Origin of the sequence: Acerihabitans sp. TG2 (assembly GCF_035013185.1) — a bacterium.
Taxonomy (GTDB): domain Bacteria; phylum Pseudomonadota; class Gammaproteobacteria; order Enterobacterales; family Enterobacteriaceae; genus Acerihabitans.
The window spans coordinates 1-115343 of sequence record NZ_JAYGJO010000007.1; the positions used below are offsets into that span (position 1 = coordinate 1).

Sequence of the window (115343 nt, forward strand, 5' to 3'; positions counted from 1 at the left end):
CATATAATGCACCTGTCGTGCAGTATTTGAACCTGCACAGGTTCGAGCCGAGCGAAGCGAGACAACGTTGCCGTACGCATTCATTTTGCGACCCCGGTTGCGGCGTTGGTTGCTCTAACGCCATAGAATGATGTTCAGGAGGAGCCAATGAAGATATCAAACGCGTTTCAAATTTTTCTGTCTCAAGCGCCAGATCATGCCCATGCCTGGATGAAAATGATTCAGGAACTCGATGAAGAGAATAGTCTGGATAAAAAAACCCAGGAGCTGGCCTTTCTGGCGGTACTCGCGGCTACCCGGCTAACGTCCGGCATCCCCTTTCACGTCTTGTCTGCCAAAGACGCAGGCGCCCGACGCGAGGAGATTATCAGCGCGGTGCTAATTGGTTTGCCCGCGGTGGGAAATGGGGTTATCGAGTCGCTGGCGGTGGCGTTGGATGCCTATGACGGCAAAGAAGGTTAGTACCCGCCTTATGTAAATTCGAAATCTAGTGAGTAAAGCGCTTTTCGCACAGATCGCATTGTATCAGGGGCTAAAATCTATTATGGTTTTGCCCTTGCCCACGACATATCAGCCAAAGTCATCTTGGCTAAACAAAATATCGCTAAAATGCAAAATTCAGGCGACATTTGGTGATAAATTGATTATTTTGTTTAGTATATAAAACACATCGACGTTTAGACTACACCGAGACGCTCGGCACGTAGCCCAGGCGCGGGACCCAAGTGATGAGAGAAGCGATGAGCGAACTACTGGATGTCAATGCGGCAATGTACTCTTTCCCGCCCAAACCCCGTGCCCTCGACGCGGATGAAAAACAATTTTACCATGATGAAATCAGGCGCCTGCTTAAACAGCGAAACGCGGTGATGGTCGCCCATTATTATACCGATCCGGAAATCCAGGCTTTGGCTGAGGCAACCGGTGGTTGTGTGGCTGACTCTTTGGAGATGGCGCGTTTTGGCAGTACCCATCCCGCTACCACGCTATTGGTGGCCGGGGTCCGTTTTATGGGCGAAACCGCGAAAATCCTCAGCCCGGAAAAAACGGTGCTGATGCCGACGCTCAAAGCGGAGTGTTCCTTAGATCTGGGTTGTCCGGTAGACGAATTTAGCGCTTTTTGCGATGCCCACCCGGATCGTACGGTCGTGGTGTACGCCAACACCTCGGCGGCGGTCAAAGCGCGAGCTGATTGGGTCGTAACCTCAAGTATTGCGGTTGAGCTGATCGAACACCTTGATAGCCTGGGACAAAAAATCATCTGGGCGCCGGATCGTCATCTGGGGCGGTATGTTCAACAACAAACCGGTGCAGATATCCTTTGCTGGCAGAGCGCCTGCATTGTGCATGATGAATTCAAAACGCAGGCATTGGCTCGCATGAAACTGCTTTACCCCGACGCGGCAGTGTTGGTGCATCCAGAATCACCCCAGGCCATCGTCGAGATGGCGGATGCAGTAGGATCGACCAGCCAACTGATTCAGGCGGCTAAAAATTTGCCGCAGCAGCAAATGATTGTGGCTACCGACCGCGGTATCTTTTACAAAATGCAGCAGGCCTGTCCCGATAAAATGCTATTGGCCGCACCGACCGCCGGAGAAGGTGCGACCTGTCGCAGTTGTGCCCACTGCCCCTGGATGGCCATGAATGGACTGGAAACCGTGGCTAACGGTCTGGCACATGCTGGGCCATACCATGAAGTGCATGTCGCGGATGCGCTACGTCAGCAGGCGCTGGTGCCGCTAAACCGAATGCTGGAGTTTGCAACTGAACTCAAACTGAGGGTTACCGGCAACGCATGATGTCTCGCTGCCGGTATCTGGGGGTTAATGGTGGTGGTGAGCATGGACCGACTCCGTCCCCTGGCCGATACCACAATCATCATCAACACACTGCTGGTATTCCATTTGTACCGTAACGTGGCTGATGCGGTAATGATGCAAAAGAAAATGTTGGATTTGCCGCAGCAACGCATCATGATCGTAAGGCGGCACCACTTGCGCGTGCAGCGTCATCAGGGGTTTCTCACCGATCTGCCAAATATGCACATGGTGAATATTGCGCACCGCGGGCACATTAAGCGATAACTCGCGTTTAAGTTTCTCTATATCAATCTGGCTTGGTGTACCTTCCAGCAGCTCATGCAGGCTTTCACGCAGTAGCCGCCAGCCGCTGCGTAACACCAGGCCCGATACCAAGACAGATAAAATAGGGTCGATATACATCCAGCCGGTCAGCAAAATGATAACCGCTGCCACGATGGCGCCAACCGAGCCAAGTAAATCACCTAAAACATGTAGCGCCGCCGCACGTAAATTGATGTTTTTTTCGCCCTCACCCCCATGCAATAGCCAAAACGAAATCAGATTGGCCACCAGCCCGGCAACGGCAATCACCATCATTGTCCAGCCTTGAATCGCCTGCGGATGGTAAAATCGCTGAATCGCTTCCCAGACAATAAGCAAGGTAATGACCAGTAAAGCAATGGCATTGAGAAAAGCCGCCAAGGTGGTCAGGCGCAAATAACCGAAGGTGTGGCGGTTGTCAGGCTTGCGTTGAGCAAAACGCACGGCCAGGAATGCCATCAGCAAGGCCGCGGCATCAGTAAGCATGTGTCCAGCATCTGCCAGCAGTGCCAGTGAACCCGAGATTAACCCACCGGCCACTTCCACCAGCATAAAGACTGTGGTGACCACCAAGGCTGCCATTAACCGCGTGTTATTACTGTTTTCCGCCGAGCCATGGGCATGTGTTGATGCCATAGTGTGTCCTCCATACCCGTCATAATTCCAATGGCAGCTGCGTTGGCTTTCCTCGCTCACCCTAGTCACTTACGTGTGTAAGCTCCCAGGGATTCGCTGTGTTGCCGCCTTGCTGCCACCGGAATTATTTAGGGTATCCTGTCATAATTCCAATGGCAGCTGCGTTGGCTTTCCTCGCTCACCCTAGTCACTTACGTGTGTAAGCTCCCAGGGATTCGCTGTGTTGCCGCCTTGCTGCCACCGGAATTATTTAGGGTATCCTGTCATAATTCCAATGGCAGCTGCGTTGGTTTTCCCCAGTCAACATGAAAAAAATCAGGCCATGGCCTGATTATATGGGGTAATCTTAAGTGCCTAAGCGCACATCTTAATATGAATTAGGGGCGTTTGTACCCAATTTCATGTGGAACACAGGTTGATAATCATATTAAGATACCTGAATTACTATTGACTATTGAGTGGTGCCATCGGTCTTCTGGGCTTTGGTAGGCATACCTTTACCGGTTTGCACTTTAGCGTTGGTATTCGGGCAGCGGCCATCCTTACACATGGTGTTTTTGTGGATTTCAGCGGCGCTTAATTTGCTTTTACCGGTTTTACCGGTATTAATGTCTTTGTTGCTGACGCCGTCAGGGGCGGAATTGGCATTCGAACCAGGGTAGTTGGTTTGATTTTCCATACCGTCCCCCGTAGTGGAAGACGTAGTGGCGGCCAGCGCGGCACCGCTGCCCAAGGTCGTGATTGCAGTGAAAACCAGCATCGCCAATGTTTTGTTGGTATAGGTTTGCATGTTCTTTACCCTCTTTAGTACATAATTTGGCATCAAGCCAACATTTTTACATTTTTAGAGAAAGGAATATCCGTTCGAGACGCATTAAATCGCCTCATAGTGAGCTGTTATAACAACGAGCACAGAAACTTATCTACCCGTTATGTTTGCCTTAACATGCTTTAAGCATAGTCAATAATTGGCCACGATCAAATTTGGCGGTAATTTAGCTGTGAGAGGCTGGAAAAGTACATTTACAGTATGATTTTAGCCGGATGGATTTAACGACAAAACTCATAATGTTACAGAGCAGCGCAATAGCGCGGAGAGAAAACGTACCCACCATGAATTACCTCAATGATGATTTAAGAATTAAAGAGATTAAAGAACTGCTGCCGCCCGTTGCGCTGTTGGAAAAATTCCCAGCCACCGAACATGCTGCCCACACGGTTGCGGCCGCACGGTCGGCCATTCATAAGATCCTCAAAGGCAATGATGATCGGCTGCTGGTAGTGATAGGTCCGTGCTCAATTCACGACACGGTCGCCGCCAAAGAGTACGCTTCGCGTTTGATGGTGTTGCGCAGGCAGTTGCAGGGCGAGCTTGAAATCGTGATGCGGGTTTACTTTGAAAAACCACGAACGACCATAGGCTGGAAAGGGTTGATTAACGATCCGTTGATGGACAACAGTTTCCAAATCAACGAGGGTTTACGCATTGCTCGCAAGCTGTTGCTGGAAATTAACGACCTTGGTTTACCGGCGGCGGGTGAATTTCTTGATATGATCACCCCACAGTACGTGGCTGACCTCATGAGCTGGGGCGCTATTGGCGCGCGGACCACCGAATCACAGGTCCACCGTGAACTGGCATCGGGACTCTCCTGCCCAGTTGGATTCAAAAATGGCACTGACGGCACGATTAAAGTCGCCATTGATGCTATCAACGCCGCCGGTGCGGCCCATTGTTTTTTGTCGGTGACCAAATGGGGCCACTCAGCTATCGTTAATACCAGCGGTAATAGCGATTGTCACATTATTCTGCGTGGCGGTAGGGAACCTAATTATAGTGCGCATCACGTAACGGCGGTGAAAGAAGGGTTGGCTAAAGCCCATCTGCCGGCTCAGGTGATGATCGATTTCAGTCATGCCAACAGCAGCAAGCAGTTTAAACGGCAGATGGAGGTGGCTCAGGACGTGTGCGGGCAGTTGGCCAGCGGTGAAAACGGCATTATTGGTGTGATGGTGGAAAGTCATCTGGTGGAAGGCGGGCAAAGTTTAGAAAGCGGTGAACCCTTGGTATACGGTAAAAGTATCACTGATGCTTGCATCGGTTGGGAAGATACTGAAGTGATGCTCGAGCAATTGGCTCAGGCAGTGCGCACCAGACGGGAAAGTCACCGACAGGCGGCCAAAACGGTCTAAGACAAACGGATAAGATATGCCCCTTCACACGGCATTCTGGACACGCAGGAACATGGTGGCAAGCAGGGACGTTAGAGGGTTAAACGATTACCCCGCACGATCCGGTCATTGACCGGCGGCGGGGTGAAAACCGCGCAGTGAATAGAGCGGTTACTTGGCCTTGCCCTGGTTCGCTACGGCGGCGGCTTTAGCGGCCACCTCTGCAGCGTTACCCAAATAGTAATGCTTGATAGGCTTCATATTTTCATCGAACTCATATACCAAAGGTACACCGGTAGGGATGTTCAGTTCGAGAATTTCCTCTTCACTCATATTGTCGAGGAATTTTACCAGCGCGCGGATAGAGTTACCGTGAGCGGCAATAATCACACGCTCGCCTTTTTTCATCCGTGGCAGAATGGTGTCGTTCCAATAAGGCGTTACGCGCTCAATAGTCAGCGCCAGGCTTTCAGTGGTCGGCAGTTCTTCAGCGGTCAGTGTTGCATACCGAGGGTCATGGCCGGGAAAGCGCTCGTCTTCTCGGGTCAGTTCGGGTGGAGTAACGGCAAAACCGCGACGCCATTGTTTAACCTGTTCATCACCGTATTTTTCTGCGGTTTCAGATTTGTTCAGGCCTTGCAGCGCCCCGTAATGACGCTCATTCAGGCGCCAGGATTTTTCTACCGGCAGCCAAGCCTGATCTAATTCGTCCAGTACGTTCCATAAGGTATGAATCGCGCGTTTCAGTACGGAAGTGTAAGCGAAATCAAAGACAAACCCTTCTTCTTTCAGCTGCTTTCCCGCTTGTTTCGCTTCGGTACGGCCTTTGTCGGACAGATCAACGTCCGTCCAGCCGGTGAAACGATTTTCATTGTTCCACTGGCTTTCACCGTGTCGTACCAGAACCAGTTTCGTTACAGCCATTGATTGACTCCTTAAAGTCTAAGATTTTTATAAGAACTCTTATCATTATATTGCCTGCCCGGGCAGGGCAGCAACCGCTAAGGTCAAACAGAGTGAAATAAATGACCAGAGCCCACCAAACGGGGCAGACTTAAGGGGCAATACCCCGCATCGTGAACGATAACGGGGTTAACCGGAAGGTTAAAGTGCAATGAGCTGATAGCGGGTTACGGATTGATAAGCCGTCCCAGGCTTCAACCAACAATCTGGCTGCGGCCACTCCGGATGGTTCGGACTGTCCGGCAAAAACTCGCTTTCCAGCGCCACACCACTGTAGTTGAGATATTCTCCTCCCTGGCGTGCGGGCGTGCCGGCCAGAAAATTGCCGGTATAAAGCTGCAGTGCGGGGGCGGAGGTGAATACCTTAAGCAACACCTTACCGTCCGCCGACCAGAGCTGTGCTGCCGGGTTTTCGCCATCTCGACAGGTCGGGTAGAGCAGGAACCCATGATCATAACCTTTCATGCGCTGCTGATCGCGATCGCGCAGAAAATCCTGGGCAATGGTTTTAGGTTGACGGAAATCCATACCGGTATGTTCTACATCGGCTAGCGGCGCGCTGGGGATGCCTTCACTGTCCACGGGCAGATACTGTGCGGCATAAATTTGCAGCCGCTGCTGGCGCACATCGCTATTCGCGCCATCGAGATGAAAATACGCGTGGTTGGTTAGGCCAACCGGACAGGGTTTATCCACCGTTGCGTGGTATTCGATCACCACCTGGTTATCTTCGGTAAGCGTGTAACGGACCTCAGCCACAAGGTTGCCCGGGTATCCTTGATCGCCTTCGGATGAGCGCAAACGGAACAGCACTGACAGGGTGCTGTGTTCAACAAACTCCCAACGGCAGGTATTGAAACCGCCCGCCCCGCCATGGAGTTGGTGGGCACCTTGGTTAGCAGCAAGTTGCCAGGTCTGTCCATTGTGGGACAGGCTGGCGTTGGCAATGCGATTAGCGTAACGGCCGACAGTGGCGCCCAAATAGGCCACCTGGTTAATATATTCGGCCGGGGTAGGGCAACCTAGCAAGACTTCGCGTTTTTCGCCCGATGTCAGGGGAAGCTGGCAGGATAGCCAGGTGGCGCCCCAATCCATCAGCGTAACTTGCATACCCTCATTGGTGCCTAAGGTGACACAGTGAAAGGGGTTGCCGTCAGGAGCAATCCCGGACTCATACGTTTTTAGCATATCGCGGTTCCTTCAGATGCATGACAGACATAAAAGGTCTCTTTGATACCGGTTGCCTGTTGGTACTGGCTGTCTACCGCAGCACGAACCGTTTCCACCAGATTGGTTGGCATTAATGCCACTACGCAGCCACCAAAACCGCCACCGGTCATTCGCACGCCACCCTTATCGCCGATAACCCGTTTAACAATGTCCACCAGGGTATCAATGGGGGGAACGGTAATCTCGAAATCATCACGCATTGAGGCATGAGACTCGGCCATTAGCCTGCCCATCAGCGTTAAATCCCCAGCTGCAAGTGCATCTGCCGCCGCCAAGGTACGGGCATTTTCCGTCAGCACATGGCGCACCCGTTTGGCGACGGCCGGGTCAAGTTCGCCCTCTACGGCTTGGAACTGACCAAGCTCCACGTCTCGAAGTTTTTCGGCGGTAAAAAAACGTGCGCCGGTTTCGCACTGTTCGCGCCGTGAGTTGTACTCACTGTCCACGAGGCCGCGTTTCACATTGGAATTGATAATCACCACCGCCACGTTATCCGGCATGGGCACTGCGCGGGTGCCCAGCGTGCGACAATCGATTAATAAGGCATGATTATCCTTGCCCAGTGCTGAGATCAATTGATCCATAATTCCGCAATTACAGCCGACAAACTGGTTTTCGGCTTCCTGACCGTTCAGCGCCAGGGCAACATTGTCCAACGACAGGTGGTACAACGCCTGGATGGCTTTGCCTACCGCCACTTCCAACGAGGCGGAGGAGCTCAGACCCGCGCCCTGCGGCACGTTGCCGCTCAGCACCAAATCGACTCCGTTGAAATGCCTGTCACGTTGTTGCAGATGTTTGATCACACCTCGTACATAGTTTGACCACTGTTGGGTGGGATGGGATAAAATTGGCTCATCCAGCGAAAAAATATCTTGCTCACTGTCACAATCTACGGCAATAACCCGCACTTGGCGGTCGTCGCGTTTGGCGCAACTGACCACGGTTTCATAGTTGATGGCGCAGGGCAAAACAAAACCATCGTTATAGTCAGTGTGCTCGCCAATCAAATTGACCCGTCCAGGCGCTTTGACGGTCATGGCAGCCTCATAGCCAAAGGTGTCACGAAAGACAGACTGGGTGGTGTGCTTTAAATCAACAGGCTTAAGGGTCATAAAGACGCTCCGGATTCACGAAAATGAATATCGCTGACTGCACGTAGGCGATCGCTGGCTTGTTCCGCGGTCAGATCACGCTGGGTTTCTGCCAGCATTTCATAACCGACCATAAATTTCCGTACTGTTGCCGAACGTAGCAGTGGTGGGTAGAAATGGGCATGTAACTGCCAATGGCTATGGTCACGTTCAATAAATGGTGCGCCGTGCCAGCCCATGGAGTAAGGGAAAGAGCAGGTAAACAAGTTGTCATAGCGGCTGGTCAGTTTTTTGATAGCCAGGGCCAGATCGGCGCTTTGTGCAGCGCTCAGTTCGTCGAGCCGAAGCACATGAGCCTTAGGCATCAAGAGGGTCTCGAACGGCCAGGCGGCCCAGTAAGGCACCACCGCCAGCCAGTGTTCCGTTTCCACCACCGTGCGACTGCCGTCGTTCAGCTCCATGTGCAGATAATCCAGCAGGAGTGGGGATCCGTGTTGTTGCAGGTATTCACGCTGCAGGCGGTCTTCACGGTCAGCTTCATTGGGCAGGAAACTGTTGGCCCATATTTGGCCGTGGGGATGTGGATTGGAGCAGCCCATGGCCGCCCCTTTATTTTCAAATACCTGGACCCACGGATAGGTTTTACCCAGTTCGCTACTCTGCTCACGCCAGGTTTTGACGATAGCTTCCAACGCTGGCAATGATAACTCCGGCAGCGTTTTACTGTGATCCGGCGAAAAACAGATGACCCTGCTGGTGCCGCGCGCGCTTTCGCAGCGCATTAATGGATTGGCATTTTGTACCGCGTCTGGCGTATCCGTCATCAGGGCGGCAAAGTCATTGGTAAAAACGTAAGTCGTGGTGTAATCGGGATTTTTATCACCCGATACCCGGGTGTTGCCGGGGCATAAAAAACAGTCGGGATCGTGTTTGGGTAAGCTTAGGGCTGAGGGTGTTTCCTGCTGCCCCTGCCAGGGGCGCTTGGCCCGATGTGGCGATACCAGCACCCATTGTCCACTTAGCGGATTATAACGCCGATGGGGATGATCGACGGGATTGAACTGCTGCATGTTGTCTCCTTTATTGCGTATAACCGGTCGGGTGCCGGGACTGCCAGCGCCAAGTATCGTTGGCCATATCGTCCAAGGAACGACTGACCCGCCAGTGTAGCTCGCGTGTGGCTTTTTCAGGTGCAGCCCAATAAGCAGCCAAATCACCCTCGCGACGTGGGGCAAAATGGTAGGGGATCGGTGTTCCGCAGGCTTTGCCAAACGCGGCCACGACATCCAGTACACTATGTCCCACTCCGGCACCAAGATTGTAGATATGGGTGCCGGTTTTATCGCGCATCATCTTTAGCGCGGCCACGTGGCCATCGGCTAAATCCATCACATGAATATAGTCGCGAACACCCGTGCCGTCAGGGGTTGGAAAATCATTGCCAAATATGGTCAGCGACGGGCGACGGCCTACCGCAACCTGAGCGATAAAGGGCATCAGATTATTGGGGATACCTTGGGGGTCTTCGCCCATGTCCCCAGACGGATGAGCGCCGACCGGGTTAAAATAGCGTAATAGTGTGATGCTCCATTCCGGCTCGGCGCGCTGGAGATCTTGCAAAATTTGCTCAACCATCAGCTTGCTGCGGCCATAGGGACTGGACGGCTGTCCGGTAGGTGAACGTTCATCGTAGGGGATCACCGGCTGATCGCCATAGACGGTAGCAGATGAACTGAATATCAGGTTCTTGACGTTCGCCGCGCGCATGGTTTCGATCAGTGTCAGGGTGCCGCAAATGTTATTATCATAATAATCAATTGGTTGTTTTACGGATTCACCCACTGCCTTTAGGCCGGCGAAATGGATCACGGCGTCGATGCTATGTTCGGCAAACAGCCTGGTCAACAGTGCTTTATCGCGTATATCACCTTGATAAAAAACCGGTTTGTGGCCGCCGTTCAAGCGGGCGATGGCATCCACTACGCTGGCTTTACTATTGCAGAGGTTATCCAATATAACTGTTTGGTAACCGGCGGCGCAGAGTTGCAGGCAAGTATGGCTGCCAATGTAACCGCTACCACCCGTGATCAATATGGACATTTAGGTCTCCTGTATCATTATACGGTTCTAAGTTAGCATGCCGTTTGTCTAAAAAAGGTGATCATGTCGATAAAAATGAAATCGATTACACTTGATTTTAGCGCAATGTAATCATCCTGCACCAGGCTTAATCTGCAGGGAGTAGCCCTGGTGTAGTGGACCGGTTGAACCGGTGGGAAAGGGATAATATGGTAGCGTTCTCAACCGACCGAACCGCCAGGCCAGTTAAAGCAACACAATATGGTCTACCGGGCGAATGTAGTGACAGTCATCGGCCCGGTGGGAGTCGGGTTATAATCAATGGGACAGGGGCGACAACCGATCGGTTTGATAGCGATAAATATCGTCCTGCGGGATAAAGGTTAGCCGGTGGGTGATACATGCCGGTGCGTCCTCTGCATGGTGGGATACAAATAACAGTTGGGTATCTCCTTGCCCGATCAGTACATCAATCCAGCGGCGCACCAACTGTCGGTTCAGCGGGTCCAGCCCCTGCAAGGGTTCGTCTAGGATCAGTAGGGCCGGGTGTTTAACCAGCGCGCGGGCGATCAGCGTCAACCGCTGCTGACCCCACGACAGGCTATGAAACGGCGTGTCGGCCACGGTGAGTAATCCCAACAATTGCAACCATTGGCGGGTCAAAAACTGCTGGCGTTCCGAGACTGCTTGATATATGCCGATAGAGTCGAAAAAACCGGACAAAATGACGCTGCGCGGGCTGGCGCTGACCCGGTAATCCAGATGCAGGCTGCTGCTGACATAACCAATATGTCGCTTGATATCCCAAATGGTTTCACCGCTGCCACGGCGGCGGCCAAACAGCGTGAGATCATTGCTGTAGCCCTGAGGATGATCGCCGGTGACTAGATTAAGCAGTGTTGATTTCCCCGCGCCGTTAGGCCCGACGATCTGCCAGTGTTCTCCTGGTAGCACCTGCCAGTCCAGCCGGTGTAAAATGGGCCGGTCCTGATAGGAAACTTCCCCTTGGCGTAGGGTAATCAGCGGCGTATCGGCCGGCAGTCGGTCTTTTTGACCCGGTATCTCGGTGTCTGGTAGGCCTATGCCCTGGTCGAGGATTTCTGCCCGCGCCAGTTGAGCGACCAGGGCTTCCGCCAGCAGCGTGGTGCGATCGCCTGTGCGGGTCAGCATGCAGTCCACCAGGATGCCAACCTTGTCTATAAACGAGGGAATATCATCAAAGCGATTGAGCACTAACACCAAGGCCATGGTGTGGTTGGCCAACCCGTGCAACATGTCCGCCAACTGTGTGCGGGAGGCGACATCCAGCCCATCGAACGGCTCATCGAGAATCAGTAGATCCGGCTGACCCATCAGCGCCTGACACAGCAGGGTTTTACGGGTTTCGCCGGTGGACAGATATTTAAAGCGTCGTTCTAGGAGGTGTTGAATGCCGAACTGTTGCGCCAGTCGTAGGCATAACGCAGGGTCTTGCTGATCCTGTTGGATGATTTGTCCGGCAGTACGTCCGGTATCCGTTTCGCTTTCACTGAGCAAATCGGTATTGTTGTGTTGCCATTCGTCGGCTACCAATTTTTGCAGTTGTTCGAAGGAGAGCCGGGCTACCCGTTGGAAATCACTTTTCCGCTGACCGTCAAGCAGTACCAGATCATCAGTCAGTGCCCGCGCCAACGCCGATTTACCACTGCCGTTTGCACCAACGAATGCCCAGCTTTCGCCGGCGTGCAGTTCCAACTGATCAATGTTCAAACGGTGGCTATCGTTTAGCCGAAATGAACCTTGCGAAATATGCAATGACGACATCAATTATTCCTTTCTATGCAACTTATGACGTCAGCATCTTAATTTTATCGGTGCATGTCAATTAACTGCGTGGTTTTTAGCATAGCGTGGCGATGATCACCTGGTCGGCGTTAAAATATGCTGTTACCGGTAGGCCTTCCGACAAATGTTGGCTGGCAGCCGTGCTTTTGTCCAGGGTGGCGCATAATGTTTCTCCGCCGGAAAGCGCGATCAGCACTTCGACCGAATCGTCACCGGACTGCATGTGCGTCAAGGTCCCTGGCAGAATATTATCGGCCAGCGTGGGGGCTACCGGGCCGTTGCACACCGATACCCACGGTGCCTTGATGAGCGCCAGAACCTCTTTGCCCGGGACCAGCCCAAGTCGCTCGGCACTTTGCTGTGTCAATGCTACCGCGAGACGGGTCTGCCCATCGGCCAGCAGGATATCGACATGCTGCTGCACCTGTTGGTGGCTGCGGGTGAGTACGGTACCGAAAAATTGGTTACGGGCGCTGGTTTGCAAAGAAAAACGGGAGATGGCCGCCAGCAGGCTATCGAGAGGTAGGTTGTCCTCTTGCAGCACGTCAAATGCTTTTTGCTGGATTTGACAGAGCAAATCGTAAAGTTGCAGCAGCCGCTGCGCATACCGGGTCAGGGTTGCACCGCCGCCACCTTTGCCGCCGGTGGCTCTTTCAACCAGCGTCTGCTCCGCCAAATCGTTCATGCTGCTGATCGCATCCCAGGCGCTTTTATAGCTGATCCCTGCCAGTTTGGCTCCCTGGCTGATAGAGCCGGTATGGTGAATTTGTTTCAGCAAGGCAATGCGCCGGGGATCGGCAAACAGACGTTGCTGGAGTTTCATGGTTAAGAGTATTTCGGCCTGCATACAATCTGCCTTGTGATGAATGAGTTACGCTGCGGGGCATCGCCTGGGCTGGTTGCAGCAATTGTCGCCGATCTTGGCCTGGTGGGCAAACCAACCGCTACCGGAAGTGCGTTTTGTGCAAGCAATAACATAAAATGCTTAAATGGCGGTGCCAAAAACTGTTATAAAGAGGAATCAGTATAGCAAAATCCGTAGAGCAACCGCGTTTACGCGAGGTGATGATGATTGAATTATTGGAAAGTTTGATATTGGTCGTGCTGTTGGTGCCGGTGGTGATGGCCATCATTTTGGGTTCAATCTACGGCTTGGGCGAGCTGTTTAATCTGATTTCCACCCTTGGCAAGCCAAAAGGCCGACACGACGAGCAAGACGCTAAAAAAACGGGGCTTGACGTCCGTTAAACCGGCACTGAGGCGGGCGTGAGGGTTGCACATATCAGCACCTTCCTCCGCTTTTTTTTTGCAACGTAAATTATGCAGGGTGTAAATAATCATTTATTCACCTCCACAGTAGCAACCTCCCCATGCTCGCCCTTCACATACCAACAGCCCTTAATGCGCTGATGCCTTGACGCTAAGCGGTATATATTGAGTAAGTGTTTAGTCTTGTACTCTGGTTCGACGCTATAAAAAAATATAAAATTGACGGAAGGATTTCTTATTCGCATCACCAGATATCATCGGTTTGGTGGACGTCTTTTATAATAAAATAATAGTCTGGAGAAAAGACGCTATGAGCCATCAACCCTCATTTAATCAGATCAAAAAAACAATACTTACGCTGCTTGATCACCCTATAACCGCTGGTGATGTCTGTTTAAATACTGCGGATAACATCAATTATGATCTTATTTATAAAGAACGTATTGAAAAATTATTTACCGGTTTTAGGGATATCGCCAACGCCATTGATTTGAACGATCAGCAGGAAATTCATCGTGCGTTATTACAGGCCAAACTGCGTGCCATGTCACTGACCAGTTTTTTTACCGCCCTGGAAGATGATTGTATCAGCCTGCTGTTGCACTATCCGCCACCTTCATTGAGCTGCCATACTTCCGCTACCGATGAGGCCTCGGCGACGCATTCCCGGCTCCCTCCGCGTTAGCCACGCCCGCAGTAACCCGCCAACGCAATGTGCCCAACCACACGCCGGCATATTCCTTCGACGTTCTTAAGGTCATTCGCATAGGTCGGGGCGGTGTCGCGGTTAAACCAAAAAAATAGGTAACCGGCGTTAAACCAGGCTTTACTTGCTCTTCACCGGCTAATACTCTGTTGACATTAAAGTGACATTTTACCCTAGCGACCAAAGAGGATGTAATGGAACAACCGGTAAACGTTAAACAACGGCTGGCAGTATTGTTTGGCGGGCAATCAACCGAGCATGAGGTCTCGTTGAGGTCGTCGATTAACATTATCAATGCGGTGGATCGGCAAAAATTTGATCTGACGTTGATTGGCGTTGATAAACAGGGCCGCTGGACGCTTTGTAATGAGGCCGATTACCTGATTCATCCTGACGATCCGGCTCGAGTCAAACTTGCCCCCTCCACACGTTATTTGGCGGTGGTGCCGGGACATAATACTGCTCAGTTGATCGATATCACCAGTGGCCAGGCCTTGCCGGCTATTGACGTGGCTTTCTCCGTGCTGCACGGCGCGGCAGGAGAGGATGGTTCGATCCAGGGGCTACTAAGGGTGTTGGACATCCCTTTTGTCGGACCGGACGTGTTGGGTTCTGCGGTGTGCATGGATAAGGATATGACCAAGCGGATATTGCGCGACGCTGGACTGCCGGTGACACCGTCGGTTACGCTGCACCGGTCTGATTGTGCTTCGGTGGATTTTGACGCCATTGCGGGCGCGCTGGGCTTACCGCTGTTTATCAAGCCAGCCAGCCAAGGTTCCTCTGTCGGGGTTAGCAAAGTGCAGGATGCGGCCAGTTTCCAGCAGGCGCTGGCGATGGCGTTTACTTTTGATCATAAAGTCCTGGTGGAAACGGCGATCAGCGGTCGTGAAATCGAAACGGCGGTACTGGGCAATGACCAGCCAGGCGTTAGCGTCTGCGGTGAGATACTGGCGAATGACGATTTTTACGCGTACGACACCAAATATCTGAAAGACGGGCAGGCGGGTTTATTGATTCCGGCACCGTTGGACGGCGATATCAGCGAAGATATTCGCCGTATTGCCCTGGCGGCTTTTAAGGTGCTGGGTTGTGCGGTGATGGCCCGGGTAGATTTTTTCCTGACTCACCAGCAGGAAATTATCCTCAACGAAGTCAATACCATTCCGGGGTTCACCTCTATCAGCATGTACCCCAAACTGTGGGAAGCCAGCGGTCTGGATTACCCGCAGTTAGTGGATCGGCTTATTACGCTGGCCCTCGAACGCGCCCATTGTGCGGCGGATATCAAAACCGACCGTTAGCCCACCGGTGGTTCATTGAGCCGGTGGTACCGTCCACCGGCGGTTTATTGAGCTGAAGGTCCTGTCCATCGGCGACGGACGACAGCAGCAGCGGTTTTCCTCGGTTTTTCGGCAAGACGCGGTTACACCTTACAAAAAGTAATGACAAATAGGGTTATGCGTTATATTATTTTTTTTATAACGAATATCACAGGTGAACTATGAATACGCAAACTTTCAAATGGATAGCCGGAGCGGTTCTGACCGCTGGACTCAGTTTCCAAGCGTTTTCCGCGTCGGCGGCCGACAAGGTGACGGTGTTTGCCGCCGCCTCGTTGACCAACGCTATGCAGGACATAGCCAAAAATTACCAACATGACCACAAGGTCGAGATCGTCACCTCTTTTGCCTCATCCTCCACCTTGGCTCGGCAAATAGAACAGGGCGCGCCGGCCAATCTGTTTATCTCCGCCGATCAGCAGTGGATGAACTATGCGCAAAACAAGCAGCAGATTGTCACTGAAACCCGTTATACCCTGCTGGGCAATGAATTGGTGCTGATCGCCCCCAAGAACAGCACGCTGAAACCTTTCAAAATTGATAAGCAGACCGATTGGACTGCGTTGCTCGATGGCCATAAATTGGCGGTCGGCGACCCGGATCATGTTCCGGCGGGCATCTACGCTAAGGAAGCGCTGAAAAGTCTCGGTGCCTGGGAGCAACTGGCGCCGGTTATGGCCAGGGCCAATGATGTGCGTGCTGCGCTGGCGCTAGTCGTGCGCCAAGAAGTGCCGCTGGGCATCGTTTATGGATCAGACGCCATTGCCAGCCAGGGTGTCAAAGTGGTGGCGACGTTCCCGGAAGACAGCCACAAGCCGGTTGAATATCCCATGGCGTTAATCAAGGACAATAGCACTCCAGCGGCCAAAGCGTTTTATGACTATCTTAAAACGCCAGCAGCGGCGGCAGTGTTTAAACAGTACGGTTTTACCCCAAGATAATGCTGAGCGAGTATGAATGGCAGGCGGTGGCCCTGAGTCTGAAAGTCTCTTTATTGGCCGTCGCCTGCAGTTTGCCTTTTGGTATCTTGGTGGCCTGGGTCCTGGTCCGTCGCCGGTTTCCCGGCAAAGCGCTGTTGGATGGCATTATCCACCTACCGTTGGTATTGCCGCCGGTGGTGATTGGGTATCTGTTGCTTATTGCCATGGGTCGACGGGGCATTATTGGCTCATGGCTTTACTCGCTGACCGGTTTTAGCTTTAGTTTTAGCTGGCGCGGTGCAGCGCTGGCCTCAGCGGTGGTGGCCTTTCCCCTGATGGTGCGCGCTATCCGCATGTCGCTTGAGGCTGTTGATTTGCGTCTAGAGCAGGCTGCCCGTACCCTTGGCGCCGGACCGTGGCGGGTATTTTTCACTATTACCCTGCCGTTGTCTTTTCCCGGCATCGTGGTGGGTACGGTTCTGGCCTTTGCCCGGTCATTGGGTGAGTTTGGTGCGACCATCACCTTTGTTTCCAATATTCCCGGCGAAACCCGTACTATCCCTTTGGCTATGTATACGTTGATCGAAACTCCCGGCGCCGAGTCGGCGGCGGCACGTTTGTGCGTCTTGGCGATTATATTATCCCTGGCATCACTGTTGATTGCTGACGGGTTAGCAAACTGGGGACGCAAAAGGCTGGGTGGCTGATGCTACAAATCGATATTAGCCAACGGCTGGGGGACATGACCCTGGAGGTGGCGGCTGACGTACCTGCTCGCGGCATTACTGCTGTCTTTGGCGTGTCTGGTGCCGGAAAAACTTCGTTAATCAATGCGATAGTCGGCCTTACCCGCCCACAACGGGGCCATGTTATTCTCAACGGCCGTCCCTTGTTCTCCACTGAGCCGCGCATTTTCCTACCGCCAGAAAAACGACGGGTCGGCTATGTTTTTCAGGATGGCCGGTTGTTTCCGCATTATCGTGTGCGGGGTAATTTGTTCTACGGCATGGCAGCTTCGATGCGTCCGCAGTTTGATGCCATTGTTGATTTGCTGGGGATTGAGCATCTGCTGGGACGTTTCCCCATCACGCTTTCCGGTGGTGAAAAACAGCGAGTGGCTATTGGCCGTGCCCTGTTGAGCGCCCCGGAAATTTTGCTGATGGATGAGCCACTGGCCTCGCTGGATTTGCCGCGCAAACGCGAGCTGCTACCCTATTTGGAACGGCTGGCCAAAGAGGTGGAAATCCCCATTATATACGTAAGCCATAGCATGGAAGAGATCCTGCAACTGGCGGAGCGTGTGTTGATTTTGGATAACGGCAAGGTAAAAGCGTTCGGTAAACTCGAAGAAGTCTGGGCCAGTCGGGCGCTACGGCCCTGGCTGCCCCGCGAGGAACAAAGCAGTGTGGTGCGGGTTAGTGTGGGTGAACAGCATCCAGATTATGCCATGACCGCCCTGATGCTGGGTCAGCAACGGTTGTGGGTAAGCCGGGTGCCGTTGCCTGTCGGTACACCGCTGCGCATTCAGGTCGCTGCGGCGGATATTTCACTGGTTCCGGTGCCCCCTCCGCTCAGCAGCATCCGCAATATATTACCCGCCACGGTGTGCGAATGCCTGACGGTGGGTGACCAGGTTGAGGTACGTCTGGATATCGATGGTCATACGCTATGGGCGCGAGTAAGCCCCTGGGCGCGCGATGAGCTGGGGCTTAATGCGGGGTTGGCGCTGTATGCGCAAATCAAGAGCGTGTCGATTAACCCGTAAAATAGGTAATGCGTCGTAAAACGGGTAACGCGTAAAACCGGTAGCCTGTAAGCTCGGGTTATCCTAATATCCGCTGGTAGAGAAAATCAGCAATGGATGGCGTTTCGTTATCGCCGATGGTGACGTTGGCTCTAGCCTTAATCGCGTCATCGCTGTTGCCCATGGCAACGCCGAGGCCTGCGGCTTCGAGCATGCTCAAGTCGTTAAAGTTATCGCCAAACGCCACCACCTGCGCCATGGAAAGTCCCTCTGATTCGACCCAATGCTGTAGCAGTTTACCTTTGCTGTTGCCGGTCTGGGTGATATCGACCTGATCGTGCCAGGACCATTCGCATGACAACCCCATCTCTTGTTCTACTGTGCTGGCGAAGGTGCGCAGCGTAGGGATATCGGGATAGGACGTGGCAAATTTCCAGATGCACTGGCTTTGTTGTGCCGCGTCAAGCAGGCTTTCCACCTGAAGCAGATTAGGGCGTTGCGCCTCGGGCAGGGTTTGCGCCCAGGCCAGGGAACGGATCACGTGATCGCTAGGCTGTTCATAGATCATGGCGTCATCCACATAAATCAAACCGTGAATATCAAACTCTTTGAGCAGCTCAAGCACGCGCTTGGTCTGTTTTTTCTCCAAAGGATTCGCGGTGATTACTTTCTTATCCTGATAATTATATAAGTAAGTACCATTGCAGCAGATGGCGGGCGTATCAAGTTGCAGAGCCTGATAAAACGGATGGATTGCCACGTGATGACGGCCGGTGACTACCACCACTTTGATCCCGGCTGCCCGGGCATCGGCTAGGGCTTTAAGCGATTCGGGCAGGATACGTTTTTGCTGGTTCAGCAAGGTACCATCCAGATCCAGGGCGATTACGCGATAGGTCATAGTTATCTCATTTTGCGGAGTAAAAGTCATGCCAGATAGTACACTGTATGTTGAGCGGCGAAAACGGCGAAAAATATCATGGATAACACACAACAACAGTGAGATGCTTAATAAAGGCATCGTTTATTACTCGCCATTAACCTATATCCTGCATAATTTTCATAAGGAGAACCCATGAAGCAGATCGTCTATGTTGCCAGTCCCGAAAGTCAGCAACTGCATGTGTGGCAAATGGATAATGAGGGTCTGCTGACCCTGCTGCAGGTGGTGGAAACCCCAGGTCAGGGGCAGCCCATTGCTATTAGCCCGACCAAGAGCCATCTTTACCTGGGCGTGCGCCCCGCCTTTGGCGTGGTCAGCTATGAAATAGATGATCAGGGCCGGTTGACCGAAGCGGGCATGGCACCGCTACCGGGCAGCCCAACCCACTTATCGACCGATCTGCAAGGCCGTTTTCTGTTTTGCGCGTCCTATAGCAAAAGCTGCGTCAGTGTGAGTCCCATCGATGAACAAGGTCTCGCCGGCGCGCCGATTCAGGTGATCGAGGAATTGACCAATTGCCATTCCGCTAATATTGATCCCACGAATCAGATATTGTGGGTGCCTTGCCTGAAAGAAGATCGCATTCGTTTGTTTACGCTCGCCCGCGACGGCAATTTACAGCCTTGCCAGCCGGAAGCGGTAGATACGGTGACCGGGGCCGGTCCACGGCACATGGTGTTCCATCCACATCAGCCTTACGCTTATGGCGTCAATGAGCTTAACAGTACGGTGAACGTGTATGCCTTGGACCAAACGGGCGGCGCGCCACGTATTATCCAGACCCTGGATAGTATGCCGAAAGGCTTTACTGATACCCGCTGGGCGGCGGATATCCATATCACCCCGGACGGACGTTATCTTTTCAGTTGCGATCGTACGGCCAGTGTGATCACCCGGTATGCGGTATCGCAAGATGGTAGCACTCTCGAGGTACTTGGGCACCAGGACACCGAAACCCAGCCACGGGGTTTTAATATTGATTCCCAGGGTCATTATCTGGTGGCTGCCGGGCAAAAATCACAGCATGTGGCGGTCTATCGTATTGACGCGCAGACGGGAGAGCTTACTGCGCTGGAACGTTATCCGGTAGGGCAGGGGCCGATGTGGGTGGCGATGCTCGACCTGTAAGCGGCGGACTCTGACTTGGTGCTATTGCGCCCGACCACACGGTGCTATCAGCGTTGGCTGCGGCTAAGTCTGATAGCGCCGTGTGAATGTATCAGATCAGTTATAGGTCACAGTGAGCATGGCGTTGCCCAGTGAATGAAAATGGGTATTAAAACCCACCACCGCGCCGCTGGCATGTTCATCCACCTCGATAGACTCGACGTCCAGCGCATGGACGCTAAATTGATAACGATGGGTGTCACCCTGCGGTGGTGCAGCGCCGCCGTAACCCGCTTTACCGAAGTCGGTACGGGTTTGCACCGCAGCAGCAGGTAAACCACCCAGGCCAGAACCGGCGCCCTGAGGCAACGTGCGGGTATCGCCTGGTAAATTGGCCACCAGCCAGTGCCACCAGCCGGAACCGGTCGGGGCATCGGGATCATAAACGGTAATCACAAAACTTTTGGTGCCGGCGGGAACACCGTCCCAGGCCAGGTGAGGCGAGATATTATCCCCGTGATAACCCATGCCATTAAATACATGGCGTTCAGGCATTTTCTGACCCTCTTTCAGGTCATTGCTGGTTAAGGTAAAAGCCATTGCGGTCCTCTGTTAAAAATTAAGTAATTTTAGGATATTTTGTGCGGTGACCGCTGATGAGCCGGGGTTTTGACCAGTGACCAGGTGCCCATCAACAATAGAAAAAGCTTGCCAGTCGTCGACTTTCTCATAATGACCCCCGAGGCGTTTAAGCTCATCTTCCACCAAAAACGGCACGATATGGGTAAGCTGCACGGCGTCTTCTTCGCTATTGCTAAAACCGGTTACCCGCTTATCGGCCACCAGAGGCGTGCCGTCGGGTTTTTTCACATGGCGCAATACGCCGGGAGCGTGGCATACCGCACCTACCGGTTTACCGGCGGCAAAGCTGTGTTCTATCAATGCGATGGAGTGAGGATCTTCTGCCAGGTCCCACAACGGGCCATGTCCGCCAGCATAAAATAGGGCATCAAAAGCGTTGGCGTTCAACGTATCCAGCTTGACGGTATGCGCCAAGGCTTGTTGCCCAGCGCGGTCAGTCGCGAAACGTTCGGTATCCCGCGTTTGTGCACTCGCGTCGTTGCTTTTGGGATCTAACGGCGGTTGGCCGCCCTTTGGTGAAGCCAGCGTCAGTTCGATGCCGGCATCATGAAAAATATAGTAGGGTGCCACCAACTCTTCCAACCAGAAACCAGTGGGTTTACCGGTGTCGCCCAATTTATCGTGAGATGTTAATATTATGGCTACTTTCATGATTTCTCTCCACTATTCTGGCGTGTAAATCAGGTTCATAGACTGTCGTTGCCGACCCTAACATTCTGGCGTGTAAATCAGGTTCATAGGCTGTCGTTGCCGACGCGGACCACCAGCTTGCCAAAATTTTTGCCCTGTAACAGGCCGATAAATGCCTGCTGCGCGTTTTCCAGCCCATCGACGATGTCCTCACGCATCTGTATTTTTCCCTGTTTCACCCACGGCGCCATCACCTGGATAAACTCGTCGTAATGATGCGCGTAGTCTTGCGCGATAATAAAACCCTGGATACGAATGCGCTTACGCAGCAGCAGCCCCATCAGTAGTGACAGACGATCCGGGCCTTCGGGTAACGCCTGCATATTATACTGAGCGATCAGACCACACAGTGGAACGCGCGCAGAGGTATTGAGCAATGGCATTACCGCATCAAAAACCGCCCCACCGACGTTCTCATAATAAATGTCGATCCCGTCAGGGCAGGCCTTTGCCAGGCGTTGGGCAAAATCATCGGCACGGCGGTCGATACAGGTGTCGAAGCCTAAGACTTCTTCGGCATAGCGGCATTTATCCTGGCCGCCCGCGATGCCGACGGTATGGCAGCCTTTGAGTTTTGCTACCTGGCCTACCACCGAACCGACCGCGCCAGTGGCCGCAGCCACCACCAGGGTTTCACCGGTTTTTGGCTGGCCGATATCCATTAAACCCATATAGGCGGTAAATGCCGGCATACCCAATACGCCCAGTGCCCAGGACGGGTGCGCCAACAGGTCGTCATCGAGCTTTTTAAGCGCTTTGCCGTCGGCCAGCGAGTAGTCCTGCCAGCCGCCGTAATTAAGCACCCAATCCCCGGTTTTATAATCCGGGTGTTTGCTCTCGACAACGCGAGATACCGTGCCGGCGCCCATGACCTCGCCGATCGCCACTGGTGCTGAGTAGGACTCGGCGTCGCTCATTCTGCCACGCATGTAAGGATCGAGGGAGAGATACACGGTTCGCAATAACACCTGTCGATCGTCGGGATGCGGCAAATCGGCGGTTTCCAAACGGAGATTATCAGGTACTGGTGCGCCTTTCGGGCGAGAGGCCAGTACGATCCGACGGTTGCTATGGTTGTTCTGCTTCAACATGTTCCTTATGCTCCTATTTTGTTATCAAACTCAGCTTTCAGCATAGTTCATGGTCGATGACCCTGCCCATCGACCCGGCACCACATCATGATCATTTCACCGTTTTCAGGCAATAAAATGCGCGGGCCGATCCAGCGATGCCGTCAGTGTGGTTATCAGTAACGCTAACTGCTCTGGTTGAATACTGTAAGGCGGCATGAGATAAATTAAGCGGCCAAACGGGCGGATCCAGACGCCCTGCGTAACAAAAAAATGCTGTAGCGCCGCCAGATTCACCGCAGTATGGGTTTCCACCACGCCGATAGCGCCTAATACCCGTGCATCAGCCACCTGGTGATGCGCGCGCAGGGGCAAGAGGCCATCGCGCAACTGCTGCTCAATCGCTGCCACCTGCGCCGGCCAATGCCCTTGTTCGAGCAGCGCCAGACTGGCATTAGCCGCAGCGCAGGCCAGTGGATTGGCCATAAACGTGGGGCCATGCATAAAGCACCCTGCTTCGCCATTGCTGACGGTATCGGCCACGTCACGACTCGTCAGCGTCGCGGACAACGTAAGGTAACCACCGGTCAGCGCTTTACCCAAACACATAATATCCGGTGAAATACCCGCATGTTCACAAGCGAATAACCTGCCGGTGCGGCCGAAGCCAGTGGCGATTTCATCCGCGATCAGCAGCACCTGGTGACGATCGCATAATTCACGTACTCGCCGCAGGTAGGTGGGGTGATAAAAACGCATGCCGCCGGCGCCCTGTACAATGGGTTCGAGGATCACCGCCGCGGGTTGCGAGCCATCGGATGCCAACCGGTTGGCCAGTTCGGCGATATCCTCTTCGCGCCATTCGTCGTCAAAACGACAGCTGGGTGCGGCGACGAACTCATGTTGCGGCAAATACCCTTGAAATAATCGATGCATCGAGGTTTGGGGGTCGCATACCGACATCGCCCCGCAGGTATCACCATGATAACCCTGGCGTACCGTCAGCAGGCAACGGCGATCTTCTCCCCGTGCTTGCCAGTACTGCAAGGCCATTTTAATCGCCACCTCAACGGCGACCGAACCGGAATCTGCCAGGAATACACATTCCAGTGGCGCCGGGGTCATGGCGACCAGTCGGCGACATAACGCCACCGCCGCAGGGTGGGTGATGCCGCCGAACATCACGTGGGACATCGCCTGCAATTGTTCAGCGATCGCCTGGTTAATCGCCGGGTGGTTGTAGCCGTGGATCGCGGCCCACCACGAGGACATACCGTCCACCAGGCGTCGGCCATCGGCCAGTTGCAGTTCGTTACCCTCGGCGGCCACCACCGGGTAGCAGGGCAGGGGCGCGGTTATAGACGTATAAGGATGCCAAATATGGCGTCGATCGAAAGCCAAGTCATCAGCAGTCATCATATTACTTGTAAACCTTAATGATCAACATTTGGTTGACAGTATAGCCGCTTGAATTACACTAACGGAACTGTTTTATTCCCTCATATTGAGATGGTCATCCCATGCAAAATTATCCTCACTGGACGTTGCAACAGGCCCAGGCCCTGTTCGATAAACCTTTTATGGATTTGCTGTTTGAAGCCCAGACTGTGCATCGCACGTTTTTCGACCCTAATCAGATTCAGGTGAGCACCTTATTATCCATCAAAACCGGCGCTTGCCCGGAGGATTGTAAATACTGTCCGCAAAGCGCGCGTTATCACACCGGCCTGGACAGCGAGCAATTGATGCAGGTAGAGCAGGTGCTGGCCTCGGCACGCAAAGCCAAGGCGGCCGGTTCGACCCGGTTTTGCATGGGGGCTGCCTGGAAAAATCCGCGCGATCGCGATATGCCTTATTTGGAGCAAATGGTCCGGGGCGTCAAGGAGATGGGCATGGAGACCTGCATGACCCTCGGGATGCTCAGTGATTCCCAAGCGACGAGCTTAGCGTCGGCTGGATTGGATTTTTATAATCATAATCTGGACACGTCGCCGGAATTTTATGGCTCGATCATCACCACCCGCAGTTATCAGGATCGCCTGGATACGCTAGAGAAAGTACGCGGCGCTGGTATTAAAGTTTGCTCAGGTGGGATAGTCGGTCTGGGTGAAACGGTTGCTGATCGCGCCGGGTTGCTGGTGCAGTTGGCCAATTTACCGGTGCCACCGGAAAGTGTGCCCATTAATATGCTGGTTAAGGTCAAGGGCACGCCGCTGGCGGATAATGAGGATGTTGATGCTTTTGATTTTATCCGTACCATCGCGGTGGCACGCATTATGATGCCTCGTTCACACGTTCGTTTGTCGGCGGGGCGCGAGCAAATGAGCGAGCAAACCCAGGCGATGTGTTTCCTGGCGGGCGCCAATTCCCTCTTTTATGGCTGCAAATTGCTCACGACCCCTAATCCGGATGAAGATAAGGATCTCGCGCTGTTTGCCAAGCTCGGATTGAATACACAGCAACACCAAACCGATGCTGGCAACCAGCAGCAGCAACGGCAATGGGTTGAACACTGGCTGGACGCCGATACCGCGTTATATCATAACGCGGCACGCTAATGAACTGGGATGAAAAAATCGAGCGGGGGCTTCAGGATAGGCAACGGACCGATGCCTATCGTCGCCGTATGGCGATAGTCGACGGTAATCAGCGTTTTTTGGCCTATCAAGGGCGCCGTTATCTGAATTTTTCCAGTAACGACTATTTAGGGCTGGCTCGGGATCCCCGCGTGGTTGAGGCCTGGCGGCAGGGGGCGGTACGCCATGGTGTCGGTAGCGGCGGTTCAGGGCACGTTACCGGTTATAGTCTGGTGCACCAGGCGCTGGAACATCGGCTGGCCGATTGGCTGGGCTATGAGCGGGCACTGTTGTTTAGCTCGGGTTACGCCGCCAACCAGGGAATTATTGGCGCGCTGGCGGCCGAAGGGGATCGGATCCTGGCGGATAAACTCAGCCATGCGTCGTTATTGGAGGCGGCTATCCTGTCGCCGGCGCATTTGCGCCGTTTTGCCCATAACGATGCCGCTTCGCTGGCCCGACTGGCCCGGCGTGATGCATCAGGTCATCTGTTGGTGATCACCGAAGGTGTCTTTAGCATGGATGGCGACTGTGCGCCGCTACGTGCTTTAACCGACGTGGCCAGTGTGGCTGGCGGTTGGTTGCTGGTAGACGATGCCCATGGATTTGGCGTGGTGGGCGACCAAGGTAGAGGCAGTGCCTGGCAGCAAGGTTGTCACCCCGAGCTGTTGGTGGTCACTTTCGGCAAAGCCGCCGGGGTTGGCGGCGCGGCGGTGCTCTGCACTGCGCCGGTTGCTGAGTATCTGCTGCAGTATGCGCGCCATCTGATTTACAGCACTGCGCTGCCGCCGGCCCAGGTCTACGCCATCGACGCTGCGGTCAGTGCGATTATCCAGGGCGATGCGTTACGGGAGCAACTGCGGCGCAATATCGCGCGCTTTCGCGCGGGTGTCATCAGCCTGGGGTATACGCCTGGATCCCCCACCAGCGCCATCCAACCGTTGTTGATAGGCGATAATCTGCTGGCGCTGGCGGTGACCGAACGGCTACGCGAACGGGGGTGTTGGCTTACGGCTATCCGACCGCCAACGGTGCCGCCGGGCAGCGCCCGGCTGCGCATTACTCTGACTGCGGCACACCAGAGCGCGGACATCGATGTGTTGCTGGAGGCTCTGAATGCTGCCCGTCACCTCGCATAAACAGCGCATTGCCCGTACATTTGGTCGCGCCGCCGCGAACTATGACCAGCATGCCGGGTTACAGCGCGCCAGCGGCCAGCACCTGATGGCGTTGGTTGGCCCGCGCAGCGGCTGGACGGTATTGGATGCCGGCTGCGGAACGGGTTGGTTCAGCCGGTCATGGCGAGCGCAGGGTAATCAGGTCGTGGCGCTGGATTTGGCACCGGATATGCTGGCGCAGGCGCGCAGTAATGATTCCACGTGCGCCTATCTGGCGGGGGATATCGAACAATTACCGTTGGGAGAGGCTAGCGTGGACATGTGTTTCTCCAACCTTGCGGTGCAGTGGTGTGATGATCTTCCTCGCGCCCTGGCTGAATTTTACCGCGTCACCCGCCCGGGTGGGGTGATTGCCGTCTCGACCCTGGCCGACGGTTCGCTGATGGAACTCCGCCAAGCGTGGTCCAAGGTGGATCAAGGGGTTCATCTTAACCGTTTTTTGACTTCAATGGCCATTGCTCAGGCTTTTGTACCCTATCGCCATCATTTCAGCGCGGCGCGCCTCACGCTGGAATATCCGCAGTTGTCGGCCTTGCTCCATGAATTGAAAGGGGTGGGTGCAGGCCATCTGCGAGATGGGCGTGCTCCGGGGTTGACCAGCCGCTCATGCCTGCAGCGACTCGACGCGGCCTGGACCCGGCATCAGGGCAAGCTTCCACTGAGTTATCAACTTAACTATGGTGTTATTTATCGTGAATAAGCGTTTTTTTATCACCGGCACCGATACCGATATCGGCAAGACCGTGGCGGCCTGCGCCCTGTTGCAGGCCGTCAAGCGCGCAGGCGGCAAGGCTGTCGGTTACAAGCCGGTGGCTGCCGGCTGCCGGGAAACCACTGACGGGCCGCGCAATGACGATGCATTGGCCTTGCTCAGCAACGCCAGTGTGGTGCTGACGTATCGTCAGGTTAACCCGGTGGCGCTGCTGGCGCCGACGTCGCCGCATATCGCCAGCCGCGATGAAAGCCGCGTCATCGATCCGCTGCTGCTCTCGGAGGGTCTACGGGAACTTGAAGGACTGGCACCCTGGGTGATTGTTGAAGGTGCTGGTGGCTGGTTTACGCCGTTAAACGATGATGTTAGTTATGATCAATGGGTCGTGGCTGAACGACTGCCGGTGATCTTGGTGGTTGGGATCAAGCTTGGCTGCATTAACCATGCGTTATTAACGGCCTTGGCGATACGCCAGGCCGGGCTGCCGTTGGTCGGTTGGATAGCTAACGATCTCTCATGCGAGCCGCATCGGCGAACAGAGTACCTGGCGACGCTGCGCCAACAACTAAGGGCGCCGTTGTTGGGTGAAATTCCCTGGCTGACGGATCCGGCCTGCGCCGATCTGGCGGCGTATATCGATTTTCGGACATTATCAGATTGGTTGGTAAAGGAGCAGTAACGGAGTGGTGATGCTGTTTATGGAGCGCCATGGCAGTGAAAAATGGGGCGTGATAGGGAACTATACCCTAAATAGTCCGAGTTACAGGAAAGCCTACTCACCTGTAACGTGGAGAATGGGGATATTAACGCCCTGAATTGCGGCGATATAGGCGATAATGGGTGAATATGGCATAACGAGTCAGTTTTCCCCATCAATGATCTGTCGTTATACCGCCAGATAGGTTTGGATAAGGCTCTCATCCAATTGATCAAGCGGGCCCTGAGCGACATTGCGCCCTGCTTCGAGTAAACAAAACCTATCGCCTGCCTCGGGAGTAAACGGTAACTGCTGCTCCACGACCAACAACGTAAGGCCAAATTCACGCTGCAGACGGTGGATATTATGGCCGATCTCCTCTATTACGGTGGGCTGGGAACCCCCGGTAGGTTCATCGAGGATCAGTAGCTCCGGTTCGAGCACCAGCGCCCGGGCGATAGCTAACTGCTGTTGCCCGCTTTCGCTGAGATCCCCGGCTCGCTGATGACGCATGTTATGCAATACCGGAAATAACTCATACACCATGGCGGGTATCTGACGGGATTTATTCCGACCGGCCAGTAGCGCCACCCGCATATTTTCGTCAACGCTGAGTTGGGAAAACACCTGACGGCCCTGCGGCACATAACCAATTCCCAGTGCTGCGCGCTGCTCAACCGGATGCTGCAGTAAATTCAGCTCCGCTTCGCCGTGCAGATGCCAGGTTATCGATCCACTGGTGATAGGGATATGGCCCATGATGCAGTTGACGAGGGTGCTTTTACCTACCCCGTTACGGCCCAGAACATAGGTGCAATGGCCATGGGGCAACTCTAAGTCGACATCCCACAATATCTGCTTGGGACCATAAAACTGGTTCACCGCGTGCAAACGTAACATAGAATGTCTTCCTCCCTATTATTGATGTTTAATGTCGCATTCGCTACAAACACTTCCCTTCTGAGAACGACTTCTTTTCTAGCAACGACTTCTCTAGCTAGCAACTATCAGGCCAATAGTGTTGCCGGGTGGACCGGTTAATCTCCCCCGTTATCTTTCAGACTGCCGGTGCGTTGACCGTGTTCGTGCATCGCAATCACTTATCTTAGTATGCGCATAGGAATTCACTCAATTGTGCCGGCCTCAAATCAACATCTGATGAGTTTATGATGAACTGTCTTTACCGGGTTGTGGCAGCATAATGACATACCGTCAATGGCTATTTTCCAAACAAACTGCGGCTTATTGCACATTAACGGTGCTGTTGGGCGGTGCGGTGGTGCAATTGCGACTCTAGGCGTGAATAAGGCACTAAACCAGTGCGGCGGGTGGTGATTCAACGTGACGGTGTTTTGGTACAGGGGCAAAAGGGTTAGGTGATTTGGACATAAAAAAAAGCGGTTGAGCGATCAAAAATAGCTAAAAAGACGCAGGTTTGTCATTTAGGTGTCATCAATGTCAGCTTTGTGGAACCCAAGCAGCAAGCGGTGCGGTAAGACTTATCCACTATTCCTGTGGATAACCATGTGCATTAGGTTTAGAAAAGCCGGCGGAAACGAGAGTGGGCGCGGGTTCATAGAGCGTTGCCTGTATTCTCCACGTTTTTTTTAATTGGCAGAAATACAAACAGTTAATTAAAATCAAGCAAATTTGTAAAGTGATGATCGACTTGGTGTCGAATTGCAGCAGTCTTTTACCCTGTGTTAATTTTATAACGATTTATAATAAAATAAGAATGGTGAGGATCCAAAACGATCCCATTTCCTTGGCACTACCGCATCGGCACTTGCGAGTTTCGCCGGAAAGGGTATTATATTACTGGTTTTGTATCCAGTATTCTAAATCCAGACCACCATTCTGTTAACGATATTTTTCTTATGTTGCCCAGAGGTAGTCCAGTAAATGAGTAAAGCCTTTAACCTGCAATCGAGCTTTAAACCTTCCGGCGATCAGCCGGAGGCGATTCGCCATCTTGAAGAAGGGTTACAGGATGGGCTGGCCCATCAGACCTTACTGGGCGTGACGGGATCGGGTAAAACCTTTACCGTGGCGAATGTGATTGCCGATCTTAACCGACCCAGCATGATCCTGGCACCCAACAAGACACTCGCGGCGCAGCTTTATGGCGAAATGAAGGCTTTTTTTCCCGACAATGCGGTTGAGTATTTCGTCTCGTATTATGACTATTACCAGCCGGAAGCCTATGTTCCCAGTTCAGATACCTTTATTGAAAAAGACGCCTCGGTAAACGAGCATATCGAGCAAATGCGCTTATCCGCCACCAAGGCGCTGTTAGAACGCCGGGATGTGATCGTGGTGGCGTCGGTTTCAGCGATTTATGGTTTGGGTGATCCTGACGCCTACCTGAAAATGATGCTGCATCTGACCCGCGGCATGATTATCGATCAACGATCGATATTGCGGCGCCTGTCCGAACTGCAATACACCCGCAACGATCAAGCCTTCCAACGCGGGACCTTTAGGGTACGCGGTGAAGTTATTGATATTTTTCCTGCCGAATCCGATGACATTGCGCTGCGTGTTGAGTTATTTGACGAGGAGGTAGAGCGGCTGTCGTTGTTTGATCCACTTACCGGGCAAGTAGACCAGGTGGTGCCGCGTTATACCATCTATCCCAAGACGCATTATGTCACGCCGCGCGAGCGCCTGCTGCAAGCCATGGAAGATATCAAGGTCGAACTGGCGGATCGTCGTCAGAATTTACTGTCCAGCCATAAATTGGTGGAGGAGCAGCGCCTGTCTCAGCGCACCCAGTTTGATCTGGAAATGATGAATGAGCTGGGCTATTGCTCGGGCATTGAAAACTACTCGCGCTATCTGTCGGGACGTGGACCAGGCGAACCACCGCCAACGCTGTTTGATTACCTGCCCGCCGACGGTCTGCTGATTGTTGATGAATCCCATGTCACCATTCCGCAAATTGGTGGAATGTACCGTGGCGATCGTGCACGCAAAGAGACGCTGGTGGAATATGGTTTCCGTCTGCCTTCGGCGTTGGATAACCGGCCGATGCGGTTTGAAGAATTTGCCGCCCAGGCACCGCAAACGATCTACGTTTCGGCAACGCCGGGCAAATATGAGCTGGAGATGTGCGGTGGGGTGGTAGTCGATCAACTGGTGCGTCCTACTGGCCTGCTCGATCCGCAGATCGAAGTCCGCCCGGTGGGTACTCAGGTGGACGATCTGCTGTCTGAAATCCGCAAGCGGGTGCTGATTAATGAACGGGTGCTGGTGACCACGCTGACCAAACGGATGGCGGAAGATCTGACCGAATATCTGGTCGAGCATGGTGAGCGGGTACGTTATCTGCACTCCGACATTGAAACCGTGGAGCGGGTAGAAATTATCCGTGACCTGCGTCTCGGAGAATTTGATGTTTTGGTTGGCATCAATCTGCTGCGCGAAGGGCTGGATATGCCGGAAGTGTCGCTGGTGGCCATCCTGGATGCGGACAAAGAAGGGTTTTTACGCTCTGAACGTTCGTTAATCCAGACCATCGGCCGAGCTGCGCGCAATCTGAACGGCAAGGCGATTCTGTATGGTGACAAGATCACGCCGTCCATGGCGCGTGCCATTGATGAAACCGAACGACGACGCGTGAAGCAGCATGCCTATAATCAAGAACATGGCATTATTCCGCAGGCGCTGAATAAATCGGTGGCAGATATTATGGAATTGGGCCAATCGCCAGCACATGCTAAACAGAAAAAGCGCAAGGCGATGGAAGCTGCGGCGCATTATGGTGATATGACGCCTAAAGCGTTGGATAAAAAAATCAGCGAGCTGGAGGCTAAAATGCAGGCGCATGCGCAGAATCTCGAATTTGAACAGGCGGCCAGCGTACGCGACGAAATCCATGCCTTGCGTGAGCATTTTATCGCCCTATCCTGAGGTGAACGGCCGGCCTTATTTATCCGAGCGATTGTAGCGCGTCATCTAATGCAGTGCGCAACAACTGCCGATCATGGTGATGAGGCTCATCCATGGCGGCCAGCGGACGCTGGATGATCATCCGATCGGTGACACCGCTCGCGTCACGGGTGGGGCCGATCAGCAGCGCGTCGATCCTGTTGGCTCTGCCGATAGCCTGTTCCATTAGCGCCAGCTTTTGGATGAGACTAAGATTGGCCGCCGCCGGGCTGAGTTCACGGCCTAAGTTATCGATATAGATTAGCGGCACCTGGGTGCGACGCAGTGCTTGGGACAAATCACTCAGCAACAGCAGTGGCATTAGGCTGGTCAAAAAACTGCCGGGACCTATTAGGATAAGGTCTGCGGTGGCGATGGCGTGTAATGCTTCGCGGGTGGCGGGTACCTCAGGGGTTAATCGCAGGTGGGTCGGGAGCACAGTGAGCTGATCCACCGCCATTTCACCGTCGACGGTGGTGCCTGCGGCAGTCACGGCCTGCAGGTCGACTGCATGCTCGGACATGGGGATAAGCAGGGCATCCACCTTTAGTATATTGCGAATCAGGTTGATGGCGTCCAATGGCCGTACGCTGAGATTATCCAGCGCCTTAAGCATCAGGTTGCCCAGATTGTGGCCAGCCAGTTCACCCCGGCCGGTAAAACGGTATTCAAACATGGCCGCTGCGATACTGGGTTGTGCTATCAGCTGATTAAGACAGTTGCGGGTATCGCCCCAGGCGATGCCGCCTTCCGATTGCCGGATCCGTCCGGTTGATCCCCCATTGTCGGTGGTGGTGACAATCCCAGTAAGCCGTGAGCCCAGCGAGGATAACGCCGACATCACACGCCCCAAACCGTGCCCGCCGCCCAGCGTCACTACCCGATCGAGATCGGCCAAACTGCGGTTTCGCATAACGCTCCTCATTATCCTGTTGTCTCGCTTTCATGCTTTAGTGTGCCGGCATGTTGGTCTCGATGCCGATTAAAATAGCCGATCCGGCTATAAATGCAAAATATCAATACACATCCCAAATACCCCCCCGTGCAACAGCGGATAATAGGATGGATTAACCTCCGTCTGGTGATGAATATATTTCGATATATAATTGTTTATACAGCGTAATTTGTATTCACTAGCATGGCGCAGCCTGCTAATAAGGATTACACTATTAATCACTAAGGTTTATTCACGTCACAGTAATGTGGTCGTGCGGAATCGAACTCCTAGCCTCTGTGCCTACGTTGCGGTGTTATGCAATAAGGTATTTTGGCCGTGGCGCAAGCCACCAGGGTGCCAGATGGAAACGTCGGCATCTCCCGAATTTGGAAAGGTGTTAAACGGTGCCACAACTCATTGATGCGTTTGCGCGTAAATTTTATTATTTGCGCCTGTCTGTTACGGACGTTTGTAACTTCCGTTGTACCTATTGTTTGCCCAACGGCTACCGGCCGCACGGCAGTAACAATAATAGCTTCCTGTCGCTTGATGAGATCTGGCGCCTTACTCATGCGTTTGCCGATCTTGGCACGGAGAAGGTGCGCCTGACCGGCGGCGAACCTTCCTTGCGTCGTGATTTTTGCGATATTATTGCGGCAGTACGTTCCCATACGCAGATCAGCACGCTGGCGGTAACCACCAACGGTTATCGGCTGGAGCGCGATATCGCCAGCTGGCGCGAGGCGGGGTTGACTGCATTGAACGTCAGCGTCGACAGTCTTGATTCCCGGCAATTCAAGCTGATCACCGGCCAGGATAAGTTCCGGCAGGTGATGGCGGGTATCGACGCCGCTTTTGCGGCGGGGTTCAGTCAGGTCAAAGTTAACACCGTGCTGATGCGCAATATTAATGACATCCATCTTGATGGGTTCCTGGCCTGGATCAAAACCCGTCCTATCCAACTGCGTTTTATCGAACTGATGGAAACCGGCGACGGTGGTGAATTGTTCCGCTCCCGCCACGTCTCCGGTGAGGTTCTGCGCCGACAACTGATTCCCATGGGTTGGCAACTCCAGCCGCGCGGGCGCACTGACGGCCCGGCACAGGTATTCCGCCACCCCGATTATCAGGGGGAAATTGGGTTGATCATGCCTTACGCCAAGGATTTCTGCGCCGGTTGCAATCGCCTTAGAGTCTCTGCCATGGGTGATCTTCACCTCTGCCTGTTTGGCGAGGACGGTATCCCCCTGCGCGATTTGCTGGCCGATGATGACGGGCTGGAACAACTCAAGGCACGCATCTCCGGCGGTTTGCAGTTAAAAAAACAGACCCATTTTCTTCATCAGGGTAATACCGGCGCCACCCCTAATCTGTCGTTTATCGGCGGTTGACACTCCACAAGGAAACAAACATGCCAACCCTCACACATATTAACGCTAACGGCGAAGCCCATATGGTCGATGTTTCCGCGAAGCAGGAGACCCTGCGCGAAGCCCGTGCCGAAGCGTTCGTGACCATGGCGCCAGCGACGTTAGCCATGATTATTGACGGCCAGCATCACAAAGGGGATGTTTTCGCCACTGCGCGCATCGCCGGCATTCAGGCTGCTAAGCGCACCTGGGAGTTGATCCCGCTGTGCCATCCCCTGGCTCTGAGCAAGGTAGAAGTGCATCTTGACGCGCAGATCGGGTCGGGACGGGTGCGTATCGAAACCCTGTGTCGTCTGACCGGTAAAACCGGTGTAGAGATGGAAGCGCTCACTGCCGCCTCGGTGGCGGCGCTGACCATCTATGACATGTGCAAGGCGGTACAAAAAGATATGATTATCGGTCCGGTGCGACTGTTGGCTAAAAGCGGGGGTAAATCTGGCGACTTCATCGGTGCAGCGTTATGATCACTGTCCTGTTTTTTGCCCAAGTCCGCGAACAGGTTGGCTGCGAGCGAATGGCTTTGGCGTCGGAGTTTACCACCGTTGAGGCGCTACGCCAGTCGTTGGCCGCCCGCGGTGGGAACTGGGCATTGGCACTGGAGCAAGACCGGTTGTTATCGGCGGTAAATCAAGTGTTGGTGGAGGGTGGGCATCCGCTATCGGCTGGCGATGAAGTGGCCTTTTTCCCCCCGGTTACCGGGGGCTAGCATGAGTGACACCCGAATTTATGTCGGCAGCCGACCGTTTGATATGGCCGAAGAATATGCTTGGTTGTCCGCCTGCGATGATGATGGCGCGGTAGTGACGTTTACCGGCAAGGTGCGCAATTACAACCAAGGTGATGACGTCAGTGCCTTGGCGTTAGAACATTATCCAGGCATGACCGAAAGGGCGTTAGAGGAGATTGTTGACCTGGCGCGTCAACGCTGGCCGCTGCAGCGCGTGACGGTTAACCATCGGGTTGGCGAACTGCGGACCGGCGAGCAGATCGTGCTGGTCGGCGTCGCAGCCGGCCACCGCGATGCGGCATTTAATGCTGCCGAATTTATTATGGATTACCTGAAAACCCGCGCGCCGTTCTGGAAGCGCGAGGTGACTGCCCAAGGCAGCCGTTGGGTGGACGCGCGTGATAGCGATAACCAAGCCGCACAGCGCTGGCAAACTCGCTAAAGCCTGATCCTGAGGCGGTTTTTTTTGCTTTTGGCCCTTTATTGCCAACGCTATTTTTGTGGTATGCTATTTAATGGTGGGCCGCTTCCCTGGCCTTTGTTTTATGTTGATCATAAAGGTGACTGTCATGGATCGATTCCCCCGTCCCCAGGGTTCACGCCCCCAGGGGTTAATCGTTGAGCGTGCTGATGCCGGTATCCAGCCATTTATGGCTCAGGTATACGGATGGATGACGTGTGGATTGTTGTTGACTGCTTTTGTCTCCTGGTTTGCCGCACGTACGCCAGCGGTGATGAATCTGATATTCTCCAGCCAAATAACCTTCTTTGGCTTGATTATTGCCCAGTTGGCGTTGGTATTTGTCATTTCCGGTATGGTAAACCGACTCAGCGGCGCAATGGCCACCGGTTTGTTTATGCTCTACTCGGCTCTGACCGGGCTGACGCTGTCCAGTATATTCATCATCTATACCTCTTCGTCTATTGCCGGCACCTTTGTTGTGGCCGGTGGCATGTTCGGGGCGATGACGGTATATGGTTACACCACTAAACGCGATCTTAGCAGCTTTGGTAACCTGTTGTTTATGGCGCTGATCGGCATAGTGCTGGCATCAGTGGTGAACATCTGGTTGAAAAGTACCGCATTGATGTGGGCGGTGACGTATATCGGCGTAGTGGTGTTTGTCGGGTTAACGGCCTATGACACTCAGAAGTTGAAAAGCATGGGTTCGCAGCTTTCCATCGACGACAAGGATGGGTTCCGGAAATATTCCATCGTCGGCGCGCTGACGCTGTATCTGGATTTCATCAATCTGTTCTTGATGTTACTGCGCATCTTTGGCAACCGCCGCTAACCGCTGGCACTGCCCGCACCCCAACACCCCTGCAACCCGAAAGATGAAGTATACCCAATAGCTTTCGGGTTACAGGTAGGCGGCAAGTGAAGGCACTCCGATGAGCTTACTCAAAAAAGTGATTCGGGTGAATGAACGCAGTCAACACCCCTGTAACCCGAAAGATGAAGTATACCCAATAGCTTTCGGGTTACAGGTAGGCGGCAAGTGAAGGCACCCCGATGAGCTTACTCAAAAAAGTGATTCGGGTGAATGAACGCAGCCAACACCCCTGTAACCCGAAAGATGAAGGGTATTATGGATCTATCGCTCAAGCTTGCAGATTACCCCCGCCTCGATCTGATTGGCCCGCCCACCCCCCTGGAATTTCTTCCGCGACTCTCCGATCACCTGGGTCGTGAAATTTACTGTAAACGCGATGATGTGACGCCATTGGCCATGGGTGGCAATAAGCTGCGCAAATTAGAATTCCTGGCCGCCGACGCGCTGCGCCAAGGCGCTGACACGTTGGTCACTGCCGGTGCGATACAGTCTAATCATGTCAGGCAAACCGCTGCGGTGGCGGCGAAATTGGGTCTGCACTGCGTGGCGCTGTTGGAGAACCCATTCGGCAGCGAAGCGGAAAATTATTTAACCAATGGTAACCGCCTGCTACTCGACCTGTTCGGCGCCGAGGTGGTCATGTGCGAGGGCCTGGTTGATGCCGACCAGCAGTTGGCCGAGTTGGCGGAACGACTTGAGGCGCAGGGTTTTCGCCCTTATGTTGTGCCGGTGGGGGGATCCAATGCGTTGGGCGCGTTGGGGTATGTCGGATGTGCCCTGGAAATTGCCCACCAATGTGCGGATCAGCTAGCCTTGGGTAATGTGGTCACTGCGTCCGGCAGCGCTGGCACCCATGCTGGCCTGGCCGTGGGCTTACAACTGCTGATGCCGGCGACGCGGCTGATTGGCGTGACGGTTTCCCGCTCGGTGGCGATGCAACGGCCTAAAGTGGTTGACCTGCAGCAGCAATTGGCCGATACGTTGGGCATCAGGGCGCCGCTGGCGGACATCACTCTGTGGGACGATTATTTTGCCCCGGGTTATGGCATGCCTAATGAGGAAGGGCAGGCGGCGATTATGTTGCTGGCCAGGCTGGAAGGCATGCTGCTTGACCCGGTTTATACCGGTAAGGCCATGGCTGGCCTGATTGACGGTATTACACAACAGCGTTTTGATGATGGACCGATTTTGTTTGTGCATACCGGTGGGGCGCCGGCATTGTTTGCCTACCATCCCGCCGTGTAACGCGGCGATGTTAATTGTTAGTACCCTGCTGACAGACCCCCGTATGTCTAACTGACGGGTGGTTGCTGGGGGGCCACCCTCGCTGGCGGACCGGTCAGCGGTGACGCGAGGCGAGAACAACAGATCGGGAGTGATGATGAACAGTGCCACCAACAATAATCTCGACCACAACCCAGCCAGTACTATAGAAGTCAGGCAATTGGTCAAATCCTTTCATGGTCAGCCGGTGCTTCACGGTATCGATCTGTCGGTTAATCGCGGTGATGTGTTAGCGATTGTCGGGCCCAGTGGCTCGGGGAAAACCACGCTGTTGCGCAGCATTAACCTGCTTGAGGAGCCCGATAGCGGCACGATTCAGGTAGGTTCAATTATTATCGACGGTTCACGTGCGCTTAGTACCCAAAAAAGCCAAATCAGGGCATTGCGTCAGCAGGTGGGGTTTGTTTTTCAAAGTTTTAATTTATTTCCCCATCGCACGGTCTTGGAAAATATCATTGAGGGGCCGGTTATTGTCAAAGGCGAATCGCGCGCTGAGGCCATCGAACGCGCCAGGGAATTGCTGGCTAAGGTGGGCTTGAGCGGTAAAGAAGACGCCTATCCCAAACGGCTTTCAGGGGGGCAGCAACAGCGGGTGGCCATTGCCAGAGCGCTGGCGATGCGCCCTGAAGTGATCCTGTTTGACGAGCCGACCTCGGCGCTGGATCCGGAACTGGTCGGTGAAGTGCTCAGTACCATTCGCGACCTGGCGGAGGAAAAACGCACCATGGTCATCGTGACCCATGAGATGAGTTTTGCCCGTGATGTCGCCGATCGGGCCATTTTCATGGATCACGGTGTGATTACCGAGCAGGGAACGGCGCGTGAGGTATTTACCCACCCGCAGCAAACGCGCACCAAACAGTTCCTGGATAAATTTCTTAATCCACATTAACTTAATGATTTTAGTTATTTTTTACTCTGGTTGGTCGTTGATGGGTAGCATTTTTCCTGCCAGGTTGCAGATATTTATTTGATACCCATCCCATTTTGTTTGTAATTTTGCTACAATCCTCACAATAGATTTTGTCCGTTCACCATGGTGAGGATTGACCTCCCATCTGATTATCCCCCTGAGCGCAGCTTAGACTGGCGACATCGGGGCGGATCTGGAGTTTTTCATTAAAATGTCATTTGATACACTTGGCCTAAGTGCTGAGATTTTGCGTGCGTTATCCGAGAAGGGCTATGACGAGCCAACACCGGTACAATCACAAGCTATTCCGTTTGTATTGCAAGGCCGCGATATTATGGCCAGCGCACAAACCGGCACCGGCAAAACCGCCGCGTTTACCCTGCCGATACTGCAACTGTTAACCCAGGAACCTGCGCTGAAAGGCCGGCGCCCGGTACGGGCGCTAATACTGACGCCTACCCGTGAACTGGCGGCGCAGATTGGCGAAAATGTGGTTGAATACAGCGCCCATCTGGCCATTCGTTCGCTGGTGGTGTTCGGCGGCGTCAGCATCAATCCGCAGATGATGAAATTGCGCAGCGGTGTAGATGTGCTGGTGGCTACCCCGGGTCGATTACTGGATCTGGCGCAGCAGCGCGCAGTAGATTTATCGAACGTGGAAATTTTGGTACTGGATGAAGCCGACCGTATGCTGGACATGGGCTTTATCCACGACATTCGCCGCGTAATGAAATTGTTGCCAGTTAAACGGCAAAGCCTGATGTTCTCAGCCACGTTCTCTGATGACATCAAAGTTCTGGCGAACACTTTGCTGAGTAATCCCGCGTCGGTATCTGTGGCGCGCAGCAGTGTGGCTGCCGAACAGATTGAACAGTGCGTGCATCTGGTGGACAAGAAACGCAAGCGCGAGCTGCTTTCTTATATGATTGGTCAGAACGACTGGCGTCAAGTGCTGGTCTTCACTCGCACCAAACACGGTGCCAACCATTTGGCTGAACTGCTCAATAAAGATGGCATCACTTCGGCGGCAATCCATGGCAATAAAAGCCAGGGTGCTCGTACTCGGGCGCTGGCTGATTTTAAGCAAGGCAAAATTCGGGTGCTGGTGGCGACAGATATCGCTGCCCGTGGACTGGACATCGATCTGCTGCCCCATGTGGTCAACTATGAGTTGCCACAGATTGCCGAAGATTATGTGCATCGTATCGGTCGTACCGGTCGTGCCGCCGCTACCGGCGAGGCCTTGTCCTTAGTCTGCGTCGATGAACTGGGACTGTTGCGTGATATCGAACGCCTGTTGAAACGGCCGATCCCGCGCATGGCGCTACCGGGCTATGATCCGGATCCGACCATTAAAGCAGAACCGTTGCAAACCGGTCGCGGTAGCCGCTCAAGCGGCCCATCGCGCGGGGCGCCGTCCCGTGGCACACCTGCCCGCAGTGCATCAGCAGGTAACGGTTCCCGTGACGGCGCGTCTCGAGATGGCCGTCCGCCACAACGCCGTCGTGACGGCGAAAGTGCGTCGCAACCGGGTCGCAGCGGAGCGCCTCGTCGCTCATCAGGTGCGTCCGCCTATGCGGGATCTGGTTCACGGGACAGCCGTAATCCTAAGAAATAATGACGCATTTTCGCTATAACGTGAAAGATAGCGGTAATATCCAGTATCTTTCACGCCACGGGCAGATGTACGCGCTTAATCGCTGTTAACCTCGCCCGTATAAAAAACCGCACTACGAATGCTGGACCCTGGGTCTGCCATTTGACAGTGCGGTTTTTTTTTGCGGCGACCCGCCATTCTTCAAACCCATAACCAGTAGGTTTCTTGCGGCTGGAGGGCGATAAGCATTTGATTTTATCGCGTTGGATCCCCTACTATGGCCCGATCATCAGCGACGGATTTTTTATGCGCGTTTTATTGGCACCGATGGAGGGCGTCCTGGACTCACTGGTCCGGGAACTGCTGGGCGAAATTAACGATTACGATCTGTGCATCACCGAATTTCTGCGGGTGGTGGACCAACTGCTGCCGGTAAAATCCTTTTATCGCCTGTGCCCGGAGCTGCGTCATGCCAGCCGAACCCCTGACGGTACGCCGGTACGGGTTCAACTGCTGGGGCAGCACCCTCAATGGCTGGCGGAAAATGCTTTTCGTGCTGTTGAATTGGGTTCTTGGGGTGTGGATCTTAACTGCGGATGTCCTTCGAAAACCGTCAACGGCAGCGGTGGTGGCGCCTCGTTGCTCAAAGATCCCGAACTGATCTACCGCGCGGTCAACGCCATGCGCGCCGCTGTGCCGGCGCATTTACCGGTAACGGTAAAAGTGCGTTTAGGGTGGGATTCAGCCCTGCGCAGTTTGGAGATCGCCGATGCGGTTGCCCAAGCGGGTGCCACCGAACTGGCAGTACATGGACGCACCAAGGAGGACGGTTATCAGGCGCAGCGTATCGATTGGCCGGCAATAGGCCAAATTCGCCAGCGACTGTCGATACCGGTGATTGCCAACGGCGAAATTTTCGATCGTAATAGCGCCTTGGCATGTCTGGCGACCACCGGCTGCGACGCGCTGATGCTAGGACGCGGCGCGCTTTGCCTGCCTAATCTCAGCCGTGTGATAAAATACAATGAACCCCCCATGGCTTGGCCGGAGGTGATGGGATTATTGCAAAACTATGTCCGGTTGGAAAAGCAGGGCGATACCGGGCTGTACCACGTTGCGCGCATCAAGCAATGGCTGGGGTTCTTGCGCCAACAGTACGTTCAGGCTGCGGCGCTGTTTACCGAGATCAGAGCGTTGAAAACCTCGGCTGAGATTGCATGGGCGATTAGCCTTTATCGTCCTGATGCTTAGCGGTTCATCCCGCGCCCAGTGTTCTGATCGGTTGCGGCTTGAGTAAGTGTGTCGGGGGCAATAAATGCGGGACAGTGCAGCCAGGTTTTGGTCGGGTTTTACCGTTGACGCCTTGTGTTTTCCCTCGCCAGGTTCTACTTTTATCCACATCAGCGCCCCTTGTCCAGCAAAAGCCCGTCCGCCAGCATCGGACTAGTCAGTTTCATGTTCTTTAAGGCCCATTACCGCCATGCGCGTGTTCCATCCTATAGAGCATTATCTTACCGCCCGGCCAAGACTGCTGCTATCCATCGGCGCCGGCGTGGCCTGTTATGGGTTATTGCCGTCCCATTTTTCAATCCTGTTGCGTCTGATGATCGCGTGGAACGCTCTGGCATGGCTATACCTGATCTTCTTGTGGTGGGAAATGCTGCGTGCTGAGCCAGAAGATATTCGCACCATCGCCCTGCGACAAGATGAAAGCGCCAGCACGGTATTGACACTGGTGACGCTAACCTGCTTGATGAGCATACTGGTAATATTGCTGGAATTGAGTAACCTAAAGCAGATATCAGGTGCGGATAAAGCGTGGCATTTGGTGTTGACCGGGCTAACGTTGGTGGTCTCCTGGTCGTTATTACCGACCTCATTCGCTATGCATTATGCCCATTTATTTTATCGCGACCACAATCCCCATGCACGGGCGTTAATTTTTCCGAACAATGTCAAAAAACCCTATTATTGGGATTTTCTCTATTTTTCCTTCACTATCGCCGTAGCCTCGCAAACTGCCGATGTTGCCACCGGTACCACCGAGGTGCGTAAAGTCGCCTTGCTGCAGTCGGTTATCTCCTTTGTGTTCAACCTGGCTATCCTGGGTCTTTCGATTAACGTCGGCGCCGGTTTGTTGAGCTGAGTTCGGATAGGCAGACCTAAGCTGACACCCGGAGTCTTAAACCCGTGCTGTTATACTGACGTCGTCGTATTAACTGATCTGCCAGTCCGGTGGGGTATGGGATAATAGATAAATAATGAGTTGTTTTGAGTTGGCCCAGAATTCACGCGAGGCGATCTCGAATGACAGTCTGATGCCCAGCAGACTGGTGACAAACCAGCAGGCCATGCTGATACCCACAGCGCTAAAGATAAAGGACAGGGCGTAACGGTTGTTGTTGCGACAGACCACGTTCAAGGTACTGGCGAAAAACATCATCATCGCGCTGAGCAATTCCCAGCGCATCATCACAAAGCTTGAGGATAGCGTAGCCATGGGTAAATCCCCCCGGTAATCGTCGAAGGCGTAATTTTCGCCGGTTTTGTTGCATTGCGCTACAAAAATATGTGATTTAGATCTGGTTTTTTCTGCATGTTAGGGCTTTTGCCTACATTTTTGGCGCTGTATTTGTCGGTTGCTTCGAGAGGTCAGAAAAAAATTGGGAAACAGTTGCGCGGCCAGCGATAACTCATCGGAGCATGTTATCAATGGACGTTGGCGCAGGATTGCCGTCCTGGTGCTTAAAGGTATGATTCCTCTCCATCAAGGTTTTGAATAGTGCGGAGCTGGCAACAAAAAACGCTGTTTTTATCGCCAAAACGGATTATAGCAAAGGCAATAAATGTTAAGTAAAATTTGAAAATTATCAATAATATAGCTGCTAGGTAAATGAGTATACGCTGACCATTGGTATCCTCGGCAGGGTCAATCTCATGAATGAAATCGATATGGTAATAAATACTTACAGCCTTTACCAAAAATTGACATATTAGGGAGGCAATCATAGCCGTTACACTTACGTCAGTAGGCTACCGAAACTGATATTTTAACCGATCGTGGTGGATGACGGGTGCATCATGAGATCCGCAATGGCCACGATAATTAGGATTGTTGATGTTATGGCATCTGCACAAAAAAAATTTAGCTATGTCTTGGTGCTGGGTTCGCTGGCGGCTCTAGGCCCGCTGTGTACTGATTTTTACCTGCCCTCGTTACCGCAACTCGCCGCTGATTTAGTCACCAATACCGCCAGCGCGCAACTCAGCCTGACCGCCGGACTGCTGGGTTTGGGTATCGGTCAGCTGTTTTTCGGCCCGCTCAGCGATAAACTGGGACGTATGAGGCCATTGCTGATCTCTCTGATTGTGCTGTTGCTCGCCTCTATTGGCTGCGCGCTGGCGCAGAACATCACTCAACTGCTGTCGGCGAGATTACTGCAGGGTTTGGCCGGGGCGGGGGGGGCGGTCATTTCGCGCGCGGTGGCGCGGGATCTTTATAGTGGCCATGCTTTAACCAAATTTTTCGCGTTATTGATGCTGGTGAATGGTCTGGCGCCTATCGCTGCGCCGGTAATGGGCGGCGCGTTATTGGCGTGGACCAGCTGGCGTGGACTGTTTATCGTCCTGGCGGCTATCGCGTTAATATTGCTAGTGATGTGCTTATGGCGGCTTGAAGAGTCCTTGCCTGCTGGCCGTCGCAGCCAAAATTCCATACTCAGTGTGTTTGGTTCGCTGGCCAAGCTGTTGACGCAGCGCAGGTTTATGGGCTTGTGCCTGACCCAGGGTTTTAGCATGGCGGGCATGTTTGCATACATCGGGGCTTCGCCTTTTGTATTACAGCAGTTGTATGGCCTGAGTCCGCAAAGTTTTAGTTTTTGTTTTGCCATTAATGGGATCGGGCTGGTTATCGCCGCGCAAATCGCCGCCCACACCAGCATACGTTTTGGCGAGCAGCGGGTACTGTGTATCGGTCTGGGCATCGCGGGCATCGCTTCGTCGGTGCTGCTGCTCAGTGGCGCACTACACCTGCCGTTGCCGTTGATATTGCTGGCGTTGTTTTTCTCGGTAATGATCAACGGTCTGATTGGCACCCTGGCATCGTCCCTGGCCATGCAAACCCAAAGGAATAATGCTGGCAGTGCGTCGGCGATGATTGGCGTGGCAATGTTTGCGCTCGGCGCGCTGAGTGTGCCCATTAGCGGCATCGGCGGTACCTCGGTGTTGACCATGGCCATGACGATCTGGGGGTGTCATATCATCGCCATCATCCTGTTTTTTACCCTGGTGCGAAAAAAAGTCATTAGCGAACAACCCTGAATATGTGGCACAAGATTAAAATAATTGGCGCAGCATAATGCAGGGATACATGTTCTTAACGCAAATTACGGTTTATTTTTAAATCGTGGATTTTTTATTCTGTTTGATTACCGACTTACCGTAATTAAGATGATTAATAAAGTGTCTTTATTGAAATAAGCAACTGTAGCGAACTGATATTTGTCAACCAAACTGCAGTCCTTTTTCGTTTCGAAAAAAAACGGGTGTTTAGCGATTTTCGTTTGCAGAGAATCGGATATACTATGGCGTTATCAACGGCGGTCGTGCTGTATTTTTCAGGTAATGAATAATGTTGTCTTTTTTTCGTTTCGCTTGTTTTGGCGCGTCTCTTTTAGCGCTGGGTAATGTGGCTATTCTTGATGCCAACGCCGCCATCAATGCGGAGCCGGTCTCTATGGCTTCGCCGTTGGTGATTGCCTCCGGTAGTGCAATTGTATTTGATCTGTCGGATAACCATCTGCTTTATTCCATGAATGCAGATAAAGTGGTGCCCATCGCATCATTGTCAAAATTGATGACAGCCATGGTGGTGCTCGATGCCCGGCAACCGATGGACGACATCATTTCGGTGGATATTCATCAGACGCCGGAATTGCAAGGTGTATTCTCCCGGGTGCGGGTAGGCAGTGAAATCAGCCGGCGTAATATGCTGCTACTGGCATTGATGTCGTCGGAAAACCGCGCAGCCGCCAGCCTGGCGCATCATTATCCTGGTGGTTACCATGCGTTTATTGCCGCCATGAATGCCAAAGCGTTATCTCTGGGTATGCTGCATACCCACTATGTGGAGCCGACAGGGTTATCCCCAAACAACGTTTCCACGGCACGGGATCTGTCAAAATTGCTGATAGCCACCCAGCAATACCCCATGCTTACCGAACTCAGTACGACCCATGAAACCATGGCAACCTTTAGCAACCCACCCTACACTTTGCCATTTCGCAATACCAATCACTTGGTTTATCGGCCAGATTGGTCCATTCAGCTGACCAAGACCGGATTCACCAATCCAGCGGGACACTGCCTGGTGATGCGTACCATGATTAATCATCGGGCGGTGGGCTTGGTGGTATTGGATGCTTACGGCAAATATACGCATTTTGCTGACGCTAGCCGAATTCGCAGCTGGCTGGAGACCGGCCATGCCACCGCGCTGCCATCGGGGGTATTAGCTAAAACGGGTACTTTGCGCGCTACCCGGTCAGCCTATAAAACCGCTGCGCACCGCGCAAAGGCCACGGGGAGACACCAGGCCAAGTCTGCCCCGGTGCGCCAGACAGCCCTGAATAAAACCAAACATCACAAAGCCGGCCCGGCAGTGGTCGCTAAAAAACATAAACAACCGGTACAGACAGCGTATAAAAAAGCGAAAAGCAGCAAAACGAAGACGGTGTATAAAAAGTCAAAAATGATAAAAGCGCGGCAGACCGCAAAAAACGGCAACGGCACGTCACTCCAGCAAGTTGACTGACCGCTGCGTTCAAAGGCCGTCGGCGTTATTCAGCCCGACTGCGCAAATCGTTGATGATCACCCCTTGTGCTACGGTTTCATCCTCATGGGATGCATCACGCCAGGGCTCTGCCAGCGCGTCGCGATACCATTGCGTCATGGCTGGCAGTGCCAGCATCTGTTTACACCACAGCATCGCTGCGGATGACAGCGGTAAATCATAGGTCTGAACCCGAAATACCACAGGTGCGAAAAAAGCATCCACGGCACTGAATGTGGAACCGGCTAAAAACGGACCACCAAAGGTCGATAATCCTTGCTGCCAAAGTTCATCCAGTCGGGTCAGATCCTCCTGCAGGTCTGGAGCGATCGCGGGCAGCCGTACGCGTGCGCCGCAGTTCATCGGGCACAGCGTTCGCAGCGCGGAAAAACCGGAATGCATTTCCGCCGCGGCACAACGTGCCCACGCTCGGGCCTGATAGTGTTCCGGCCATACCCCAGCATGGGTAGTTGCGAGGTATTCGACAATGCCCAAAGAATCCCACACCACAATGGCACCATCATTTAAGGTTGGCACTCGACCAGTCGGTGAAAAATGCTGAAAAATATCATGATTATTTGCTCCCTGGAACCGATGTAGTGTTTCGGTAAAGGGAATTGACAACACTCTCATCAGTATCCAGGGGCGTAATGACCATGACGAGTAATTTTTGTTGGCAATATGCAGTTGATACACGATATGGCACTCCGTGACAGTATGAGTAAAAGGTTAAGTGGCTGATGGCTATGCGCCTGCACTGCGCCTGGATGGCGTCAGGGTGATGTTAAACCGCGGTAGTTGCTGGCCGGGAAAGACTCTGGACTCGACGAACTCTTCCTCACGTGCCCCCATGCGTTGGTAAAAACCGGCAGAATGGTGGTCGCATTCGATCAGCAAACGCTTGGCGCCGGCCCTGTGGGCGGTGTTAATTGACCAGCCGAACAGTGATTTGCCAATGCCGGTTTTAAGATTGGCCGGGGCGACACACAACCGCTCCAGGAAAGCGATTTCATCGGTAAACAGTAACTGCGCGACACCCAGTAAGGTGTGGTCATTTTCCGCTACGCAGATATGCGATTTTTCCATATCCGCCGGATGAAAGTTGAGCTTGTCGCGACAATCGCGAATAAAGGCGTCATCATAGCCCCAGAAGGCTTTTGACTGCACACAAAGCTCAGTAAGTTTGGTTAATTCATCCATGCGGGCTGCCCTGAGCTGATACATCAAACCTCCCTTGCGCGGCAGTGGTAAATCCGTAATATCAACTCGGTGGCCCGGCGAGCATCTGAACCGTCCGCCAGTGGCGTGGTGCCTTGGTTAATCGCCTGCTCGAAATCGGTAATGATCGCTTCATGACGTGAACTGTCGCTCACGTTGGGGGTACTGGCGCCGCCGTCCGGTGCGGGCGGGACCGATGAGGCTGGATTATCAATACCGTCTATATACCATTCGCTGATACAGTCATTAAGCAGGGTGAAGGTGCCTTTTTCAGAACTCACCTCCAACCGGGGTGGGTAACCTGGGCGCGCGCAAGTGGAGGCGACGAGGGTACCAATCATGCCGTTGGCGTAGCGCAATACCACCGCGCCGTGATCCTCGGCCTCGATCTGGTGGGCAAAGGTATCCAGTTCGCCTTGTAGCGATTCGGGCAGACCGAATAACCAGACGTAATTATCGATATTATGGCTGGCCTGCTGCATAAATACACCACCCCCATCGATAGCGTAACCGCCACGGTAGTCAGCGCTGGCATAGTAGGCCTCATCGCGCCAGAAGCGGCAACTGAGATCGGCGGCGTAAATCCGCCCAAACGCGTTTTGTTCCAATAAGGCCTTGATGGCTTGATTATCGGGATTGGTACGGCGCTGATAACTCACCGCCAGGGTGACATGGTGCTGTTGCGCAGCGCTAATCATGGCATCCATGGCGGCCTGGCTGATATCCAGTGGTTTTTCCACCAAGATGTGCTTTCCCAATCGGGCAGCCTCGATGGCGCTGTGGTGATGCAGACCGTTGGGAGTGGTGACGATGACAGCATCATAGGGCCGGTCCACCGCCGCAAGTGTCGGCCAATAAGGCAACGCGCCGGGGGTTGCCTCCGTCGTTTTGCTGCGGGAAATAAAACCGACGGCTTCACTGGCCGGCAGTGCTTGCAGGGCCTGGAGATAGGTATGACTGATGTTACCTGTACCCACGATGACATATTTCATAAACGAGTCGGTACCTTGTTAAAAAAGAAGAACCGATCATCCCTGACTATCATGATTCCTGGCTAAAACAATCGTCAACTCCTGTATAGAACAATCATGATTGGTAACACTGCGAAGCAGTATTGCAAAGGTCATCGCACTTGCCAAGTCCCCTTTACACGTAGTGCCAATTTGGTGCTGAAAATACCGCCTTTTAGGCGGCCGACAGCGCTAAATAACCGGTGCCCTTCACGTTGAGTTTTTCGGGTAATGGGATAATGTGGCACCGGGAAACTGAAGAATGCAGGCTAAGATTGCCGGTGTTCTTCACACTGTTCGCACCAGTGTTTCAGCTTGGACGTTTGGCCGATACCGGGATTAAAGCTATTGGTGGGGTCAATGTGCCGATAGAATTCGGCCAGTGGTGGTTTAGCCTGATACAAATGCCCGACGTTATGTTCTGCGGGATATTCAGCGCCGCGCTGGTTAAGCAGTGCCAGCATTTGCTGTTTGAGTTCGTGGCTATCCACGCCCTTGCGCACAATATAATCCTGATGGAATACATGGCACATGAAATGGCCATAATACAGCTTCGCCACTATTTGCCGATCGATCTCCGGCGGTAGCGTCTCGAACCATTGGGTTTCATTACGAGGTAAGGCGATATCCAGCGCCAGAATATCCTCGACCTTATTGCTATGAACCGCATGATAGCGCACGGCGGCGCCAGCAGCAGCGAACCGGTGTAAAAACGCTTTATTACCTTCATCTTGAGTACAGGTGAAATAATCCCCTGGCGCCTGCTCAAAAAAACGGGCTAGGTAGTCTGATGCCTCGTTTATGCCGTCACCGGACATTTTCAGTAGCAGATGATGTTCATAACGGTCGCGGTACTCTTGCATCCGCAGCGGCAGGTGCCTTGGCCACAGTCGGCTGAGCCCCTGCATCAGCCGGTCGCTTAGCTGGGTCGGTAGCCATGGCCAGGCGTTTAGCGTAGCGTCAATGCGCCCTTTAAGCTGAAAGAGCCATGGCATGCGGTCGGTGCCCAGGCGGTTAATCAGAATAAACGTATCTTTACCATAAGTTGCACTGATGTCGTAGCAATCGCGATGCATATACTCGCCGGCCACGGGTAAGTGGGTGAAATCGGATAATATGTCGCGCCGCAACCGGGTCAGTACCTGTGGATCATTAGTGCCGATATAAAATACCTGCTGGCGCTGCTCGGCGGGGAAGGTGTCCAGGCGCACGGCAAACACCGCCAGCTTGCCCGCGCTGCCCGAGGCTTCGAACAGCCGGCGCCGATCGGCGTTAAAACGCGATGGGGTTGCGGCGTCGACATCGCGTACCCGTTGGGCATAATCGTGGTCTGAACAGGCGTGATCGGCGTGATGAATATCGTTGGCGCTATACTGCTGATTGTCGAGACGGGTTAGGATCTGTTCCGGCGTTGAGCCAAGATCGATGCCCAAGTGATTAACCAACTGCAGCTTGCCGTCTTGATCGATTTGCGCAAACAGTGCCATTTCGGTATAGGCTGGACCGCGTTTTACCAAGGAACCACCGGAATTATTACAAATACCGCCGATCACCGATGCGCCTAGACAGGATGAGCCGATAACGGAATGGGGTTCTCGTTTCAGCGGTTTCAACGTCTTTTCCAAGGTGTAAAGCGTACTGCCCGCCAACGCCACCGCCTGCCGACCCTCATCCAGCAGTTGCACGCCATCCAGTCGCCGGGTGCTGATCAATACCACCTCACGGTCGTAGTCCGTCCCGCTGGGGGTTGAGCCTTCGGTAAGCCCGGTATTGGCCGACTGCATAATAATAATTTTATCAGCGGCCACGCAGGCGGCTAAAATTTGCCACAAGGATAATAACGTCTCGGGCAATACCACCGCCAGCGCCGGTCCGCTGCCGGAACGGAATCCTTTCAGGTAGCGTTGGGTCTGACGTTTGCCGGTCAGGACGGCGCGTTTGCCGGCAATGGTAATAAGTTGTGAAATAAACGCATGGGATAAATAAGGTGATGGCTGGGTCATGATGATTTCCCTTTTATGTGATTCGAACGGAATCAAGCGCCGTTTTGGTACGCTGCTGCCGAGATACTCTGGGGCAATGGCGGTGTGTGACGGGCGTTCGGCGTGGTATTTTATCCGCGTGGCGGCCGATCAGTTGCTGCCATAAACGATAATCATAGTGCCACGTAGTGCTATGTTGTGCCATGTCGTGCCATGATAGCCCATGCATCACGGCCTCAACCGGAGATTGAGCCTGAACGGCCAATAGGGGCAAGATTCCACAGGAAACAAATGCTTTCAATAATTTAACATTACCCTTTCAACTCCGTGATGATCTACACTACGTGCAGCATTGCCCTATGGCATATTACCCCGAACAGCCGATAACCGCCTCTCGGTTCGGCCCGCTTTTGCCCGTGTGAGAATAACGATATGAAATGGCTGTGTTCAATTAGCCTGCTAGCTTCCTTAACGCTTAATCCCGCTCTGGCGGATAATACCCAACTCCCCTCTCCCAATTTGCCCCGTGACGCTTACGTCAACGCTTTGCTGCAAAAAATGACTCTGCAGGAAAAAATAGGTCAGCTGCGGCTTATCAGCGTGGGTCCGGAAAATCCCAAGTCAGCGATTCGGGAGATGATTAAAAACGGCCAGGTAGGCGGTATTTTCAACACCGTCACCCGGCAGGATATCCGTGCGATGCAGGATCAGGCTATGCAGTTGCCCAGGCTTAAGATACCGCTGTTTTTCGCCTACGACATTATCCATGGCCAGCGGACCATTTTCCCTATCAGCCTGGGATTGGCCTCGAGTTGGAATCTTGACACTGTTGCCACCAGTGGACGTATCGCTGCTTATGAAGGCAGTGAAGACGGTCTGAATATGACCTGGGCACCGATGGTGGATATTTCTCGCGATCCACGTTGGGGTAGGGTATCAGAAGGTTTGGGGGAAGATACGTTCCTCACCTCACAAATCGGCCGGACGCTGGTGCGTTCGATTCAGGGAGCCCATCCCGGTGATCGCCATGCGCTCATGACCACGGTCAAACACTTTGCGCTCTACGGCGCGGTGGAAGGGGGGCGAGATTATAATAGCGTTGATATGAGTCCTCAGCGCATGTTTGATGATTATATGCCGCCGTATAAAGCGGCATTGGACGCGGGAAGCGGCGGTGTCATGGTGTCACTTAACACCATCAACGGCGTGCCGGCCACGGCCAACGCGTGGTTGCTAAAAGATATTTTACGTAAACAATGGCACTTTTCTGGCATTACTATCAGCGATCACGGTGCAATCAAGGAACTGATCAAACATGGGGTGGCCAGTGATCCAGAACAGGCGGTAAAGATTGCGCTCAATGCCGGTATCAATATGAGCATGAGCGACGAGTACTATGACCGCTACTTGCCGGGGTTGGTGAAGCGCGGTGAGGTGAAAGAACACGAGATCGACCAGGCGGTGCGCCATGTGCTGAATGTGAAATATGACATGGGCCTGTTTCGTGATCCCTATAACCATCTTGGGCCGGTGGGTAGCGATCCGCAGGATACCAACGCTGAAAGCCGTCTGCATCGCGACGCTGCCCGGCAGGTAGCACGGCAAACGTTGGTACTGCTTAAGAACCGGCTGCAGACGTTGCCGCTGAAAAAACAGGGCACGATCGCCGTGGTCGGCCCACTGGCCGATAGCCAACGGGATATTATAGGCAGTTGGTCGGCCGCCGGACGGCCCAAGCAGTCCGTCACGCTATTGCAAGGGATGCGCAATGCCGTGGGCAATAAAGCCACCATTCTGTATGCCAAGGGTGCCAATATCACCAATCACCAAGATCTGGTGGCTTTTCTTAATTCCTATGACCATGCAGTCGACGTCGATCCACGTACACCGCAGGTTATGATTGATGAAGCGGTCAGTGCGGCGCGCAAAGCGGATGTGATTGTCGCGGCGGTGGGGGAATCCCAGGGCATGGCCAACGAAGCGTCCAGTCGTACCCATCTCACCATCCCGGACAGCCAGCGCCAGTTGATTGATGCGCTAAAGGCTACCGGCAAGCCGCTGGTATTGGTGTTGATGAACGGTCGCCCTTTGGCACTGGTGCGTGAAAATCAACAGGCCGACGCGATGCTGGAAACCTGGTTCAGCGGTACTGAAGGGGGCAATGCCATTGCCGATGTGTTGTTTGGTGATTACAATCCATCCGGTAAATTGCCTATATCTTTCCCCCGTTCCGTTGGACAAATCCCGATTTATTATAATCATCTGCCCACCGGACGACCTTATCTGGCTGAGAAGCCGGATAAATATACCTCGCACTACTATGATGAGGCCAATGGGCCGCTGTTTCCGTTTGGTTTTGGTCTGAGCTACACCACGTTTTCTGTATCTGACGTGGCGTTATCCAACCCGACGCTGAAACCGGATGGGTCAATGACGGTGAGCGTGACCCTGACCAATACCGGCCATCGTGACGGTGGCACCGTTGCCCAGCTTTATATTCACGATATTACGGCTTCGGTAAGCCGTCCGGTTAAGCAACTAAAAGGTTTCCAGCCGGTATTTTTAAAAGCTGGTGAATCGAAACGGATCACGTTTACGCTTGATGCCAATGCACTGAAATTTTACAACCAGCAAATGATTTACGCCGCTGAACCGGGAGACTTTGATGTCATGGTCGGATTAGATTCCGCCCGGGTTAAAACCGCCCGGTTTACCTTGTTGTAACGCCACCCAACGCGCCACTGCCGATGTTGCCCATCGCAGTGGCGCGTTGACCACGGGCAAACAGAGCCATCATGACGCCAAGGCCACTGACGGATGAGCGTTCAGACACGGTTTTTTGCAAAGATTTGCGCAGTCTTGCAGTAATCACTCTTTTTTGCACAGATTTTTACCGCCGTAGCCGATAGACTTATGTTAACAGCAGTTTAGGCAAGGCGAGGTGATGGTCGTTAGCGAAGTGATCCTGGTGGATAAACAAGATAGACCGATCGGCAGCATGGAAAAGCTCCAGGCACACCGGGAAGGGCTATTGCACCGGGCAATTACGGTCTATCTGTTTAATCCCCAGGGCGACCTCTTGCTGCAGCGGCGCGCCATCGATAAATACCATTGTGGTGGATTGTGGAGCAATACTTGCTGTGGTCACCCTGCGCCTGATGAACCCACGCCGGCGGCAGCTCGACGACGATTATTTGAGGAGATGGGATTGCATTGTGTCCTGACGCCGATATTTGAGTTGCAATATTACCTCCCGCTGTCCAATGGTCTGATCGAACACGAATTTGACCATGTCTATTTCGGTATAACCAAACAGGTTCCCAGACTCAATCCTGCCGAAGCAATGGATTTTCGTTATCAGTCCTTAAGCCAAGTTCAACAGGCTATTTTGCAACAACCCGGCTGCTTTACCCCGTGGTTTTTACTCACCATGGCGACCATTCCAGATTATTATCACGCGTTTATGCATCTGCGCCGCGCCGGTTAAGGTTTTGCAAACTCGCCGATGTCGGTTTGGTGGTCTGTCGACGGGGATGTTTTTTTGCCACCAGAAATGTGTTTCTATGGTTACGCTTCCTTTTTTTAATCAATAAATTTCAATTTGAACTATTATTTCATAAAAATATCCATCGCTATTGCCTGATGGACCATTGATCAATAACCTTCAAGGGGATACCAACCTATGGGCAACTTTTATCTTCAGGGACGGGCGCTGTGCCTTGCCGCAGCCATGTTAGGCATGGCGTCAGGCGTACAGGCGGCGGATTCACCGGTAAAGGTCGGGTCGAAGATCGATACCGAGGGCTCGCTGCTGGGCAATATCATTGTGCAGGTGCTCGATGCCCATGGCGTAAAAACGATTAATAAATCCCAGCTTGGCGCCACCCAGGTGCTGCGTGGCGCTATCACCTCTGGTGAGATTGATATCTATCCGGAATACACCGGTAACGGCGCATTTTTTTTCAGCGATGAGAAAGACCCGGTCTGGAAAAATGCCAAACAGGGCTACCAGAAGGTTAAGCAACTCGATTATGACAAAAATCACATTGTCTGGCTGGAACCGGCGCCAGCCAATAATACCTGGACGATTGCCGTACGCCAGGATTTGGCTAAAAAAAATCACCTGACGTCACTAACCGATCTGAGCCGTTATTTAAAAGACGGCGGTAAGTTCAAATTGGCGGCCTCGGCGGAGTTTATCGAACGGCCTGATGCACTGCCGGCCTTCGAAAAGGCCTATGATTTCACCTTGCAGCAAGATCAGCTATTGTCATTAGCCGGGGGGGACACGGCGGTGACGTTGAAAGCTGCAGCGGAACAGACCTCCGGCGTTAATGCCGCCATGGCTTACGGCACCGACGGTCCGGTGGCGGCATTGGGATTGCAAACCCTGACCGATCCTAACGGCGTGCAGCCGATCTACGCACCCGCGCCGATCATTCGTGAAGCGGTGTTGAAACAACATCCACAGATCGCGCAGTGGCTCAAACCGGTGTTTGTTTCCCTGGATACCCAAACCTTGCAGCGGTTGAACGCCAGTATTGCAGTGGAAGGGCAAAATGCCAAAAAGGTTGCGGCGGAGTATCTCAAGCAGCAAGGTTTTGTGAAAAACTAATGCATTCGGATGTAGAGAGAGCCTGTGATTGGGGTTAAAAACCGCGTTCTGCTGACGTTGGCCCTACTGTGGTTGCTTGCTGCAGTGCTACTGCCGTTTGTTAATTATGCGCCGAACCGCCTGATGTCAGGACAAGGTATCGGGCTGCTTAGCGTGCTGGGCGGCATGCGTTTATTGATTCTGGTGCCGGCGTTTGGCATCGGCCTCTTATGTTTTGTCACGCCGTCTCGTCCCGCGCGCCTGGCGGCCATACTGCTGGCTGAAACGTTGCTGTTTTGCCTGGTGGCCTTGGCGGGCCATAGTGCCACCGAACTGGCGCAGCCGGCGGGAGCAGCGCTGGCGCGCACCTCGTTTGGCAGCGGATTTTGGTTGATGTCGGCGCTGTGTTTGTTGATGGCGGCCGATGCCATTGGTCGGCTGGTTGATAACCCCGCCCTACGGGTGCTGGTCAATGCACAACTCTGGCTGCCGCTGGTGGGGCTGGTGTTAACCGGACGTCTTGATCGGCTATCGCTGTTCATTGAGTACGCTAACCGGCAGGATATGTTCCAGCGGGCGTTGGCCGAACACCTCACTTTGCTGTTTGGGACACTGGCACCGGCCATGATTATCGGCATTCCTCTGGGGTTACTGTGCCATCGCTCGCCGCGTTGGCGGCCAGCGTTGTTCTCCTCGCTCAATATTATCCAGACTATTCCGGCCATCGCCCTGTTCGGGTTGTTGATTGCGCCGCTGAGCAGTTTGGCCGCCTCCTGGCCCTGGTTGCGCGCCGCTGGCATTGGCGGGATCGGCCTGGCACCAGCGCTGATTGCCCTGGTCTTGTATGCATTATTGCCACTGGTGCGTAGCGTGAATGCCGGTTTGCAGCAGGTACCCGCCGAGGTGATTGAAACAGCACAGGGCATGGGCATGACCCAGGGGCAAATTTTCTGGCGTGTTGAAATTCCACTGGCGCTACCGGTGATGCTGTCCGGTATCAGGATCATCGCCGTACAGACCGTTGGCATGAGCATGATTGCCGCATTGATCGGCGCGGGGGGATTTGGTGCGTTGATGTTCCAGGGGTTGCTGAGCAGTGCGTTGGAACTGGTGTTGCTGGGAGTGATGCCTGCCATCGCACTGGCCGTGCTGGTGGATGCGCTGTTTAAACTGATCATTTCATTACTTGAAACGGTACGCCGATGATTGAATTCCAGCAGGTCAGTAAATATTTCCATGGCAAACCGGCAGTGGAAAATCTTAACCTGAACATTGCTAAAGGTGAATTCACCGTGCTGATTGGCACCTCTGGTTCAGGCAAGTCCACTACGCTTAAAATGATCAATCGTCTCATTGAGCATGATCGAGGGAAAATCCTGTTTGCCGGTGATGAAATTCACAGCTTCAAGCCACAGGAGCTGCGGCGGCGCATGGGTTATGCTATTCAATCCATCGGCCTGTTCCCGCATTGGACGGTGGAACAAAATATTGCCACGGTGCCGCAACTGCTGAAATGGTCGCGCGCGAAGACTCGCGATCGGGTCACCGAGTTACTGGAATTACTGCATTTGGATGCACGGCAGTTTCGCGGCCGTTATCCACACCAACTCTCCGGTGGGCAACAGCAACGGGTAGGGGTAGCTCGGGCCTTGGCCGCCGATCCGGAAGTGCTGCTCATGGATGAACCCTTCGGTGCGCTCGATCCAGTAACCCGCGCCGCGCTGCAAACTGAAATTGTTCGCATCCATCAGCTGTCCGGTCGCACGGTGGTGCTGGTCACTCATGATATTGACGAGGCGTTGGCGTTGGCGCAGCGTATTGTCCTGCTTGATGGGGGCCAAGTGGTTCAACAAGGAACGCCGCGCCAGTTGTTGACGCAGCCGGCCAATGACTTTGTCCGTGATTTTTTTGGCCGCAGCGATATCGGCATCAAACTGTTGGCTCTCGGCGCGGCGGGTAGTTATGCCCGCAAAGGTGAGCAAGTGGACGGCCAGCCTATTTCAGCGACGCTGACGCTAAGGGAAGCGTTATCGGAATTTGTATTTCGCCAGACCGAACGGTTGCCAGTGGTAGATGAGCAGGGCGATGCTATTGGCGTGCTGCATTTTCAGGACTTGATTAAGCCGACCGGGGAGGATGGGTAGATGTTACGGCGTACCGTGACCGATCCGTTGTTATGGGGCCTGCTGTTACTGTTGGGGCTGATGTTTGGCATGCCACATCTGTCCGGGCTGTTCTCCTGGTTATTTCCAACGCTTGCTCGCCCGGTGTACCTTCAAGACAGTTTTGCCTCACTGGCCTGGGCGCATGTGCAACTGGTATTGATCTCCAGCGTTATCGCCATGGCCATTGGCGTGGGCGCAGGCATCGGTGTGACGCGCCCGGCTGGCCGGGAGTTTCGTTCGCTGCTGGAAACACTGGTGGCGGTGGGGCAGACGTTCCCACCGGTGGCGGTGCTGGCGGTGGCAGTACCGGTGATGGGGTTTAGCCAACAACCGGCGATCATCGCGTTGGTATTGTATGGCTTGTTGCCGATAGTCCAGGGTACGATCACCGGGATTGAAACCGTCGGAGAATCGATACAGGAAACCGCAGCCGGGGCTGGCATGAGCCGATGGCAAATACTGACCCGAGTGGAGTTACCACTGGCGGCACCGGTGATTATCAGCGGTATTCGCACGTCGGTCATCATTAATATTGGCACCGCCACCATCGCCTCTACCGTCGGTACCAAAAGCCTGGGTTCGCCTATTATCATTGGTTTAAGTGGATTTAATCCTGCCTACATCTTGCAAGGGGCGTTGCTGGTGGCCCTGCTGGCTATCATCAGCGATATGCTCTTTGAACGCTGGTTGCGCTGCTATCGCTACGACTAAACGCTTCACTGAACTGTTCTTTTGGTGTTAAGGGCGTGCGCCGCACCCGAGATCGGGTTATGGGGTTTTGGCGCCGATGCCTGCCATCAGGCCGCGAGTGACCGCCCCAAGGTCAGCTATGGACGATAACGATATAACCGGCCAGCATGACACCGCCTACGGCACCCAAAGCACAGAGGGAAATAACACCAATTACCGCTGCTTTAACCAGATTCATGACATTCCTTAATAAGCCCGCCTGCGCTTATTATAGAGGCTATTGGCCAGCGGGCAAGGGCCGTCATTTACCCACCGGATTCGCCAAGGCAACTCACTTCTTGGGTGCACCAGGCCTCGACATCGCTCGCATTAACCATAATGCCTGCGGATATATACAGCATAATTGCTGACGTAGCCGCGGGTCTGTGGGACAATACCTGCCCTTGTTATCACCAAAAGTAGCTGAATGTCGCTGTCCGTCGCCACCAAAGCGCAAATCCATGATTGGTATAAAGCGCTGCAAAAACACATTCCGGATTTTATCTCCCGCATGCCGCAACGCCAGATGATCGCTGAAGTGGCCAACGCGCTATCCGGCGAAATCGAACGCCATCTGGCGATCGAGGCCCCTACCGGGGTGGGTAAAACGATCGCCTATCTGATCCCCGGTATTGCTATCGGTCGCGCGGAGGAAAAAACTTTGGTGGTCAGCACGGCCAACGTGGCGCTGCAGGACCAGATTTTCAGTAAAGATCTGCCGCTATTAAAGCAATTCATCCCGGATTTGACATTTACCGCCGCCTTTGGTCGGCGCCGGTATGTTTGCCCGCGCAATCTGGCGGCCATGTCGGCAGATGCGGTGTTCCAAGGCGATCTGAAACTGTTCCTCGATAATGAGTTAACGCCGGCCAACAGCAACGAAAAAACCCTGTGCGGCAAGCTACTGCAGGATTTGCAACGCTTCTCTTGGGATGGACTGCGCGATCACTATCCAAAATCAGTTAGCGACGGCTTATGGAGTAAATTGAGTACCGACAAAGCCAACTGTCTGGCGCGCAATTGTCACTATTTTCGTGAGTGTCCGTTTTTTATCGCCCGCAAGGAGATTGAAAACGCCGACGTGGTGGTTGCCAACCATGCGCTGGTGATGGCGGCGCTGGACAGCGAATCGGTGTTGCCTAATCCGCAGCATATGTTGCTGGTGCTTGATGAAGGGCATCATTTGCCGGATGTGGCGCGAGACGCGTTGGAGATGTCCGGCGAGATCACCCTGGGGTTTATGACCCACCAGCTCGAATTGTTTATGCGGCAAACCGAACAAATCCTGGCCCAGTTTAAACCGGCCAAGCCCCCGTTGCTGAGCGGTAGCGAGCGTTTAAAAAACCACTGCGCCGAAGTTCAAGAGCGGGTGCAGGCGTTCGAAAATCTGGCCCTGGTCATGCTGCCGCACGATAGTGTGGTGGGCGAATTCCGTTTTACCATGGGGCAACTGCCCCCCGAAATGACTGAAATCGCTGCCCGTTTGCATAAACTCACCGAGGGGTTGCGTATGCTAACGGAGTTTTTGCTCAATGATCTGAGTGAAAAAACCGGTAAACAGGATATCGTCCGGCTACATCAAGCGCTGTTACAGACCAGCCGTACTCTGGTTTTTTGGGAATCTAGCAGCCGGTTATGGAAATTGGCGGCGCAGGAGAAAGCGTCCAATGCGCCGATTTCCAAATGGTTGACCCGTGAGATGCATGACGGCGGCGCGCACATTTTTTTACATTGCGTCGGTATCCGCGTCAGCGATCAACTGGAAAAATTGCTATGGTCGAGGATCCCCCATGCGGTGGTCACCTCCGCGACCCTGCGTTCCCTGAACAGTTTTGCCCGTTTGCAGGAGTTGTCCGGCCTGGATGAACGCGCCGGCGATCGTTTTGTCACACTGGGCTCGCCGTTTGACCATCAACGGCAGGGCAAGCTGGTGATCCCCTGCATGCTTAATGAGCCGGTGATGGCTAAGGAGACGGAGCATCTCGCCGAGATGGCGCAATTTTTCCGCGCCAGCCTGGCGGTGGGTGCCCATCGGGGCATACTGGTACTGTTTGCCAGTCACCGTGCGATGCAAGGTTTTTTGGCCAACGTCACTGACCTGCGTTTACAACTGCTGGTGCAGGGGGATCAGCCACGTTATCGGTTGATCGAAGAACATCGTCGTCGGGTTGATCAAGGCAAAACCAGCATTCTGATAGGGTTGCAGTCGTTTGCAGAAGGGCTGGATTTAAAAGGTGAACTGCTGACCCAGGTGCATATTCATAAAATTGCCTTTCCGCCCATCGACAGTCCGGTGATCGTGACGGAAGGTGAATGGCTGAAAAGCCAAAAACGCCATCCTTTTGAGGTACAAAGTCTGCCCAGTGCATCATTCAACCTGATCCAGCAGGTCGGGCGGTTGATTCGCAGCCATGAGTGCACCGGCGAAATTGTGATCTATGACCGGCGCTTATTAACCAAACCTTATGGCGCACGCCTGTTGGCGGCGCTGCCAGTATTTCCCATTGAACAACCTGAGATGCCAAACTAGGGCGATATTAATGCGTCCCGCGGGCTCCGAGCCCAGTGAAACGGTCAATCGCGGTTTATGGCATCACTGGTTTTAGCTCGCGGCAATGGCTTGTTTAATGATCTTTTCTGCCGAATGCGTCACCTGTTCAATTTGACCCGGACAATTAAAGATAATTTCGTAAACCCGGCGGCTGATGCTGGCAGTCAATTCAGTATTAGCGATCTTGTTTAATGCAATATAATTCATGGTCGCATGGGTGATCGAGGGTTGGGCTTTGTCGGCCAAATTTTTGACCTGTGAGAAATCTTGAGTTAATCCCAGATCGGCCAACGTACCCTGGATAATTTTTTCCTTGTTGAATTTATCGTTAAGGAACTTTTTCCCGTTGCTATCCTGCTTAGGGGCTGCGGAATCGATCGTTCGATTTATTTGTGCAGGGATATAGGTCGCAAACTCTTGCGCCTGCCATTCTATTTTCTTAGCCTTAGTCGGCATTTCGTCTGTTTGTAATTTCTGTACAATATTTTTTGCGACCTCATTGATAAAGGCGTCTCGGGACAAGCCTGCATCATCCGTCTTTTCCAACAGGGTGAATTTAGTTAATGTGACAGCTGCTTTGTCGTTGAGGTGAGACGATGTATTTCCCATATCATCTTGATTTTTGAAGACTAATAAAATATCCTTTGCCGCTTTATTGTTGGTTGCGTCATTAAAAATTTCACCCTGGGCGCTAATCTTTGTGACTTTTATTCCATTATTAATATCTATCACATCCTCATAATATTCAACATTTTCAATGCATTGTGATCTTTTCACTCTGGACAGCTTAGCCGTGCTGTTAGAAATGCCTATAGTCCTTTTAACCAGTTGAAACGATTTACACATTATTTTTTTAATGTGCCCAAAAGGGGGCGTTTTAACGGGGATCGTCTGTGTTGGGTATTGGTTAATTGATGGCATGCTTTTTCCTGTTTTGACCTGATATTATAAATGTGATTTCGCAACCAGCAGGTATAATGGTTGCATTTGTTGACCTAAAACACCTATTTTCATAAACAAGGTGTTATAGGGTTTACCCTAAGTCTGTTGCGTGACAAATTGTGGGTGTAAATAAAAGTACATTATTTTTTAATGTTTATATCATAAGTTCATTTGCGACGGGAGTTGATGGTGGAAGAATCAGCGTTATCTGCAAAAAACCGAAATATATCAGTCTTCTTTGTAAAGTTAGCTGTATTACTGCCAACTGGATTTTGACGTATCTTTTCAACAGTTAAATAAATGTGGTTAAGGTTTTTGTTTATAAAATAAAGCTTCACTTTTTCGGCAGTGAGATAACTGTCCATGAAGGTTATCCCACGTTGGTCAATGTTAACCTACTGTCGATGAACATGTTAAATATTGATACCAATGTCTTTATTAGTGCGATAATGGAAGCTATGGTTATCACTAACCGGTTTGGCGTTTGGCTTCTTCATCGCGCTGTGACATCTGCCAGCCCGACGTTGCGCACAGCGCTGGGCTGAAAGTAAAATCACACTACAGTAGCGGACGGACAACGAGCGGCTATGGATTACAGCAATATAATCAAAGAAGTAGGGCGGGGAAAACACCATGCCCGTGATTTGGACCCGTCAACGGCCAAGGAACTTTATCGGGCCATCCTGGCGGGACAGGTGCCTGATCTGGAACTTGGCGGGTTGTTGATTGCGTTTCGCATTAAAGGTGAAGCTGAAGGTGAAATGCTGGGCTTCTATGAAGCCATGCAAGAGCAGGTGATGGCGTTGCAGGCTCCGGCCGATATGCCACCGCCGATAGTTATCCCCAGCTATAATGGTGCGCGCAAGCAGGCGAATCTTACCCCTTTGCTGGCGTTGGCGCTCGCACGGCTAGGTTTTCCGGTAGTGGTACATGGTGTTACCGAGGATCCGAACCGGGTGACCAGCGCGGAAATCTTCCATGAGTTAGGTATCGCGCCGCAACTGTCGGTGCTGGCGGCGCAAAGCGCGCTGGTGATGGGCAGTGGTCCGGTGTTTATTCCAGTGGCCCAGTTGTGCCCGCCGCTGGATACGCAGTTAACACTGCGCTGGCGCATGGGTGTACGTAACAGCGCCCATACCCTGGCCAAGTTGGCGACGCCGTTTCATCACCATATGCACTGGCGCTTATCCAGCGTCTCGCATCCGGAATATATCACTCGCGTAGGGGCGTTTTTCCGCGCCATCAATAGCAGCGCTCTGCTGATGAATGGTACCGAAGGTGAAACCTATGCCAATCCTCAACGTTTGACCCGTATTTTTGGTCTGCATCAGGGCGAACAGCGGTTACTGCTCGATCCACAACTCTACCCCTTGCCACCGCTCGAATCACTACCGGCAGCGCGCGATGCCGTGACCACCGCGCGTTGGACCGAAGCCTGCATGCGCGGTGAGTTTGCCCTGCCGCAAGCCATCCGCCTGCAACTGGCCTGTATTTTGACGGCCACCGGGCAAACGTGTGATATCGCGCTGGCGTTAGACTATATTGATCGGATTATCAGCCGGTCCTGATAAAAATATTTGTCGTTGGCCCGGGGTTATCGGCCCAAACGTCGTCACGTACATCCTGTATTTACGTGGTCTAATCAAGGAGATAACAGCCTATGCAGCAGGCAGTGAATTATTTTAATGCATTGAATCGCGACTACTTGGCAATCCATACCGCCAAAGAGGATTTGTTCTGGCAGAACTATATGGCCATTGGCGGTCAAGATGTTTCCGAACGTTTTGCTTTGGCCGAGCAGGCCTATAAACGTTTTATCGCCAATCCCGCCCGTCCGGGGGAAATCCGCAGCCATATCGCGACGCTGGAAACGGCAGTTTCCGGGCGAGATCGTGATGACACCCTACATGGTCTGCGCGGCTGGGCACGTTTTTTTGAGTGCAATGTCATTGAAGATCCCGCAGCGCAGGCCTTAATGGATCAGATCATCAAGGTGGAGAACGATCTCTACACTCGGCGTAAAACTCTCACGCTCACCCATCTTAACGAGAACGGAGAACGGGTGGCGGCGACGCTGGGGGAATTGCTGACTAATCAGGCCAACAATGCTAACGAGGGTTATCGCCAAAGTTCGCAGCACGCCCTGCGTGAATTGGAGCAGTGGCTGCTGCAACAGGGATTCCCACAGTTGGTGAGTCTGCGCAATCGCTTTGCTCGACAAATGGGCTATCGCAACTATTTTGATTATAAAGTCAATAAAACCGAACGCATGACCCCCGAACAGCTGTTTGCCATTCTGGACCGTTTCGAACGGCAAACCCGTACCGGCAACCAGCGCAGCCTGGACGAACTGGCGGCGGAAAAAGGATCGCAGGCACTGCTACCATGGAATATTCGTTATGCCACCGCCGGTGACGTGACCCGTCAACTGGATCCTTATCTGCCGTTTGCCGAGTCATTGTCCCGCTGGATAAGCAGCTTTAAGCGGCTGCATATCGATTTCAACGGCGCTCAGCTCCAGCTTGATCTGCTGGTGCGCAAGGACAAATACGAAAATGGATTTATGCATGGTCCGGTAGCACCGTTCTGGCAACAGGATCAGTGGATACCAGCACGGATTAATTTCACCAGCCTGGCCAAACCCGATCAGACAGGCAGTGGCATCAGTGGTATTAATACCCTGTTCCATGAAGGTGGCCATGCGGCGCATTTTTCCAATATCCGGCAAAATGCCCCTTGTTTCTCGCAAGAGTTTCCTCCGACCTCCATGGCCTACGCCGAGACGCAGTCAATGTTTTGTGACAGCCTGCTCGATGATGCCGACTGGTTGCAACGTTACGCCCTTAACGGCCAAGGCGAGACGCCGCCGGAATCGCTGATTCAGGCTGCCATTGCCGCACGTCAGCCGATGCGCGCCTTTAATGAGCGGCACATTTTGCTCGTGCCTTATTTTGAATGGGCGCTCTACCAGTGGGATGACGATCGGCTAACCCCGGAAAATATCACGGCATTGGCGCGGGAAAATGAACAACGCATTCTTGGTGTCGAAGGCAGCCCGCGTCCAACATTGGCCATCCCCCATCTGTTATCCCAAGACTCCGCCTGTTCCTACCAAGGCTATTTGCTGGCGTTAATGGCCGTGGAACAAACCCGGCAATTTTTCCTTAAGCGCGATGGTTATCTGACGGATAACCCGGCCATTGGACCGGATCTGGCGGCCCATTATTGGCTGCCGGGCAACAGCGTCACCCATGATGATACGCTGCGTAGCCTGACCGGTGAGGGATTTAATCCTGACTACTTGGCACAAGCTTGCAACCACACCGTTGAGCAGGCGTGGCAACAGGCGCAGCGGGTCATGGCACAAAGCCGGTCTCGACCCATGCCACCCGACGATTTTAATCTTAATGCGCGCATTACTGTGGTGGATGGCGAACGGTTGTTGGCATCCAATGAGCAAGGTGATGATGAGATGTGCCGACAGTTTGCCGCCGTTATCCACCGGGATTACCCCGAATAAACCGTGCGGTTTAGCGTTTGTGATACACCGGGCTATATCCGTCGGTAGCCTGGTTTTTGCCCGGGGAGAAAATTTGCCGTGGGCATTTACTGGCCGTCGTGGCGGTAGTTTTGTTCAGACAAGCGCTGTCAAGGCGCGGGTCGTGCGGCATATCTGGCAGGCGATAAGGGGGTGACGCATAGGCGGTTGCACTAACGATAAGCACAAAAAGGGTTAAACAAATGTGTTTCATAATAATCACGTTGTAAATAGTATCATGTCGGATACTTATGATACGCCAGCTTCGACTAAATCACAGCGATGATTATTAACAGAAAGTGTCATATTTTTTGAAGTCACCGCAACCCGCACTAACGGTACGCGTTGCGGTGATGGCCTTATTGATGCGCCGGTGCGTGCTGCCGATGTGCCGTTAACGCGGTGGCTACGACCGATCGTCGGGACGCACCAAATCAAACCGCAACGCTTCGGAAATTCCGTAATAGGCACTGGGACCGCCCGCACGCAAGATAGGCTCGGCGGCGGCGGTTTGATAGATTCCCTGCTGATCAAATAGCGACTTGTCTATATGTACTGCGATCACCTCACCAAGCACTAGCCAGCTATCCAACTGTTTACCCTGGACATCCTGCAACTGGATACATTGGGTCAATTGACACTCAAAATTTACCGGGCTTTCCGCCACCCGATGGGCAGCCACACGGGTGCCTTTCACCGGCGTCAGGCCAGCAAAGCTGAATTCATCTTCGCCCGGCGGCAACGACGCTGAGCAATTATTCATGGCTTGCGCCAAGGGGCGAGTCGCCAGATTCCAGACAAATTCACCGGTGGTGCAGATGTTGTCCACACTGTCTTTCCAGCCAATGCTGCAAAAACCGATGATTGGCGGGTGATAATTGAAACAGTTAAAAAAACTGTAGGGTGCTAAATTACGTTGTCCCTGGGGGTTAACTGACGCAATCCAGCCAATGGGGCGTGGACCGATAATTGCGTTTAACGGATCGTGGGGAAGACCATGACCGTTACGAGGTTCATAATAATGGAATTCCGTTGCAGGCATGGGGATCTCCCTACTCATATTCAGCGCAGCTGACTGTCTTTGCTGCCTCGCCGGTTATAACCGGCGTGATGCTGGCGTTGTTTATCCAGGGCGCTCTGGCACTGAATGCAAAACTGCACCCCGGGCAACGCCACCCGGCGCGCGGTGGGGATCCGTTCGCCGCATTCCTGGCAATGTTCTGCGCTTACGCCCTTGACTTGTTCCTGCCGGGCACGTTGTACCGCATCGTTGATAGTCGAATCAATCTGGTCTTGCACTGCGCCGTCCGGCGCCCATCCGCTCGCCATAATTATCCTCCATCGGTCAAGAGCATGGTTGGCAATAAAAAAAGCCGACAGCCTGCGCTGTCAGCCTTTTATCGAGTCTGAGGCAACCGGACGCCAGGATTTACGCCGGTTAGCCAAGACTATTATTCAATATTGGACTCGATAAACCACAGGAATTTATCCAGGTCACGGGAGGCCGCGGTGAAGATATCGGCGGTATCTTCGTCTTCGCCAGCGTCGCCAATCGCCTTACGGGTATGATTGGCAACCATGCCATAACGATCCGCTAACGCTTTGAGATGATCCTGTACACTATGAATATTGGTCGGATAGCTGGTCAACGGGGTTTTGTCGTTAGTGACCTGAACCGTACCCAACGCGACCCCCCCTAATTGGACCACACGTTCGGCAATGGTGTCCTGGTGGTCAAGGATACCCGCACGGAATCCGTCCAGCATTTCGTGCACCGCAATAAAGTTTGCCCCACGCATGTTCCAGTGAGCCTGTTTGGTGATCAACGCCAAATCGACATATTCGATCACCAGACGATTAAGCAGCGCGATACTGGCGTGTTTTACCGAGTCGTCCAGATCGTTGCGAGTGTAAATAAGTTCGGAAGATTTCGTTTTAACCAGTTTAGCGGTACTCATCATTAATCATCCTCTTACGTGTTCGTAATTGATTTTGTCTAGGTCTATCACATGCATAAAGTATAGCAGTGTTTGACCATTACGCACCCTATCACTCTTATCGTCGTCACCTTTTGCGCGGGTGCTAACAGGGTTAACCTCTGCGACACTACTGAGGCTGCCAGGTTACAACCCGTCGCACACAACTGCCATTTTTCGCACTCGGCAACGCAAATCGAGAGAAATTGCGCTGACACTAGGCAATGACCGGTAAAGGTGAATGGGGTGTACAAAAATAATACCCGGTTGCCCACCACTGCACCGTTATTATACCTACTATAGTATAGCGCCTACATTAACCATGGGTGGGTGTATCATGCGCGTTGCATATTATGTTCCAGTTGCACATTATTTACTAAATAATTACCCATTGCGTTAAAAGGTATGTCTAAATATGAAAACAACGACAGCAGTAATGAAAAAAAACGAACGGCAACCCTAAGCCATGGGCTATTTTTTAAGCATTCGGTTAGGATTAATCTGGATATCTTGTAAGGGCAGGTAAACGCCAAAAATAACAAATGTCAGCAAAACATAAGGAAAATGAATAGGATAGAAGTATCTGAAAACTTATGTTACACGATACGTTTAATTGGACAACATTTATTAAGCAGAGTTTCGTGCTGCATTTTGTTATATTTTATCACTTAGGACGTACATTCACATTTGAGGTGGTTATGAACAAAATTGCATGTCTTTCAGCGTTAGCTTGTGTATTAGCAGTCGCCGCAGGTTCCGCTAGTGCCGGTGAAAGCACCGTTACTGCGGGTTATGCCCAAGGTGATATGCAGGGCGTTATCAATAAAGCATCCGGGTTTAACTTAAAATACCGTTACGAAATGGACGGTTCTGAACCTTGGAGCGTAATTAGCTCGTTTACTTATCTGGAAAAAAACCAGACTAATAACGGCGTTTATCAGAAAGGCCAATACTACGGTATCACTGCCGGTCCGGCATACCGTATTAATGACTGGGCCAGCGTCTACGGCGTGATCGGCCTCGGTGCAGGTAAAACCACTGATAACAGCCAGAATGGCGGCGACAAACAAGGCTTTAGCGATGTTGGCGTAGCTTACGGTGCTGGCCTGCAGTTCAACCCGATGGAAAACGTTGCACTTGACGTTTCCTATGAACAAAGCCGCATTCGCAGCGTTGACGTCGGCACATGGATTGCCGGTGTTGGTTACCGCTTCTAAGTACAGTTATCGGGCATGGCTGAGTGTATCAGCCATGCTTTTTTTTTTAGTGTTGCACCGCTTTGCCTTCCCATCTTGTGATAGTCCCTTGTTCACTAAAAAACTTCTTTTTATTCCCCTATTTGAACCGAAAGCGCGTGAATGGCCACCCCGGTCACGCTGACACCAACAGCGCGGTTATTTTTATCAAATTGGCGCAACCGCATACAGATAGAGCAATCTTGCTGTGGAGTGTGGCATAATGTGGGTAATGTCACGTTTTTTAATGAAGAGTGCCTCTTTTGCTAATTTGTAACAACATCACCATGCAGTTCGGTAGCAAACCGCTATTCGAAAACATCTCCGTTAAATTTGGCGGCGGCAACCGTTATGGCTTGATCGGTGCCAACGGCTGCGGTAAGTCAACCCTGATGAAAATCCTTGGCGACGATTTGGTCTCCAGCGCCGGTCACGTTGCTCTCGACCCCAATGAACGCTTGGGTAAACTGCGCCAGGACCAGTTCGCTTTCGAGCAGTATTCGGTGCTCGATACCGTGATCATGGGCCATGCCGAACTCTGGGCGGTGAAAGAGGAGCGTGATGCTATCTATGCCATGGCCGATATGACCGAACAACAGGGTTACCGTGTGGCAGACCTTGAAGTGTTATACGGGGAAATGGATGGCTATACCGCAGAGGCCCGTGCCGGTGAACTTCTGCTGGGCGTCGGTATTGCGCTAGAACAGCATTACGGCCCGATGAGCGAAGTGGCACCAGGCTGGAAACTGCGGGTATTGCTGGCGCAGGCGCTGTTTGCCAACCCCGATATTCTGCTGCTTGATGAACCGACCAACAACCTGGATATTAATACTATCCGTTGGCTGGAACAGGTACTGAACGATCGTAATAGCACCATGATTATTATCTCCCATGATCGGCACTTTCTGAATATGGTCTGTACCCATATGGCCGATCTGGATTATGGCGAGCTGCGCATTTATCCCGGCAATTACGATGATTATATGTCCGCCTCCACCCAGGCGCGTGAGCAGTTGGTGTCTGGCAACGCCAAGAAAAAAGCACAAATTGCTGAATTGCAATCCTTTGTCAGTCGTTTTAGCGCCAACGCGTCGAAATCCCGTCAGGCCACCTCCCGCGCGCGTCAGATTGAAAAAATCACCCTTGATGAGATCAAAGTCTCCAGCCGTCAGAACCCGTTTATCCGTTTTGAGCAAGATAAAAAATTATTCCGCAACGCGCTGGAAATTCAGCAGTTGAGCCAGGGTTATGCCGGACAGCCAGTACTGTTCAGCCAAATGAGTATGATGCTGGAAGTTGGCGAGAAGGTGGCGGTGCTGGGTGCTAACGGTATCGGTAAAACCACCTTTCTGAAAACGTTGATGGGCGAACTGGCGCCAGCCAGTGGTACGGTGAAATGGTCCGAGAATACCAATATTGGTTATTATGCTCAGGATCACACCAGCGAATTCGCCGACAATATTACGGTATTTGACTGGATGAGCCAGTGGAAGCAGCCCAGTGATGACGAACAGGCGGTGCGCAGTATCCTCGGCCGTTTGTTGTTTAGCCAGGACGATATTAATAAGCCTGTGAGCGTGTTATCCGGCGGTGAAAAAGGCCGTATGATGTTCGGCAAACTGATGATGGAAAAACCCAATATTCTGCTGATGGATGAGCCGACCAACCATCTGGACATGGAATCCATTGAATCTCTGAACTCGGCGCTGGAACTGTATCAGGGTACCTTGATTTTCGTTTCCCATGACCGTGAATTTGTCAGCTCGCTGGCCACGCGGATCCTTGAATTTACGCCGGAAAAAATCATCGATTTCAGCGGCAATTACGAAGATTATCTGCGCAGCCAAGGGCTCAATTAATCCAGCCTACGCCCCCTCGAATGACCGCCATGGTGCAAAGGTACCATGGCGGAAGATCACACCTCGACTCGCGCCTTGCCGCACACTTCGCACTGTGGATCAGGTCGCAGGGTCAATTCCCGGAACTGCAGCGTCATGGCGTCATAGATCACTAGCCGGCCTGCGGGTGTGCTGCCGAACGCGCTCAATAGTTTTATGGCTTCCATCGCCTGCAGAGAACCAATGATACCCACCAAGGGCGCCATCACGCCTGACTCGGCACAGGTCAGGCTCTGCTCGCCAAATAAACGGCTTAGGCAGCGATAGCAGGGTGCGTCGGGCTGGTAGGTGAATACACTGATTTGACCTTCCATGCGGATCGCCGCCCCTGAAACCAAGGGTACCCGGTGGCGATAGCACAGGCGGTTAAGCTGTTCACGGGTCGCCACGTTATCGGTGCAGTCCAGTACCACGCTATGTTCGACAACCAGCGTATCCAACGCTGCATCCTCGAGCATGGCATTGATTGGCGTCACCGTCACATGGGGATTGACCGAACGCAGGGCCTCGGCGGCGGAATCTACTTTGGCCGCGCCGATGCGCTGGTCGTTATGCAAAATCTGCCGCTGCAGATTCGACAGTGCGACGGTATCAAAATCCAGCAGCGTCAGCTGTCCAACCCCGGCGGCGGTAAGATAAAGCGCTGCGGCACAGCCCAAACCGCCGGCGCCAACGACCAGCGCCCGAGAGGTTTTTAACCGTTCTTGACCATCAAAATCAAAACCACGCAAGCTAATCTGCCGATCATAACGCAGCATCTCCGCATGACTCAGTTCGTCCGCCATGATGTGACCCTAGGATAACAGCAAATGATTAAATGGCTCGATGGTGACCCACTCTCCGGCAGCCACCGGCCCTTGTTCAGCGTCCAGCACAATAAAACAGTTGGCCTGGCTAAACGAGCTAAATACATGAGAACCCTGCGGGCCGGTACTGCGTACTTCCAGCCCACCCTCGGGGATACCATAAAATATGCCGCGCTGAAAATCCATCCGTCCCGGGGTCTTTTTAAGTGGTGCCAACAGGCGGGCGCGTAAGCGGGGGGCTAAATGCCAATCCACCCGTCCACTTAGCCGGACGATCAACGGTTGTACCAACTGGTAAAAGGTGACCGCCGCTGACACCGGGTTGCCCGGTAGTCCACAAAACCAGGCATGTTCAAGCTGGCCAAAAGCAAAGGGCTTGCCGGGTTTAATCGCCAACTGCCAAAAGTTGATGCTTCCCAGTTCCTCCAGTATGGCCTTGGTATAATCGGCTTCGCCAACCGATACCCCGCCGCTGGTAATCACCAGATCTGCCCGTTGATCGGCGTCGTGAAATGCGGCTCGCAGTGCCTGGGCGTCATCGGCGATAATGCCAAGATCGATGACCTCGCAGCCCAACTGTTGCAACATCAGTCGCACAGTAAACCGATTGGTATCATGGATTTGCCCGGCAGCTAACGGTGCACCGATCGGTTGGAGCTCGTCGCCAGTAGAAAAGAGTGCCACCTTCAGGCGGCGTATCACCTGGATTTTATCGATGCCCAAGGAGGCCAGCAGTGGCAGTTCGGCCACGCCTAATGCCCGCCCAGCCGGCATAACCTCTGCGCCCTGGCGAATGTCGTCGCCAATGTGCCGGATATTTTGCCCGGGTTTTACCGCAGCGGTAAAACACACACCGTCCGCTACCGGGTTCGCCTGTTCCTGCATAATCACTGCATCGGTTCCTGCAGGAATGGGGGCGCCGGTCATGATGCGCAGCACTGAGCCATCTGGCCAGTCGCCGCTGAACGGCACGCCGGCAAAGGCTTTACCCGCCACCTGCAAGGGGGCGGAACCGCCAAGATCGGCCAGACGTACTGCATATCCGTCCATGGCCGAATTATCAAACGGCGGCACATTTACCGGTGAGACCACGGGCCGCGCGGTAACCCGGCCGGCGGCATCGGTTAACGCGAGGGTTTCAATTTCATCAAGAGGGTCTACTACGCCGAGCATGCGTTCCAGCGCCTGGTCTAGCGTAAGTAAGGGGGTAGAAAACGCTGCCATATCAACTCCTGTCACATCGGCCGCGGGATCTGTGGCCTGATAACCCCATAGTATCATGGTTATTCCATCGGGGAATCTGCCCGGTTATTTTTCGATTTGCGGGAATCTTGGTTGGAGTATCTCCGCCATACCGAAGCGGTGCGGGACTATTGGGTGCAGCAAGCCAGCCAGGCTGGAAAAGGCAAATAGGCCAGCGTAGTCGATGCTTGGACGAACTACAAAAACACAATTCGGTAAAACGGGCATTCTGCCGAATTGCTTTGCGCACAGACTCACTCCGTATAAAGTGTGAGTAATTTATAATGAGGTTGAAAAATGTTCACCACGTCCGCTCAAGAAGGTCGCTTTACAGCATTAGTTTTGATGGGGTTTGCATCCTTCATGGCCTTCCACATTGCTTCGGACTGGCAAAAAGATCCCCATCGCTTGCAGACGCCGGGACTTGTGCACCTGAAGTGGTCGACAAAAATTGGCCACTCAACCTGACTGTTCATCGAACAGCCGCTCCGATTAGTTTGGTGTTAAACCGCTGCTATACCAGTGAGGCCTGAGCTCGCTGCGGGTGTTATCAGCCGAGATGTCCGGCGTCGGCAACTCGGATATCACTTCAACGGGTAATAATACCGGTTTTGATGGCGGCGTCATTGTGGTTGGTAGGCGTTGGGATATGCGGCCTTCCTGTTGCCAAAGGCGTAACCATTTAAAGATAAGATTACTGCCAACGCTATTCTCACGGGCGATTTGGGACACATTAGCACCAGGCTGGGACGCCAATTCAACCATCTGTAGTTTAAAGTCGTCGGAATAGATGTTACGGGGACCGTTACGCCAATTAGTGGGTTTTTCCATAGATAGAACTCTTTCTAAATGAGACGGAGCTCTAACCTACCTACCTTGAGGAATAGATAACAGACGGCGCGGGCTGTACGCTTACGACTACCGCGCCTGTTCAGGTAACTAATTACTTGAGTCCAACCCTGAAAGACACGACGAATCGCCAGTGGCGGTAGCCATTGGTAACTGGAGGTTTGCGGGAAATCTACGGATAAATGCATATATTGATATATGCGATTATTTCTTGAAGGTTTTGGCCTATTGAGGCTAAACTGACTGTACATATTTGGTGACTGTTTCCCGCGAAGATTCAGTTACCGCGCCGATTGGAAGTGGTCGAAGACTTCTAATCGGACGAGAAACCCGCCTAGGCGGGTTTCTCGTTACTGAGCAGGAGATTACGCTCAGATATAAAGGATCTCGAGAGGATCTTTTTAAGATCCTCTCGATACGTGATTACCAGCGTAATTCCGAAGTAGGGAAAAATGAGACTGACTTTACCATCTCGGCCATGTCATATCTGACTTGCATACTAAGTGGAATCATTAATAATTATAATACGGCCACCAAGTGTGGTTGACATAGCTATTACCAACGAAGTTCAGAGGTTGGTAGAAAAGTTACTTTTTTGACCATACCTTGCAAATCATAACTAACTTGCATTGCTATAGGCATATCGAATCCCACGGCGGTATAGCGCTCAGTCCATCCAAATGCAATTTTGGCTATTACTTGTGGCGGTTCTTCTTTATCGGGCTTGCCGAATGTTTCATGCATCCACTCACGAGACATGCTAACTTTTAAGGGAGAAGGTAGCTCATTAGGGAAAACCCAATTCTTAATTTTATCATTCTGAATTCGGAGAGATAACTCACGAAAAACCCCATCTTTTCTATGGAACGCTAAAAATACCCCTTCCTTAGCCATATCCAACGTAAGTATAGGGGAACCAGATGCACCACGAGGTTCTGTTTTGTAAAAAATTAAGCCAGCATCAACAATATCCCTGTATTTTTTACCAAGACTGCGGATCAACGCATCTATATTTACTGTCATTTGTATAACCCTATATCAGAATTCAACTCGTGCATTCTCGACCTTGCAGCCTCTATCTGAGCATCACTAGCACCATGCTCTTTTAATGCAGGTTTTATTGCGTCAACATTCCTATCAACAGCAGAACGAAGGTTTCCAGAATCCCGTTGAATCTGTGCTTCGCTATTACGCCCGCCATATGTTTCACTTATTTTATGATGGACCTCTTTCGGGATAACAATAGCTGCGACTTGGTCCGTCAAGACAGCAATCTGTTCAATATCCATCGTGGGGTATTTTTCCATATAATAACGCTCTACTGCCGCCCTTGAAGGAATATGGTCAGCCTCATATTTCCCCTGCCGTGACCGGCGCTTAAAGTCGCTGTACAGCTCAACCTCGAGGAACTCCACCGGCGGCTTGCTCAGGTAAATATAAATCGGCGGGATATTCGGCATCGGCAGGATCAGAATATAATCCGCGAAACTCTTCTCTTCCGGCGCCGGGCTGGTTGTCGTCGTTATCCCGGTGCTCTCTGGCAGCGGGTCTACTATAACCGAACTCGGCAGCACCGGCCGCGCCTGATTGCCCGTGTTTGACGGCACATTCACACCGCTGTGATCTGGCGTCCAGATTATCGTGATCGGATTGTCTTCTTCCGTGGTGAACGTGTACGCCTTCCGGCTGTTGTCCCACTCCATCCGCCGCAGCCGCACCATGTCTTTGCCCGGTGGCGTATGCCAGCCACGCGGTACAGGGTTACCCTGCGGGTTATTTTCCCAGGTGAAACGTACCCGGCTCGGCACCTCCCGCATCTGCTCCGCACGCATACGGTCGATAAAATCTTGTTCGCCGTCGTTGAGCCGCCCCGGCATCATTCCCACCAGAAGCGCAGCAATAGGTGCTCCGGGTCCGGCTGCCAGAACACGTCCCGCAGTCACCGCCCACGTCCCGGACGTTGCAAACCGCCCAGCCACCTGCTCAAGCACGCCCGCGCCCGCCGTCGCCGCCTGAGCACGTACCGCGCTGGCCGCCGCCGCCGTGACCGCCTGATACTTCACTTCCTCATGGTTGCCAAACCACCATTTGTACAGTGCACCACGCGGCTTCGGCGCGGTTTCCTCCGGCGTAGACGGTTTTTTCTTCGCCGTCTGCGCGTACTGAGGAACATCGTTCTCCGTGGCTGGGTTGACTGTCGGTGTCACACGAAAAAGACCCATTTCCGCAAAGTGGGTGTGCGGCTCCCGCGCATCACCGGCATCGTTGCAGCCGTCGCCCCGCAGGCACGATTTCGCAAACACCCGGTTACGATCCCGCTCTTCTGCCTGTTGCTGCGCCTGCGCTTCCCGTTCAGCCTGTCGCGCAATCATCAGCGCCGCCTGCTTTTCAGCCGCCTGTTGCTCCGGTGATTTTCCCGCACCCATCCACTGCCCCTTAGGGGCAATAATCCTGTTGCTTTCCTCAGGACAACCGCACCGCACGATGGAGCGATCCACCGCCGCCGCGACACCGTCCCAGATAGAATGCGATTCACCGTCAACAATTACCCCGGACTGGTTACACTTCGGACAGGTCGTCGTCCGGTCACCCACCCGGACAACGGCGCGACCGTGCTCGGTGTGGTTTGGCAGGGTGGATAAAATGGTCGCGCCCGTTGTCGTTTTGTCACCGTGCAGGGCAAGCCCGCGCCCGTAACAGTCTGTTCGATAACCGCCCATTGTTATTTCTGACCGGAAATCAGAAAATCTTCCGCCATCGGAACACCTTCCCGCCCGACAAGCATCCCCGATGACTGCGGCGTGCTGATGATGACATCGCCGTTATCAAGCCGGCTTCCAACCAGCGCAATCCCCCGGTCATCATAGGTATTCTGGCTCCCGGCGCTGCTGATAATCCGCGCCGTGCCCCCGTCCGGATAAGTCACCGTACAGCCTTCCGTCAGCACACTCGCCCACAGCCCGTTACTGAGCCTGTGTTTGTATCCCTGCTCCGGATCGGCGTTAAACTCATCGGCCACGCCGCCGCGCTCAGTCTGACTGCCCGCCACCGCCAGCCGGTAAATGGCCGTCACCGGATGCGCACGGCAGAAGGTTTCTTGCGCCTCAATCAGGTCGCGGGCTTCCGCCGTCATCTCAGTCAGTTGTTCCGCCGTAAACGGCGAAATGTCCATGCCGGCTAAAATTTCCGGTGTCAGTTCATTGGTGTACTGCGTATCCATACTTATTCCTTGTACGTGTTAGGATTAAAATCCCCCCATAATACGACGAAAGAGACTTAACCTAAATTACTTATGTTATCAGAGGGTTGGTAATGGCGCTCATTCACCCGCTCAAGCTCTTTTTGCCTCTGCTGCTCTACCTGCCCCAGCCGCTGACGCTCTGCCGGAAAGCGGTCATCATCGTTGATAAAAAGCGGACATCAAAATGGCGAAAAACGGCAAGATACACTGGCGTTGACATTAAACGCAGCCTGGTGAAAGAAGCCTGGAACGCCAGCGGCGGTTCTGCTGGAGCCATAACTATCGCGTCTATCGTGACTAATACGCATAGAGTTAAGGTCGGCCGTTGGGTGGCGGGCAGACTGATGAAAGAGCTGGGCATCGGCAGTTGCCAGAGCCCCGCTTACAAATACCAGCGCGGCGGCAACGAACACGTTGAGATACCAAATCTTCTTGACCGCCAGTTCGCGGTTACAGCGCCGAACCAGGTCTGGTGTGGCGATGTGACCTATATCTGGACAGGCAAACGTTGGGCTTATCTGGCGGTGGTTCACGTGAGGCTAATAATGCGCTGTGGACAATCGCCCTGTCCAGGCTGTCGTAGGCTGATGCAAACCATAGCTCACATTTGTGCTTTACAGCGGGGTGCAGGGTTAATATATTCAAAAATGGTACGTTAATCATTAATCATTGTATGACACGGTTTGTTACCTAGTGGCCAGGGCGTTAATGGATCACAGGACAGGCGTTCCCCCCTTATACACAGGACATGTTACCTAATGAGTAAACCAGGCATTGTCATACATGGCATCAACCTGCCCGCGATAGGGATTGAGGGTTAATGGCCGATTGGTGGGCGCGTCGGGCGCCGGATGTCACCGCATTCGCCGGCGCCACGGTGTTATCCGAACAACAGGTACTGGCGGTACGAGATTTGAGTGTGCATTTCATGCATGAGCGACAGCGTATCGACGCCGTGCGGCGCATCTCGTTTGATGTGCAGCGTGGCGAGACACTCGCGATTGTCGGCGAGTCGGGATCCGGTAAATCCGTCACTGCCTTGTCGGTGATGCGGCTACTGGCGCTCGGCGGCGGCAAACTGGACTGCGACGCCATGCTGTTTCGCCGCCGCAATGGTCAGGTCGTGAACTTGGCTACCGCCGGGCCCTCGACGCTGCGCATGTTGCGCGGCGCGGATATGGCGATGATCTTCCAAGAGCCCATGACCTCGCTTAACCCGGTTTTCCCGGTAGGGGAGCAGATTGCCGAATCTATCCGGCTCCATCAGGGCAAAGATCATCGCCAGTCCAGACAGGAAGCGCTAAGTATGCTGGAACGAGTACGGATCCCTAACGCCCAAAGCATGCTCGATCGTTATCCACATCAACTGTCGGGCGGCATGCGCCAGCGGGTGATGATCGCCATGGCGCTGTCGTGTAAACCGGCGCTGCTGATCGCCGATGAACCCACCACCGCGCTGGATGTCACTATTCAGGCGCAAATTTTGCAACTGATCCGCACCCTGCAGCGCGAAATGCAGATGGGCGTGATATTTATCACCCATGATATGGGGGTGGTGGCTGAAATGGCCGATCGCGTGATGGTGATGTATCGAGGTGATGATGTGGAGTCGGCACCGGTACAGCAGCTTTTTGCCCATCCGGAGCATGATTATACTCGGGCGTTACTGGCCGCAGTACCGAAACTCGGCGCGTTGGCCAACAGTGATTTCCCGGAAAAATTTCCGCTCACGGTAACGGTTGACCCTGCCAGTGCCAGTGCCGGTCTGCCTACACCGCCACAGGACACTGTACTCGCCGGCGCGCTGCCGATCCTGCAGGTTAGGGATCTGGTGACCGGCTTTGATCTCCGCAGCGGCATATTGAATCGTGTCAGACAACGGGTGCACGCGGTGGAGAAAGTCAGTTTTTCCCTCTATCCCGGCGAGACACTGGCCTTGGTGGGGGAATCCGGTTGCGGCAAATCCACCACTGGCCGCGCTTTGCTGCGTTTGGTGGAGAGCCAAAGCGGCGATATCATTTTCAACGGGCAATCGATTACCGCTCTGCGTGGTCATGAACTGCAGCGCCTGCGCCGCAATATCCAGTTTATTTTCCAGGACCCCTATGCCTCCCTTGACCCAAGACTGACCGTCGGTTATTCCATTATGGAGCCGCTGCTGGTGCACGGCGTGGCGCAGGGAGCCGATGCGCAACGACGGGTGGCGCGGTTGCTCGAGCGTGTCGGCCTCTTGCCGGAACATGCTCAGCGCTACCCCCATGAGTTTTCCGGTGGTCAGCGTCAGCGTATCTGTATTGCGCGGGCGTTGGCGTTAAACCCCAAAGTAGTGATCGCTGACGAGTCGGTTTCAGCGCTGGATGTTTCCATTCAGGCGCAGATTATCAATTTAATGTTGGATTTGCAGCGCGAATTTGGCATCGCATTTTTATTTATTTCCCACGATATGGCGGTGGTGGAGCGGATCAGCCACCGGGTAGCGGTGATGTATTTGGGACAAATTGTGGAAATCGGGCCACGGCGCCAGGTGCTTGGCAACCCACAACACCCCTATACCCGCAAATTGATGTCGGCGGTACCGATCCCCGACCCAACGCGCCGCCTGACTGAACACGCGATATCGGTCGATGAAATGCCCAGCCCTATACGGGCGCTGGGTGACGAACCGCGGGTTGCCCCATTGGTTGAGGTTGGGGCAGGGCATTATGTTGCCCGCCATCACATCGGCGGAGCCTATTGAATGACAGGGGTTTTAATTGAGAGGGTGAGTTTATGAACAAAGTTAAGGTAAAACGTCACTGGCTGCTGGCCGCGGCAGTCACCGGCGCGATGGCTTGCGCGCCAGCTTGGGCTGCCAAGGATGCGGTTATCGCCGTGGGTTCGAATTTTACCAGTCTCGATCCTTATGACGCCAACGATACGTTATCCCAAGCGGTGGCCAAGTCTTTTTATCAAGGGTTATTCGGCTTTGATAAGGATATGAAGCAGATCAATGTATTAGCAGAAAGTTATCAGGCCAGCCCGGACGGACTGACCTATACCATCAAGCTGCATAAGGGCATCAAGTTCCAGGACGGCACTGACTTTAACGCCGAGGCGGTGAAGGTCAACCTGGACCGCGCCAGTAATCCAGAGAATCATCTCAAGCGATACAATCTGTTTAAGATGATTGATAAAACCGAAGTGCTCGATCCCTCCACGGTAAAAATCACCTTAAAAACGCCGTTCTCGCCGTTTATCAATAATCTCGCACACCCGGCAGCGGCCATGATTTCGCCAGCGGCGCTGAAAAAGTATGGTAAGGAGATCGGTTTTCATCCGGTGGGTACCGGGCCGTATGAATTTGTCGTCTGGAACCAGACCGATTTTGTCAAAGTAAAACGCTTCGACGGTTATTGGCAAAAGGGCCAGGCCAAACTTGACTCTATTACTTGGCGCCCGGTGGTCGATAATAATAGCCGTGCGGCGATGCTGCAAACCGGTGAAGCCAATTTTGCTTTTCCCGTGCCCTACGAACAGGCGGCGGTACTGGCAAAAAACAACAAACTGGACCTGGTGTCGGCACCATCGATTTTACAGCGCTATATCAGTCTGAATGTCACTCAGAAGCCGTTTGACAATATCAAGGTCCGCCAAGCCATCAACTACGCGATCAATAAAGATGCCCTGATCAAGGTCGCCTATGCGGGTTATGCCATTCCTGCCGAAGGACCGCTGCCCGCAGGTATTGATTACGCGGTAAAATTTAAACCCTGGCCGTACGACCCAGCCAAAGCCAAGGCCCTGCTAAAAGAAGCGGGTTATCCTAACGGCTTTACCACGACCCTGTGGTCATCCCATAATACCAGTACCTTCCAAAAGGCCCTGCAATTCACGCAGCAGCAACTGGCGCAGGTCGGCATCAAGGCTACGGTCACCGCGATGGATGCTGGCCAGCGTGCTGCGCAGGTAGAGGCAAAAGGGGTACATGATACCGGTGTACGCATGTTCTACACCGGCTGGTCGGCGTCCACCGGCGAGGCGGATTGGGCGTTGACGCCGTTGTTTGCCAGCCAGTCTGCGCCACCGGCAATTTTCAATACCGCATTTTACAGCAACCCCCAAGTGGATAAAGATTTGACCGATGCGCGCAATACCACCGATCGGGCTGAAAAAACCCGGTTGTATACCGATGCGCAGGACAGAATTTGGGCTGATGCGCCCTGGGTGTTCCTGCTGACGGAAAAAATGCTGTATGCACACAGCAAAAACCTGACGGGGTTTTATGTTATGCCGGACAGCTCGTTTGATTTTGTGCATGCCGATATGAAATAACCCGGTGCCATGCTGAATTATTTTATTAAGCGGCTGTTAGGCCTGATCCCTACGCTTATGATCGTCGCGGTGTTGGTGTTTCTGTTTGTCCATCTACTGCCGGGTGATCCGGCCAGGCTGGTGGCCGGATCGAACGCCGACGCCTCGGTGGTGGCACTGGTGCGACAGGATTTAGGTCTGGATAAACCGTTACCCGAGCAGTTCCTGCACTTTATCACCCACGCCGTTCGGGGCGATTTTGGCCACTCTTTGGTCTCGAAGCGACCGGTGAGCAGTGAGATCGGCTCACGCTTTATGCCCACGTTTTGGCTCACCGTCGCCAGTATGCTGTGGGCGGTGATATTTGGCATGGCGCTGGGCGTTGTCTCGGCGGTATGGCGAAACCGCTGGCCCGATCGCCTATGTATGACGTTGGCAGTCTCGGGCATTTCCTTTCCCGCGTTTGCGTTGGGCATGTTATTGATGCAGGTATTCTCGGTCAAACTCGGCTGGTTGCCCACGGTGGGGGCAGACAGTCTGCGGCATTATATCTTACCCTCGATTACGCTGGGGGCAGCGGTGGCGTCGATCATGGCGCGCTTTACCCGGGCGTCGTTTGTTGAAGTGATGCAGGAAGATTATATGCGCACGGCCCGGGCCAAAGGGGTAAGAGAATTCTGGGTGATAAGCAAACATGGGCTACGTAACGCCATGATCCCGGTGGTGACCATGATGGGCCTGCAGTTTGGCTTTTTGCTGGGCGGATCCATTGTGGTGGAAGAGGTGTTTAACTGGCCGGGCTTGGGACGGCTGCTGGTGGATTCGGTAGAGATGCGCGATTACCCGGTGATTCAGGCCGAAGTGTTGCTGTTTTCTCTGGAATTTATTGTGATTAATTTATTAGTGGACTTGTTATATGCGGCCATCAATCCCGCTATCCGGTATCAGTAAGGACCCGCAATGAAAATGTGGCGACGAAACGCCGCCCTGGCGGCAATGCCCCTACTCAGCCTACAGCATACCCGCACACCCTGGAGCGAGTTTTGGCGACGCTTTAAACGTCAGCCGCTGGCGTTTGCTGCCGGGATCGTGGTGGTGGTTTTGGTCGTAGTAGCGTTGTTTGCGCCCTGGCTGACGCCATTCGACGCCGAAAATTATTTCGATTATGATCTGCTCAATGACGGCCCCTCCCGAGTCCATTGGTTCGGGGTAGATGCCTTGGGTCGTGATATTTTCAGCCGAATTCTGATGGGAACCCGCATTTCCTTGGCAGCCGGTTTTTTTTCGGTACTGTTAGGTATGGTAATAGGCACGCTGTTTGGTCTGCTGGCCGGCTATTATGAGGGCTGGTGGGATCGGCTGATTATGCGGATCTGCGACGTGCTGTTTGCCTTTCCGGGTATTTTACTGGCCATCGCGGTGGTGGCGGTGCTGGGCAGTGGCATGTCGAATGTGATTATCGCCGTGGCGGTTTTCAGCATTCCGGCGTTTGCGCGCCTGGTGCGTGGCAATACGCTGGTGTTAAAGCATCAAACCTATATTGAATCTGCCCGTAGCATTGGCGCGTCCGATAGCACAATTCTGCTGCGCCATATACTGCCGGGAACACTCTCCTCCATTGTGGTGTATTTTACCATGCGCATCGGCACCTCAATTATTACTGCCGCCAGTTTGTCGTTTCTCGGCCTGGGTGCCCAACCACCGATGCCGGAGTGGGGAGCCATGTTAAACCAAGCGCGGGCGGATATGGTCAGCGCACCGCATATCGCTATTTTTCCCAGCATGGCGATTTTTTTGACCGTACTGGCGTTTAATTTGCTGGGGGACGGACTGCGGGATGCGCTAGATCCAAAGTTGAACTCCTAAGCAACATCGCCACTGCCGCTGATGCCAAGCGCACCTCCTGCTTTATTGCCCACCCCATGCATCAATGTTGTCTTCGCCAATTTTTACTTTTTTCTCTGCACTGGCTGGCCCATAATCCCTCGCCATGCCCCCTTGCCAATCTCCATAGCTTGGGTTGGGCAGCACAATATATTTGTGGCCAAACTCTTCGTGATGTTGATTCACAAAATCCCGTCGCTGTGCGTTCAGTTTATGATAAGTCTCACCGCTAAAATCATTAAGATTATCACCAGCATATACAACAATATGGTAGCCTTGCTTTTTCACTTGGCTAAAACGTTCGGTTTTATTACTGGAGCCGCCAGCGGGTTTTAATAACACCGTCTGGGGACCGACGTCGGCAAATCCCAGCGCCTTAAGATTAGCCACGGTGGCATCGAAATCCGCCTGGTTGCGGTTGGACACGTAGAAAATACGCCCGCCGTGCTCTATGACATAATGGGAAAACGCCACTGCGCCGGGGAGGGCCTTGGCCTGCCGTGCATGAGTCCATTGACTCCAGGTGGCATCGCTGAATTGCTGGTGATGCTTGATTTGCCAACCGGCGTAAGCGCTATTGTCGATCATGGTTTCGTCCAAATCTACCACCACCGCTTTCTGGCGTCCCGGTACGGTTTTGGCCTGGGTAAACGCCATTTCTGCGGTATTAAAGGCTTGATAGGATAAGGCGTTAAACTCCCCTGATTTTTGCATCCAGTCCACGGAAGCTACAGTTTGTTCGGCGAGCTGCTGCTGTGCGGAGTCCATAGACGCGCTTTGCTGATGAAGCGCGCAGCCGCTAAGCAGCAGGCTAAGTGCCAAGCCTAATAAGGGAAGGCGCGCCAGAAAAGCAGGTGTGGCGGTAGACGACTGCATGATAATTCCTTATAAACCTATTACCAGCCTATTTACCGGCACCGGAAGCAGTAAAAGTATCAATCCCGACATCTTTTGCTTGCAGCCGACCGGCAACGTGAAATGTATCGTGAATATTTAGTGATGTATTTATATTGGCATAAATTAATAACATGCAACCAATTAATATTAAAAATTATTTATTATCTTGCGAACTTATTGGGTTATCAGACAGTATCAATTTAGGTACCAACTCGCGGTGTACCCAGGGTTTAAGCCCGAAAACAAAGGAAGCGACACAGCAACCGGGCGGGTACCGGCAATATTACCGGTGGTCAGCGGCAGGGGGTTTTATAAGGTAGTGAACTTACGGCATAGCAACATTAAATCTGTTGTCACTGCACTAAAACAGCGATCGTTAATGGGATTGGCGCAACACGATATCGGGTGGGTGTGGCGCCGCAGTTGCAGGCAGATCGTGGTGAGTGTATGGGCAGACCCACAGGGCTATGTAGAATTATTTCATCTGCGCGTAACGGTGTACTGCGTTAGATGAGGTTGGGCAGATATAGGATGGTAAGACGTAGCGCGGGAGGCGGGGTGTCTCCCGCGTGCTGGTCATTAGCTCAAGGGGATCATGACCCGCTGCTGGAACGCGGGGCGGGCACAAATAGCCTCATACCAGGTTTTCAGATGGGGCCGGGGTTTTCGCGCAATATCCATGCTAAACCAATTATAGGCAAAGCAGCCGATAGGTATATCGCCAATACCAAACGCCGTGCCGGAAAAATAGGGCTGTTTCTCTAATGCGTTTTCTGCGATATCAAACAGTGCTTCGCATTTTTGAATACAGTCTTCTATCAGTTTTTTATCGCGTTTTTCCACCGGTGTTCTGATCAAACTGACAAAAAGCGGCTGCAAAGCGGGTGCCAGTGTGGATAACGTCCAATCCATCCACTTTTCCGCGCTGGCGCATACCGCCGCATCGGTCAATGGCCAGAGGTGCTGACCATACTGGGCAGCCAAATACCGCACAATGGTGTTGGATTCCCATAATACCAGGCCGTTTTCATCATCTTGTATACATGGTACCAAACCGTTGGGATTGAGCGCCAAGTAAGCAGATTCACGGTTTTTACCATATTGACCACCAGCGGGTATGGCGTTGAATGTGAGATTAAGTTCCGTCGCGCACCATAGCACTTTTTTTACGTTGGTCGAATTATCACGGCCCCAAATTGTTAGCATTACACCTTCTCCGCATCAATTTTTCAAAATAGCTGGGTAATCCATCATAAACACCAGCGTCGGACGTTGGCTTAAACGACGGCCGGACTGGGTAGAGCCCATGGCAGCCCTTACGAACGTATCAATATCCGCCATCACCCGCCACCGTTTTAACGCCGACAGATAAATTATAGTCCAAATGTTCAATTGAATAACGCGTGTTTATTTTATCAGATGGGTTAAAACGATATTTTCGTTCAAAAGAAATGGTTCTCGTTAAGAATAAGCTATATCGCAATGATATTTATGATTTAATCACAGTCTGACACGCATGATCATTTTTTTACACAGGACACATATCGTTATGACATTTATTGCACCTATCCGCACAGCGTTAACCCTAGGGTTGTTGGTTTTTGGACTTCAGTGGGCGCACGCCGGCAGCGATCCCAAGACCCTTGTTTTTGGTGTTGCGCCGGGGCCTTATGGCGATATGGTCAAGCAAGCTATCAAACCGGAATTGGTAAAAAAAGGCTATAAAGTCGATGTGCGTGAATTTAGCGACTATGTGCAGCCAAATGTGGCGTTGGCCAATGGCAGTATCGATGCCAACCTGTTTCAGCATACGTTGTATCTGGAAAAGTTTGCCGCGGATAAGGGGCTGAAGATCCAGCCACTGATAGCGGTACCTACCGCCAGCATGGGGTTCTATTCCCATAAAATCACCGCCATCGATCAGCTAAAAAAAGGCGATATCATTACGCTATCTAACGATCCAACCAATTTGGCGCGTGGACTGCGCTTTTTGCAAAAACTGGGCTTAATTACCATCAAGGCGGATATCGATCCCACCAAAGCCTCTGAACGGGATATCGCCCTTAACCCCCGTGGTCTGGTGTTTAAACCGTTGGAGGCGGCTCAGTTGCCCAGAACGCTCGATAGCGCCAGCGGCGCGTTGGTCAATGGTAACTTTGCCTTTGCCGCCGGGCTCAAACTCTCTTCAGCCCTGGCCTTGGAAACATTGGATGAAAATTTAAAAAATGTGATTGCGGTGCGCAGCGAGGATATGGACAAGCCGTTTGTCAAAGATATCAAAGCCGCAGTGGAATCGCCCGCTTACGCTGCAGCCATCAACCAACCGGCCTCGATGTTCAGCCAGTTCCAAAAGCCGAAATGGATGCAGGTTGTCGCGCAGACTACACCCTAGGCCGTGGTTATTCCTGCCCCCCGTTCGGGGCGGCAGGTTGTTTTTCCGCTCAAATATCAGTGTGGAGTTCGCGGATAATGATTCAGCTAGACCATATTAGCGTTGATTTTCCGAGAGAAAATCAACTCAGTGCCCGTGCGGTGGATGACGTTAGCCTGCGGATCAACCGCGGGGAAGTTTATGGCATCGTCGGGGCCAGCGGGGCCGGTAAAAGTACCTTGCTGCGCACCATTAATTTACTCCAGCGACCAAGCGTGGGTGATGTGGTGGTCAACGGGGTGACAATCTCGTCGCTGAGCGGCGGGGCCTTGCGTCAGGCTCGCCAGAAGATTGGCATGATTTTTCAACATTTTAATTTGATGCATACCCGAAGCGTCGCGGCAAATGTGGCGTTTAGCCTGCGTGCGGCGGGCAAATCCTCCGCAGACATCGCACGGCGGGTACCGGAAATCCTGGCGCTGGTGGGGTTGGCGGACAAGGCAACAGCATTTCCCGCACAGCTCAGCGGGGGCCAAAAACAGCGTGTCGGCATTGCCCGCGCCATTGCTAACCAGCCAGAAGTGTTGCTGTGTGACGAGCCCACCTCGGCGTTAGATTTGGAAACGTCGGCCTCGATTCTGGCTCTGTTAAAAGAAATTAACCAGCGTCTGGGCATTACCATCGTGCTGATATCCCATGAAATGACGGTGATCAAAACGATCTGCGATCGGATGGCCGTCATGACCGGCGGTAAAATGGTGGAAGAGGGCGACGTGTTTGACATTTTTGCCGCCCCACAGCATGAATTTACCCGCCAACTCGTATCCCATACGTTTAATCTTGAACTCCCACCGCGTTTATTACAGGAGTTGGACGGCACGTTGCTGAAAATCTTGTTCGTTGGCGCATCGGCAGAACAGCCGGTACTGTCGGATGTGGCCATGCGTTATGGCGTATCAGTGAATATTTTGCACGGCAAAATCGAGTATATCGGCCACCACGCACTGGGTATTTTGGTCGCGCTGTTAACCCATCCCAGTGAACCGGCCAACGTGGCCAAGGCGGTGGACTATATTCAGAAAAATACCGCGCGCGTGGAGGTACTGCATGGCTGATCTATGGCTTGATTTATTGGCGGCATTCGGCGAGACCTTCCAAATGGTGGGTATTGCCGCATTATTTTCTATCATCGGTGGATTGCCGTTGGGATTACTCATTTTTGTCACCGATCGCCATCTGTTTTGGGAAAATCGTGCGCTGTATCTGCTGGGCACCATATTGGTGAATCTTATCCGTTCGATTCCGTTTGTGATCCTGTTGGTGGTATTGCTGCCTTTGACGCAGTTTTTACTGGGTAATACCATTGGTCCCATTGCTGCGGCGGTACCGTTGTCTGTTGCTGCCATTGCCTTTTATGCGCGTCTGGTCGATGGGGCGCTGCGTGAGGTCGACCCCGGTATTGTAGAGGCGGCAGAGGCTTTTGGCGCCAGCCCGATGCGGATCATTGCCACGGTGTTGCTGCCGGAGGCGGCGGCCGGGTTGTTGCGTGGGCTGACGGTGACGTTGGTCAGCCTGATCGGTTATTCCGCTATGGCGGGTATCGTTGGCGGGGGTGGCGTCGGTGATTTGGCCATCCGTTTCGGTTATTATCGTTATGAAACTAATGTCATGATCATCACTGTGGTGGCCTTGGTGATCCTGGTGCAAATTGTGCAGGTCTTGGGTGATTGGTTGGCGCAACGAGCGGATCGGCGCAGTAAACGGTAATGCAATTCGAAATAAAGCATAAAAAAAGCTGAAACTTTGCTTTCAATGCTGCAAAGTAACGTTGTTTCATATAAACCAAGGTTTCATATAAACAACGGTTTCATATAAACAACGGTTTCATATACGCCAAGGTTTCATCTACACCAAGATCCTTGGAACATGATTCAGACAACCTGATGGCAGCATGTCGGGTTGCGAAACTCAAACCTCTATCGTGAATCACACGGTAACCATTTTTGAATCGATACTCTGGCAACGTCATGATGAATTACGCGCTCTCCCAAAAGATTACGGTGCTGGGCTTCGGAGCCCTGATAGTACTTACCACCTCCGTCGCCCAGGCGGAAACGGCGCCCGGTGCCCCTGAGATCAATGCCAAGGCATTTATCCTGATGGATTACCAAAGCGGAAAAGTATTGGCCGAGTCCAATGCTGATCTGCGCTCAGATCCCGCCAGCCTAACCAAAATCATGTCCAGTTATGTGATTGGTCAGGCCTTAAAAGCCAAAAAAATAACTGAACAAGATAAGGTGACCATTGGCAAGGATGCCTGGGCCACCGGCAATCCGGTATTACGCGGTTCCTCGCTAATGTTCTTAAAGCCAGGTGAGCAGGTCTCGGTGGCTGATTTAAACAACGGCGTGGTGGTCCAGTCCGGTAACGATGCCAGTATCGCATTGGCGGATTATGTGGCAGGCAGTCAGGATGCATTCGTCAGCTTAATGAACAAATATGCTGATGCCATGGGGCTGAAAAACACCCATTTCCTGACGGTACACGGCCTGGATGCGGAAGGGCAATACAGTTCCGCCAGAGATATGGCCATTATCAGTCAGGCGCTGATCCGTGATGTGCCGGATGAGTATGCCCTGAACAAGCAGAAAGAATTCACCTATAACAAAATCAAGCAGCTTAACCGTAACCGTCTGCTGTGGAGCAGCAATCTGGATGTCGACGGCATAAAAACCGGTTATACCGATGGCGCTGGCCACAATTTAGTGGCGTCGGCCACGGAAAACGGTATGCGGCTGATTTCTGTCGTATTGGGCGCGCCCACCGACAGCGTCCGCTTTCGTGAAAGTGAAAAGCTCCTGACCTGGGGATTCCGGTTTTTTGAAACAACAACGCCGTTACCCGCTGACAAACCTTTTACCCGCCAGCGTGTGTGGTTTGGCGATCGCAGTGAAGTCGATCTCGGCGTGGCTCAGGACGCCTCTATCACACTACCAAAAGGACAAATGAAAAACCTGAAAGCATCGTTTACCCTTAATTCAGCACATCTTAATGCCCCCCTGGCATTGCATCAGGTGGTTGGCACGATTAATTTCGAACTCAATGGTAACGTCATTGAACAGCGGCCGCTGGTGGCCCTGGAAGAAGTACAGAAAGGGGGATTTTTCCGCAATATTTGGGATTGGATCCTGCAGACGGTGCATGGTTGGTTCAGCAGTTAAACCCCGATACCCGTCATACTCCCCGTTGCAGGTGCGTTGGCTGCCTCGCTCACCCCAGTCTTTTACATAAGTAAGCTCCTGGGCGCTCACTGCGTTGCCGCCTTCCTGCCACGCGGATTATTTAGGGTATCGCGTCATACTCCCCGTTGCCGCCTGGCGGCGTGCTTTATGGCAGAATTTTATAAACAATTGCCGCTAGGGCGACAATCCCGATAATCCAGACGAAATAGTTGCTGAGCGTCCCGCGATACCGGGCCATGGATGGCACTCGTGCAATGGCATACATCGGCAGCAAAAACAGTAAAATTGCGATAATCGGCCCGCCCAGCGTTTCGATTATCCCCAGAATACTGGGATTGAGGGTGGCCACCAACCAGGTCGACACCAGCATAAATATCCCGGTGATCCTGTGTAGCGCGCGGTTACTGACGGGTTTATGCACCTGGCCCAACGCTTTGGTTAGCAACCCAATAAAACCTTCGCTGGCGCCCAAATAGTGACCAAGGAAGGATTTGGTTATTGCCATAAAGGCAACCAGCGGCGCTAAAAAACCGATAAGGGGGTTATTAAAGTGATTGGCCAATAGTGAAAGAATCGAGATATTTTGCGCCTTGGCATGTGCTAGATTCTCTGGTGACAGGCTAAGCACACAGCTAAAAACAAAAAACATCACGGTCAGCACCATCAGCATATTGCTGACTAACAGGATTCGCGAACATTTTTTTTCTGCGTTCTCCCCATCTTCGGCCCTTTTCGACATGGCAAAAGCGGAGATGATAGGGGAATGATTAAATGAAAATACTAGCACCGGTATGGCCAGCCACAGGGTATTGACCAAACTACCATTTTTTGTTGCAGCGGGTGTTAGGGGCTGTTGGAATATATCTGTACTCCAGAAGGGAATTAAATATATTGCGAGAAACATCAGTATCGCTACGAAAGGAAATACCAGGACGCTCATGACCCTGACGATGATCTCTTTTCCCAACCGGATAATGCCCATCAGTCCGAGGATTAATAACAGCGCCAATAGCGCTCGTGGTGGCGCGGTTTGATGGAGTTGGTGAGTAATAAAGCTGTCGACGGTGTTGGTAATGGCAACGCCGTAGACTAATAAAATGGGGTAGATGGCAAAAAAATAGAGAAAAGTAAGTATGTTGCCTGCCCCGGGACCGAAATGCTGTTTCACCACATCGGTAATATCACGGCAGTTGTCATTGCCGGACAAAACAAAACGGCATAACGCCCGATGGGAGAAAAAAGTCATGGGAAAGGCGAGTAGCGCCATCACGAGTAACGGCAGTGCACCGCCGATACCCGCGTTGATCGGTAAAAATAATACTCCAGCACCGATGGCGGTGCCATAGAGTCCCAGCAGCCAGACAGAATCGGTTTTGCGCCATGACGATGATGTCGCGCGTTCGGCTAGGGTTGCTTGTGGCATATCCATTGTATCTCCCAACATAAAACGACACGGGTTAAAGTACGTCTACTTCACCAAAAATCTGCCGCTTTATTATATTAATATCATTAAAAATAATAGCCTTAATTTATATCAAGACAATGCGTAAAGGATGACAGCCGGGAATGATATAGAATTTTTCAAGAATATTCATGTGCCAATTTTTCATTTTTTGACCTAAATCGTTTATTTTTGTGTAAAGAAAGATAATATGAGAACAAGTAACACTTAACTGTTAATGGAATATGGGTATGAATTTTTTGGATGAAATTCAGTTGTAGTTATCTTTTATGAAAAATGGTGTGTTAGTAATATCATTAATCAAGGTGAATAGGTGCGAGGTGTATTATGGTACTGAGGAAGAGTAATTATTAATTTTATATTAAGTGTGAACTGTAAGCGCAAATATTTTCATGAGTTTTTAATGAATTATTTTACACGTGATTATTAACGCTGTTACAGGATTGGTGCATGCACTTTTTTTTGTCTTTAGCCGTAATCTGTGGGCTGTAGTGTGGGTAAATGGCAAAATGTGGACAATAAAAAACCCGAAAGTCTTGAACCTAAAAGGCGGGACGATCGGGCTCCTCAATTTGGGGACATCAAAGAAAAGCAGTGGCACTACATCAGACTGTAGGGATAAAGGAAAGTTCTTCTTCAGGGTAAAAAAAAATAATATTTGTTGTCGCTTTGATTAAAATAGTGCGTCAAACCTGATGGCGTGGTTGCTCCACGTCGTTTTTCTTGTGTATTTTAGTCATTGAATACAAACATAATAATCTGTTATCTCAATAAAATCATTGGTCTTAATCTCGGAAAACATGAATAAAACTAATGCAACTGGCTAAATGCTAATCTTCTGTTTGTTGTAAGGAAAAACTGAAAAATTCTTAGTCTAGCTTGAAGCAATGGGCTATCCACTGCGGGGAACGTGGGCGATACGGTGTTTTCTTCCGTGAGCTAGAAAATGAAACAAACGGGTTAAAACCCTATTTGAATGACCACCTTGAGAATATCTCTGGATATTTTCACCGTGCCGTAATGTGATTGGCCTTGCATAATCAATAACAAAACCGCATTCATGTTTAACAAACTGGCCACCTTAACATTCACTGTTTATAACGTTGTTGTTACCTTCAACTATTTGAAAAATATGAATTTATGTCGTACATTTATTGACGAAAAATAGTAGACTCTTTCACTATGTATTTCGAGTCTTTAGTTGGACGATATTGACTGTTTTGTATTGGCTGTTATTTTCCGGAAAAAAGAAGGACAGCGAAAAATGGCGTTTCCGTCCTGCTGATTGCCGGTAATGCCGACGGGATGGGATTATCCCTTTGCCGCAACATTAGGGGATAAGGTGAATTTTTGTCACAAAGGTTTGAACACTTTGGTCATTATGGGAGGGGAGTATGGCGGTTTACCTACGCAGAGTGGGAAGCATAAGTAGCGCTATACTGTTTACCGTCGTTTTTGCCAGCCAGGAGAGCGGTTTGGTGCTGACGGATGAGCCCAGTCATGGCGCTTCGCTGGGATTGCTGTTATTTCTATTGCCCGGCATGGTGGGTAGTCTATTGTCCCACACTCATAAAATCGCCATGCCACTGTTAGGTGCACTGCTGGTAACACCTCTTTGCCTGGCATTGTTTTACCTTGGACGCTGTCCGCCCATCACTTTATGGTTTCAGGTAACCTATCTGCTAAGTGCGCTTTTCTGGTGTGCCTGCGGTGCGCTGGCGGGGTATTTTTTCTGTGCTGTGGCCAAACCGTCGCTGCGCTAGACCACTGTCTTGGTGTTACGTTGAGTCGCCGGGTGACATCACTAAAATAGCAAGGCCACCAGACGTATGCGATCACACCGTTGCGGTTTTAGTGCTGGTACAGGCTGAGGTTTTTCTTGGCATAGGCTTCAAATTCTGTACACCCACCAATATGCAGTTTATCGATAAAAATTTGCGGCACAGTTTCCACGGGTTTACCCACGGTTTTTGACAAATCCGCTTTTGAGATACCTTCCGCATGGATGTCAATATACCGGAATGAGAAGTCATCTCGCTCTTGAGACAATTTTTCCGCTAATTCTTTGGCACGTACACAATAAGGACAACCAGGACGTCCGAAAATCACGGCTAACATATCTACTCCTCTAACTCGATGAAATGACGATGTAAAAAATATTACACGTAGTATAGCATTTGTCTGATGTTTACTATGCCTGTGAGCTGCGTCAAAAAAAAGCAGAAATTACCTTTCAGTCCGATGCCCAAGACCTATCTCGCAGCAAAGGGGGGGTAAACGATGACCGACGCATGGGTGATAAACTTTGCTCGACCGCTGATGAGCGGACGGATTATTATGTCTATGCTTTCTATCACCAATCAGGGTAAGGCGTGAAAATAGCTATTTTATCGCGAGACGGCTCGTTGTTCTCATGCAGGCGATTACGGGAAGCTGCTTTAGCCCGGCATCATAGCGTGGATATCATCGATCCGCTTTCCTGCTATATGAACATTAATTGTGATTCGCCCTCTATTCATTATCGGGGCAAGCGGCTTTGCGCGTATGACGCGGTTATCCCGCGCATTGGCACTGCAATAACGTTTTACGGTACGGCGGTATTGCGGCAGTTTGAAATGTTGGGTAGTTTTGTCCTTAACGATGCTACCGCTATTGCCCGCGCTCGCGACAAGCTGCATTCGCTTCAGCTATTGGCCAAAGCCGGCATAGATCTGCCGGTGACCGGTTTTGCCGATTCTCCCGACGAAACCGGTGACCTTATTGCCATGGTGGGTGGGGCGCCGCTGGTGGTGAAACTGGTGGAGGGCACCCAGGGTATTGGTGTGGTGCTGGCTGAAACAACTCAGGCGGCGAACAGTGTCATTGATGCCTTTCGTGGATTAAAGGCCCAATTTTTGGTGCAGGAATATATCCAGGAGGCTAAAGGCTGTGATATTCGATGCATGGTGGTCGGTGACCGGGTGGTGGCGGCGATCGAACGCCAGGCTCAACCGGGCGATTTTCGTTCTAATTTGCATCGGGGTGGTTCCGCGCACAATATCACCATTACTCCCCAGGAGCGGGAAGTGGCGATAAAAGCTGCCGCCACGCTAGGGCTGCATATCGCCGGCGTAGATATCCTGCGTGCACGGCGCGGTCCTTTGGTTATGGAGGTTAACGCTTCACCGGGATTTGAGGGAGTTGAAACCGCCACCGGCATCGATATTGCCGGTTTGATGATAAGGTATATCGAGCAATATACCCCCGGTAACAGCCAATAGGTCTGTCTCGGCTCAGCGGAGGACATTTTCAGACTTTGCCCTGATGGGGGCCAGTGAATAAGGTTATTTCGATCTTGGTCGTTGGCTAATCATTACAAATCAACACGATGATAAAGATACCCGGGCTACTGACGGTGGGCGCAATGGTGCCATTGTCCGTCTGGCCCGGGTTGGCGAAATAATTTCCTGCGTTTGTCCATGGCGTCGCAGAGTATTATTCCGTAAGCTATGCCCCCGTTTCGCAGTTCATATTGACGAGGTTGGCTAATGGATTCACTTGTTGTCCCGGATCTGGACATCCTTAGACGCTGGTTGGAAAAACTGAGTCTCTCTTTTTTTGAGTGTGACTCCTGCCAGGCGCTGCATCTGCCGCATATGCAAAATTTTGACGGTATCTTTGATGCGAAAATCGATCTGGTTGACAATGTCGTCCTGTTTTCCGCGTTGGCGGAGGTTCGTCCCACTGCGCTTATCGCGTTGGTGGGTGATTTAAGTCAGATTAACGCCAGTTCATTGACCGTAAAGGCGTTTATCGACATACAAGATGATAACCTACCCAAACTGGTTGCCTGCCAGGCGATCAGTGTGGAAGTCGGGATCACATTCGGCCAGTTCAGACATTTCATGCAACAGGCGGAAGAGCAACTGTCCATGTTAATACTTGAGGCACGCGCCAATGATTTGTTATTCATTGACGAAGAGCCGCACGACGAACTAAAAAGTCCCCAGCCGGTTATTCACTAACGCTGCACTCACCCGGTGATAGCATCCACCGGCGGCCAGCCGTTTTATGCTAATGTTTTGCATGTCCCAGCAACTCTTCAGGTGTATGGCCAGCCGACCCTCACTTTTTTTCGATTATAATGAATAAAAAATCGATTTAAGCTGTATTTTTTTTTCGATCACTGGCGTCACACTTCCGCTGCGGTTATGCTTGCCAAGCTGCGCTTTATTCATGCTTTGCATATTGATAATGATATGCATAACTATACCCCATCAATGGTGGGGTATAACGTCAATTGTCTGTGATTTGGAGGAAGCTACGGATGTTCAACCAACGTAAAAAATGGTTGCCGGGTGTGGTTGCTGGTCTGCTAATGGCCGCGTCCGTCTACGCTACCGGCGCGGAACAAAAAACACTGCATGTGTACAACTGGTCGGATTATATCGCGCCGAATACGGTGTCGGATTTTGAAAAACTGACCGGCATAAAAGTTGTTTACGATGTGTTTGACTCCAACGAAGTGCTGGAGGGCAAGTTAATGGCGGGCAGTACCGGCTTTGACGTGGTAGTTCCCTCCGCCAGCTTTCTTGAGCGTCAGCTATCCGCCGGGGTATTTCAGCCGTTGGATAAAAGTAAGTTGCCCAACTATAAAAATTTGGATCCTGAATTGCTGAAACTTATCAGCCAGCATGATCCTGATAATAAATATGCCATCCCTTATATGTGGGCCACGACCGGCATTGCCTATAACGTCGATAAAGTGAAGGCCATCTTGGGTAAGGACGCGCCGGTTAATAGTTGGGACCTGGTGTTGAAACCGGAGAATCTGGCGAAACTTAAAAGTTGCGGTGTTGCCTTCCTGGACGCGCCAGCGGAAATCTTCGCCACTGTGCTCAACTATCAGGGCAAAGACCCCAATAGCACCCATGCTGATGACTATACCGGCGCTGCCACTGACTTATTGTTAAAACTGCGCCCCAGTATTCGTTATTTTCATTCGTCTCAATATATTAATGACTTGGCGAATGGTGATATTTGTGTGGCCATAGGCTGGGCGGGGGATGTGATGCAGGCGGCAAATCGTGCCAAGGAAGCCAAAAATGGTGTGAATATCGCCTACAGTATTCCAAAGGAAGGTGCTTTGGCGTTTTTTGATGTACTGGCCATCCCCGCCGATGCTAAAAACACCGATGAGGCCTATCAGTTCATTAACTATTTACTCGATCCGAAGGTTATTGCTCAGATCAGTAATCACATCTTCTATGCCAATGGTAATAAAACCTCGACGCCGCTGGTCAACGAGGTGGTACGTAATAACCCGGGAATTTATCCCCCGGCTGAGGTACGCGCTAAACTGTTCACCCTAAAGGTTCAGTCGCCTAAAATAGACCGTGTGATCACACGAGCCTGGACCAAAGTGAAAACCGGCAAATAATCACCTGTCCTAGGCTGAATGTTATCCTGACCAACAGGCGGCTGTGTGCTGCCTGTTATGCCATTTTGGCGGCGACAACCGTATGCGGGAGCGTCGTCGCCTATGTTTCGGAGAGTGATGTCAGTGAACGAAGCTATACCCCGTCCTCAGCCCAAAACCCAGAAAATGGTAACGCCATTGCTGGAAATCCGCAATTTGACCAAAACCTTTGACGGTCAATCGGCGGTGGATGATGTCAGCCTAACGATTTATAAAGGGGAAATGTTTGCGTTATTAGGCGCGTCCGGCTGCGGTAAATCCACGTTATTACGGATGTTGGCTGGATTTGAACAACCCACCCACGGGCAGATTGTACTTGATGGGCAGGATTTATCGCATATGCCGCCGTATCAACGGCCGATAAACATGATGTTTCAGTCCTATGCGCTGTTCCCCCATATGACGGTGGAGCAGAATATTGCTTTCGGCCTCAAGCAGGATAAATTGCCACGTGCCGAAATCAAGCAGCGGGTGGAAGAGATGCTGGCGATGGTCCATATGCAGGAGTTTGCCGCGCGCAAGCCCCATCAACTCTCCGGTGGTCAACGGCAGCGGGTGGCATTGGCGCGCAGTTTGGCTAAACGGCCCAAACTATTGCTGCTGGACGAGCCGATGGGGGCACTGGATAAAAAGCTGCGCGATCGTATGCAGCTTGAAGTGGTGGATATTCTGGAACGGGTTGGCGTGACCTGTGTCATGGTTACTCATGATCAGGAAGAGGCCATGACCATGGCCGGACGCATTGCCATCATGAATCGTGGTAAATTTGTGCAGATCGGTGAACCTGAAGATATTTATGAGCACCCTAATAGCTGTTTCAGCGCCGAGTTTATCGGTTCGGTAAATATGTTTGAAGGCGTGTTGAAAGAACGGCAGGATGAGGCACTCATCATCCAAAGCCCGGCGCTGGTTCATCCGCTGCAGGTGAGTACTGACGTGTCGGTAGTGGATGGCGTGCCGGTGCATATCGCGCTACGGCCGGAAAAAATTATGCTGTGCGATGAAGTGCCCGCCAATGGGTGCAATTTTGCCATTGGTGAAGTGGTGAATATTGCCTATTTAGGCGATTTGTCGATTTACCACGTCCTATTAAGCAGCGGCCAGACCATCAGCGCCCAGTTACAAAATGCTCACCGGTATCGTAAAGGCTCGCCGACCTGGGGGGACGAAGTCCGTCTGTGCTGGGATGCGGATAGTTGCATTGTTTTGACGGTATAAGGTGGAGAAGCATTATGTCTGAGGTGGATCAAAAGGTTCCATCCTTGCCGGCAACCGGGTCAGTGGTGTCCCCGAGCTGGTTAACCCGGCTGCAAATGCGCCACGGGCGCAAAGCGGTAATTTTTATGCCGTACCTGTGGCTGCTTTTGCTGTTTATGCTGCCGTTCCTGATTGTGTTTAAAATCAGCCTAGCGGAGATGGCCAGGGCGATCCCGCCGTACACCGATCTGGTCAGCTGGATGGATGGTAAGCTGGAAATTTCCCTGAATTTGGCCAATTTTTCCCAGTTACTGGATGATCCGCTGTATATCGAGGCTTTTTTCCAGTCATTGCAGGTGGCGGCGGTATCGACGTTTTGTTGTCTGCTGATCGGTTATCCCATGGCCTGGGCGGTGGCGCACAGTAAAACCTCTACCCGTAATATTCTGTTGTTGCTGGTTATTCTGCCTTCCTGGACCTCATTTCTCATTCGAGTTTATGCCTGGATGGGTATTCTGAAAAATAATGGGGTATTAAATAACTTTTTGCTATGGCTTGGCGTGATTGACCATCCCCTGGTGATATTGCATACCAATTTGGCGGTCTATATTGGCGTGGTTTATGCGTATTTACCGTTTATGATTTTGCCCATTTATACCGCATTAACCCGTTTGGATTATTCTCTGGTGGAAGCCTCACTGGATTTAGGTGCCCCACCATTAAAAACCTTTTTTAAGGTTATTATGCCGTTGACCAAAGGCGGCATTATCGCCGGCTCGATGCTGGTGTTTATTCCGGCGGTAGGGGAGTACGTCATACCCGAACTGCTGGGTGGGCCGGATAGTATTATGATTGGCCGAATTTTATGGCAGGAATTTTTTAACAATCGGGATTGGCCGGTGGCGTCTGCAGTGGCGGTAGTGATGCTATTGTTGCTGATAGCACCGATCATGTGGTTCCACAAACATCAAAACAGGACGATGGGAGATCATGCATGAACACCTTACCTGTGGTCCGATCTCCCTGGCGTATTGTTATTTTGATCGTGGGGTTTACATTTTTGTATGCCCCGATGCTGATGTTGGTGATCTATTCATTTAACAGCTCCAAATTGGTCACGGTATGGGCCGGCTGGTCTACCCGTTGGTATGGGGTACTGTTAAACGATGACGCGATGCTGAGCGCGGTTTCCCTGAGCCTAACCCTGGCGGCCGCCACCGCCACCATGGCGGCGATTCTCGGTACCCTGGCAGCGGTGGTGATCGTGCGTTTTGGCCGTTTTCGCGGTGCCAATGGCTTTGCTTTTATGCTCACTGCGCCCCTGGTGATGCCGGATGTGATAACTGGCCTGTCGTTGTTGCTGTTGTTTGTGGCGTTAGGCCATGCCATTGGCTGGCCGGCAGAGCGGGGAATGTTTACCATTTGGCTGGCGCACGTGACCTTTTGCATGGCCTATGTGGCCGTGGTGGTGAATTCTCGGCTGCGCGAACTTGATGAGTCGATTGAGGAGGCCGCGCTGGATCTCGGCGCCACGCCAATTAAAGTCTTTTTTATTATCACGTTGCCGATGATTGCGCCAGCGATTGTGTCGGGTTGGCTGCTGGCGTTTACCCTGTCCCTGGATGATTTGGTGATAGCCAGTTTTGTTGCCGGCCCCGGGGCTACCACACTACCGATGCTGGTATTCTCGAGCGTCAGGATGGGTGTTAATCCGGAAATCAACGCCTTGGCGACCATTATTCTTGGGGTGGTTGGCCTGATTGGTCTGATCGCCTGGTGGCTGATGTCCAGGGCGGAAAAACAACGCCTGCGGGATCGCCAGCGGGCAGCACGTGGCTGAATTTCCCTGCATCTGCTAGCCTTTGATGTCGAGCATAATTGCGGGAAGCAATACCACATGTTGGGGATTATCAGAAGCGCGAGCGCAGTTCGGGTACGTATGCCGGTTAACGCCCCGGTGACAATGTTGCTGAGATTATGGGGCAATTGTTGTTGCACAAATCCCCCGATGTTGTGGTGATGTTTCTGTTATTCCTTTCCCCCCGCAGCCGACGGTTTTTTAAACGTGGCCGGTGATTCCTCCGGCCGTCAATGGTACAATGCGCGCCCGTTCTGCTGGCACTGGTCTTTATGCATTGCGAATTATTTAGCACTGGCCGTTGTCGGTCGTGCCAATGGCTTGATCGTCCTTACCCCCAACAATTAGCGGACAAGCAGGCTGCCATCACGCAGTTGCTGTCTTTCCAGCCGGTTGGTGAGTGGCTAGCGCCGGTAGGTTGTGTCACGCAAGCGTTTCGCAATAAAGCCAAAATGGTGGTCGGAGGCAGCGTCGAGCGCCCAATCCTCGGTATTACGTCTGCGGCAGGGCAGCCGCTGGATCTGTGTCGCTGTCCACTTTATCCCAGCAGCTTTGTGCCGGTCTTTCACCTGTTGAAGTCGTTTATCGGTCGCGCTGGGTTAACCCCCTACGATGTGGCTCGTCGGCGCGGTGAATTAAAGTTCCTGTTATTGACCGCCAGTGATTTTGACGGCGGCATGATGCTGCGTTTCGTGCTGCGCTCCTCAACCAAGCTGGCGCAACTGCGCGCCGCGTTGCCTTGGTTGCAGTCACAATTGCCATTGCTGAAAGTGATATCGGCAAATATTCAACCGGTACACATGGCCATTCTGGAAGGCGAAACTGAGATTATCCTGACTGAGCAAACGGCGTTGGAAGAGCGCTTGAATGATGTGCCGTTATTTATTCGTCCGCGCGGTTTTTTTCAAACCAATCCCGCCATCGCTGCCCGGTTATACGCCGCCGCGCGCCAATGGGTCGGTATGCTTCACATTGACAGCCTATGGGATCTGTTCTGTGGGGTCGGTGGCTTTGGTTTGCATTGCGCCTCCGCCGACACCCGGCTGACCGGCATTGAAATCAGCCCTGAAGCGATTGCCAGCGCGCGGCAGTCGGCGCAGCAGCTTGGTTTGCGCCACGTGACATTTGCCGCGCTGGATTCAACCCAGTTTGCCCGGCAGGGTGCGGATTTGCCCGATTTGGTGTTGGTCAATCCGCCGCGGCGCGGTATTGGTCAGGAATTATGCAATTACCTTAATCAGATGGCACCGCCGTATATCCTGTACTCCAGTTGCCAAGGGGAAAGCCTGGCCAAAGATCTACAGGCGTTGTCCGGTTATGACATCCTCAAGGCTCAGCTGTTTGATATGTTTCCCCACACGGCCCATTACGAGACGCTGGTGTTGCTTAAACGCGCCGCGTCAGTTGCGCCGTTCGAAACGCAATGCACGGTACTCCACCAGCCGCATCAGTAGGGTTAACGCGCCATTGACGCAGAGATAAATCACACCAGCGGCACCGAACACCATCACATCATAAGTGCGCCCGTAAATCAGCTGGCCATGACCCATAATATCCATCAGGGTGATGGTATAAGCCAGTGAGGTGCTTTTAAACACCAATACAACCTCGTTGGAATAGGACGACAAGGCCCGTTTAATGGCAAACGGCATCAATATGCGCAACGATTGCATCCGCGACATTCCCAGGGCGGAACAGGCTTGCCATTGGCCGGTGGGAATGGCTCGCATAGCCCCGGTGAACAGTTGGGTCGTATACGCGGCGCTGTTTAGTGCCAGCGCCACCATGGCACACAGCCAAGGCTGGGAGACCAGTTGCCACAGCCAGGGAATGGCGCGCAGCGAGGCAAATTGTCCCGGCCCGTAGTAAATCAAAAAAATCTGTACCAGCAGCGGCGTACCGGTGAATATCGTGATATAGATTTTAATGAGTGGTGTCAGAACGGGGGTTTTCAGGCTGATAACCAGCGTAAACAACAGCGCCAGCAGCAATGCGATAATAATAGCGCATAGTGTCAGCGTCAGGCTGGTCGGCAAGCCTTTGATTAATTCGGGCAGGTAAGCCAGCATCAGGAGGCCCTTGTTTCAAAACGGGTCGATCGGCGTTCGAACGCGCGCAGCACGATTTGGCTCAACAGCGTGATCACCAGATAGACGGCTGCCGCGATTAAATACCAGGTAAAGGGTTGCTGGGTAAAACTGACGATGCTTTTGGTTTGCAACATCAAATCGTTTACGCTAATTAAAGAAACCAACGCGGTGTCTTTTAACAGCACCAGCCATTGGTTACCTAATCCGGGTAAGGCATGGCGCCACATTTGCGGCATGACCAGGCGAAAGAAAATCACGCTTTTTTTCATGCCCAACGCCTGGCCTGATTCCCATTGTCCCTGAGAAATAGCCTTTAGCGCGCCGCGCAACGTCTGTGAAGCATAGGCGGCGTAAAGCAGCGCCAGCGCGATAACCCCACAGAAAAATGGGCTGAAGTTGATATTATCTGCTGGCAAGCGCACCGGAATCTGCAGCACAAAGAGATTGAGCGTGAAACCATCTGCAAGCGAAACGAGCAATTGCGAGGCGCCGAAGTAGATCAACAACACCACCAGGATCTCCGGCAGGCCACGCAGCAGCGTGACCATGCAGGTCCCCAATAGCCCAAACCAACGCCAGCGGGCGGATTCCCACGCAGCAAAACACATCGCCAGCAGCAGGCCGACGACCAGAGAACATAATGCCAGCGCGAGGGTGGTGCCGGCGGCGCTGGCTATGGGTTGAAATTCATTCATGTAAGGTGATTACTGCTTGAACCATTTTTGATAAATCGCCTGGTAGGTGCCATCTTTGCGCACGCTATCGAGCGCGGTATTAAATTTTTCCGCCAGTGCGGTATTGTCAAGACGCATGGCAATACCCAACCCCGTACCAAAATAAGCCTTGTCGGTAATTTTGGTGCCCACGGTGGCCAGATCGGCATCTTTCTTGAGCCATTCATTTACCACTGCAGTATCGCCAAAGACGGCGTCCAATCGGCCGTTTTTCAAATCCAGAATAGCATTCTGATAACTGTCATAGGGCACCGCGGTAATTTCTGGATGTTTGTCCATCAGAAATTTTTGATGGGTTGAACCGTTTTGCATGCCGACGCGTTTGTTTTTTAACGAAGCAATATCGGTAAACTGACCTTTTTGCGCGACAAATATTGCTGAGTTTTCGTAATACGGCTGGCTAAAAGACACCTGCTTTAACCGTTCGGGGGTGATATCCATACCGGAAATTACCGCATCGAAACGACGGAACTTCAGGCTGGGGATCAGACTATCAAAGGCCTGGTTGGTAAAGGTACACTGCGCCTGCATCTGTTTACACAGAGCGTTGGCCAAATCGATATCAAATCCTTGGATTTTATTATTGGCATCGACGAATTCAAAGGGGGCGTAGGATGCTTCCGTGGCGAAACGAATCGTCTCAGCCGCCCCGGCCGACGCCGTAACACCCGCCAGAATGGCGGCAATAATCATTTTTTTCATTATTTTTTCCAAATATTAATGCGACAAGTAGTGAGCAAAGGCCTCAGTGCGAGGCTGGGCGAAATGCGAAGCATCGCCCTGTTCGACAATGTGGCCGTTTTCCATATAGACAATGTGACTGGCAGTCTTTCGCGCTACCTCAACCTCATGTGTCACGATCACTTGTGTGATGCCAGTTTGCGCCAGTTCGTGAATGATGCTGACGATTTGCGCAGTAATTTCCGGATCCAGCGCCGCAGTAGGTTCATCGAACAGCAATACTTGGGGTTCCATCATCAGTGCTCTGGCGATGGCCACGCGTTGCTGCTGTCCACCGGACAAATGCAGTGGAAAACGATCGGCAAAATCGGTCAAACGAAGACGCTCCAATAATTTATCCGCACGGGCATTAGCCACCTGACGCGACAGGGAGAGTACCTTGCACGGCGCCTCGATGAGATTTTGTCGTACGGTTAAATGGGGCCACAGATTATATTGTTGGAATACCATGCCGACGTTTTGCCGCAGCTCGCGGATCGCTTTCTCTCCTGGGGTCTGCTTGAAATCATAGTGATTGCCCGCAATCGTCAATTGACCGGCGCGGGGCATCTCCAACAGATTCAGCACCCGCAGTAGAGAACTTTTGCCCGCGCCGCTGGGGCCAAGCAGCACCAACGTTTCTCCCGCTGGGCAGTTAAGGGTGATATCAAATAGCGCTTGATAAGCACCATAAAAACAGTCGATGTGATCTAGTTGAATACTCATGCGAAGAAACTGAATAACCATTGAGGCGGCAGATGTTAACGTCGAGAGCCGATCGATGCAATCTGTCGTGATTAAAAATTACATTTAGGGGCGTAACTCTACCATGAACAGCACAAAAAGTCATTAATCGGACCTTCATCGGCTATCCGTGCTCCGTAGTGTATTAAACACGCTATACCGGCCCGTGAGTCTACGGGTTACGCACGCTACTGCGGTCGGGGCGCAGTAGCATGGCCGGTATGGTAATGATTAAGTAAACCGCAGGTTGGGTCAGCGCCGATCGGGCTGGTGATCTGTAGCGTAGCCTACCGGGGTTCCAGCGCTTGGCTAAGGGTGCCGGTCGGTGCCGTGGGTGGGTTACCAAGATAACGCACGTCGTCCAATACCCAACAGCGTCCCTCACGGATCATTAATACCTCATCCTGCCATTGCATGGACTGGCCGCCCTTGCCCTGGTCGCGAGTAAGGTCAACACGCAACGGTATGTTTCTCGCATCGGTGTTTAAGATGCGTGAAGCACTATGTACCCGGGCATCGGTTGGCGCGGTTGCTTGACCGCTGAAAATATCCCAGTTTGGCAGTTTGGCCAGTTTATTGCGTGCGGCTCGATCGTTAGCCAGGTCATTGAACAACCTTGCGCTCAGATACGGCCGATATTGCTCCAACTGCGCGGTGTCTGGTTTACCTTGGGCATGCTGATCGATACGCAGGTCATAAAAGCGCTGTGCCACCGTATCCGGGCCGCCCTCAACACAAGGCCCATTACGGGTGCCAATATCCTTTAACGCCGGTTCAACCGGGGTAGTACAGGCCGATAGCAACAGCGCCAGCGGCAATAGGGTATAGAGCGTTGTTTTCATTATTAACCTTTCTGGTTTGAGTTAAGCGGGGGGCACTGATGCGCCAGTGGTGATTATCATTGAAGTATAGTTGGATATCAGCGAGTTGTGTGCCGGTGATACGTTTGGCTAGGTTGCGTGGCGATGGCGATGGCGATGGCGATGGCGATGGTGATGGCGATGGTGGGATAAGTCTAACCGGCGCAGAAGTCACGCTGCGCCGTGTGGGGTAGTCAACGCGAGTCCGCGCTTTCAATTAAGTCGCCGACCGCCTAATGACGTGCCGGTTCTTCGCTCGTGGGTTCATGGTGCTTTCCCTGCTCATCGTTTAACCGTGTAATGGCATGATTAATCTGTTCTGGCGTGAGTCGCTCAAGATACTGATGAGTGGCATTACGGATACTGTCCAACGGGGGTTTATTAGGGAAAAGCCGGCTATATACAGTGATGATAGCCTGCCAATTGACGGCTTTTTCTGCAACGGTTTTGTTTTTATTGCCATGCGTCTGGAGTAAATGGCTGAAAGCTAATTGAGAAATATTCGAATTGGCTAACACGCTAAACCCATTTTTAGGTTTAGGTTGATCCTTGAGAATAGATGCGTTTTTTGCAAAATCGTTTACCAATGCGTCTTTTAGAAAACTATCGTTTATTCTCTGGGGGGGTGTGTTGGTTAATGATAATAGGTTTTTGATGTTTGGAAACAGTGCATCAAATTCCATATTTATCGCGCGGCCTATATTGGTTTCAACCTCTTCTGCTGCCCACGCAGCAAAATCTGATGGAGTAGAAAATGATGAATTAATTGTATCACAAATTTCATTAATATCATTAGGCGTAACCGCTTTAACCTCTTCAGTATTATTGGTTTTGCCATGCTGATTTTGATTTTTTTGTTTTACATTACTATTGAAACTAAGAGCATTGTATAGGTTTGTAGCATATGCTGGTGCTTTAGAAAGAAAATCTACCCCCGTATTCAACACCCGCTTACATTGTGCAACCAGACGGGACAGCGTATTTTTAACGACAGGTTTCGCTTTTACATTATAAAATGTTGCGATGTCATCAAACCGGTTCATCTTTGTGCAAGTATCTTTAACCGTGGTCACGGTATCACCGATGATATTAGGGATATCATTTGCAACGTGGTTTCTGATCTGCAAGGTGACATTATTTACCGCACTTAACATCTGCTCGTTGAGACAAAAGGTTGTTTCACGTTGAGTGATTAATGAATGTTGCGGATTAGATATAATTAAGTGGTGCAAGTAGTCCATTCCAAAACCTGGCATTATTAACTCTTTGTTAAATTAAAAAATATATTATCTTACAGTGTAACTAAGCGAAACCTAAACAAAAAACCGTTATACCCGCCAGACTGCACATTGCATCCGCATTGGCCATACTCGTCCTTGCCTTGGACCTCACCCCAATGTGGCTGCACAGCTCGTGTTCACCGCTGTTTCAGACAGATTTATCGCGGTATTGCTGGCTTATTGCAACACGAATTATTTTTGGCATACCCTATTCATCGATTGATTTTTGTGCAAAAGCGCGGGTGGTGGTTAAAGATCGTCATGGCGTGGGGATGTTGTTTGTCACGCTTGTTAAAGGCACAATGCTTAACTCTTTAAAAGCAGGTTGGCGAAAAGTGACAATGGACAGGATCATGGATGGCTTTACACCCGCTACCATGGGCAGACGAGGGGCGATAGCAACGATCAATTGTCTGTTATGCCTACTGTTGTTAGCCATGACGGGTTGCCAACGGGTGAATGCGCCACCATCGCCATTGGCCTTGCGTATCGACAGTTCGCACCGGGCTATTGGTGCCGATGAACGGATCCAGGTTTTGGTAATCCACTATACCGCAGAAGATTTTGTCTCCTCATTGAATACGCTCACTGCCGAACAGGTTAGCGCCCACTATCTGATCCCACTGGCGGCGGATCGCCACGGCGTTCCTACCGTGCTGCGCCTGGTGGACGAGTCGCGGCGGGCCTGGCATGCAGGGGAGAGTCATTGGCGCGGCAGGGACCATATTAACGATACATCGATTGGGATTGAAATTGAAAACGCCGGTTATCGGCGCCGCTTAACGGGGTTTCACGCCGCGCCTTATCCACCGGCGCAAATTTCCCTGTTAATCGCCTTGTCTAAGGATATTATCGCCCGCCACCACATTACTCCGGGCAATGTGGTCGGGCACAGTGACATCGCCTGGCGTCGTAAACAGGATCCTGGCCCGTTATTTCCCTGGCAACGGTTGGCTGAGGCCGGGGTTGGGGTGTGGCCGGATAAGCAGCGGGTGGCGTATTATCTTGGGGTTAGGCAATGCGGGCAGTGGGTGCCGATGGATGGGATTCTCAAGCGCATGGCGCGCTATGGTTATGATACCTCGGGACCGCTATCTGAAGCGTTGCAACACCAAGCGGTGGCGGCGTTCCAAATGCATTTTCGCCCCAGGGATTTCCGCGGCCTGCCGGACGCGGAAACCGAAGCGATTCTTGATGCGTTACTGGAAATAGACGCTGGTAAGGGGCGCGGCGACTAGCTGTGCATGATGTTGCAAAAACTCGCGCCAGCACGTCACGACCTTTTCCAAATCGGCGCGGCTGACGTTGAGATGGGTCGCCAGGCGGGTTACGGTGCCAGATGAAATGACAATATCATGCTGACGCATCCAGGGGCCCAGTTTGGCGGCCAACTCCACTGGCTGGCGGATAAACAGCATATTGGTTTGTGCTCCCGGCGCCATGATCTCGACGCCCAGTGTTACCAACTGCTGTTCCAGCCAGGCCGCATTGTCATGATCCTCACGTAGCCGCTGCACGTTATGTTCCAACGCATAGCGCCCTGCCGCCGCCAGGATACCGGATTGACGCATACCGCCACCCACCATCTTGCGCCAACGCTTGGCCTGGTGTAGATAGGCGGCGTCGCCACACAGCAGTGATCCTACCGGCGCCCCCAGACCTTTGGACAAACAAATGGTCAACGTATCGCAGTACTGGCTAATTTCGCTCAGTGGCACGTTCAGCGCCACCGCCGCGTTAAACACCCGCGCACCGTCGATATGCAGAGCCAGACCGCGTTCGCGGGTAAATTGAAACGCCTGGCGCAGATAATCTAACGGCAATACTTTGCCATTATGCGTATTTTCCAGGCATAGCAGGCGAGTGCGGGCAAAATGGAAATCGTCTGGTTTTATCGCCGCGGCCACTTTATCCAGCGACAGGGTGCCATCTTCATCTGCTTCCAACGGCTGCGGCTGTATGCTGCCCAGTACCGCCGCACCGCCTGCCTCAAAGCGGTAGTTATGTGCCTGCTGGCCAACGATGTACTCTTCGCCACGCTGGCAGTGGGTTAACAAGGCCACCAGGTTAGCCTGGGTGCCGCTGGGAAAAAATAACGCCCCCTGTTTGGCGCTCAGCCGCGCGCCGTCGGCCTCCAATGCTGCCACGGTGGGATCGTCGCCATATACGTCGTCGCCAACCTCGGCTTGCGCCATCAAGCGGCGCATGTCGTCGCTTGGCAGGGTGACGGTATCACTGCGTAAATCTATCATGACTACTCCATAACAGTATTTGTCCGGCAAGGTAGCCGAGGTATTATTCCACCCGAAATACGCGGCTTCCCGGGCGGAATAGATTACGGATTAACGCAGCCAGTTGGTTTTTGCCAAGTCGACCACTTCATCACCGCGCCCGTTAATAATAGCCCGCAGCATATAAAGACTGAATCCCTTTGCTTGCTCAAATTTAATTTGCGGTGGCATCGCCAGCTCTTCTTTGGCGGTGACCACATCTACCACCACCGGTCCATCAGTGGCAAACGCCTCTTGCAGCGCCGCAGGCAGATCAGCGGATTTCTCCACCCGGATGCCCTTGATACCGGACGCGCGGGCGATGGCCGCGAAATCGGGATTTTGTAAATCGGTGCCGTCGGTCAGATAACCACCTGCCTTCATTTCCATGGCGACAAAACCCAGCACACTGTTGTTAAAAATCACGATCTTTACCGGTAAATGCATTTGCGCCATGGATAAAAAATCACCCATAAGCATGGTAAAACCGCCGTCGCCACACAACGCCACCACTTGTCTCCCGGGATAAGCGGCCTGGGCGCCTAATGCCTGTGGCATGGCATTGGCCATAGAGCCATGATTAAATGAGCCGATGAGGCGGCGTTTACCGTTCATTTCCAGGTAACGCGCCGCCCAGACCGTCGGGGTGCCCACATCGCAGGTAAAAATAGTGTCGTCGTCTGCCAACTGGCTGACTAACTTGGCCACATATTGAGGATGTATGGCTTTGTTCGCGCTCGGTTGTGCTAACGCGTCCAGGTCGCGGCGAGTTTCACGATAATGTTCCAGCGCCTGATCCAGATGGTGTCGGCCAGTTTTGGCCGTTAACTGCGGCAGCAAGGCCGCCAGGGTTGATTTAATATCACCCACCAAGGACATATTGACGGCGCAGTGGGCACCTAAACTGCCTGGATCAATGTCAATTTGTATGATGTTGGCATCGGAAGGATAAAAGGCGCGATAAGGAAAGCGAGTTCCCAACAGCACCAGCGTATCGGCGTTCATCATGGCGTGATAGCCGGAAGAGAAACCAATCAGACCGGTCATTCCCACATCATAGGGGTTTTCCCATTCCAGGTGCTCTTTGCCACGTAGCGCATGGACTATCGGTGCTTTGATCAATCCCGCCAGTTGTACCACCTCATCATGGGCCTGAGCGCAACCGCTGCCGCACAATAACGTGATATTTTCCGCCTGATTGAGTATCGCCGCCAGTTTCTCCAATTCACTTGGCGGTGGCACCGATAGCGGCTGACATGGCGTATACCAAATGGGTTGTCCATCGTCCGGCGCCGGTTTGAGCGCGACGTCACCGGGTATAACGATAACCGAGACGCCACGGTTCAGGATGGCTTTACGCATGGCAATGCCTAGCACCTGAGGTAATTGCTCCGGATTGGAAACCAGCTCGCAGTAATGGCTGCACTCGCGGAACAGCTCTTCTGGATGGGTTTCCTGGAAATAACCGCTGCCAATTTCACTGGAGGGAATATGGGCGGCAATGGCCAAAACCGGTACCTGGTTGCGATGGCAATCATATAATCCGTTAATCAAATGCAGGTTACCTGGACCGCAAGAACCGGCGCATACCGCCAGTTGGCCGGTGAGCTGGGCTTCGGCACCGGCGGCGAACGCGGCCACTTCTTCATGGCGCGTCCCCATCCATTCAATTGTGCCCATACGGTTAAGGCTATCACTTAATCCATTCAGCGAGTCGCCGGTAACCCCCCAAATACGTTTAACGCCGGCTTGCTCTAGGGTTTTGGCAACCATTGATGCAACGGTTTGTTTCATCTTTTTCCCCTTTGGAATTGGTCAGAAAGACGCTACATATGTTACTTAGCTCATCAAGCTTAGTCTTTTTCGTCGTAGATTGGCAGCCACAAAAGCCATGTTGCAGTCGCTCAAGCTGAGAACAATGCGATAAGCACCGGTGCCAGCAAGCTGAGCAAAAAACCGTGCACAATAGCGGCTGGCACCACCTCTAGCCCGCCGCTGCGCTGGAGTACCGGCAGAGTGAAGTCCATGGATGTTGCCCCACAAAGTCCCAAGGCAACGCTGCGACTGCGCCGCATCAGCCCAGGAATCAGCATGATGGCCAGCAGTTCGCGTACCAGATCGTTGAAAAAAGCGGCACTGCCGATCACCGGACCGAAGGCATCGCTCATTAAAATTCCCGACAGAGAATACCACCCAAAGGCCGATGCCATGGCCAGGCCAGTATGCAAGGGTAAGTGCAGTACTATCGCCGCCACCGCGCCACCGAGCATGGCGCTGGCGGCCACCACCAGTGCAATGCTGGCTCCGCGACGATTCAGCAGAATTTGCCGCAGTGTCATGCCGCTGTTTCGCAGTTGGATGCCGACCAGCAGCAGCAGCAGGATCAACGCAAACTCGCTGGCTTTAGACGCGACGCTGAGCCAATGCCACTGCGTCAGGCCGACCACAAAACCGCTGATCACCACCAGGCAAAGTTGTAATGAATCCATCGCCATACGCAGTCTGGACGGGGGTTTGGCCTGACGTTCAGTGCCGCGCCAGGGCGCACGTTTTTCCAGCCACCACAACGCGAGGGCATTGGCGGCCAATATGCACAGCGCACTGACACCAGCATACCAGACAATCAATAGCAGGTTGGTGGCTAAATTGTCGAGGAATGCTAAACTTATCCCCATGAAAAACAATATGATATACACCATGGCGCTTAAAAGCCGATCGAGAATACGCCGCAAATTTTGACCCAGTCGCGGCAGTAGATAACCGGCGATAAGGGGAATGAGTATAATTAACAGGCCGGAATACATGGTGGGGATCACATCCTTTTGGCGGCGAGAATGAAAAAGCAGCCATACGCTAACCAAAAGGAGGATGTCTGTAAAGGCGACCGTCGCCGTATCGTTGGTTGAGCTACACCCTGATTACTGAGGAAATACCTATTTCACCAAAAATTCAAATACCGAAAGTCACTGCGAGGGGCATAATGCCAGAGGAAAAATAAATAACTTATTATTTATCCTTTATTTGCATTTACTCACCTAATGCCATTACCCATAAGAAGCCTAATGCCAATTCCGCAAGCGGCTGGTCGGTGACCGGGGTTTAGTCAACGGTGGAAAAGATAGTGATTGCGGCTGGCATAATTATACTTGCGTCTTAAAATAAAAATGTTATACCTTTAGTAAGCAAAAAGAGCGGCAAAAAAAATGCCAGCGATTCACTGGCATTATATGAACAATTGTAGGCATTAATCGCGAGGCGAGTTATCAGGCAACAGTCTCGGCTTCAACAGGCACAATCAGACTCGCGTGGTTCCCCTTGGGACCTTCATGAACGTCGAATCTGACAAACTGCCCGGCTTTGAGCGTTCGATAACCGTCCATCTGGATGGTTGAGTAATGCGCAAATATATCCTCGCCGCCACTTTCAGGACAGATAAACCCAAAACCTTTGGCGTTATTGAACCATTTAACTTTACCCGTCTCCATGCTTCTACATCCCTCGCAGCCGAATTTAAACGTGATGAGGATTGTTGACGCTATAAGCCTTATTGGTCAAAAGCGCCGTAGCTTACGCAAGTACACTCTAGAGGATAGGAACAATAGGTCAAGAGGATGCAGGGGGAGTTGGTGGATGATATTACCAAACTTTGAAGCAGGTAACGATATTGGCGCTTTTTTGACAAAATTTCAATACAATTGCCGCGTTCAGAATCCTATCGTTGTTATAGGTGATAACTCACAGCAGCGTTAGGCATCTGATGTCAAACTTATGACTACGATGGGGCTGTACCGCAATGATAGCCAGACGGTAGCAGCGTTAAACCAAAGAGAGCAACACGCGACGGAAAGACGATGGGTAACACAAGCGAAAGGTCAGGTGAACAAAAATTTGCCGAGGATCTGTTGAAAGATGCGGTAAAACCCCCATCAATGTATAAAGTGATAATTATCAATGACGATTACACTCCAATGGAATTTGTTATTGACGTGCTGCAAAAGTTCTTTTCTTATGATGTGGAACGTGCAACGCAACTGATGCTTACAGTGCACTATCATGGTAAGGCTATTTGCGGTGTGTACACCGCCGAGGTGGCTGAAACCAAAGTCGCGCATGTTAACCAATATGCTCGCGAAAATGAGCATCCGTTGCTTTGTACGCTGGAAAAGGCCTGAACGGGCAATCAATTTTGGGAGGTGCCAATGCTCAATCAAGAACTGGAACTCAGTTTAAATATGGCTTTCGCCAGAGCGCGTGAGCACCGGCATGAGTTTATGACCGTTGAACATCTGCTGCTGGCATTGCTCAGCAACCCTTCCGCGCGGGAAGCGCTGGAGGCGTGTACGGTCGATCTGGTGGCGTTACGCCAGGAACTCGAGGCTTTCATCGAACAGACCACACCAACCTTACCCACCAGTGACGAAGAACGAGACACGCAGCCGACGCTCAGTTTTCAACGGGTGCTGCAACGCGCCGTGTTCCACGTACAATCTTCTGGTCGCAGTGAAGTGTCCGGCGCCAACGTCCTGGTCGCCATTTTCAGCGAACAGGAGTCCCAGGCCGCCTACCTGCTGCGCAAGCATGACGTAAGCCGCCTGGACATTGTTAACTTTATTTCCCATGGCACACGTAAAGATGAAACTCAGGCGCCCGGGTCTGAAACCCCGGTCAATGAAGAGCAGGCAGGCGGGGAGGATCGTATGGAAAACTTCACGACAAATCTCAACCAACTTGCCCGGGTGGGGGGAATTGATCCGCTGATTGGCCGTGAGCTTGAGCTCGAACGCACCATTCAGGTTTTGTGCCGTCGCCGTAAAAATAACCCGTTGTTTGTCGGTGAGTCTGGTGTCGGGAAAACGGCAATCGCCGAGGGCCTGGCCTGGCGTATCGTTCAGGGTGATGTGCCCGAGGTGATTGCCGACTGCACCATCTACTCCCTGGATATCGGGTCGTTGCTGGCCGGCACCAAATACCGCGGTGATTTTGAAAAGCGCTTCAAAGCCTTGTTAAAACAACTGGAGTCAGATAAGAGCAGCATTTTGTTCATTGATGAAATCCACACCATCATCGGCGCGGGCGCAGCGTCTGGTGGCCAGGTTGATGCGGCTAACCTGATCAAACCGCTGCTGTCGAGTGGCAAGATCCGGGTCATGGGATCCACGACGTATCAGGAGTTCAGCAATATTTTCGAAAAGGATCGCGCTCTGGCGCGCCGTTTCCAGAAAATCGATATTACCGAGCCAACGGTGGAGGAAACTGTACAGATCCTTACCGGCCTGAAACCCAAATACGAAGCCCACCATGACGTGCGTTACACCGCCAAGGCTGTTCGCGCCGCAGTGGAGCTGGCGGTGAAATATATCAACGATCGCCATTTACCGGACAAAGCCATTGACGTTATTGATGAGGCTGGCGCGCGTAGCCGATTGATGCCGGTGAGTAAGCGTAAGAAAACGGTCAACGTAGCGGATATCGAGTCGGTAGTGGCACGCATTGCCCGTATTCCGGAAAAAACCGTCTCGGCAAGTGATCGCGATGTGTTGAGAAATCTGGGCGACCGGTTGAAAATGCTGGTCTTCGGGCAAGATAAGGCCATAGAAGCACTGACTGAAGCGATTAAAATGAGCCGAGCCGGTTTGGGCCAGGATCATAAGCCGGTAGGTTCATTCCTGTTCGCGGGCCCTACCGGGGTAGGTAAAACCGAGGTCACCGTGCAATTGGCTAAAGCGCTGGATATTGAGCTACTGCGCTTTGATATGTCCGAGTATATGGAACGCCATACTGTCAGTCGCCTGATCGGTGCGCCTCCAGGTTATGTCGGTTATGATCAGGGTGGCCTGTTGACCGATGCGGTACTCAAGCATCCTCATGCAGTATTGTTGCTTGATGAAATCGAAAAAGCGCATCCGGATGTGTTTAACCTGCTGTTGCAGGTCATGGACAACGGCACGCTTACCGATAACAATGGCCGCAAAGCGGACTTTCGTAACGTGATTGTGGTGATGACTACCAATGCCGGCGTTCAGGAAACCCAGCGTCAGTCGATTGGCATGATCCAGCAGGACAACAGTACCGATGCCATGGGTGAAATCAAAAAGATTTTCACCCCTGAATTCCGTAACCGCCTGGATAATGTTATTTGGTTTAACCACCTCGCCCCTGACATTATTCAACAGGTGGTGGATAAATTTATCGTTGAACTGCAAGCGCAATTGGATGCGAAAGGGGTTTCACTGGAGGTCAGTGACGACGCACGCGATTGGTTATCGACTAAGGGTTATGATAAGTCCATGGGCGCGCGACCGATGGCCAGGGTTATGCAGGAAAATCTGAAAAAACCGTTGGCCAATGAACTGTTGTTCGGTTCGTTAGTCGATGGCGGCTCGGTCAGGGTTGAGCTGAATAAGGACAAACAGGAACTGAGCTATCATTTCCTTAGCGCGCAAAAACGTAAAGCGGAAGGTGTGGTTCATTAATTCACCGAGGTGGGTTTTGCTGAGTAAAGAATGGCGGCCATCTGGCCGCCATTCTTTTGCGTGAGTCTGAACCTTTTGGCGTTCTTCAACGCCGATGTCTTTAACCTAAACTCGGGGCTATTCGATATTCTGGGGTATGGAACATAATAGTGATTCCGTGCTGCTATTCATTTCATCCAGTAGCGTATAACGCTTACGGTATTCTGAGCGTTTTTTACTCGGCAAGTCTTCCATTTCTTTTCTTGGAATAGTTTGTGGAATTGAATATAACGCTGATGAATATCGATTGGCGCCAATGGAATCCCAAAATTCATCGTAGCTCGCGACAAAGGTATTTTTTTTGCGATGACGGTAACGCAAGCTGTGAAATACATGCCCGGCATTGCTTACGGCCAGGATATGTTGAATACCTGCCTGCGCGGCGATACGCTGCAGACTCTCCAACAGCAGGCGTTTGGGGAACAGTCCATAACAGGACTTGGTCGCCTGTTTAATCACTTCGTGTGGCGTCGAACGATTTGCGCCCTGGAAACCACCAACGATCAAAACCGTGCCCTGTGGGCGATTCACCACGCAAAAGGTCAGTGCAGCCAATTTGGTCTCTTCCATGTACAAAAACATGTTGGTTTCACCCTCACGCTCCGATTGGCCGATTGAGCCCATCTTAACCGTGAAAGCTTCCCCTTCTTTACCGTAAAAGCTGCTGACCACGCGCCCGCGCGCACTGATAAATGCATTTTTTAACGCGGTATTTTCAATATTTTCGACAAAGGTGTAATGATCAATTAATGCGCTCACCCGCAGGGCAGGTGGCAAGTCGGCATACAAATAAGGTTTATGGATCTTATTAGGCAGTTTGGTCTGGACGGTAAAGGCTTCTTGCCAAATAGGCTCTGCCGCGATTTTATTAAGGATCTTGAGGGTGAGCAGGGGATGTATAAAAGTACGCACTGCATATTTGATTCGAAAATAGCTGTCGCGCCAAAGGTCGTCCGGTACGCATCTCTTGGTCAGTAACTCAATAAAAAGATGTATGCCATTGGCTTTTACGTTGCCAATTCTATTGAGTGACGAGTGTTCCATGATCTTTTCCGAGGTATAAATAAATACGGTAGCATGGCTACTTAAACCGTATTTCAACGAATCGTCAAAAGGGAGTGAAAAAGGATTTAGGGTTGTCTATATGACTTAGGACACGATGGTTCACCGCGGGCGGCGGGAGTTGAATAAATAGTGAGCGTAGAGAACGAAACCGGGTGGCGACACTTTTGTTCTGAAAGGATAGTGGCCGTAATAACCGCTCGGACGGGCGCGCTGGCGAAAAAAAATGAAAAGGTGGGGAAGAACAACCCCACGTGAAACCTGGGGCTGGTTAGTTGTCTGGGACGATACACAACATCGCCTATGCTGACCATGAGACTCAGCCTGGTGTTAAAGACGTACCTGGCGGATGCCTTGGTACGTCTTTGCATAAAACCATTATGCCGGGCCGTCTTTCGGCGCCGGCATCTGGTGTTTCAGACGGTAGGTAGGTGATATCCACGCCCGTGGGCGACGATCAGCGATCGGGAAGCCTATCAGCGGCTACGGAAGACAATGCGGCCTTTGCTCAGGTCGTACGGGGTCAGCTCAACAGTGACTTTGTCGCCCGTCAGGATGCGGATGTAGTTTTTACGCATTTTACCGGAGATATGAGCGGTTACCACATGCCCGTTTTCCAATTCCACACGGAACATGGTGTTAGGCAGTGTATCCAATACCGTGCCTTGCATTTCAATATTGTCTTCTTTGGCCATCGAATCCTCTAGGTTTAAATACCATAGTTTTTAA

Annotated in this window: 107 protein-coding genes, 5 pseudogenes and 1 riboswitch; of the genes and pseudogenes, 61 read left to right on the top strand and 51 right to left on the bottom strand. The window is 52.4% G+C overall.

Going from position 1 to position 115343, the window contains the following annotated elements; genetic code table 11:
* Positions 1-147 precede the first annotated feature (147 nt).
* On the top strand, positions 148-462 hold the full coding sequence (locus SJI19_RS08200) for a carboxymuconolactone decarboxylase family protein (RefSeq protein ID WP_323477773.1): 315 nt from the start codon (positions 148-150) through the stop codon (positions 460-462).
* Positions 463-740: 278 nt separating this feature from the next.
* Positions 741-1802 (top strand): quinolinate synthase NadA, encoded by a 1062-nt coding sequence (gene nadA, locus SJI19_RS08205; protein ID WP_323477774.1) that lies wholly within the window; start codon positions 741-743, stop codon positions 1800-1802.
* A 24-nt stretch (positions 1803-1826) separates the two neighbouring features.
* Here nadA and zitB read toward each other — a convergent pair whose 3' ends face one another.
* Positions 1827-2762 carry a CDF family zinc transporter ZitB gene (gene zitB, locus SJI19_RS08210; protein ID WP_323477775.1) on the bottom strand — a complete coding sequence of 312 codons (936 nt, stop codon included), beginning with the start codon at positions 2760-2762 and terminating at the stop codon, positions 1827-1829.
* 451 nt (positions 2763-3213) lie between these two features.
* The gene (locus SJI19_RS08215) at positions 3214-3552 is read right to left on the bottom strand and encodes a protein YbgS (protein ID WP_323477776.1); all 339 of its coding nucleotides are present in this window, start codon (positions 3550-3552) and stop codon (positions 3214-3216) included.
* 323 nt (positions 3553-3875) lie between these two features.
* Here SJI19_RS08215 and aroG point away from each other — a divergent pair, with 323 nt between their 5' ends.
* Positions 3876-4955: a 3-deoxy-7-phosphoheptulonate synthase AroG gene (aroG, locus tag SJI19_RS08220; protein WP_323477777.1), complete on the top strand. Its 1080-nt coding sequence runs from the start codon at positions 3876-3878 to the stop codon at positions 4953-4955.
* 150 nt (positions 4956-5105) lie between these two features.
* On the opposite strand, the gene gpmA is transcribed toward aroG, so the two are convergent.
* The 7 genes from gpmA to modE all read right to left on the bottom strand — a co-directional run bounded on the left by gpmA (position 5106) and on the right by modE (position 12971).
* Complete coding sequence (gpmA, locus tag SJI19_RS08225) at positions 5106-5858, bottom strand: 2,3-diphosphoglycerate-dependent phosphoglycerate mutase (protein ID WP_323477778.1); 753 nt, start codon at positions 5856-5858, stop codon at positions 5106-5108.
* 180 nt (positions 5859-6038) lie between these two features.
* Positions 6039-7085, bottom strand: coding sequence for a galactose-1-epimerase (gene galM / locus SJI19_RS08230; protein ID WP_323477779.1), 1047 nt, complete (start codon positions 7083-7085; stop codon positions 6039-6041).
* On the bottom strand, positions 7079-8242 hold the full coding sequence (galK, locus tag SJI19_RS08235) for a galactokinase (RefSeq protein WP_323477780.1): 1164 nt from the start codon (positions 8240-8242) through the stop codon (positions 7079-7081). Before galK ends, galM begins: the two co-directional genes overlap by 7 nt.
* Positions 8239-9291 (bottom strand): galactose-1-phosphate uridylyltransferase, encoded by a 1053-nt coding sequence (gene galT, locus SJI19_RS08240; RefSeq protein ID WP_323477781.1) that lies wholly within the window; start codon positions 9289-9291, stop codon positions 8239-8241. Before galT ends, galK begins: the two co-directional genes overlap by 4 nt.
* Before the next feature lie 10 nt (positions 9292-9301).
* Entirely contained in the window at positions 9302-10321 is a 1020-nt protein-coding gene (gene galE / locus SJI19_RS08245) for a UDP-glucose 4-epimerase GalE (RefSeq protein ID WP_323477782.1), read from the bottom strand.
* Positions 10322-10618: 297 nt separating this feature from the next.
* A complete protein-coding gene (gene modF, locus SJI19_RS08250; protein ID WP_323477783.1) occupies positions 10619-12103 on the bottom strand; it encodes a molybdate ABC transporter ATP-binding protein ModF in 1485 nt (494 codons plus the stop codon).
* 76 nt (positions 12104-12179) lie between these two features.
* On the bottom strand, positions 12180-12971 hold the full coding sequence (gene modE, locus SJI19_RS08255) for a molybdenum-dependent transcriptional regulator (RefSeq protein ID WP_323477784.1): 792 nt from the start codon (positions 12969-12971) through the stop codon (positions 12180-12182).
* Between the two features lie 221 nt (positions 12972-13192).
* On the opposite strand from modE, the gene SJI19_RS08260 reads away from it, so the two are divergent.
* The 3 genes from SJI19_RS08260 to ddlA all read left to right on the top strand — a co-directional run bounded on the left by SJI19_RS08260 (position 13193) and on the right by ddlA (position 15403).
* Positions 13193-13372: an AcrZ family multidrug efflux pump-associated protein gene (locus tag SJI19_RS08260; RefSeq protein ID WP_323477929.1), complete on the top strand. Its 180-nt coding sequence runs from the start codon at positions 13193-13195 to the stop codon at positions 13370-13372.
* A 331-nt stretch (positions 13373-13703) separates the two neighbouring features.
* Positions 13704-14078 (top strand): hypothetical protein, encoded by a 375-nt coding sequence (locus SJI19_RS08265; protein ID WP_323477785.1) that lies wholly within the window; start codon positions 13704-13706, stop codon positions 14076-14078.
* Between the two features lie 215 nt (positions 14079-14293).
* Complete coding sequence (gene ddlA / locus SJI19_RS08270) at positions 14294-15403, top strand: D-alanine--D-alanine ligase (protein ID WP_323477786.1); 1110 nt, start codon at positions 14294-14296, stop codon at positions 15401-15403.
* On the opposite strand, the gene SJI19_RS08275 is transcribed toward ddlA, so the two are convergent.
* Complete coding sequence (locus SJI19_RS08275; protein WP_323477787.1) at positions 15387-15518, bottom strand: hypothetical protein; 132 nt, start codon at positions 15516-15518, stop codon at positions 15387-15389. The genes ddlA and SJI19_RS08275 overlap by 17 nt on opposite strands.
* An 85-nt stretch (positions 15519-15603) precedes the next feature.
* Between SJI19_RS08275 and modA the strand changes: the two genes are divergently transcribed.
* The 3 genes from modA to modC are packed head-to-tail and all read left to right on the top strand — an operon-like array spanning position 15604 to position 18127.
* Entirely contained in the window at positions 15604-16383 is a 780-nt protein-coding gene (modA, locus tag SJI19_RS08280) for a molybdate ABC transporter substrate-binding protein (RefSeq protein WP_323477788.1), read from the top strand.
* A complete protein-coding gene (modB, locus tag SJI19_RS08285) occupies positions 16380-17069 on the top strand; it encodes a molybdate ABC transporter permease subunit (RefSeq protein WP_323477930.1) in 690 nt (229 codons plus the stop codon). The genes modA and modB overlap by 4 nt, the downstream gene beginning before the upstream one ends.
* Complete coding sequence (gene modC / locus SJI19_RS08290; RefSeq protein ID WP_323477789.1) at positions 17069-18127, top strand: molybdenum ABC transporter ATP-binding protein ModC; 1059 nt, start codon at positions 17069-17071, stop codon at positions 18125-18127. Before modB ends, modC begins: the two co-directional genes overlap by 1 nt.
* Positions 18128-18185: 58 nt before the next feature.
* Here the strand turns inward: modC and SJI19_RS08295 are convergent, their stop codons facing one another.
* Positions 18186-19007 carry a pyridoxal phosphatase gene (locus tag SJI19_RS08295; protein ID WP_323477790.1) on the bottom strand — a complete coding sequence of 274 codons (822 nt, stop codon included), beginning with the start codon at positions 19005-19007 and terminating at the stop codon, positions 18186-18188.
* Positions 19008-19181: 174 nt separating this feature from the next.
* Between SJI19_RS08295 and pgl the strand changes: the two genes are divergently transcribed.
* Entirely contained in the window at positions 19182-20177 is a 996-nt protein-coding gene (gene pgl / locus SJI19_RS08300; RefSeq protein WP_323477791.1) for a 6-phosphogluconolactonase, read from the top strand.
* Between the two features lie 96 nt (positions 20178-20273).
* Here the strand turns inward: pgl and SJI19_RS08305 are convergent, their stop codons facing one another.
* From SJI19_RS08305 to bioA, 4 genes are all read right to left on the bottom strand, one after another.
* The gene (locus SJI19_RS08305) at positions 20274-20756 is read right to left on the bottom strand and encodes a kinase inhibitor (RefSeq protein ID WP_323477792.1); all 483 of its coding nucleotides are present in this window, start codon (positions 20754-20756) and stop codon (positions 20274-20276) included.
* 12 nt (positions 20757-20768) lie between these two features.
* The gene (locus tag SJI19_RS08310; protein ID WP_323477793.1) at positions 20769-21449 is read right to left on the bottom strand and encodes a type 1 glutamine amidotransferase domain-containing protein; all 681 of its coding nucleotides are present in this window, start codon (positions 21447-21449) and stop codon (positions 20769-20771) included.
* An 83-nt stretch (positions 21450-21532) separates the two neighbouring features.
* Positions 21533-22579 (bottom strand): NADP-dependent oxidoreductase, encoded by a 1047-nt coding sequence (locus tag SJI19_RS08315; RefSeq protein WP_323477794.1) that lies wholly within the window; start codon positions 22577-22579, stop codon positions 21533-21535.
* Positions 22580-22684: 105 nt separating this feature from the next.
* Positions 22685-23974, bottom strand: coding sequence for an adenosylmethionine--8-amino-7-oxononanoate transaminase (gene bioA / locus SJI19_RS08320; protein WP_323477931.1), 1290 nt, complete (start codon positions 23972-23974; stop codon positions 22685-22687).
* Between the two features lie 104 nt (positions 23975-24078).
* On the opposite strand from bioA, the gene bioB reads away from it, so the two are divergent.
* The 4 genes from bioB to bioD are packed head-to-tail and all read left to right on the top strand — an operon-like array spanning position 24079 to position 27703.
* The gene (gene bioB, locus SJI19_RS08325; RefSeq protein WP_323477795.1) at positions 24079-25116 is read left to right on the top strand and encodes a biotin synthase BioB; all 1038 of its coding nucleotides are present in this window, start codon (positions 24079-24081) and stop codon (positions 25114-25116) included.
* Entirely contained in the window at positions 25116-26273 is a 1158-nt protein-coding gene (gene bioF / locus SJI19_RS08330; protein WP_323477796.1) for an 8-amino-7-oxononanoate synthase, read from the top strand. Before bioB ends, bioF begins: the two co-directional genes overlap by 1 nt.
* Positions 26251-27012: a malonyl-ACP O-methyltransferase BioC gene (gene bioC, locus SJI19_RS08335; RefSeq protein ID WP_323477797.1), complete on the top strand. Its 762-nt coding sequence runs from the start codon at positions 26251-26253 to the stop codon at positions 27010-27012. The genes bioF and bioC overlap by 23 nt, the downstream gene beginning before the upstream one ends.
* Positions 27005-27703 (top strand): dethiobiotin synthase, encoded by a 699-nt coding sequence (gene bioD, locus SJI19_RS08340; RefSeq protein ID WP_323477798.1) that lies wholly within the window; start codon positions 27005-27007, stop codon positions 27701-27703. The genes bioC and bioD overlap by 8 nt, the downstream gene beginning before the upstream one ends.
* A gap of 207 nt (positions 27704-27910) precedes the next feature.
* Here bioD and SJI19_RS08345 read toward each other — a convergent pair whose 3' ends face one another.
* Positions 27911-28621, bottom strand: a complete 711-nt coding sequence (locus SJI19_RS08345) for an ATP-binding cassette domain-containing protein (protein WP_323477799.1) — start codon at positions 28619-28621, stop codon at positions 27911-27913.
* 1002 nt (positions 28622-29623) lie between these two features.
* Here SJI19_RS08345 and uvrB point away from each other — a divergent pair.
* On the top strand, positions 29624-31633 hold the full coding sequence (uvrB, locus tag SJI19_RS08350) for an excinuclease ABC subunit UvrB (protein WP_323477800.1): 2010 nt from the start codon (positions 29624-29626) through the stop codon (positions 31631-31633).
* 19 nt (positions 31634-31652) lie between these two features.
* Here the strand turns inward: uvrB and yvcK are convergent, their stop codons facing one another.
* Positions 31653-32564 (bottom strand): uridine diphosphate-N-acetylglucosamine-binding protein YvcK, encoded by a 912-nt coding sequence (gene yvcK, locus SJI19_RS08355; RefSeq protein ID WP_323477801.1) that lies wholly within the window; start codon positions 32562-32564, stop codon positions 31653-31655.
* Positions 32565-32860: 296 nt separating this feature from the next.
* Positions 32861-33001: riboswitch (molybdenum cofactor riboswitch) on the top strand.
* Between yvcK and moaA the strand changes: the two genes are divergently transcribed.
* The 10 genes from moaA to SJI19_RS08405 all read left to right on the top strand — a co-directional run bounded on the left by moaA (position 32993) and on the right by SJI19_RS08405 (position 42022).
* Positions 32993-33979 (top strand): GTP 3',8-cyclase MoaA, encoded by a 987-nt coding sequence (gene moaA / locus SJI19_RS08360; RefSeq protein ID WP_323477802.1) that lies wholly within the window; start codon positions 32993-32995, stop codon positions 33977-33979. (Overlaps the previous riboswitch by 9 nt.)
* 20 nt (positions 33980-33999) lie before the next feature.
* A complete protein-coding gene (gene moaC / locus SJI19_RS08365; RefSeq protein WP_323477803.1) occupies positions 34000-34482 on the top strand; it encodes a cyclic pyranopterin monophosphate synthase MoaC in 483 nt (160 codons plus the stop codon).
* Positions 34479-34724 carry a molybdopterin synthase sulfur carrier subunit gene (gene moaD, locus SJI19_RS08370; RefSeq protein ID WP_323477804.1) on the top strand — a complete coding sequence of 82 codons (246 nt, stop codon included), beginning with the start codon at positions 34479-34481 and terminating at the stop codon, positions 34722-34724. Before moaC ends, moaD begins: the two co-directional genes overlap by 4 nt.
* A gap of 1 nt (position 34725) precedes the next feature.
* Positions 34726-35187 (top strand): molybdopterin synthase catalytic subunit MoaE, encoded by a 462-nt coding sequence (gene moaE, locus SJI19_RS08375; RefSeq protein ID WP_323477805.1) that lies wholly within the window; start codon positions 34726-34728, stop codon positions 35185-35187.
* A gap of 127 nt (positions 35188-35314) precedes the next feature.
* The gene (locus SJI19_RS08380) at positions 35315-36040 is read left to right on the top strand and encodes a Bax inhibitor-1/YccA family protein (protein WP_323477806.1); all 726 of its coding nucleotides are present in this window, start codon (positions 35315-35317) and stop codon (positions 36038-36040) included.
* Between the two features lie 297 nt (positions 36041-36337).
* Positions 36338-37327 carry a D-cysteine desulfhydrase gene (locus SJI19_RS08385; protein WP_323477807.1) on the top strand — a complete coding sequence of 330 codons (990 nt, stop codon included), beginning with the start codon at positions 36338-36340 and terminating at the stop codon, positions 37325-37327.
* Positions 37328-37463: 136 nt separating this feature from the next.
* Entirely contained in the window at positions 37464-38258 is a 795-nt protein-coding gene (gene tcyN, locus SJI19_RS08390) for an L-cystine ABC transporter ATP-binding protein TcyN (protein ID WP_323477932.1), read from the top strand.
* A gap of 232 nt (positions 38259-38490) precedes the next feature.
* Positions 38491-39897 carry an ATP-dependent RNA helicase RhlE gene (gene rhlE / locus SJI19_RS08395; RefSeq protein WP_323477808.1) on the top strand — a complete coding sequence of 469 codons (1407 nt, stop codon included), beginning with the start codon at positions 38491-38493 and terminating at the stop codon, positions 39895-39897.
* A gap of 285 nt (positions 39898-40182) precedes the next feature.
* Complete coding sequence (gene dusC, locus SJI19_RS08400) at positions 40183-41127, top strand: tRNA dihydrouridine(16) synthase DusC (protein WP_323477809.1); 945 nt, start codon at positions 40183-40185, stop codon at positions 41125-41127.
* 229 nt (positions 41128-41356) lie between these two features.
* Positions 41357-42022, top strand: a complete 666-nt coding sequence (locus SJI19_RS08405; RefSeq protein ID WP_323477810.1) for a DUF1345 domain-containing protein — start codon at positions 41357-41359, stop codon at positions 42020-42022.
* Between the two features lie 69 nt (positions 42023-42091).
* Here SJI19_RS08405 and SJI19_RS08410 read toward each other — a convergent pair whose 3' ends face one another.
* On the bottom strand, positions 42092-42376 hold the full coding sequence (locus SJI19_RS08410; protein WP_323477811.1) for a YjcB family protein: 285 nt from the start codon (positions 42374-42376) through the stop codon (positions 42092-42094).
* Between the two features lie 623 nt (positions 42377-42999).
* Between SJI19_RS08410 and SJI19_RS08415 the strand changes: the two genes are divergently transcribed.
* Both SJI19_RS08415 and pbpG read left to right on the top strand, forming a co-directional pair.
* Positions 43000-44196, top strand: coding sequence for a multidrug effflux MFS transporter (locus tag SJI19_RS08415; RefSeq protein WP_323477812.1), 1197 nt, complete (start codon positions 43000-43002; stop codon positions 44194-44196).
* 310 nt (positions 44197-44506) lie between these two features.
* Positions 44507-45376 (top strand): annotated as a pseudogene (gene pbpG / locus SJI19_RS08420) (D-alanyl-D-alanine endopeptidase); the annotation flags it as partial.
* A 337-nt stretch (positions 45377-45713) separates the two neighbouring features.
* Here the strand turns inward: pbpG and SJI19_RS08425 are convergent.
* The 4 genes from SJI19_RS08425 to dld all read right to left on the bottom strand — a co-directional run bounded on the left by SJI19_RS08425 (position 45714) and on the right by dld (position 49938).
* On the bottom strand, positions 45714-46403 hold the full coding sequence (locus SJI19_RS08425; RefSeq protein ID WP_323477813.1) for a glutathione S-transferase family protein: 690 nt from the start codon (positions 46401-46403) through the stop codon (positions 45714-45716).
* Between the two features lie 48 nt (positions 46404-46451).
* Positions 46452-46931, bottom strand: coding sequence for a GNAT family N-acetyltransferase (locus tag SJI19_RS08430; RefSeq protein WP_323477814.1), 480 nt, complete (start codon positions 46929-46931; stop codon positions 46452-46454).
* Positions 46931-47917, bottom strand: a complete 987-nt coding sequence (locus SJI19_RS08435) for a Gfo/Idh/MocA family oxidoreductase (protein WP_323477815.1) — start codon at positions 47915-47917, stop codon at positions 46931-46933. The genes SJI19_RS08430 and SJI19_RS08435 overlap by 1 nt, the downstream gene beginning before the upstream one ends.
* A gap of 287 nt (positions 47918-48204) precedes the next feature.
* Positions 48205-49938, bottom strand: coding sequence for a D-lactate dehydrogenase (dld, locus tag SJI19_RS08440; RefSeq protein WP_323477816.1), 1734 nt, complete (start codon positions 49936-49938; stop codon positions 48205-48207).
* Between dld and SJI19_RS08445 the strand changes: the two genes are divergently transcribed.
* On the top strand, positions 49937-50083 hold the full coding sequence (locus SJI19_RS08445; protein WP_323477817.1) for a hypothetical protein: 147 nt from the start codon (positions 49937-49939) through the stop codon (positions 50081-50083). The two genes, dld and SJI19_RS08445, sit on opposite strands and share 2 nt — an antisense overlap.
* Before the next feature lie 266 nt (positions 50084-50349).
* On the top strand, positions 50350-52641 hold the full coding sequence (gene bglX, locus SJI19_RS08450) for a beta-glucosidase BglX (protein WP_323477818.1): 2292 nt from the start codon (positions 50350-50352) through the stop codon (positions 52639-52641).
* Here bglX and SJI19_RS08455 read toward each other — a convergent pair.
* Positions 52628-52801 carry a hypothetical protein gene (locus tag SJI19_RS08455; RefSeq protein ID WP_323477819.1) on the bottom strand — a complete coding sequence of 58 codons (174 nt, stop codon included), beginning with the start codon at positions 52799-52801 and terminating at the stop codon, positions 52628-52630. The two genes, bglX and SJI19_RS08455, sit on opposite strands and share 14 nt — an antisense overlap.
* 60 nt (positions 52802-52861) lie before the next feature.
* On the opposite strand from SJI19_RS08455, the gene idi reads away from it, so the two are divergent.
* From idi to dinG, 6 genes and pseudogenes are all read left to right on the top strand, one after another.
* The gene (idi, locus tag SJI19_RS08460) at positions 52862-53404 is read left to right on the top strand and encodes an isopentenyl-diphosphate Delta-isomerase (protein ID WP_323477820.1); all 543 of its coding nucleotides are present in this window, start codon (positions 52862-52864) and stop codon (positions 53402-53404) included.
* 243 nt (positions 53405-53647) lie between these two features.
* Positions 53648-54532 carry an ABC transporter substrate-binding protein gene (locus SJI19_RS08465; RefSeq protein WP_323477933.1) on the top strand — a complete coding sequence of 295 codons (885 nt, stop codon included), beginning with the start codon at positions 53648-53650 and terminating at the stop codon, positions 54530-54532.
* Between the two features lie 27 nt (positions 54533-54559).
* Complete coding sequence (locus SJI19_RS08470; RefSeq protein WP_323477934.1) at positions 54560-55717, top strand: ABC transporter permease; 1158 nt, start codon at positions 54560-54562, stop codon at positions 55715-55717.
* On the top strand, positions 55714-56655 hold the full coding sequence (locus SJI19_RS08475) for an ABC transporter ATP-binding protein (RefSeq protein WP_323477821.1): 942 nt from the start codon (positions 55714-55716) through the stop codon (positions 56653-56655). The genes SJI19_RS08470 and SJI19_RS08475 overlap by 4 nt, the downstream gene beginning before the upstream one ends.
* A complete protein-coding gene (locus SJI19_RS08480; protein WP_323477822.1) occupies positions 56656-57387 on the top strand; it encodes an ABC transporter permease in 732 nt (243 codons plus the stop codon). It abuts the gene before it with no gap.
* A gap of 445 nt (positions 57388-57832) precedes the next feature.
* Positions 57833-59929, top strand: a pseudogene (gene dinG, locus SJI19_RS08485) (ATP-dependent DNA helicase DinG); the annotation flags it as partial.
* 78 nt (positions 59930-60007) lie between these two features.
* Here dinG and SJI19_RS08490 read toward each other — a convergent pair.
* Together SJI19_RS08490 and SJI19_RS08495 are read right to left on the bottom strand one after the other, a co-directional pair.
* Positions 60008-60877 (bottom strand): hypothetical protein, encoded by an 870-nt coding sequence (locus tag SJI19_RS08490; RefSeq protein ID WP_323477824.1) that lies wholly within the window; start codon positions 60875-60877, stop codon positions 60008-60010.
* Between the two features lie 188 nt (positions 60878-61065).
* Entirely contained in the window at positions 61066-61263 is a 198-nt protein-coding gene (locus SJI19_RS08495; RefSeq protein ID WP_323477825.1) for a hypothetical protein, read from the bottom strand.
* A 222-nt stretch (positions 61264-61485) separates the two neighbouring features.
* On the opposite strand from SJI19_RS08495, the gene ybiB reads away from it, so the two are divergent.
* On the top strand, positions 61486-62466 hold the full coding sequence (ybiB, locus tag SJI19_RS08500) for a DNA-binding protein YbiB (protein WP_323477826.1): 981 nt from the start codon (positions 61486-61488) through the stop codon (positions 62464-62466).
* A gap of 92 nt (positions 62467-62558) precedes the next feature.
* A complete protein-coding gene (locus tag SJI19_RS08505; protein ID WP_323477827.1) occupies positions 62559-64418 on the top strand; it encodes a M3 family metallopeptidase in 1860 nt (619 codons plus the stop codon).
* Positions 64419-64428: 10 nt separating this feature from the next.
* Here the strand turns inward: SJI19_RS08505 and SJI19_RS08510 are convergent, their stop codons facing one another.
* From SJI19_RS08510 to dps, 4 genes are all read right to left on the bottom strand, one after another.
* Entirely contained in the window at positions 64429-64650 is a 222-nt protein-coding gene (locus SJI19_RS08510; protein WP_323477828.1) for a hypothetical protein, read from the bottom strand.
* Positions 64651-64842: 192 nt separating this feature from the next.
* Complete coding sequence (locus SJI19_RS08515; protein WP_323477829.1) at positions 64843-65478, bottom strand: flavin reductase family protein; 636 nt, start codon at positions 65476-65478, stop codon at positions 64843-64845.
* A 20-nt stretch (positions 65479-65498) separates the two neighbouring features.
* Entirely contained in the window at positions 65499-65765 is a 267-nt protein-coding gene (locus SJI19_RS08520; protein ID WP_323477830.1) for a DksA/TraR family C4-type zinc finger protein, read from the bottom strand.
* A gap of 122 nt (positions 65766-65887) precedes the next feature.
* On the bottom strand, positions 65888-66394 hold the full coding sequence (gene dps / locus SJI19_RS08525) for a DNA starvation/stationary phase protection protein Dps (protein WP_323477935.1): 507 nt from the start codon (positions 66392-66394) through the stop codon (positions 65888-65890).
* Positions 66395-67110: 716 nt separating this feature from the next.
* On the opposite strand from dps, the gene ompX reads away from it, so the two are divergent.
* On the top strand, positions 67111-67629 hold the full coding sequence (ompX, locus tag SJI19_RS08530; protein ID WP_323477936.1) for an outer membrane protein OmpX: 519 nt from the start codon (positions 67111-67113) through the stop codon (positions 67627-67629).
* Between the two features lie 281 nt (positions 67630-67910).
* Positions 67911-69506 carry an ABC-F family ATPase gene (locus SJI19_RS08535; RefSeq protein ID WP_323477831.1) on the top strand — a complete coding sequence of 532 codons (1596 nt, stop codon included), beginning with the start codon at positions 67911-67913 and terminating at the stop codon, positions 69504-69506.
* A 56-nt stretch (positions 69507-69562) separates the two neighbouring features.
* On the opposite strand, the gene moeB is transcribed toward SJI19_RS08535, so the two are convergent.
* A complete protein-coding gene (moeB, locus tag SJI19_RS08540) occupies positions 69563-70330 on the bottom strand; it encodes a molybdopterin-synthase adenylyltransferase MoeB (RefSeq protein WP_323477832.1) in 768 nt (255 codons plus the stop codon).
* A gap of 9 nt (positions 70331-70339) precedes the next feature.
* Complete coding sequence (gene moeA / locus SJI19_RS08545; protein ID WP_323477833.1) at positions 70340-71575, bottom strand: molybdopterin molybdotransferase MoeA; 1236 nt, start codon at positions 71573-71575, stop codon at positions 70340-70342.
* Positions 71576-71890: 315 nt separating this feature from the next.
* On the opposite strand from moeA, the gene SJI19_RS08550 reads away from it, so the two are divergent.
* The gene (locus SJI19_RS08550; protein WP_323477834.1) at positions 71891-72061 is read left to right on the top strand and encodes a hypothetical protein; all 171 of its coding nucleotides are present in this window, start codon (positions 71891-71893) and stop codon (positions 72059-72061) included.
* A 93-nt stretch (positions 72062-72154) separates the two neighbouring features.
* Here SJI19_RS08550 and SJI19_RS08555 read toward each other — a convergent pair.
* From SJI19_RS08555 to SJI19_RS08570, 4 genes and pseudogenes are all read right to left on the bottom strand, one after another.
* Positions 72155-72424, bottom strand: a pseudogene (locus tag SJI19_RS08555) (transposase); the annotation flags it as partial.
* Between the two features lie 573 nt (positions 72425-72997).
* Positions 72998-73465 carry a DUF6392 family protein gene (locus tag SJI19_RS08560; RefSeq protein ID WP_323477835.1) on the bottom strand — a complete coding sequence of 156 codons (468 nt, stop codon included), beginning with the start codon at positions 73463-73465 and terminating at the stop codon, positions 72998-73000.
* Positions 73462-75120: an S-type pyocin domain-containing protein gene (locus SJI19_RS08565; RefSeq protein WP_323477937.1), complete on the bottom strand. Its 1659-nt coding sequence runs from the start codon at positions 75118-75120 to the stop codon at positions 73462-73464. Before SJI19_RS08565 ends, SJI19_RS08560 begins: the two co-directional genes overlap by 4 nt.
* Positions 75121-75164: 44 nt before the next feature.
* The gene (locus SJI19_RS08570; RefSeq protein WP_323477836.1) at positions 75165-75662 is read right to left on the bottom strand and encodes a hypothetical protein; all 498 of its coding nucleotides are present in this window, start codon (positions 75660-75662) and stop codon (positions 75165-75167) included.
* 245 nt (positions 75663-75907) lie between these two features.
* On the opposite strand from SJI19_RS08570, the pseudogene SJI19_RS08575 reads away from it, so the two are divergent.
* From SJI19_RS08575 to gsiD, 5 genes and pseudogenes are all read left to right on the top strand, one after another.
* Positions 75908-76213, top strand: a pseudogene (locus SJI19_RS08575) (IS3 family transposase); the annotation flags it as partial.
* Between the two features lie 290 nt (positions 76214-76503).
* A complete protein-coding gene (locus SJI19_RS08580) occupies positions 76504-78420 on the top strand; it encodes a dipeptide ABC transporter ATP-binding protein (RefSeq protein WP_323477837.1) in 1917 nt (638 codons plus the stop codon).
* A 32-nt stretch (positions 78421-78452) separates the two neighbouring features.
* Positions 78453-79994, top strand: a complete 1542-nt coding sequence (gene gsiB / locus SJI19_RS08585) for a glutathione ABC transporter substrate-binding protein GsiB (protein ID WP_323477838.1) — start codon at positions 78453-78455, stop codon at positions 79992-79994.
* A gap of 9 nt (positions 79995-80003) precedes the next feature.
* Positions 80004-80924, top strand: a complete 921-nt coding sequence (gene gsiC / locus SJI19_RS08590; RefSeq protein ID WP_323477839.1) for a glutathione ABC transporter permease GsiC — start codon at positions 80004-80006, stop codon at positions 80922-80924.
* A gap of 9 nt (positions 80925-80933) precedes the next feature.
* On the top strand, positions 80934-81839 hold the full coding sequence (gene gsiD / locus SJI19_RS08595; RefSeq protein WP_323477840.1) for a glutathione ABC transporter permease GsiD: 906 nt from the start codon (positions 80934-80936) through the stop codon (positions 81837-81839).
* A 42-nt stretch (positions 81840-81881) separates the two neighbouring features.
* Here gsiD and SJI19_RS08600 read toward each other — a convergent pair whose 3' ends face one another.
* Both SJI19_RS08600 and SJI19_RS08605 read right to left on the bottom strand, forming a co-directional pair.
* A complete protein-coding gene (locus SJI19_RS08600) occupies positions 81882-82733 on the bottom strand; it encodes a 5'-nucleotidase, lipoprotein e(P4) family (RefSeq protein WP_323477841.1) in 852 nt (283 codons plus the stop codon).
* 600 nt (positions 82734-83333) lie between these two features.
* Positions 83334-83960, bottom strand: a complete 627-nt coding sequence (locus tag SJI19_RS08605; protein ID WP_323477842.1) for a glutathione S-transferase — start codon at positions 83958-83960, stop codon at positions 83334-83336.
* 343 nt (positions 83961-84303) lie between these two features.
* Here SJI19_RS08605 and SJI19_RS08610 point away from each other — a divergent pair, with 343 nt between their 5' ends.
* From SJI19_RS08610 to SJI19_RS08625, 4 genes are all read left to right on the top strand, one after another.
* Entirely contained in the window at positions 84304-85146 is an 843-nt protein-coding gene (locus tag SJI19_RS08610; RefSeq protein WP_323477843.1) for a MetQ/NlpA family ABC transporter substrate-binding protein, read from the top strand.
* 77 nt (positions 85147-85223) lie between these two features.
* Positions 85224-86240 (top strand): methionine ABC transporter ATP-binding protein, encoded by a 1017-nt coding sequence (locus tag SJI19_RS08615; RefSeq protein WP_323477844.1) that lies wholly within the window; start codon positions 85224-85226, stop codon positions 86238-86240.
* Positions 86233-86892 carry a methionine ABC transporter permease gene (locus SJI19_RS08620; protein ID WP_323477845.1) on the top strand — a complete coding sequence of 220 codons (660 nt, stop codon included), beginning with the start codon at positions 86233-86235 and terminating at the stop codon, positions 86890-86892. The genes SJI19_RS08615 and SJI19_RS08620 overlap by 8 nt, the downstream gene beginning before the upstream one ends.
* Before the next feature lie 260 nt (positions 86893-87152).
* On the top strand, positions 87153-88346 hold the full coding sequence (locus SJI19_RS08625; protein WP_323477846.1) for a serine hydrolase: 1194 nt from the start codon (positions 87153-87155) through the stop codon (positions 88344-88346).
* Between the two features lie 166 nt (positions 88347-88512).
* On the opposite strand, the gene SJI19_RS08630 is transcribed toward SJI19_RS08625, so the two are convergent.
* Positions 88513-89796 (bottom strand): serine/threonine transporter, encoded by a 1284-nt coding sequence (locus SJI19_RS08630; protein ID WP_323477847.1) that lies wholly within the window; start codon positions 89794-89796, stop codon positions 88513-88515.
* 1427 nt (positions 89797-91223) lie between these two features.
* Between SJI19_RS08630 and ybjM the strand changes: the two genes are divergently transcribed.
* Complete coding sequence (ybjM, locus tag SJI19_RS08635) at positions 91224-91592, top strand: inner membrane protein YbjM (RefSeq protein WP_323477848.1); 369 nt, start codon at positions 91224-91226, stop codon at positions 91590-91592.
* An 88-nt stretch (positions 91593-91680) separates the two neighbouring features.
* On the opposite strand, the gene SJI19_RS08640 is transcribed toward ybjM, so the two are convergent.
* The gene (locus SJI19_RS08640) at positions 91681-91947 is read right to left on the bottom strand and encodes a GrxA family glutaredoxin (RefSeq protein ID WP_323477849.1); all 267 of its coding nucleotides are present in this window, start codon (positions 91945-91947) and stop codon (positions 91681-91683) included.
* Between the two features lie 254 nt (positions 91948-92201).
* On the opposite strand from SJI19_RS08640, the gene rimK reads away from it, so the two are divergent.
* The 8 genes and pseudogenes from rimK (at position 92202) to rlmC (ending at position 99796) form a co-directional block, all read left to right on the top strand.
* Entirely contained in the window at positions 92202-93089 is an 888-nt protein-coding gene (rimK, locus tag SJI19_RS08645; RefSeq protein ID WP_323477850.1) for a 30S ribosomal protein S6--L-glutamate ligase, read from the top strand.
* A gap of 267 nt (positions 93090-93356) precedes the next feature.
* On the top strand, positions 93357-93833 hold the full coding sequence (locus tag SJI19_RS08650; protein WP_323477851.1) for a YbjN domain-containing protein: 477 nt from the start codon (positions 93357-93359) through the stop codon (positions 93831-93833).
* Positions 93834-94135: 302 nt separating this feature from the next.
* Positions 94136-95248, top strand: a complete 1113-nt coding sequence (gene potF / locus SJI19_RS08655) for a spermidine/putrescine ABC transporter substrate-binding protein PotF (protein ID WP_323477852.1) — start codon at positions 94136-94138, stop codon at positions 95246-95248.
* Positions 95249-95371: 123 nt separating this feature from the next.
* Entirely contained in the window at positions 95372-96505 is a 1134-nt protein-coding gene (gene potG / locus SJI19_RS08660; RefSeq protein WP_323477938.1) for a putrescine ABC transporter ATP-binding subunit PotG, read from the top strand.
* Between the two features lie 14 nt (positions 96506-96519).
* Positions 96520-97482 carry a putrescine ABC transporter permease PotH gene (gene potH / locus SJI19_RS08665; protein WP_323477853.1) on the top strand — a complete coding sequence of 321 codons (963 nt, stop codon included), beginning with the start codon at positions 96520-96522 and terminating at the stop codon, positions 97480-97482.
* Entirely contained in the window at positions 97479-98324 is an 846-nt protein-coding gene (gene potI / locus SJI19_RS08670; RefSeq protein ID WP_323477854.1) for a putrescine ABC transporter permease PotI, read from the top strand. The genes potH and potI overlap by 4 nt, the downstream gene beginning before the upstream one ends.
* A 125-nt stretch (positions 98325-98449) precedes the next feature.
* Positions 98450-98560: pseudogene (locus tag SJI19_RS24820) on the top strand (YbjO family protein); the annotation flags it as partial.
* 54 nt (positions 98561-98614) lie between these two features.
* The gene (gene rlmC / locus SJI19_RS08675; RefSeq protein WP_323477855.1) at positions 98615-99796 is read left to right on the top strand and encodes a 23S rRNA (uracil(747)-C(5))-methyltransferase RlmC; all 1182 of its coding nucleotides are present in this window, start codon (positions 98615-98617) and stop codon (positions 99794-99796) included.
* On the opposite strand, the gene artM is transcribed toward rlmC, so the two are convergent.
* From artM to SJI19_RS08705, 6 genes are all read right to left on the bottom strand, one after another.
* Complete coding sequence (gene artM / locus SJI19_RS08680) at positions 99743-100411, bottom strand: arginine ABC transporter permease ArtM (RefSeq protein ID WP_323477856.1); 669 nt, start codon at positions 100409-100411, stop codon at positions 99743-99745. The genes rlmC and artM overlap by 54 nt on opposite strands.
* The gene (artQ, locus tag SJI19_RS08685; RefSeq protein WP_323477857.1) at positions 100411-101127 is read right to left on the bottom strand and encodes an arginine ABC transporter permease ArtQ; all 717 of its coding nucleotides are present in this window, start codon (positions 101125-101127) and stop codon (positions 100411-100413) included. The genes artM and artQ overlap by 1 nt, the downstream gene beginning before the upstream one ends.
* Before the next feature lie 9 nt (positions 101128-101136).
* Positions 101137-101868, bottom strand: coding sequence for an arginine ABC transporter substrate-binding protein (gene artJ / locus SJI19_RS08690; protein ID WP_323477858.1), 732 nt, complete (start codon positions 101866-101868; stop codon positions 101137-101139).
* A gap of 15 nt (positions 101869-101883) precedes the next feature.
* A complete protein-coding gene (gene artP / locus SJI19_RS08695) occupies positions 101884-102612 on the bottom strand; it encodes an arginine ABC transporter ATP-binding protein ArtP (protein ID WP_323477859.1) in 729 nt (242 codons plus the stop codon).
* Positions 102613-102917: 305 nt separating this feature from the next.
* Positions 102918-103472, bottom strand: a complete 555-nt coding sequence (locus SJI19_RS08700) for a lipoprotein (protein ID WP_323477860.1) — start codon at positions 103470-103472, stop codon at positions 102918-102920.
* Between the two features lie 251 nt (positions 103473-103723).
* Positions 103724-104746 carry a hypothetical protein gene (locus SJI19_RS08705; RefSeq protein ID WP_323477861.1) on the bottom strand — a complete coding sequence of 341 codons (1023 nt, stop codon included), beginning with the start codon at positions 104744-104746 and terminating at the stop codon, positions 103724-103726.
* A 401-nt stretch (positions 104747-105147) separates the two neighbouring features.
* On the opposite strand from SJI19_RS08705, the gene SJI19_RS08710 reads away from it, so the two are divergent.
* Positions 105148-106008, top strand: a complete 861-nt coding sequence (locus SJI19_RS08710) for an N-acetylmuramoyl-L-alanine amidase (RefSeq protein WP_416347524.1) — start codon at positions 105148-105150, stop codon at positions 106006-106008.
* Here SJI19_RS08710 and ltaE read toward each other — a convergent pair.
* The 4 genes from ltaE to cspD form a co-directional block, all read right to left on the bottom strand.
* Positions 105970-107022, bottom strand: coding sequence for a low-specificity L-threonine aldolase (ltaE, locus tag SJI19_RS08715; protein WP_323477863.1), 1053 nt, complete (start codon positions 107020-107022; stop codon positions 105970-105972). The genes SJI19_RS08710 and ltaE overlap by 39 nt on opposite strands.
* Before the next feature lie 90 nt (positions 107023-107112).
* A complete protein-coding gene (gene poxB / locus SJI19_RS08720) occupies positions 107113-108834 on the bottom strand; it encodes a ubiquinone-dependent pyruvate dehydrogenase (protein WP_323477864.1) in 1722 nt (573 codons plus the stop codon).
* 110 nt (positions 108835-108944) lie between these two features.
* Positions 108945-109844 carry a lysine exporter LysO family protein gene (locus tag SJI19_RS08725; RefSeq protein WP_323477939.1) on the bottom strand — a complete coding sequence of 300 codons (900 nt, stop codon included), beginning with the start codon at positions 109842-109844 and terminating at the stop codon, positions 108945-108947.
* Positions 109845-110303: 459 nt separating this feature from the next.
* Positions 110304-110525 carry a cold shock-like protein CspD gene (cspD, locus tag SJI19_RS08730; protein ID WP_323477865.1) on the bottom strand — a complete coding sequence of 74 codons (222 nt, stop codon included), beginning with the start codon at positions 110523-110525 and terminating at the stop codon, positions 110304-110306.
* A 366-nt stretch (positions 110526-110891) separates the two neighbouring features.
* Here cspD and clpS point away from each other — a divergent pair, with 366 nt between their 5' ends.
* On the top strand, positions 110892-111212 hold the full coding sequence (gene clpS / locus SJI19_RS08735; protein WP_323477866.1) for an ATP-dependent Clp protease adapter ClpS: 321 nt from the start codon (positions 110892-110894) through the stop codon (positions 111210-111212).
* Positions 111213-111239: 27 nt separating this feature from the next.
* Positions 111240-113513, top strand: a complete 2274-nt coding sequence (gene clpA / locus SJI19_RS08740) for an ATP-dependent Clp protease ATP-binding subunit ClpA (RefSeq protein WP_323477867.1) — start codon at positions 111240-111242, stop codon at positions 113511-113513.
* Positions 113514-113630: 117 nt separating this feature from the next.
* Here clpA and SJI19_RS08745 read toward each other — a convergent pair whose 3' ends face one another.
* Together SJI19_RS08745 and infA are read right to left on the bottom strand one after the other, a co-directional pair.
* Positions 113631-114596 (bottom strand): VirK/YbjX family protein, encoded by a 966-nt coding sequence (locus SJI19_RS08745; protein WP_323477868.1) that lies wholly within the window; start codon positions 114594-114596, stop codon positions 113631-113633.
* 494 nt (positions 114597-115090) lie between these two features.
* Positions 115091-115309 (bottom strand): translation initiation factor IF-1, encoded by a 219-nt coding sequence (gene infA / locus SJI19_RS08750; RefSeq protein ID WP_002211347.1) that lies wholly within the window; start codon positions 115307-115309, stop codon positions 115091-115093.
* Between the last annotated feature and the right edge of the window lie 34 nt (positions 115310-115343).

Excerpts from the sequence above, each read along its gene's own strand:
- SJI19_RS08200 (WP_323477773.1), top strand. The coding sequence starts at position 148 with ATGAAGATATCAAACGCGTTTCAAATTTTTCTGTCTCAAGCGCCAGAT.
- nadA (WP_323477774.1), top strand. The coding sequence starts at position 741 with ATGAGCGAACTACTGGATGTCAATGCGGCAATGTACTCTTTCCCGCCC.
- zitB (WP_323477775.1), bottom strand. The coding sequence starts at position 2,762 with ATGGCATCAACACATGCCCATGGCTCGGCGGAAAACAGTAATAACACG.
- SJI19_RS08215 (WP_323477776.1), bottom strand. The coding sequence starts at position 3,552 with ATGCAAACCTATACCAACAAAACATTGGCGATGCTGGTTTTCACTGCA.
- aroG (WP_323477777.1), top strand. The coding sequence starts at position 3,876 with ATGAATTACCTCAATGATGATTTAAGAATTAAAGAGATTAAAGAACTG.
- gpmA (WP_323477778.1), bottom strand. The coding sequence starts at position 5,858 with ATGGCTGTAACGAAACTGGTTCTGGTACGACACGGTGAAAGCCAGTGG.
- galM (WP_323477779.1), bottom strand. The coding sequence starts at position 7,085 with ATGCTAAAAACGTATGAGTCCGGGATTGCTCCTGACGGCAACCCCTTT.
- galK (WP_323477780.1), bottom strand. The coding sequence starts at position 8,242 with ATGACCCTTAAGCCTGTTGATTTAAAGCACACCACCCAGTCTGTCTTT.
- galT (WP_323477781.1), bottom strand. The coding sequence starts at position 9,291 with ATGCAGCAGTTCAATCCCGTCGATCATCCCCATCGGCGTTATAATCCG.
- galE (WP_323477782.1), bottom strand. The coding sequence starts at position 10,321 with ATGTCCATATTGATCACGGGTGGTAGCGGTTACATTGGCAGCCATACT.
- modF (WP_323477783.1), bottom strand. The coding sequence starts at position 12,103 with ATGTCGTCATTGCATATTTCGCAAGGTTCATTTCGGCTAAACGATAGC.
- modE (WP_323477784.1), bottom strand. The coding sequence starts at position 12,971 with ATGCAGGCCGAAATACTCTTAACCATGAAACTCCAGCAACGTCTGTTT.
- SJI19_RS08260 (WP_323477929.1), top strand. The coding sequence starts at position 13,193 with ATGATTGAATTATTGGAAAGTTTGATATTGGTCGTGCTGTTGGTGCCG.
- SJI19_RS08265 (WP_323477785.1), top strand. The coding sequence starts at position 13,704 with ATGAGCCATCAACCCTCATTTAATCAGATCAAAAAAACAATACTTACG.
- ddlA (WP_323477786.1), top strand. The coding sequence starts at position 14,294 with ATGGAACAACCGGTAAACGTTAAACAACGGCTGGCAGTATTGTTTGGC.
- modA (WP_323477788.1), top strand. The coding sequence starts at position 15,604 with ATGAATACGCAAACTTTCAAATGGATAGCCGGAGCGGTTCTGACCGCT.
- modC (WP_323477789.1), top strand. The coding sequence starts at position 17,069 with ATGCTACAAATCGATATTAGCCAACGGCTGGGGGACATGACCCTGGAG.
- SJI19_RS08295 (WP_323477790.1), bottom strand. The coding sequence starts at position 19,007 with ATGACCTATCGCGTAATCGCCCTGGATCTGGATGGTACCTTGCTGAAC.
- pgl (WP_323477791.1), top strand. The coding sequence starts at position 19,182 with ATGAAGCAGATCGTCTATGTTGCCAGTCCCGAAAGTCAGCAACTGCAT.
- SJI19_RS08305 (WP_323477792.1), bottom strand. The coding sequence starts at position 20,756 with ATGGCTTTTACCTTAACCAGCAATGACCTGAAAGAGGGTCAGAAAATG.
- SJI19_RS08310 (WP_323477793.1), bottom strand. The coding sequence starts at position 21,449 with ATGAAAGTAGCCATAATATTAACATCTCACGATAAATTGGGCGACACC.
- SJI19_RS08315 (WP_323477794.1), bottom strand. The coding sequence starts at position 22,579 with ATGTTGAAGCAGAACAACCATAGCAACCGTCGGATCGTACTGGCCTCT.
- bioA (WP_323477931.1), bottom strand. The coding sequence starts at position 23,974 with ATGACTGCTGATGACTTGGCTTTCGATCGACGCCATATTTGGCATCCT.
- bioB (WP_323477795.1), top strand. The coding sequence starts at position 24,079 with ATGCAAAATTATCCTCACTGGACGTTGCAACAGGCCCAGGCCCTGTTC.
- bioF (WP_323477796.1), top strand. The coding sequence starts at position 25,116 with ATGAACTGGGATGAAAAAATCGAGCGGGGGCTTCAGGATAGGCAACGG.
- bioC (WP_323477797.1), top strand. The coding sequence starts at position 26,251 with ATGCTGCCCGTCACCTCGCATAAACAGCGCATTGCCCGTACATTTGGT.
- SJI19_RS08345 (WP_323477799.1), bottom strand. The coding sequence starts at position 28,621 with ATGTTACGTTTGCACGCGGTGAACCAGTTTTATGGTCCCAAGCAGATA.
- uvrB (WP_323477800.1), top strand. The coding sequence starts at position 29,624 with ATGAGTAAAGCCTTTAACCTGCAATCGAGCTTTAAACCTTCCGGCGAT.
- yvcK (WP_323477801.1), bottom strand. The coding sequence starts at position 32,564 with ATGCGAAACCGCAGTTTGGCCGATCTCGATCGGGTAGTGACGCTGGGC.
- moaC (WP_323477803.1), top strand. The coding sequence starts at position 34,000 with ATGCCAACCCTCACACATATTAACGCTAACGGCGAAGCCCATATGGTC.
- moaD (WP_323477804.1), top strand. The coding sequence starts at position 34,479 with ATGATCACTGTCCTGTTTTTTGCCCAAGTCCGCGAACAGGTTGGCTGC.
- moaE (WP_323477805.1), top strand. The coding sequence starts at position 34,726 with ATGAGTGACACCCGAATTTATGTCGGCAGCCGACCGTTTGATATGGCC.
- SJI19_RS08380 (WP_323477806.1), top strand. The coding sequence starts at position 35,315 with ATGGATCGATTCCCCCGTCCCCAGGGTTCACGCCCCCAGGGGTTAATC.
- SJI19_RS08385 (WP_323477807.1), top strand. The coding sequence starts at position 36,338 with ATGGATCTATCGCTCAAGCTTGCAGATTACCCCCGCCTCGATCTGATT.
- tcyN (WP_323477932.1), top strand. The coding sequence starts at position 37,464 with ATGAACAGTGCCACCAACAATAATCTCGACCACAACCCAGCCAGTACT.
- rhlE (WP_323477808.1), top strand. The coding sequence starts at position 38,491 with ATGTCATTTGATACACTTGGCCTAAGTGCTGAGATTTTGCGTGCGTTA.
- dusC (WP_323477809.1), top strand. The coding sequence starts at position 40,183 with ATGCGCGTTTTATTGGCACCGATGGAGGGCGTCCTGGACTCACTGGTC.
- SJI19_RS08405 (WP_323477810.1), top strand. The coding sequence starts at position 41,357 with ATGCGCGTGTTCCATCCTATAGAGCATTATCTTACCGCCCGGCCAAGA.
- SJI19_RS08410 (WP_323477811.1), bottom strand. The coding sequence starts at position 42,376 with ATGGCTACGCTATCCTCAAGCTTTGTGATGATGCGCTGGGAATTGCTC.
- SJI19_RS08415 (WP_323477812.1), top strand. The coding sequence starts at position 43,000 with ATGGCATCTGCACAAAAAAAATTTAGCTATGTCTTGGTGCTGGGTTCG.
- SJI19_RS08430 (WP_323477814.1), bottom strand. The coding sequence starts at position 46,931 with ATGTATCAGCTCAGGGCAGCCCGCATGGATGAATTAACCAAACTTACT.
- SJI19_RS08435 (WP_323477815.1), bottom strand. The coding sequence starts at position 47,917 with ATGAAATATGTCATCGTGGGTACAGGTAACATCAGTCATACCTATCTC.
- SJI19_RS08445 (WP_323477817.1), top strand. The coding sequence starts at position 49,937 with ATGATGATTTCCCTTTTATGTGATTCGAACGGAATCAAGCGCCGTTTT.
- dld (WP_323477816.1), bottom strand. The coding sequence starts at position 49,938 with ATGACCCAGCCATCACCTTATTTATCCCATGCGTTTATTTCACAACTT.
- bglX (WP_323477818.1), top strand. The coding sequence starts at position 50,350 with ATGAAATGGCTGTGTTCAATTAGCCTGCTAGCTTCCTTAACGCTTAAT.
- idi (WP_323477820.1), top strand. The coding sequence starts at position 52,862 with ATGGTCGTTAGCGAAGTGATCCTGGTGGATAAACAAGATAGACCGATC.
- SJI19_RS08465 (WP_323477933.1), top strand. The coding sequence starts at position 53,648 with ATGTTAGGCATGGCGTCAGGCGTACAGGCGGCGGATTCACCGGTAAAG.
- SJI19_RS08475 (WP_323477821.1), top strand. The coding sequence starts at position 55,714 with ATGATTGAATTCCAGCAGGTCAGTAAATATTTCCATGGCAAACCGGCA.
- SJI19_RS08480 (WP_323477822.1), top strand. The coding sequence starts at position 56,656 with ATGTTACGGCGTACCGTGACCGATCCGTTGTTATGGGGCCTGCTGTTA.
- SJI19_RS08490 (WP_323477824.1), bottom strand. The coding sequence starts at position 60,877 with ATGCCATCAATTAACCAATACCCAACACAGACGATCCCCGTTAAAACG.
- SJI19_RS08495 (WP_323477825.1), bottom strand. The coding sequence starts at position 61,263 with ATGGACAGTTATCTCACTGCCGAAAAAGTGAAGCTTTATTTTATAAAC.
- ybiB (WP_323477826.1), top strand. The coding sequence starts at position 61,486 with ATGGATTACAGCAATATAATCAAAGAAGTAGGGCGGGGAAAACACCAT.
- SJI19_RS08505 (WP_323477827.1), top strand. The coding sequence starts at position 62,559 with ATGCAGCAGGCAGTGAATTATTTTAATGCATTGAATCGCGACTACTTG.
- SJI19_RS08510 (WP_323477828.1), bottom strand. The coding sequence starts at position 64,650 with ATGAAACACATTTGTTTAACCCTTTTTGTGCTTATCGTTAGTGCAACC.
- SJI19_RS08515 (WP_323477829.1), bottom strand. The coding sequence starts at position 65,478 with ATGCCTGCAACGGAATTCCATTATTATGAACCTCGTAACGGTCATGGT.
- SJI19_RS08520 (WP_323477830.1), bottom strand. The coding sequence starts at position 65,765 with ATGGCGAGCGGATGGGCGCCGGACGGCGCAGTGCAAGACCAGATTGAT.
- dps (WP_323477935.1), bottom strand. The coding sequence starts at position 66,394 with ATGAGTACCGCTAAACTGGTTAAAACGAAATCTTCCGAACTTATTTAC.
- ompX (WP_323477936.1), top strand. The coding sequence starts at position 67,111 with ATGAACAAAATTGCATGTCTTTCAGCGTTAGCTTGTGTATTAGCAGTC.
- moeB (WP_323477832.1), bottom strand. The coding sequence starts at position 70,330 with ATGGCGGACGAACTGAGTCATGCGGAGATGCTGCGTTATGATCGGCAG.
- moeA (WP_323477833.1), bottom strand. The coding sequence starts at position 71,575 with ATGGCAGCGTTTTCTACCCCCTTACTTACGCTAGACCAGGCGCTGGAA.
- SJI19_RS08550 (WP_323477834.1), top strand. The coding sequence starts at position 71,891 with ATGTTCACCACGTCCGCTCAAGAAGGTCGCTTTACAGCATTAGTTTTG.
- SJI19_RS08560 (WP_323477835.1), bottom strand. The coding sequence starts at position 73,465 with ATGACAGTAAATATAGATGCGTTGATCCGCAGTCTTGGTAAAAAATAC.
- SJI19_RS08570 (WP_323477836.1), bottom strand. The coding sequence starts at position 75,662 with ATGGATACGCAGTACACCAATGAACTGACACCGGAAATTTTAGCCGGC.
- SJI19_RS08580 (WP_323477837.1), top strand. The coding sequence starts at position 76,504 with ATGGCCGATTGGTGGGCGCGTCGGGCGCCGGATGTCACCGCATTCGCC.
- gsiB (WP_323477838.1), top strand. The coding sequence starts at position 78,453 with ATGAACAAAGTTAAGGTAAAACGTCACTGGCTGCTGGCCGCGGCAGTC.
- gsiC (WP_323477839.1), top strand. The coding sequence starts at position 80,004 with ATGCTGAATTATTTTATTAAGCGGCTGTTAGGCCTGATCCCTACGCTT.
- gsiD (WP_323477840.1), top strand. The coding sequence starts at position 80,934 with ATGAAAATGTGGCGACGAAACGCCGCCCTGGCGGCAATGCCCCTACTC.
- SJI19_RS08600 (WP_323477841.1), bottom strand. The coding sequence starts at position 82,733 with ATGCAGTCGTCTACCGCCACACCTGCTTTTCTGGCGCGCCTTCCCTTA.
- SJI19_RS08605 (WP_323477842.1), bottom strand. The coding sequence starts at position 83,960 with ATGCTAACAATTTGGGGCCGTGATAATTCGACCAACGTAAAAAAAGTG.
- SJI19_RS08610 (WP_323477843.1), top strand. The coding sequence starts at position 84,304 with ATGACATTTATTGCACCTATCCGCACAGCGTTAACCCTAGGGTTGTTG.
- SJI19_RS08615 (WP_323477844.1), top strand. The coding sequence starts at position 85,224 with ATGATTCAGCTAGACCATATTAGCGTTGATTTTCCGAGAGAAAATCAA.
- SJI19_RS08620 (WP_323477845.1), top strand. The coding sequence starts at position 86,233 with ATGGCTGATCTATGGCTTGATTTATTGGCGGCATTCGGCGAGACCTTC.
- SJI19_RS08625 (WP_323477846.1), top strand. The coding sequence starts at position 87,153 with ATGATGAATTACGCGCTCTCCCAAAAGATTACGGTGCTGGGCTTCGGA.
- SJI19_RS08630 (WP_323477847.1), bottom strand. The coding sequence starts at position 89,796 with ATGGATATGCCACAAGCAACCCTAGCCGAACGCGCGACATCATCGTCA.
- ybjM (WP_323477848.1), top strand. The coding sequence starts at position 91,224 with ATGGCGGTTTACCTACGCAGAGTGGGAAGCATAAGTAGCGCTATACTG.
- SJI19_RS08640 (WP_323477849.1), bottom strand. The coding sequence starts at position 91,947 with ATGTTAGCCGTGATTTTCGGACGTCCTGGTTGTCCTTATTGTGTACGT.
- SJI19_RS08650 (WP_323477851.1), top strand. The coding sequence starts at position 93,357 with ATGGATTCACTTGTTGTCCCGGATCTGGACATCCTTAGACGCTGGTTG.
- potF (WP_323477852.1), top strand. The coding sequence starts at position 94,136 with ATGTTCAACCAACGTAAAAAATGGTTGCCGGGTGTGGTTGCTGGTCTG.
- potH (WP_323477853.1), top strand. The coding sequence starts at position 96,520 with ATGTCTGAGGTGGATCAAAAGGTTCCATCCTTGCCGGCAACCGGGTCA.
- potI (WP_323477854.1), top strand. The coding sequence starts at position 97,479 with ATGAACACCTTACCTGTGGTCCGATCTCCCTGGCGTATTGTTATTTTG.
- rlmC (WP_323477855.1), top strand. The coding sequence starts at position 98,615 with ATGCATTGCGAATTATTTAGCACTGGCCGTTGTCGGTCGTGCCAATGG.
- artM (WP_323477856.1), bottom strand. The coding sequence starts at position 100,411 with ATGCTGGCTTACCTGCCCGAATTAATCAAAGGCTTGCCGACCAGCCTG.
- artQ (WP_323477857.1), bottom strand. The coding sequence starts at position 101,127 with ATGAATGAATTTCAACCCATAGCCAGCGCCGCCGGCACCACCCTCGCG.
- artJ (WP_323477858.1), bottom strand. The coding sequence starts at position 101,868 with ATGAAAAAAATGATTATTGCCGCCATTCTGGCGGGTGTTACGGCGTCG.
- artP (WP_323477859.1), bottom strand. The coding sequence starts at position 102,612 with ATGAGTATTCAACTAGATCACATCGACTGTTTTTATGGTGCTTATCAA.
- SJI19_RS08700 (WP_323477860.1), bottom strand. The coding sequence starts at position 103,472 with ATGAAAACAACGCTCTATACCCTATTGCCGCTGGCGCTGTTGCTATCG.
- SJI19_RS08705 (WP_323477861.1), bottom strand. The coding sequence starts at position 104,746 with ATGCCAGGTTTTGGAATGGACTACTTGCACCACTTAATTATATCTAAT.
- SJI19_RS08710 (WP_416347524.1), top strand. The coding sequence starts at position 105,148 with ATGGGCAGACGAGGGGCGATAGCAACGATCAATTGTCTGTTATGCCTA.
- ltaE (WP_323477863.1), bottom strand. The coding sequence starts at position 107,022 with ATGATAGATTTACGCAGTGATACCGTCACCCTGCCAAGCGACGACATG.
- poxB (WP_323477864.1), bottom strand. The coding sequence starts at position 108,834 with ATGAAACAAACCGTTGCATCAATGGTTGCCAAAACCCTAGAGCAAGCC.
- SJI19_RS08725 (WP_323477939.1), bottom strand. The coding sequence starts at position 109,844 with ATGTATTCCGGCCTGTTAATTATACTCATTCCCCTTATCGCCGGTTAT.
- cspD (WP_323477865.1), bottom strand. The coding sequence starts at position 110,525 with ATGGAGACGGGTAAAGTTAAATGGTTCAATAACGCCAAAGGTTTTGGG.
- clpS (WP_323477866.1), top strand. The coding sequence starts at position 110,892 with ATGGGTAACACAAGCGAAAGGTCAGGTGAACAAAAATTTGCCGAGGAT.
- clpA (WP_323477867.1), top strand. The coding sequence starts at position 111,240 with ATGCTCAATCAAGAACTGGAACTCAGTTTAAATATGGCTTTCGCCAGA.
- SJI19_RS08745 (WP_323477868.1), bottom strand. The coding sequence starts at position 114,596 with ATGGAACACTCGTCACTCAATAGAATTGGCAACGTAAAAGCCAATGGC.
- infA (WP_002211347.1), bottom strand. The coding sequence starts at position 115,309 with ATGGCCAAAGAAGACAATATTGAAATGCAAGGCACGGTATTGGATACA.